General features: G+C 71.7%; 97 protein-coding genes, 6 pseudogenes and 1 riboswitch (1 of these 104 cut by a window edge). Of the genes and pseudogenes, 46 read left to right on the top strand and 57 right to left on the bottom strand.

The genetic code is table 11. From position 1 onward, the window contains the following. Positions 1-753, top strand: partial view of an SDR family NAD(P)-dependent oxidoreductase gene (locus tag ABZ396_RS27245; RefSeq protein WP_358925554.1) — the 3' portion only. It extends 66 nt beyond the left edge of the window; the window shows 753 of its 819 coding nt (coding positions 67-819); the start codon falls outside the window, past its left edge; the stop codon is at positions 751-753. On the opposite strand, the gene ABZ396_RS27240 is transcribed toward ABZ396_RS27245, so the two are convergent. Continuing rightward, positions 739-2,133: a pyridoxal-dependent decarboxylase gene (locus tag ABZ396_RS27240; RefSeq protein ID WP_358925552.1), complete on the bottom strand. Its 1,395-nt coding sequence runs from the start codon at positions 2,131-2,133 to the stop codon at positions 739-741. The genes ABZ396_RS27245 and ABZ396_RS27240 overlap by 15 nt on opposite strands. A gap of 134 nt (positions 2,134-2,267) precedes the next feature. Here ABZ396_RS27240 and ABZ396_RS27235 point away from each other — a divergent pair, with 134 nt between their 5' ends. Continuing rightward, the gene (locus ABZ396_RS27235) at positions 2,268-2,963 is read left to right on the top strand and encodes a L,D-transpeptidase (protein ID WP_358925550.1); all 696 of its coding nucleotides are present in this window, start codon (positions 2,268-2,270) and stop codon (positions 2,961-2,963) included. A gap of 31 nt (positions 2,964-2,994) precedes the next feature. Here ABZ396_RS27235 and ABZ396_RS27230 read toward each other — a convergent pair whose 3' ends face one another. Continuing rightward, positions 2,995-4,197, bottom strand: coding sequence for a Gfo/Idh/MocA family oxidoreductase (locus ABZ396_RS27230; protein ID WP_358925548.1), 1,203 nt, complete (start codon positions 4,195-4,197; stop codon positions 2,995-2,997). A 141-nt stretch (positions 4,198-4,338) separates the two neighbouring features. Between ABZ396_RS27230 and ABZ396_RS27225 the strand changes: the two genes are divergently transcribed. Both ABZ396_RS27225 and ABZ396_RS27220 read left to right on the top strand, forming a co-directional pair. Further along, positions 4,339-5,487 carry an ROK family transcriptional regulator gene (locus tag ABZ396_RS27225; RefSeq protein WP_358925546.1) on the top strand — a complete coding sequence of 383 codons (1,149 nt, stop codon included), beginning with the start codon at positions 4,339-4,341 and terminating at the stop codon, positions 5,485-5,487. A 141-nt stretch (positions 5,488-5,628) separates the two neighbouring features. Beyond that, positions 5,629-5,817: a hypothetical protein gene (locus ABZ396_RS27220; RefSeq protein WP_358925545.1), complete on the top strand. Its 189-nt coding sequence runs from the start codon at positions 5,629-5,631 to the stop codon at positions 5,815-5,817. A gap of 90 nt (positions 5,818-5,907) precedes the next feature. Here ABZ396_RS27220 and ABZ396_RS27215 read toward each other — a convergent pair whose 3' ends face one another. Beyond that, entirely contained in the window at positions 5,908-7,281 is a 1,374-nt protein-coding gene (locus tag ABZ396_RS27215; RefSeq protein WP_358925543.1) for a S1 family peptidase, read from the bottom strand. Positions 7,282-7,473: 192 nt separating this feature from the next. Between ABZ396_RS27215 and ABZ396_RS27210 the strand changes: the two genes are divergently transcribed. Both ABZ396_RS27210 and ABZ396_RS27205 read left to right on the top strand, forming a co-directional pair. Further along, positions 7,474-8,646, top strand: coding sequence for an aminotransferase class I/II-fold pyridoxal phosphate-dependent enzyme (locus tag ABZ396_RS27210; protein ID WP_358925541.1), 1,173 nt, complete (start codon positions 7,474-7,476; stop codon positions 8,644-8,646). A 29-nt stretch (positions 8,647-8,675) separates the two neighbouring features. Then, positions 8,676-9,071 carry a PPOX class F420-dependent oxidoreductase gene (locus ABZ396_RS27205; RefSeq protein ID WP_358925539.1) on the top strand — a complete coding sequence of 132 codons (396 nt, stop codon included), beginning with the start codon at positions 8,676-8,678 and terminating at the stop codon, positions 9,069-9,071. A gap of 57 nt (positions 9,072-9,128) precedes the next feature. Here the strand turns inward: ABZ396_RS27205 and ABZ396_RS27200 are convergent, their stop codons facing one another. From ABZ396_RS27200 to ABZ396_RS27185, 4 genes are all read right to left on the bottom strand, one after another. Continuing rightward, positions 9,129-9,512 carry a hypothetical protein gene (locus ABZ396_RS27200; protein WP_358925537.1) on the bottom strand — a complete coding sequence of 128 codons (384 nt, stop codon included), beginning with the start codon at positions 9,510-9,512 and terminating at the stop codon, positions 9,129-9,131. 349 nt (positions 9,513-9,861) lie between these two features. Continuing rightward, positions 9,862-10,194 (bottom strand): DUF4440 domain-containing protein, encoded by a 333-nt coding sequence (locus ABZ396_RS27195; protein ID WP_358925584.1) that lies wholly within the window; start codon positions 10,192-10,194, stop codon positions 9,862-9,864. Positions 10,195-10,300: 106 nt separating this feature from the next. Further along, a complete protein-coding gene (locus tag ABZ396_RS27190; protein ID WP_358925535.1) occupies positions 10,301-10,720 on the bottom strand; it encodes a hypothetical protein in 420 nt (139 codons plus the stop codon). A gap of 190 nt (positions 10,721-10,910) precedes the next feature. Continuing rightward, on the bottom strand, positions 10,911-11,654 hold the full coding sequence (locus ABZ396_RS27185; protein ID WP_358925533.1) for a TetR family transcriptional regulator: 744 nt from the start codon (positions 11,652-11,654) through the stop codon (positions 10,911-10,913). 186 nt (positions 11,655-11,840) lie between these two features. Between ABZ396_RS27185 and ABZ396_RS27180 the strand changes: the two genes are divergently transcribed. Further along, positions 11,841-12,590, top strand: a complete 750-nt coding sequence (locus ABZ396_RS27180; protein ID WP_358925531.1) for a peptidoglycan-binding protein — start codon at positions 11,841-11,843, stop codon at positions 12,588-12,590. A gap of 89 nt (positions 12,591-12,679) precedes the next feature. After that, positions 12,680-12,862, top strand: a complete 183-nt coding sequence (locus ABZ396_RS27175; protein WP_358925529.1) for a hypothetical protein — start codon at positions 12,680-12,682, stop codon at positions 12,860-12,862. Positions 12,863-12,871: 9 nt separating this feature from the next. Here ABZ396_RS27175 and ABZ396_RS27170 read toward each other — a convergent pair whose 3' ends face one another. The 6 genes from ABZ396_RS27170 to ABZ396_RS27145 all read right to left on the bottom strand — a co-directional run bounded on the left by ABZ396_RS27170 (position 12,872) and on the right by ABZ396_RS27145 (position 21,040). Beyond that, positions 12,872-15,232, bottom strand: coding sequence for a SpoIIE family protein phosphatase (locus ABZ396_RS27170; protein WP_358925528.1), 2,361 nt, complete (start codon positions 15,230-15,232; stop codon positions 12,872-12,874). 84 nt (positions 15,233-15,316) lie between these two features. Further along, positions 15,317-15,700, bottom strand: a complete 384-nt coding sequence (locus ABZ396_RS27165; protein WP_358925526.1) for a hypothetical protein — start codon at positions 15,698-15,700, stop codon at positions 15,317-15,319. Between the two features lie 426 nt (positions 15,701-16,126). Then, positions 16,127-17,050 carry a MurR/RpiR family transcriptional regulator gene (locus ABZ396_RS27160; protein ID WP_358925524.1) on the bottom strand — a complete coding sequence of 308 codons (924 nt, stop codon included), beginning with the start codon at positions 17,048-17,050 and terminating at the stop codon, positions 16,127-16,129. Between the two features lie 134 nt (positions 17,051-17,184). Next, positions 17,185-18,873: a phospholipid carrier-dependent glycosyltransferase gene (locus ABZ396_RS27155; protein WP_358925522.1), complete on the bottom strand. Its 1,689-nt coding sequence runs from the start codon at positions 18,871-18,873 to the stop codon at positions 17,185-17,187. A gap of 92 nt (positions 18,874-18,965) precedes the next feature. Further along, a complete protein-coding gene (locus ABZ396_RS27150) occupies positions 18,966-19,415 on the bottom strand; it encodes an autotransporter-associated beta strand repeat-containing protein (RefSeq protein WP_358925520.1) in 450 nt (149 codons plus the stop codon). A 719-nt stretch (positions 19,416-20,134) separates the two neighbouring features. Continuing rightward, on the bottom strand, positions 20,135-21,040 hold the full coding sequence (locus ABZ396_RS27145) for a BadF/BadG/BcrA/BcrD ATPase family protein (RefSeq protein WP_358925518.1): 906 nt from the start codon (positions 21,038-21,040) through the stop codon (positions 20,135-20,137). 321 nt (positions 21,041-21,361) lie between these two features. Between ABZ396_RS27145 and ABZ396_RS27140 the strand changes: the two genes are divergently transcribed. From ABZ396_RS27140 to ABZ396_RS27120, 5 genes are all read left to right on the top strand, one after another. Then, on the top strand, positions 21,362-22,495 hold the full coding sequence (locus ABZ396_RS27140) for an ROK family transcriptional regulator (protein WP_359186183.1): 1,134 nt from the start codon (positions 21,362-21,364) through the stop codon (positions 22,493-22,495). Positions 22,496-22,770: 275 nt separating this feature from the next. Continuing rightward, a complete protein-coding gene (locus tag ABZ396_RS27135; RefSeq protein ID WP_358925333.1) occupies positions 22,771-24,099 on the top strand; it encodes an extracellular solute-binding protein in 1,329 nt (442 codons plus the stop codon). Positions 24,100-24,216: 117 nt separating this feature from the next. Then, positions 24,217-25,128: a sugar ABC transporter permease gene (locus tag ABZ396_RS27130; protein ID WP_358925335.1), complete on the top strand. Its 912-nt coding sequence runs from the start codon at positions 24,217-24,219 to the stop codon at positions 25,126-25,128. Beyond that, positions 25,125-26,027 (top strand): carbohydrate ABC transporter permease, encoded by a 903-nt coding sequence (locus ABZ396_RS27125; RefSeq protein ID WP_358925337.1) that lies wholly within the window; start codon positions 25,125-25,127, stop codon positions 26,025-26,027. The genes ABZ396_RS27130 and ABZ396_RS27125 overlap by 4 nt, the downstream gene beginning before the upstream one ends. Before the next feature lie 2 nt (positions 26,028-26,029). Continuing rightward, positions 26,030-27,748 carry a hypothetical protein gene (locus ABZ396_RS27120; protein WP_358925338.1) on the top strand — a complete coding sequence of 573 codons (1,719 nt, stop codon included), beginning with the start codon at positions 26,030-26,032 and terminating at the stop codon, positions 27,746-27,748. A 177-nt stretch (positions 27,749-27,925) separates the two neighbouring features. Here ABZ396_RS27120 and ABZ396_RS27115 read toward each other — a convergent pair whose 3' ends face one another. Then, positions 27,926-28,597 carry a nucleoside/nucleotide kinase family protein gene (locus ABZ396_RS27115; RefSeq protein WP_358925340.1) on the bottom strand — a complete coding sequence of 224 codons (672 nt, stop codon included), beginning with the start codon at positions 28,595-28,597 and terminating at the stop codon, positions 27,926-27,928. 77 nt (positions 28,598-28,674) lie between these two features. Here ABZ396_RS27115 and ABZ396_RS27110 point away from each other — a divergent pair, with 77 nt between their 5' ends. After that, positions 28,675-29,409: a beta-phosphoglucomutase family hydrolase gene (locus ABZ396_RS27110; RefSeq protein WP_358925342.1), complete on the top strand. Its 735-nt coding sequence runs from the start codon at positions 28,675-28,677 to the stop codon at positions 29,407-29,409. Further along, positions 29,406-31,751 (top strand): glycosyl hydrolase family 65 protein, encoded by a 2,346-nt coding sequence (locus ABZ396_RS27105; protein ID WP_358925344.1) that lies wholly within the window; start codon positions 29,406-29,408, stop codon positions 31,749-31,751. The genes ABZ396_RS27110 and ABZ396_RS27105 overlap by 4 nt, the downstream gene beginning before the upstream one ends. A gap of 1 nt (position 31,752) precedes the next feature. On the opposite strand, the gene ABZ396_RS27100 is transcribed toward ABZ396_RS27105, so the two are convergent. Next, a complete protein-coding gene (locus tag ABZ396_RS27100; protein WP_358925346.1) occupies positions 31,753-32,646 on the bottom strand; it encodes a M56 family metallopeptidase in 894 nt (297 codons plus the stop codon). Further along, complete coding sequence (locus ABZ396_RS27095; RefSeq protein WP_358925347.1) at positions 32,643-33,026, bottom strand: BlaI/MecI/CopY family transcriptional regulator; 384 nt, start codon at positions 33,024-33,026, stop codon at positions 32,643-32,645. Before ABZ396_RS27095 ends, ABZ396_RS27100 begins: the two co-directional genes overlap by 4 nt. A gap of 146 nt (positions 33,027-33,172) precedes the next feature. On the opposite strand from ABZ396_RS27095, the gene ABZ396_RS27090 reads away from it, so the two are divergent. Beyond that, the gene (locus ABZ396_RS27090; protein WP_358925349.1) at positions 33,173-34,120 is read left to right on the top strand and encodes a lysylphosphatidylglycerol synthase domain-containing protein; all 948 of its coding nucleotides are present in this window, start codon (positions 33,173-33,175) and stop codon (positions 34,118-34,120) included. 73 nt (positions 34,121-34,193) lie between these two features. After that, complete coding sequence (gene prcB, locus ABZ396_RS27085; protein WP_358925351.1) at positions 34,194-35,048, top strand: proteasome subunit beta; 855 nt, start codon at positions 34,194-34,196, stop codon at positions 35,046-35,048. Position 35,049: 1 nt separating this feature from the next. Here prcB and ABZ396_RS27080 read toward each other — a convergent pair whose 3' ends face one another. Further along, positions 35,050-35,733, bottom strand: coding sequence for a phosphatase PAP2 family protein (locus tag ABZ396_RS27080; RefSeq protein WP_358925353.1), 684 nt, complete (start codon positions 35,731-35,733; stop codon positions 35,050-35,052). Between the two features lie 287 nt (positions 35,734-36,020). On the opposite strand from ABZ396_RS27080, the gene efeU reads away from it, so the two are divergent. The 3 genes from efeU (at position 36,021) to ABZ396_RS27065 (ending at position 40,786) form a co-directional block, all read left to right on the top strand. After that, on the top strand, positions 36,021-38,147 hold the full coding sequence (efeU, locus tag ABZ396_RS27075; RefSeq protein WP_358925355.1) for an iron uptake transporter permease EfeU: 2,127 nt from the start codon (positions 36,021-36,023) through the stop codon (positions 38,145-38,147). Positions 38,148-38,194: 47 nt separating this feature from the next. Then, entirely contained in the window at positions 38,195-39,466 is a 1,272-nt protein-coding gene (gene efeB, locus ABZ396_RS27070; protein ID WP_358925357.1) for an iron uptake transporter deferrochelatase/peroxidase subunit, read from the top strand. A 159-nt stretch (positions 39,467-39,625) separates the two neighbouring features. Then, positions 39,626-40,786 carry a HoxN/HupN/NixA family nickel/cobalt transporter gene (locus ABZ396_RS27065; protein WP_358925359.1) on the top strand — a complete coding sequence of 387 codons (1,161 nt, stop codon included), beginning with the start codon at positions 39,626-39,628 and terminating at the stop codon, positions 40,784-40,786. A 10-nt stretch (positions 40,787-40,796) separates the two neighbouring features. Here the strand turns inward: ABZ396_RS27065 and ABZ396_RS27060 are convergent, their stop codons facing one another. From ABZ396_RS27060 to ABZ396_RS27050, 3 genes are all read right to left on the bottom strand, one after another. Further along, complete coding sequence (locus ABZ396_RS27060) at positions 40,797-41,756, bottom strand: hypothetical protein (RefSeq protein ID WP_358925361.1); 960 nt, start codon at positions 41,754-41,756, stop codon at positions 40,797-40,799. Between the two features lie 12 nt (positions 41,757-41,768). Next, positions 41,769-43,241 carry an APC family permease gene (locus ABZ396_RS27055; protein ID WP_358925362.1) on the bottom strand — a complete coding sequence of 491 codons (1,473 nt, stop codon included), beginning with the start codon at positions 43,239-43,241 and terminating at the stop codon, positions 41,769-41,771. Positions 43,242-43,953: 712 nt separating this feature from the next. Beyond that, positions 43,954-44,160, bottom strand: coding sequence for a hypothetical protein (locus ABZ396_RS27050; protein WP_358925364.1), 207 nt, complete (start codon positions 44,158-44,160; stop codon positions 43,954-43,956). A 171-nt stretch (positions 44,161-44,331) separates the two neighbouring features. Here ABZ396_RS27050 and ABZ396_RS27045 point away from each other — a divergent pair, with 171 nt between their 5' ends. Continuing rightward, the gene (locus tag ABZ396_RS27045) at positions 44,332-46,167 is read left to right on the top strand and encodes a glycoside hydrolase family 15 protein (protein ID WP_358925365.1); all 1,836 of its coding nucleotides are present in this window, start codon (positions 44,332-44,334) and stop codon (positions 46,165-46,167) included. Between the two features lie 70 nt (positions 46,168-46,237). On the opposite strand, the gene ABZ396_RS27040 is transcribed toward ABZ396_RS27045, so the two are convergent. The 5 genes from ABZ396_RS27040 to ABZ396_RS27020 form a co-directional block, all read right to left on the bottom strand. Continuing rightward, positions 46,238-48,871 (bottom strand): SpoIIE family protein phosphatase, encoded by a 2,634-nt coding sequence (locus ABZ396_RS27040; RefSeq protein ID WP_358925383.1) that lies wholly within the window; start codon positions 48,869-48,871, stop codon positions 46,238-46,240. Positions 48,872-49,062: 191 nt separating this feature from the next. After that, on the bottom strand, positions 49,063-51,555 hold the full coding sequence (locus tag ABZ396_RS27035) for a SpoIIE family protein phosphatase (RefSeq protein ID WP_358925367.1): 2,493 nt from the start codon (positions 51,553-51,555) through the stop codon (positions 49,063-49,065). A gap of 158 nt (positions 51,556-51,713) precedes the next feature. Further along, positions 51,714-52,001 (bottom strand): DUF1232 domain-containing protein, encoded by a 288-nt coding sequence (locus tag ABZ396_RS27030; RefSeq protein ID WP_358925369.1) that lies wholly within the window; start codon positions 51,999-52,001, stop codon positions 51,714-51,716. Between the two features lie 40 nt (positions 52,002-52,041). Continuing rightward, on the bottom strand, positions 52,042-53,232 hold the full coding sequence (locus ABZ396_RS27025; protein ID WP_358925371.1) for a hypothetical protein: 1,191 nt from the start codon (positions 53,230-53,232) through the stop codon (positions 52,042-52,044). 147 nt (positions 53,233-53,379) lie between these two features. Then, a complete protein-coding gene (locus tag ABZ396_RS27020) occupies positions 53,380-54,744 on the bottom strand; it encodes an FAD-dependent oxidoreductase (RefSeq protein WP_358925373.1) in 1,365 nt (454 codons plus the stop codon). 133 nt (positions 54,745-54,877) lie between these two features. Here ABZ396_RS27020 and ABZ396_RS27015 point away from each other — a divergent pair. Beyond that, a pseudogene (locus ABZ396_RS27015) lies at positions 54,878-55,505 on the top strand (NAD-dependent epimerase/dehydratase family protein); the annotation flags it as partial. A 16-nt stretch (positions 55,506-55,521) separates the two neighbouring features. On the opposite strand, the gene ABZ396_RS27010 reads toward ABZ396_RS27015, so the two are convergent. Further along, positions 55,522-57,462 carry an NlpC/P60 family protein gene (locus tag ABZ396_RS27010; protein ID WP_358925375.1) on the bottom strand — a complete coding sequence of 647 codons (1,941 nt, stop codon included), beginning with the start codon at positions 57,460-57,462 and terminating at the stop codon, positions 55,522-55,524. Between the two features lie 8 nt (positions 57,463-57,470). Beyond that, positions 57,471-57,645, bottom strand: a riboswitch (cyclic di-AMP (ydaO/yuaA leader). A gap of 397 nt (positions 57,646-58,042) precedes the next feature. Between ABZ396_RS27010 and ABZ396_RS27005 the strand changes: the two are divergent. Beyond that, positions 58,043-59,314: pseudogene (locus tag ABZ396_RS27005) on the top strand (DUF1996 domain-containing protein); the annotation flags it as partial. A 501-nt stretch (positions 59,315-59,815) separates the two neighbouring features. Here ABZ396_RS27005 and ABZ396_RS27000 read toward each other — a convergent pair. Further along, a pseudogene (locus ABZ396_RS27000) lies at positions 59,816-59,902 on the bottom strand (lipoprotein); the annotation flags it as partial. A gap of 67 nt (positions 59,903-59,969) precedes the next feature. Between ABZ396_RS27000 and ABZ396_RS26995 the strand changes: the two are divergent. The 3 genes from ABZ396_RS26995 to ABZ396_RS26985 all read left to right on the top strand — a co-directional run bounded on the left by ABZ396_RS26995 (position 59,970) and on the right by ABZ396_RS26985 (position 62,984). Continuing rightward, complete coding sequence (locus tag ABZ396_RS26995) at positions 59,970-60,428, top strand: NAD(P)H-dependent oxidoreductase (protein ID WP_358925377.1); 459 nt, start codon at positions 59,970-59,972, stop codon at positions 60,426-60,428. Positions 60,429-60,563: 135 nt separating this feature from the next. Then, complete coding sequence (locus tag ABZ396_RS26990; RefSeq protein WP_358925378.1) at positions 60,564-62,711, top strand: hypothetical protein; 2,148 nt, start codon at positions 60,564-60,566, stop codon at positions 62,709-62,711. Between the two features lie 21 nt (positions 62,712-62,732). Beyond that, complete coding sequence (locus ABZ396_RS26985; RefSeq protein WP_358925380.1) at positions 62,733-62,984, top strand: hypothetical protein; 252 nt, start codon at positions 62,733-62,735, stop codon at positions 62,982-62,984. 327 nt (positions 62,985-63,311) lie between these two features. Here the strand turns inward: ABZ396_RS26985 and ABZ396_RS26980 are convergent, their stop codons facing one another. Together ABZ396_RS26980 and ABZ396_RS26975 are read right to left on the bottom strand one after the other, a co-directional pair. Beyond that, complete coding sequence (locus tag ABZ396_RS26980) at positions 63,312-64,043, bottom strand: DUF6454 family protein (protein ID WP_358925381.1); 732 nt, start codon at positions 64,041-64,043, stop codon at positions 63,312-63,314. A gap of 369 nt (positions 64,044-64,412) precedes the next feature. After that, on the bottom strand, positions 64,413-65,021 hold the full coding sequence (locus ABZ396_RS26975) for an ATP-binding protein (protein WP_358925924.1): 609 nt from the start codon (positions 65,019-65,021) through the stop codon (positions 64,413-64,415). Between the two features lie 327 nt (positions 65,022-65,348). Between ABZ396_RS26975 and ABZ396_RS26970 the strand changes: the two genes are divergently transcribed. The 4 genes from ABZ396_RS26970 to ABZ396_RS26955 all read left to right on the top strand — a co-directional run bounded on the left by ABZ396_RS26970 (position 65,349) and on the right by ABZ396_RS26955 (position 67,939). Beyond that, positions 65,349-66,224, top strand: a complete 876-nt coding sequence (locus ABZ396_RS26970) for a helix-turn-helix transcriptional regulator (RefSeq protein WP_358925926.1) — start codon at positions 65,349-65,351, stop codon at positions 66,222-66,224. 1 nt (position 66,225) lies between these two features. Then, the gene (locus ABZ396_RS26965; protein WP_358925928.1) at positions 66,226-66,462 is read left to right on the top strand and encodes a DUF397 domain-containing protein; all 237 of its coding nucleotides are present in this window, start codon (positions 66,226-66,228) and stop codon (positions 66,460-66,462) included. A 124-nt stretch (positions 66,463-66,586) separates the two neighbouring features. Continuing rightward, positions 66,587-67,402, top strand: coding sequence for an SAM-dependent methyltransferase (locus tag ABZ396_RS26960; protein ID WP_358925930.1), 816 nt, complete (start codon positions 66,587-66,589; stop codon positions 67,400-67,402). 75 nt (positions 67,403-67,477) lie between these two features. After that, a complete protein-coding gene (locus ABZ396_RS26955) occupies positions 67,478-67,939 on the top strand; it encodes an SRPBCC domain-containing protein (RefSeq protein WP_358925932.1) in 462 nt (153 codons plus the stop codon). Between the two features lies 1 nt (position 67,940). Here the strand turns inward: ABZ396_RS26955 and ABZ396_RS26950 are convergent, their stop codons facing one another. Next, positions 67,941-68,726 carry an NPP1 family protein gene (locus tag ABZ396_RS26950; protein ID WP_358925934.1) on the bottom strand — a complete coding sequence of 262 codons (786 nt, stop codon included), beginning with the start codon at positions 68,724-68,726 and terminating at the stop codon, positions 67,941-67,943. Positions 68,727-68,954: 228 nt separating this feature from the next. On the opposite strand from ABZ396_RS26950, the gene ABZ396_RS26945 reads away from it, so the two are divergent. Further along, positions 68,955-69,533, top strand: a complete 579-nt coding sequence (locus ABZ396_RS26945; protein ID WP_358925935.1) for a carboxylesterase family protein — start codon at positions 68,955-68,957, stop codon at positions 69,531-69,533. A gap of 78 nt (positions 69,534-69,611) precedes the next feature. Here ABZ396_RS26945 and ABZ396_RS26940 read toward each other — a convergent pair whose 3' ends face one another. Together ABZ396_RS26940 and ABZ396_RS26935 are read right to left on the bottom strand one after the other, a co-directional pair. Then, positions 69,612-70,769, bottom strand: coding sequence for a PP2C family protein-serine/threonine phosphatase (locus tag ABZ396_RS26940; protein WP_358925937.1), 1,158 nt, complete (start codon positions 70,767-70,769; stop codon positions 69,612-69,614). A gap of 47 nt (positions 70,770-70,816) precedes the next feature. Further along, entirely contained in the window at positions 70,817-71,806 is a 990-nt protein-coding gene (locus tag ABZ396_RS26935; protein ID WP_358925938.1) for an aldo/keto reductase, read from the bottom strand. Positions 71,807-72,032: 226 nt separating this feature from the next. Here ABZ396_RS26935 and ABZ396_RS26930 point away from each other — a divergent pair, with 226 nt between their 5' ends. Further along, positions 72,033-72,965: a LysR substrate-binding domain-containing protein gene (locus ABZ396_RS26930; RefSeq protein WP_358925940.1), complete on the top strand. Its 933-nt coding sequence runs from the start codon at positions 72,033-72,035 to the stop codon at positions 72,963-72,965. Between the two features lie 106 nt (positions 72,966-73,071). Next, positions 73,072-74,235 (top strand): NAD-dependent formate dehydrogenase, encoded by a 1,164-nt coding sequence (locus tag ABZ396_RS26925; protein ID WP_358925942.1) that lies wholly within the window; start codon positions 73,072-73,074, stop codon positions 74,233-74,235. On the opposite strand, the gene ABZ396_RS26920 is transcribed toward ABZ396_RS26925, so the two are convergent. The 7 genes from ABZ396_RS26920 to bla form a co-directional block, all read right to left on the bottom strand. Next, on the bottom strand, positions 74,232-75,458 hold the full coding sequence (locus ABZ396_RS26920) for a cytochrome P450 (RefSeq protein ID WP_358925944.1): 1,227 nt from the start codon (positions 75,456-75,458) through the stop codon (positions 74,232-74,234). The genes ABZ396_RS26925 and ABZ396_RS26920 overlap by 4 nt on opposite strands. Before the next feature lie 71 nt (positions 75,459-75,529). Next, positions 75,530-76,738, bottom strand: coding sequence for a cytochrome P450 (locus ABZ396_RS26915; RefSeq protein ID WP_358925946.1), 1,209 nt, complete (start codon positions 76,736-76,738; stop codon positions 75,530-75,532). Next, positions 76,735-77,328 (bottom strand): ATP/GTP-binding protein, encoded by a 594-nt coding sequence (locus tag ABZ396_RS26910; RefSeq protein ID WP_358925977.1) that lies wholly within the window; start codon positions 77,326-77,328, stop codon positions 76,735-76,737. The genes ABZ396_RS26915 and ABZ396_RS26910 overlap by 4 nt, the downstream gene beginning before the upstream one ends. Before the next feature lie 13 nt (positions 77,329-77,341). Further along, complete coding sequence (locus tag ABZ396_RS26905) at positions 77,342-77,689, bottom strand: DUF742 domain-containing protein (RefSeq protein ID WP_358925948.1); 348 nt, start codon at positions 77,687-77,689, stop codon at positions 77,342-77,344. Next, positions 77,686-78,093, bottom strand: coding sequence for a roadblock/LC7 domain-containing protein (locus ABZ396_RS26900; protein ID WP_358925950.1), 408 nt, complete (start codon positions 78,091-78,093; stop codon positions 77,686-77,688). Before ABZ396_RS26900 ends, ABZ396_RS26905 begins: the two co-directional genes overlap by 4 nt. Further along, the gene (locus tag ABZ396_RS26895; RefSeq protein WP_358925952.1) at positions 78,090-79,637 is read right to left on the bottom strand and encodes an ATP-binding protein; all 1,548 of its coding nucleotides are present in this window, start codon (positions 79,635-79,637) and stop codon (positions 78,090-78,092) included. The genes ABZ396_RS26900 and ABZ396_RS26895 overlap by 4 nt, the downstream gene beginning before the upstream one ends. Positions 79,638-79,817: 180 nt before the next feature. After that, entirely contained in the window at positions 79,818-80,693 is an 876-nt protein-coding gene (gene bla, locus ABZ396_RS26890) for a class A beta-lactamase (protein WP_358925954.1), read from the bottom strand. A gap of 232 nt (positions 80,694-80,925) precedes the next feature. Between bla and ABZ396_RS26885 the strand changes: the two genes are divergently transcribed. Then, positions 80,926-81,813: a hypothetical protein gene (locus tag ABZ396_RS26885; protein WP_358925956.1), complete on the top strand. Its 888-nt coding sequence runs from the start codon at positions 80,926-80,928 to the stop codon at positions 81,811-81,813. Positions 81,814-81,922: 109 nt separating this feature from the next. Beyond that, on the top strand, positions 81,923-85,297 hold the full coding sequence (locus ABZ396_RS26880) for a pyruvate carboxylase (RefSeq protein WP_358925958.1): 3,375 nt from the start codon (positions 81,923-81,925) through the stop codon (positions 85,295-85,297). 57 nt (positions 85,298-85,354) lie between these two features. Here the strand turns inward: ABZ396_RS26880 and ABZ396_RS26875 are convergent, their stop codons facing one another. The 6 genes from ABZ396_RS26875 to ABZ396_RS26850 form a co-directional block, all read right to left on the bottom strand. Then, a complete protein-coding gene (locus ABZ396_RS26875) occupies positions 85,355-86,332 on the bottom strand; it encodes a hypothetical protein (protein WP_358925959.1) in 978 nt (325 codons plus the stop codon). Positions 86,333-86,485: 153 nt separating this feature from the next. Beyond that, complete coding sequence (locus tag ABZ396_RS26870; RefSeq protein WP_358925961.1) at positions 86,486-86,938, bottom strand: hypothetical protein; 453 nt, start codon at positions 86,936-86,938, stop codon at positions 86,486-86,488. A gap of 43 nt (positions 86,939-86,981) precedes the next feature. Beyond that, positions 86,982-87,791, bottom strand: coding sequence for a DUF4389 domain-containing protein (locus ABZ396_RS26865; RefSeq protein WP_358925963.1), 810 nt, complete (start codon positions 87,789-87,791; stop codon positions 86,982-86,984). 87 nt (positions 87,792-87,878) lie between these two features. Continuing rightward, positions 87,879-88,655, bottom strand: a complete 777-nt coding sequence (locus tag ABZ396_RS26860; RefSeq protein ID WP_358925964.1) for a polysaccharide lyase family 7 protein — start codon at positions 88,653-88,655, stop codon at positions 87,879-87,881. 128 nt (positions 88,656-88,783) lie between these two features. Beyond that, positions 88,784-90,004 carry a carbohydrate-binding protein gene (locus ABZ396_RS26855; protein ID WP_358925965.1) on the bottom strand — a complete coding sequence of 407 codons (1,221 nt, stop codon included), beginning with the start codon at positions 90,002-90,004 and terminating at the stop codon, positions 88,784-88,786. 116 nt (positions 90,005-90,120) lie between these two features. Further along, positions 90,121-90,855, bottom strand: coding sequence for a DUF2071 domain-containing protein (locus ABZ396_RS26850; protein WP_358925966.1), 735 nt, complete (start codon positions 90,853-90,855; stop codon positions 90,121-90,123). A 156-nt stretch (positions 90,856-91,011) separates the two neighbouring features. Between ABZ396_RS26850 and ABZ396_RS26845 the strand changes: the two genes are divergently transcribed. Continuing rightward, positions 91,012-91,746, top strand: coding sequence for a GntR family transcriptional regulator (locus tag ABZ396_RS26845; RefSeq protein WP_358925968.1), 735 nt, complete (start codon positions 91,012-91,014; stop codon positions 91,744-91,746). Positions 91,747-91,764: 18 nt separating this feature from the next. On the opposite strand, the gene ABZ396_RS26840 is transcribed toward ABZ396_RS26845, so the two are convergent. From ABZ396_RS26840 to ABZ396_RS26820, 5 genes are read right to left on the bottom strand one after another with little or no spacing between them, the layout of a single operon-like run. Then, positions 91,765-93,288 carry a sugar ABC transporter ATP-binding protein gene (locus ABZ396_RS26840; RefSeq protein WP_358925969.1) on the bottom strand — a complete coding sequence of 508 codons (1,524 nt, stop codon included), beginning with the start codon at positions 93,286-93,288 and terminating at the stop codon, positions 91,765-91,767. Further along, on the bottom strand, positions 93,285-94,304 hold the full coding sequence (locus ABZ396_RS26835; RefSeq protein ID WP_358925970.1) for an ABC transporter permease: 1,020 nt from the start codon (positions 94,302-94,304) through the stop codon (positions 93,285-93,287). Before ABZ396_RS26835 ends, ABZ396_RS26840 begins: the two co-directional genes overlap by 4 nt. Beyond that, entirely contained in the window at positions 94,301-95,365 is a 1,065-nt protein-coding gene (locus ABZ396_RS26830; protein WP_358925972.1) for an ABC transporter permease, read from the bottom strand. Before ABZ396_RS26830 ends, ABZ396_RS26835 begins: the two co-directional genes overlap by 4 nt. Then, entirely contained in the window at positions 95,362-96,450 is a 1,089-nt protein-coding gene (locus tag ABZ396_RS26825) for a mandelate racemase/muconate lactonizing enzyme family protein (RefSeq protein ID WP_358925973.1), read from the bottom strand. The genes ABZ396_RS26830 and ABZ396_RS26825 overlap by 4 nt, the downstream gene beginning before the upstream one ends. A 27-nt stretch (positions 96,451-96,477) precedes the next feature. Beyond that, a complete protein-coding gene (locus ABZ396_RS26820) occupies positions 96,478-97,569 on the bottom strand; it encodes a substrate-binding domain-containing protein (protein ID WP_358925974.1) in 1,092 nt (363 codons plus the stop codon). 525 nt (positions 97,570-98,094) lie between these two features. Between ABZ396_RS26820 and ABZ396_RS26815 the strand changes: the two genes are divergently transcribed. From ABZ396_RS26815 to ABZ396_RS26805, 3 genes and pseudogenes are all read left to right on the top strand, one after another. Then, on the top strand, positions 98,095-99,198 hold the full coding sequence (locus tag ABZ396_RS26815) for a GNAT family N-acetyltransferase (RefSeq protein ID WP_358925975.1): 1,104 nt from the start codon (positions 98,095-98,097) through the stop codon (positions 99,196-99,198). Between the two features lie 203 nt (positions 99,199-99,401). Then, positions 99,402-99,527: pseudogene (locus ABZ396_RS26810) on the top strand (serine/threonine-protein phosphatase); the annotation flags it as partial. An 8-nt stretch (positions 99,528-99,535) separates the two neighbouring features. Next, a pseudogene (locus tag ABZ396_RS26805) lies at positions 99,536-100,039 on the top strand (MASE1 domain-containing protein); the annotation flags it as partial. A 43-nt stretch (positions 100,040-100,082) separates the two neighbouring features. On the opposite strand, the gene ABZ396_RS26800 reads toward ABZ396_RS26805, so the two are convergent. Together ABZ396_RS26800 and ABZ396_RS26795 are read right to left on the bottom strand one after the other, a co-directional pair. Next, positions 100,083-100,574 (bottom strand): peptidylprolyl isomerase, encoded by a 492-nt coding sequence (locus ABZ396_RS26800; protein WP_358926900.1) that lies wholly within the window; start codon positions 100,572-100,574, stop codon positions 100,083-100,085. A 210-nt stretch (positions 100,575-100,784) separates the two neighbouring features. Beyond that, positions 100,785-101,705 carry an SGNH/GDSL hydrolase family protein gene (locus tag ABZ396_RS26795; RefSeq protein ID WP_358926901.1) on the bottom strand — a complete coding sequence of 307 codons (921 nt, stop codon included), beginning with the start codon at positions 101,703-101,705 and terminating at the stop codon, positions 100,785-100,787. Positions 101,706-101,988: 283 nt separating this feature from the next. On the opposite strand from ABZ396_RS26795, the gene ABZ396_RS26790 reads away from it, so the two are divergent. Together ABZ396_RS26790 and ABZ396_RS26785 are read left to right on the top strand one after the other, a co-directional pair. After that, entirely contained in the window at positions 101,989-102,690 is a 702-nt protein-coding gene (locus tag ABZ396_RS26790) for an SDR family oxidoreductase (protein ID WP_358926902.1), read from the top strand. 216 nt (positions 102,691-102,906) lie between these two features. Then, positions 102,907-105,039 carry a discoidin domain-containing protein gene (locus tag ABZ396_RS26785; RefSeq protein ID WP_358926903.1) on the top strand — a complete coding sequence of 711 codons (2,133 nt, stop codon included), beginning with the start codon at positions 102,907-102,909 and terminating at the stop codon, positions 105,037-105,039. A gap of 4 nt (positions 105,040-105,043) precedes the next feature. Here the strand turns inward: ABZ396_RS26785 and ABZ396_RS26780 are convergent, their stop codons facing one another. The 5 genes from ABZ396_RS26780 to ABZ396_RS26760 all read right to left on the bottom strand — a co-directional run bounded on the left by ABZ396_RS26780 (position 105,044) and on the right by ABZ396_RS26760 (position 108,464). Continuing rightward, the gene (locus tag ABZ396_RS26780) at positions 105,044-106,165 is read right to left on the bottom strand and encodes an acyltransferase (RefSeq protein ID WP_358926904.1); all 1,122 of its coding nucleotides are present in this window, start codon (positions 106,163-106,165) and stop codon (positions 105,044-105,046) included. Positions 106,166-106,466: 301 nt separating this feature from the next. Beyond that, positions 106,467-106,925 carry a hypothetical protein gene (locus tag ABZ396_RS26775; RefSeq protein WP_358926905.1) on the bottom strand — a complete coding sequence of 153 codons (459 nt, stop codon included), beginning with the start codon at positions 106,923-106,925 and terminating at the stop codon, positions 106,467-106,469. After that, positions 106,909-107,400, bottom strand: coding sequence for an RNA polymerase sigma factor (locus ABZ396_RS26770; protein ID WP_358926906.1), 492 nt, complete (start codon positions 107,398-107,400; stop codon positions 106,909-106,911). Before ABZ396_RS26770 ends, ABZ396_RS26775 begins: the two co-directional genes overlap by 17 nt. A gap of 84 nt (positions 107,401-107,484) precedes the next feature. Then, a complete protein-coding gene (locus ABZ396_RS26765) occupies positions 107,485-108,093 on the bottom strand; it encodes a class F sortase (RefSeq protein WP_358926907.1) in 609 nt (202 codons plus the stop codon). Next, positions 108,090-108,464 carry a sortase-dependent protein gene (locus ABZ396_RS26760; protein ID WP_358926908.1) on the bottom strand — a complete coding sequence of 125 codons (375 nt, stop codon included), beginning with the start codon at positions 108,462-108,464 and terminating at the stop codon, positions 108,090-108,092. Before ABZ396_RS26760 ends, ABZ396_RS26765 begins: the two co-directional genes overlap by 4 nt. A 213-nt stretch (positions 108,465-108,677) precedes the next feature. Here ABZ396_RS26760 and ABZ396_RS26755 point away from each other — a divergent pair, with 213 nt between their 5' ends. From ABZ396_RS26755 to ABZ396_RS26735, 5 genes and pseudogenes are all read left to right on the top strand, one after another. Then, positions 108,678-109,115, top strand: coding sequence for a Fur family transcriptional regulator (locus ABZ396_RS26755; protein ID WP_358926909.1), 438 nt, complete (start codon positions 108,678-108,680; stop codon positions 109,113-109,115). A gap of 36 nt (positions 109,116-109,151) precedes the next feature. Continuing rightward, complete coding sequence (katG, locus tag ABZ396_RS26750; RefSeq protein ID WP_358926910.1) at positions 109,152-111,344, top strand: catalase/peroxidase HPI; 2,193 nt, start codon at positions 109,152-109,154, stop codon at positions 111,342-111,344. A 257-nt stretch (positions 111,345-111,601) separates the two neighbouring features. Next, complete coding sequence (locus ABZ396_RS26745) at positions 111,602-113,308, top strand: PHP domain-containing protein (protein ID WP_358926911.1); 1,707 nt, start codon at positions 111,602-111,604, stop codon at positions 113,306-113,308. Continuing rightward, complete coding sequence (locus tag ABZ396_RS26740) at positions 113,305-113,904, top strand: hypothetical protein (RefSeq protein ID WP_358926912.1); 600 nt, start codon at positions 113,305-113,307, stop codon at positions 113,902-113,904. The genes ABZ396_RS26745 and ABZ396_RS26740 overlap by 4 nt, the downstream gene beginning before the upstream one ends. Before the next feature lie 49 nt (positions 113,905-113,953). Beyond that, positions 113,954-114,169, top strand: a pseudogene (locus ABZ396_RS26735) (M1 family peptidase); the annotation flags it as partial. Positions 114,170-114,307: the final 138 nt, after the last annotated feature.

Below are 114,307 nucleotides of genomic sequence, written 5' to 3'. Positions count from 1 at the left end.
GCGGCCGTCGCCCGGCGGCTGGCCGAGGAGGGCGCACAGGTGCTGGCGACCGACCGGGACCTGCCCGAGGCGGAGCGCACGGCGGCCGCGCTGCGCGAACAGGGGCTGGCGGTCGAGGCGTTCGGCTGCGACGTGGCCGACCGGGGCTCCGTGGAGGCCGCCGTCGACCGTGCCGTCGGCGCCTTCGGCGGACTCGACGTGCTGGTGAACTGCGCCGCGCACTGCACCCCGGACGTCTCCCTCTTCGAGGACCAGCCCGACGACGGATGGGACCTCGACCTCGACATCACCCTCACCGGAGTCCACCGCTGCTGCCGCGCCGCCCTTCCGCAACTGGCCGCCTCCGGCCGGGGCGCCGTCGTCAGCATCGGCTCCGTCAACGCCGGGGCCGACTTCGGCAACCACGCCTACAGCGCCGCCAAGGCCGGCCTCGGCTCGCTGACCCGCACCCTCGCCGGGCACGCGGCCGCGCGCGGTGTACGGGTCAACCTGGTGGAGCCGGGCACGGTCCGCACCTCGGCCTGGGAGGGACGGGACGACGAACTCGACGCCGTGCGGGCGCTCTACCCCCTGGGCCGCGTCGGGGAACCGGAGGACGTCGCCGCGGCCGTCGCCTTCCTCGCTTCCCGGGACGCCGCCTGGATCACCGGTACCACCCTCCGCGTCGACGGCGGTCTCACCGCCGTCCACAGCGGATTCCACGCGGCGCTGCGGCCGCACCGGGAGGCCCGGCAGGGGTCACAGGGCCGTTGACGCAGTCGCGACCGCGTCCAGCACCCGCCGGGTGTCGTCCTCGGTGGTCCGCCAGTTGCTGAACGCGGCCCGCAGTGCCGGCACCCCGCCGTACACCGTCGGTGTGAGAAAGGCCTCCCCGGACACGGCGACCGTCCGGGCCAGGGCGGCCACCCGCTCCGGTGTCGGGTGCGCGGCGAGGGTGAAACAGACCACGTTGAGCCGGACCGGCGCCAGCAGACGCAGGCCCGGGAGGGCGTCGATGCCCGAGCCGAGGCACCGGGCCAGGGCGACATTGCGCTCGACGATCTCGCGGTGCCCGGCACGGCCGTACGCCGTCAGGGAGAACCAGGCCGGCAGCGCCCGCATCCGGCGGGAGGTCTCCGGGGTGAGGTGCAGGAAGTCCGGTTCGCCGGTGGGCGGGCCCAGGTAGGGGGACTCGTTGTGGAAGACGGCCACCTGGAGGTCACGGCGGCGGGTGAACTGCACGGCCGCGTCGTAGGGGACGTTGAGCCACTTGTGCAGGTCCACACAGACCGAGTCGGCCGCGTCCAGGCCGGCGACGAGCGGGGCGTACGCGGGGGAGAGGGCGGCGAAGGCGCCGAATGCGGCGTCCACGTGCAGCCAGAAGTCGTAGCGCTCCTTGAGGGCGGTGATCGCCCGCAGGTCGTCGAAGTCGACGGTGTTCACCGTGCCGGCGTTGGCGACGACGATCGCCGGCCGCCCCTCCAGCGCGGCCAGGGCCGCGTCGAGCGCGGTCACGTCCACCGCCTCCCGATTGCCGGGCAGCAGCGGCACCGGCCGCAGCCGGTCCCGCCCGATGCCGAGCACAGACAGCGCCTTGCCGACGCTGGAGTGCGGGCTGCCGGAGAGCACGTCGACCGGGCCGAGCGCGGCCGCACCCGCCCGGGAGACGTCCACCCCCAGCCGCTCCCCGAGCCATTCCCGGGCGATCGCCAGACCGACCGTGTTGGACATCGTCGCCCCGGTCACGAACGCCCCGCTGTGCGCCTCGCCGAGCCCGAACAGCTCGGCCAGCCAGGCCACCGTCTCGCGCTCCAGGGCGGCACCCCAGGAACCGGCAGCAGCGGACAGGTTCTGGTCATAGGCCGAGGTCAGCCAGTCCCCGGTGAGGGAGGCGGGCGTCACACCGCCGGTGACGAAACCGAGGTAGCGTGGCCCGGCCGAGGCGGACAGACCAGGCGCCCACCGCTCGGCGAACCGGGCCAGCGCGCCCTCCCCGCCCACCCCCTGCTCGGGCAGCGTCGCGCGCGCGGGTGCGGGCCCGAGCGCGGCCACGGGCCGCTCGCCCAGCCCGGCCAGCGCACGGGCGGCCACGTCCCGGGCCGACCGCAGGAGTTCGGGGAACAGGGCGAGATCATCGGCAAGCGTGCGGTGCATGGACGGCAGCCTAGGCCGGTCCCGATGCCGAAGTTAACCGTTTCGTCACAGCCTGGCCGGGGCTACAACCAATGCCCTCGATCGGCCGGTCTAGGACCACGAGATCGCAGGACACACGAAGGAGACAGACTTCAATGGGGGACATACGCAGACGAGGTGCCGTCGTACTCGGCGTCACCGGACTTGTGGCGCCGCTCGCGCTCGCCATCACCGCCGCACCGGCGCAGGCCGCGAGCTGCACCACACAGGCGGGGCCGTACCAGAAGCAGGTGGAGAAGTTCCTCGGCCGGCCGGTGGACGGCAAGCAGTCCGCCGCCGACTGCAGGGCGACCAAGGCATTTCAGGACAAGCACGGCATCACGCCCGACATCGGCTACGCCGGCCCGGTCACCTGGGGCGTGATGGACCTGATGAACAAGCAGAAGGCCGTCGGAAACAAGCCGAACAGGGACGGCAAGTGCCCCACCAACAAGGGGCGCATCGCCTGCGTCAACCTCACGCTCCAGTTGAGCTGGATCCAGGACGGCAGCAAGCTCGTCTACGGCCCGGTGCCGGTCCGTACCGGCCGTAACGGGTACGAGACCCGGACCGGTCTGAAGAAGATCTACTGGCGTGACATCGACCACGTCTCGTCCATCTACAACGTGCCGATGCCCTACAGCCAGTTCTTCGACGGCGGCCAGGCCTTCCACTCGGTGGGTCTCAGCATGTGGAACCCGCCGGGCTCGCACGGCTGCGTCAACATGACCACGAAGGACGCCAAGAAGTACTGGTCCCTGCTGAAGAACGGCGACGACGTCTACGTGTACGGCCGCAAGCCGGGCACCTGACGGCACCCGGCCCCGGCCGCGCCGCCCCGGCTCAGCTCTCCGGGGCGTCCCCGAAGTCCGGGATCTCCAGCCTGGCCCCGCCCTGCCGCGCGGACTCGTGCGCGTTGATGCCCGGCAGGGTGTAGCGGGCGGCGACCCACGCGTTGACCGAGGGCAGTGCGCGCGCGTTGACGGCCGTCACGAAGTCGTCGACCAGGAAGTGGTGGCTGCCCTCGTGCCCGTTGTGCAGCGCGTCGAACTCCCGCGGCAGCCGCGCCCGGTCGTGCACCGGCGCCGACCCGGAGGTGAAGGCCGCCCGCAGCTCCGGCGCGATGTGCTGGAGTGAGGGATCGTCGGGCGACATGGTGGGCTTGGGCTCAAGGAGCTCGCTGATGTCCTTCACGCCCTTCTTGTCCTGCCACAGCGCCACCGTCGCCAGCTGCTCCATGCTCGCCTCGGTCCCGAAGAACCGGAAGCGCGATTCGCGGATGTGGGACGGATAGCCCACCCGCCGGAACTCGTTCGTACGGAACGAGCCGCCACCGGCGACCTCGAACAGCGCGGTCGCGTTGGACACGTTGTTGCCGAACTGGCTGACGTCCTTGTCGAAGACGCCGTCGCCGCGGTCGTCCACCACCCCGATCGCCGACACGCTCACCGCGTGCGTCTGCCAGGCGCCGAGCACCCCGCCCACCGCGTGCGTCGGGTAGAGCAGCGGGGGATAGCTGGCGGTCGTCTTCCAGTTCTCGCCGCCGCTGTAGCGGTAGGCGTCGTAGAAGCCCAGGTCCATGTCGTGGACGTAGTCGCCCTCGGCGTAGAACAGCCGGCCGAAGGCGCCCTCGGCTATCTGGTTGCGGGCGTGCACGGTCGCCGGGTTGTACTGGCTGGTCTCGCCCATCATGTACGTCAGGCCGGTCACCTTGACCGCGTCGATGATCGCCGCGATCTCCTCGGTGGTGATCGCCATGGGGACCGCCGAGTACACGTGCTTGCCTGCGTTCAGGCCCTCGAGGACCAGTGGGCCGTGCGTCCAGCGCTGGGTGAAGATCGCGACCGCGTCGACGTCCGCCGACTCCAGCATCGCCTCGTACGACGGGAAGGTGCCCGCCAGCTTCTGGGCGGCGGCGAGCCGCTCCGCCCGCTCGGGCAGCAGATCGGTGACGTACACGTCACCGACGCCGGGATGGGCCTGGAACAGCGTGGCGAACTGGCCGGAGAACTGGCCGGCGCCGACGATGCCGAGTGAGAAAGTCATGGTGGTTACTTTTGCTTCGGAAGAATCTCGCCGTCAAGGGGTGAAAGGAAGCAGGAAAGACATCAGGAGGGCGCTTCTGCGGTGCACCAGGGGCACAGTAGGGTGGCCGGGTTACTTCAGCTACGGAAGAAAAGGGTTGCCGTGTCCGACTGGCTGCCGCTGAGCCCCGCGGAGCGTTCCGTGGCGATCGAGGTGCTCGTCCACGGCCCGCTGTCACGCACCGAGCTGGCCCGCCGGCTGAACCTCTCCCAGGGCAGCCTCACCCGCCTCACCAAGCCGCTCATCGAGTCCGGACTGCTCGTCGAGGCCCCCTGGGCGGGCGCCCCCGCGGAGGCGCGCCGGGGCCGCCCCTCGCAGCCGCTGGACGTGGTCGCCGAGTCCCGCTCCTTTCTCGGCTTCAAGGTCACCGACGAGATGGTGTACGGCGTCGTCACCACCCTCCGGAGCGACATCGTCGCCCGCCTCGACCGGCCCCTGACCAGCCACGACCCCGAGTACGTCGCCGACCTGCTGGCCCTGATGACCGCCGAGCTCGCCGCCCGGCACCCCGCCGTCGCGGGCATCGGCATCGGCGTCGGCGGGTTCGTGCGCGAACACGCGGTGGTCGGCGAGTCGCCGTACCTGCGATGGCGTGACGTCCCGCTGGCCGCGCTGGTGCGGCAGCGCACCGGGATGCCGGTCGTAGTAGAGAACGACGTGGCAGCCCTGGTCGAGGCCGAGACCTGGTTCGGCGCCGGCCGGGGACTCGACCGCTTCGTCGTCCTGACCATCGGCGCCGGCATCGGCTACGGGCTGGTGCTGGGCGGCAGGCGGGTGCCGTACGCCGAGGAGGACCGGGGCTTCGGCCGGCACTGGATCATCGACCCGCAGGGCCCGCTCACCCCGCAGGGCGAACGCGGCAGCGCCGCGTCGCTGCTCACCATCCCCAGCATCCGCTACCAGATCCGGGCCGCCACCGGCCACGACGCGTCCTTCCAGGAGATCCTCGCCCGCGCCGCGGAGGGCGAGCCGATGCACGCGCGGGTGATCGGCGAGGCCGGCCGGGCGCTGGGCACTCTGCTGGCGCAGCTCGCCAACTTCGTCATGCCGCAGAAGATCCTGCTCGCCGGGGAGGGGGTCGGCCTGATGGAGGTGGCCGGGGACACCGTGCGGGACACCGTCCGCGCCCACCGGCATCCGCTCGCGGGGCCGGTCCGCCTGGAGACCAAGGTCTCCGACTTCCACGACTGGGCACGCGGCGCGGCCGTGCTGGCGATCCAGGTGCTCGTGCTCGGCGGGGCCGGGGCCTGAACTGCCGCTTCAGCCCGGACGGCCGCCGCTGACCCGGATCGAACTCCCGTTTCCCGTTGACACATTGACGTGATGAGTAACACGGTCCGATATGTCCGTATCGGTCGTACTTACTCACGGGGCCTTCACGTCGACCGGCATATGCTTCACAGCATGTCCACCACTGTTGAAGCCGTCACCGAGCGATCGGCCGACGAGGTCAACGAGGAGATCCGGGCCCTGTGGCTCCGGTCGGGCGGGACACTGAGCACCGAGCAGCGCGAGGAGTATCAGCGGCTCGTCCTCGAATGGGCGGCCGCGACCCCGCACCAGCCGGACCAGGCGGCCTGACCGCCCGTCCCGGGCACCCGCCGGGACGGCTGCCCTTCTCGTAGGCCCGTAGGGCCGCCCGCAGGCCCTCTTAGGCCCGCAGGCCCGCCGTCAGCCCCAAGTAGCCGAGTAATGGCGCTGGTACGCCTTACGGTCCTGCTCCGCACGGATGTAGCGGGTCGCGACCAGGGCGACCAGGCTGCCCCCGATCACCAGCAGGCCCGGACCGACATTACGGGTGTCCGTGAGCCGGGCGATCAGATTCGTGTCGTCCGAGGTGCCGACCGGCGCCGCCGAACCCGGCGAGGCCGCGCTCGGCGCGATCGCACTGTGGGTGGCTGCCGCCGACGGTGTCGGCGCGGCGCTCTGACCTCCGGCCGCGTTCCGCGTCGACGCGATCAACTGCACGTTCAGCGCCGCCATCGCCCTTGTCACCGGCTGGAAGAACGTCACTCCGCCCGTGGTGCAGTCACCGCTGCCGCCCGAGGTCACACCCAGCGCGATGCCCTCCGAGAACAACGGACCGCCGCTGTCGCCCGGTTCGGCGCACACGTTCGTCTGGACAAGCCCGGTGACCGTGCCCTCCGGATAGTTGACGGTCGCGTTGAGCGCGGTCACCGTGCCGTCGTGCAGCCCACTGCTGCTGCCGCTGCGGAACACCCGCTGCCCGACCGTCGGGTCGGCCGCCCCCGTGATCCGCACGCCCTGCCCGTTGCCGATGGCGACCACGTCGGCGTTGTCACCGGCCTTCCCGTTCGCGTACTGGATCAGCGAGAAGTCACTGCCCGGGAACTGCGTGTTGATCGTGGTGCCCAGCTGCTGGTTGCCCTGGTTGTCGTCGAACCAGACAGTGTTGGCGGGACCGCAGTGACCGGCGGTGAGGATGAAGTCCGTCTGCCCGTTGGTGACGTTGAACCCCGCCGAACAGCGGCCGCCCGTCGACAGGATCGGCTGCGCACCGTTGAGCCGGGTGGTGAACTCGCCCTCCGCGCGCCGCATCCGCACAAAACCGCCGATGCCCGCGGCGACCTGGCTCAGGTCCGACCAGTGGGCGGCGGAGACCGTGCTGTCTGCCTCCACCATGACCCGGTTGGTCCGGTAGTCCACCGCCCACGCGGTGCCGGCCACGCGCGGCGCGGCACGCAGCGTGGCGGTCGCCGCCTTCAGCTCGTTCATGCTGTGCGACACCATCTTGGCCTCGGCGCCCGCCCGCTTCACCGTCGCCGCGGCCCGCTCGTCGGTCACCGCGACCACCGGCTTGCCGTCGGCGCCGATCCAACTGCCCGCCGTACGGGCCGTGCCGAGCTTGGCCACCAGTGCCGCGCCGGTGTCACCGGCCTCCGACGCGGCACTGAACGGGACGGCGGACGTGCCGGGAGTCTCGCTCGCCACGGCCGTCGTGACCATCGCGCCTCCCAGAAGCAGTCCGCCGACCGCCGCCAGCTGTGTCCCACGCCGGACGACCCGTCGTCGTGCGTGCCTCATCCATGGCTCCCGAAACCCCGAACGCGCGGTGTCGACACCGCGGGGCCCTCCGGTCGTCGAGCGCCCTGCTCTCCATACGCGGGCGGGCGCCGAGGCGTTCACCACGACGGTGATCCTTGCGATCCCACGGCAGGACGACGCGTGGCCGTCCGGCGCGTTCCCGGGGACCCCGAGGGCGCCTATCTTGACGCCATGACCAGCATCCCGCAGGAGAGCCCGGACGAACCGAACCCGCTGCGCGCCCTCACCCTCGACCGGCTGCGACGCCGTACCAGCATGAAATGGCGCACCTACCCGCAGGACGTACTCCCGGTGTGGGTAGCGGAGATGGACGTGCCGCTCGCCGAGCCGATCGTCCGCGCGGTCACGGACGCGATGGAACTCGGGGACACCGGCTACCCGGCGGGCACCGCCTACGCCGAGGCCCTCGCCGCGTTCGCCGCGAAACGCTGGGGCTGGCACGGGCTCGACGTGGCCCGCACCGCGCTCGTCCCCGACGTGATGCTCGGAGTGGTGGAAATGCTGAAACTGGTCACCGGGCCCGGCGACCCGGTGATCGTCAACTCGCCGGTGTATCCGCCGTTCTACCAGTTCATCGAGCACATGGACCGGCGGGTGGTGGAGGCACCGCTCGGCGCCGACGGGCGTATCGACCTCGACGTCCTGGAGGAAGCGTTCCATGGGCTCGGCGGCAGGCGGGCCGCCCATCTGCTGTGCAGCCCCCACAACCCGACCGGCACCGTCCACACCGCCGAGGAACTCACCGCCGTGACGGAAATCGCCGAGCGGTACGGCGTCCGGGTCGTCGCCGACGAGATCCACGCCCCGCTCACCGCCGCGGGCGTCGACTTCGTGCCCTATCTGAGCGTGCCGGGCGCCGAGCGCGGACTGTCCCTGATGTCGGCCTCGAAGGCCTGGAACCTGGCGGGCCTCAAGGCCGCGCTCGCCATCGCGGGACCCGCGGCCGCCGCCGACCTCGCCCGGATGCCGGAGGAGGTGAGCCACGGCCCGAGCCATATCGGCGTCATCGCCCACACGGCCGCCCTGACCGAGGGGACCGCCTGGCTGGACGCGCTGCTCGCCGGCCTCGACGAGAACCGGCGCCTCCTTGCAGGCCTCCTCGACCGCCACTTGCCCGCGATCCGGCACCGGCCCGCGGAAGCCACCTACCTCGCCTGGCTCGACTGCCGCGCCCTCGGCCGCGGTGACGACCCGGCCGAGGTCTTCCTGGCGCGCGGCCGGGTCGCCGTCAACTCCGGGATCCCCTTCGGGACGGGCGGCGCCGGGCACGTACGGCTCAATCTGGCCACCTCGCCCGAGGTCATCACGGAGGCGGTACGGCGGATGGCGGCGGCGCTGGTCTGAGCCTGGCGGGGCGCCCCTAGACTTCCGGCATGGACGACACCACCGGGACCGACATCGACCGGCTCGGCGCCGGCAAGTACCTGCTCGTCACGAGCTACCGCAAGGACGGCACCCCCGTCCCCACCCCGGTGTGGGTGGTGCGGGACGGGGACACGCTCGGCGTCTGGACGGCCGCCGACACCTGGAAGGTGAAGCGGATCCGCCGCCGCGCCGACGTCCGGGTCGGCCCCTGCGATCTGCGCGGACGGCCGACCGGCGACCCGGTCCAGGCCACCGCCGAGATCGCCGACGCGGCCACCACCGCCCGCTATCGCGAGCTCATCGTCCGCAAATACGGCATCACCGGCCGCCTCACGCTGCTCGGCAGCAGGCTGCGGCGCGGCCTCGACGGCACCGTCGGCATCCGGGTGACCCTGACGCCCTGAGGAGGCCGCGACCTCCCCAGGGCGCTCCCGGTCACGAGGCGTCCAGCACCGTTCCGCTCAGCACCAGACCGCCCGGCAGCGGCTGACCGAGTGCGGGGCGTAACAGAGGAACAGCGCGAGCGGGCGCGGGCCGGAGACCCCGGTGGGCGCGACCACCACCGCACGCATCTCGACCGGGACGGAGAACCCGGGCAGGCCCACCGACTTGAGCCGGTACGAGCCGGTGGTCGTGCGGTAGCGGCCGGGCTTGCCGGGTCCACCGGGCCGGCGGGCAGCGGAGCGGGGGGCCGCGCGGCCGCGCCCGTCGCCGAGGTGGCGGACCGGGTGCCCAACCGCCGTCCCTCCGACCAGAACCTGAAGGCGTTTCAGCTCACCGGTTCGGGCTCCTTCGAGGCCGAGCCGGAAGGTGTGCCCGTCCCGTTCCGGCTTCGGTGCCCCCAACAGCCGTCGTCCGCACGGAATTCCACCCGCGCGTCGCCCATCGGCACCCGTCTGCCGGACCGCCACACCAGCTCGGGCGCCGAGCGCCCGTCGTCGATGCGCCGGCCCGGCGGCAGGTTCCCGCCGGACTCCGCGGCCACGGGGGCCGGTTGGGCGTGTGCCGTGGTGCCGGACACACCTCCCGCGAGCGCGAGCACCGCGGCCGCGGTGACCCATCTGCGCCGGGTACGGACCAATGTTCCCTTCTCAGAAGGCGAGTACGGGCGCCCCGGCCGTCCCGAGGAGCCCCCTCGCCCCCGGAGGACGGGGCGGAGAGTCTGTGGGTTGCCTGTGAAGGAAAGGGGATTGGTTACTCGACGCCGGGCGGTACGACCGTGGCGTGGTGGTAGTACATCCGCCAGCCGCTCGCCTCGTCGCGCCTGCGCCAGAGGGAACTGTGCCGGGAGCGGCGGTCGCCGAGCCCGGCCTCGAAGGTCACATGCACCAGCCCCGGAGCGAGTACGACGCCGGTCATGCCGGAGGGCTCGTACCGCGGGCCGTCCTTCGACGCGCCGGTCCTGTCCGGCAGTTCGCCCAGTGACTGCTCGTAGGTGTACCGGCGGCCGGACGCGCCGACCTCCACGAACTCCGGGTCGAGCAGCTCACCGGCCAGTTCCCGTGAGGCGCGCACCTCGGGGTCCATGAGCCGCAGCTCGCCGGCGATCGCCGCTGCCACCTGGGCCGGTTCATCGCTCAGGGACGCATACTCGCCCAGGCCACCGGCTGCCGCGCAACCGGGTTTCCGACCGTCAGCTCCAGGCCCGGTACGGCTCGTCGAGCAGTTGGAAGACCGGCTCGCCCCGCACCGGGTCCTTGGCCGTGGAGAGCTTGACCCGGTCGCCGCTGTGAATGCCGATCGGCGGGCCCATGACCCGGCCCCGTACGACGAACCCCTCGGCCATCTCGATCAGGGACACATTGCGCGCGGCGGGCGTGTTGCGGTGCACCACCGTGGAGTGGCGGACCGTGCCCGTGCCCTCGCTGCGCTCCGTGCGCAACTCGCTGCCCTGGCACACCGGACACAGCAGCCGGTGGTACATCGCGGTGCCGCACCAGGTGCAGCGCTGGAAGTCGATGGCGTCCTTGTGGTGGTCCGCGGGTGCGGGGGCGAGAACGCTCGTCGCGAATCCGACCGCCGACTGCGCCGCGCTCGCTGAGTGGTGGTACACGCTGGTCAACTCCCTGCGCTCGCCCGGAATCCCGAATCCCGCGTGCCCGGACCCGCCCGCGCACGCATGTGCCCGGTTCGCCGTGCCACCGTGCACGCCGACAGCGTATGGCACTCAGTGACAGGCGTAAAGGCACTGCGTACCCCTAAATCGCGCCGATCTCCCGGACGGTCACCGGATTCCGTGGCGGTCAGGCACGGCCGAACGCGGTCTCGATCTCCTGCACCACCCGCCACAGTGGGGCGTCCCGCCGGGAGACGAGGACGACCACGTCGTCCGGGTGTTCCCCCGGCCCGCCGGACAGCGCGGCCGGCGCCCTGTCCGGAGCGGGGGCGGCGGCCGCGGTGCCGAACGCGGCCTGCACATACCCGAGGGCGTGGTCGACCGTCGCCGCCGCGTCGCCCTCGCCGTCCGAACGCAGCCAGGAACGGAGAGCGTTGTTGTGCGCCGCGACCACGGCGGCCGCGATCACGTCCGCCCGCAGCGCCCCGTCCGGGCGGCCGGCGTGACGGCCGCGCAGATACTCGGCCAGCGCGCGCTCGTACCGCCACACCACCGACAGCTCGTACGCGCGCAGCCCCGGGACCTGCTTGGTGAGCCGGTAGCGCTGCACCGAGAACGTGGGCTTCTCCGCGTACATCCGCAGCACCAGCCGCGCCGCGTCGCATACCCGACGCACCGGCTCGCACCCCGGGTCGCTCGCCGCCAGGAAGGCGGTCATGTCGGCCAGACAGCCCTCGTGGTCGGGGAAGACCACGTCCTCCTTGGACGGGAAGTAACGGAAGAACGAGCGCCGCCCGACCCCGGCCAGGGCAACGATGTCGTCGACGGTCGTCTGCTCGTAGCCGCGCTCCAGGAAGAGCTGGAAGGCCGCCGCGACCAGGGCGTCCCGCATGGGCGGCTTCGCGGACGGCGCCGTGCTGCTGGAGCTCATGAACGCGAACGTAGCATTCCGCCGGACTTCATGGCACTCAGTGCAGACTTAAGGGGGAACTGAGTGCACTCCTCTTCCGCGTGTCCTGCCTGTCCTGGCTCGGGCTGAACCGGTGGACCGGTCCTCCCGTATGTGTTCTCGGGGATCGCGGACACCCGTGCGCACGGGATGTGGAAGGAGAGCAGTGTGCCGACACCGCCCGACCCTGAACAGCCGCACCGCGGGCCGATCCTGGAACCGGTGCGGGTCCTGCGCCCCCGCCGACTCGACGCTCTCGCGGAGCTGATGCGCGAGATCCGGGAGGAGGCGGAGGCCGACGAGAAGGCGAGAGAGTCCGGGAAGCAGACGGGTCCGGCGGACTTCGAGGCCTTCGGCCAGGACCGGTGGCCCGGTGCCGGTACGGAGGACGAGACCCAGGAGCTGCCGCCGGTCACCGACGGACCGCCTACCGCGCCGCGTGGCGACGGTCGCGGCCATGACGCCCGCTCGTCACGCTCCTACGGCTTCGGCCCGGGACTGCGCCGGGCCGCCGTCCTGGTGGCCGTCGGCGCGGCCGCCCTGGCCGGTTTCGGCTGCGCCCTCCTGCTGCCCGGCCGCGAGGGCACCGCCGCGGCCGCCCAGCCCCCTACGTCCGCCACCACGGCACCGGCCACCACCCCACCGGCCTCGGACGCCTCCACCGACCCCGACGGCGCCGGCACCCTCCGCCAGGGCGACGCCGGCCCCGAGGTCGTCGACCTGGAGCAGCGCCTGCTGCGCGTCCCGGACGTCTACCGCGACGGCTCCACCGGCGGCACGTACGACGCCGCCCTCACCGCGGCCGTGGAACGCTTCCAGATCTGGTACGGCATCAGCGGCGACGAGCGCGGCGTCTACGGCGACGACACCCGCCGCGCCCTGGAGTCGCGCACCAGCACGTCGGCGGCTGACCGGTGACGGACGGACCGGTGACGGATCCCGCCGGCCGGTCCACCGAGCGCTTTCGAACGCCGGGTAATGGATCAGGAAAAAACCGGGTACATGCGATGAGCGGGCGTCACCATGGGCAGCCACCCGGCAGCCCCGTGCCGCCGCGCTCCCACCGTACGACCCCGAAGGCCATGCCGATGAACGGCTCCCGCATCCCGGGCCTGCTGGTGCCCGCCGTGTTCCTGCTGGCCCTGGTGGCGGGCCTGTTCTGGTACTGGCGGCACCGCGACGACGACTGACCGGTCCCGCTACTCCTCGTCCGTCAGCGGCACCCGGATGTCCAGCACGCAGACGTCGTCCCGCCGTTCGCCCTCCAGCATCACGGCGAGAAGCGCCTGCAGGGACCCGTCGGCGGTGCGGACGGCCTCGGCCAGGCGGGTCAGGCCCATGTCGATGTCCTCGCCGGGCAGCTCCACCAGGCCGTCGGTGTACAGGAGCAGCCGGTCGCCGGGTTCCAGCCGGAACTCGGCGGACTCGTAGACCGGGTTCGCCGAGGCGCCGAGCAGCATGCCGTCCGGGCGGTCGAGCCGGTGGACCTCACCCCCGCGCACGAGCAGGGGCGGCAGGTGACCGGCCTGGGCCCAGACGAGACGGCGCTCGGCGGGCTGGTAGCGGGCGAGGATGAGGGTCGCGGTGGACTGGCTGTCGCGCGAGTGCAGGAGCAGGAAGTTCAGCCGGGCGAGCGCACCGGTCAGCGAGGAGCCGGTGGTCACCATGCCCTTGGCGGTGAACCGGAGCTGGGCCATCGTCGCGATGGCGTCGACGCCGTGGCCCGCCACGTCGCCGACGACGAACAGCGCGGAGTCGTCGGGAAGTTCGATGGCGCTGAACCAGTCGCCGCCGACATGCACCCCCGCCTGCGCGGGCAGATAGGCGACCTCGACGCGCAGACCGCACAGGCGCACCGGCCCACTGGGAAGCGGCAGCAGCGCGTGCTGGAGCCGTGCGGCGAGCGCGCGTTCGGCCTCCAGGATGCCGCGCTGCATCAGGATCGCCCGCTCGCTGTCCACCAGGGCGAGTTCGGCGCTGCGCTGAGCGGTGAGGTCCTGCACGAAGCCATGCACCTCGACGACCATGCCGTCCGCGGTCACCGCCTCCGCGACGGCCCGCAGATGCCGTACCGCGTCCCCCGTCCTGATCCGGAACGGGACGTCGAACGAACCGCCGGTGCGGGCGAGGTCGGAGACCGCGTGGGCCAGCGCGTGGGCGTCCTCCGGCAGTACCAGGTCCGGCAGCAGGTCCAGCGCGACCGCTCCGCGTGCCGGGTCGCGGCCGAGGATGGTGTACACCTGGGGCGACCAGGTGACCTGATGGGTGAGCAGGTTCCAGTTCACCCAGCCGAGGTTGCCCAGCCGCTGCATGTCCGCCAGGCGCTGTTCCTGCAGCGCCTCCATGTCGTGCCGTAGCCAGGTCACCAGCAGCCCGTCGCCGAGCCGCGTGGCCCGCACCGAGTAGGCGGCCGTCACGGTCGTGCCCGCGACGACCTCCTCGTGCACGAACGGCTCACCCTCGTAGGGCTCTCCGTCGAGCGCCTTGAGATACCCCTGCCACAGCGACTCGCCGGCGACGGAGGGATAGCTCTCCAGGATGTGCGAGCCGACCAGCTCACGGCCGGTGCGGCCGAGGATGTCGACGGCGTTCGGGGCGGCGGCATCGATGCGGTAGTCCTCCACCTCCCCGACGGCGGTGCGCAGCGGGGTCAGCAGGACCGCCGCTCCCGGCAGCGCGTCCAGCACCGTCTGCACCGTCCGGGAGAAGCCCGAGGTCGCTGGTTCGGCCGGGGCGCCGAGGACGCTGAGCCGGCCTGCGCACAGCCGGGCGACGCCCCGCAGCAGCTCGCGGTCCGCGGGCCCGAAGACCGCGTCCTGCCGGCGCAGCACACCGAGGGTCACGCCGGTGGTGTCCCCGGTCGTGACCGGCAGCCAGGCCCGGGACAGCCAGCGCCCGGGCGTCTCCTCGATGAGCTGGTACTCCTGCCGGTCCTGGGGGAAGTGCTCCAGCCAGAGGGGCTCACGGGATGTGAGGGACTCCAGTGGAGCGATCCCGCTCAGCGGCGGCAGCCGGCGCCACTGGGCGGCGAGCGTCGCGTCGACGCCGGCGTACCCGATGAGTTCCAGTCCCTGGCTGGGCAGCCGCCGGTACAGCAGCACGGCGTCGGCGCCGACCCCGGGCGCCAGATGGTCGAGCAGCGCCCCGGCCAGCTCCTGCGGGGAACCGACGTGCACCAGGGCCTTGCCGAGGCGGCCGAGCGTCTCGGCGTTGCCGGGCGGGGCGAGCGTCTTCCGGGCGTCTTCCGGAGCGGGCGGCTCGGTGACGGGGGCCGTGGCCGGGGGCACGGTGGGCATCAGGGCGCCGAGGGTCAGCCAGCACTCCTCCAGCAGCGTGCGGTTCCCGGCCTGGGCCCGCTGCAGAAGCGCCTCGTACGCGGCGTCGGGGGAGCAGCCCGTGGTGGCCATCAGCGCGCCCTTAGCCCGCTCCACCACGGCTGAGGTGGCCACCTGGTCCCGCAGTCGGTCCAGCTCAGCGCGTTGCCTGGATACGACTTTGGCCAGGGCCGCCAGCTCGGCGACCGCACCAGTACCGACCGGTAGGGCTTGCTCGCTCGTCACGGATTGAGCATGGCACAGGAAAGCACCTCCGATCACACCGGTGCCGGATCGGTGAAGAATATGGCCATCTGTGAACCGAGCTGGTCAGCGGCCGGTGCTGTGCCCGACGAGCGCCTCGGTGACCGCGCGGACGCTGCGCGCGATGTGCTGGAGCTGCAGGACCTCCGCCGCGTACAGCTTGATCGTGTGCTCGATGACCGACTCCGGCAGGCCCAGCAGGGGCAGTTCGGCCCGCGCGGTCTGCAGCGCCGTGCGCGCCACCCGGATCTCGTGCTGGACCTGGATCTGCGCGTGCCGGGCGAGCAGGACGGGGTGACGGATCAGTGCCGGGTAGCTGGCGTAGCGGGCCGGCACCAGCTCGCGCAGCCACTTGGTGGCGGAGCGCTCCCAGCCGTAGCTGCCCGGCGTCTTGACCTGGCAGGGCCAGTCGGGACTGATGCGCGTGGTCGTCGTCAGGGTCATGATCATCGCTTCCGGGGGGCGGCGTCGGGAGGGGTGGTCGACGGATGTCTGGGCGGCTCCGGCCTAGGGGATGACCGGAGCCGCCACGGGCGAATCGCGCAGGCGATGCCCGTTCGAACACCCCGGGCGCCGACGCGGGTAGGAGACGGCGGCAGGGGATGTCCGTGCAGGGACCCCGGGCGCCGGCCGCCGGCACTGCGGGTGGTGCTGCGTGCGCATGGCGGTCCGTCGGCTTTCTCGGGGCGGGTGCGAGCGGTGCGTCCTCGGTGCGGAACATGCCCGGAGTGCGCCGGGGTGATCCGTGAGCAGTATTTATATATGCCGTCCGCTTGGCAAGACGTATGAAAACATTCATGCGCGATGTGCGGTGAATGGTCCTCTACGGGTCATGCGGAGGGAAGGAGGGGACCGCCGGCACCCCGGGTCCCGGGGTCAGTCCTTGAGGAAGAACTGGTGCTGCTCGGCGACCTGCTCGTACTCCTCCAGGCGCGCCTGGGTGCGCTCGGGGTCGGCGTCGGTCATGGCCTGGAGCAGTGCGGCGGCCATCAGACCGGGCGCCGCGTAGGTGTCGAAGACCAGGCGGGACCCGATGCCGGTGCTGAAGGTGACGTCGGCCTCATCGGCCAGCGCGCCCAGCGCCAGGTCCGTCACCAGGGCGACCCGCAGACCCGCGGTGCGCGCCACCCGGATCGCGGTCAGCGTCTCCTGCGCGTGCCGCGGCATACCGAACGCCAGCACCCAGGTGCCGCCCGCCTCGCGAGACTGCAGCAGCGCGTCGTAGGCCACGCTGCCGCTCCGGGTCACCAGCCGTACGTCGGGATGGATACGGCGGGCGGCGTAGGCGAAGTACTCCGCCAGCGAGACGGAGATGCGCAGGCCGAGCACGGTCAGCGGGGCCGACCGGGACAGCTCGCGGCCTATCCAGATCACCCGGTCGGGGTCGGCGAAGTCCCGGCGCAGGTTCTCCAGGTTCTCGATCTCGGCGTCGACGGCCGCCTGGAGCTCGTTGCTGTGGTGCTCGGTGGCGGCTCCGGTGCCGCCCGCCAGGGTGCGCAGCGCGATCGACTGGAGCCGCTCGCGCAGCGCGGGGTAACCGCTGAAGCCGACCGCGCCCGCGAACCGGGTCACCGACGGCTGGCTGACCCCGACCCGCTCGGCGAGGTCGGTGATCGAGAGAAAGGCCGCCTCGGTGATGTGGTCGATCAGGTACTGGGCGATGCGCCGCTGGCCGGGGGAGAGCCGGGGGCCGTCGAAGAGTTCGCGGAGCTGGGAGGTGGGCGCTGCCTCCGCTTCCGGTACGGTCTTGCCCGAGGTGATCGCGGATGCCTGTGCGCGAGCCTGCTGCGGCGATGGCACCGAAGCGCCTCCTTTGTCTCCCACGAGGACTCAACATAGCTCACGGCCCGTGGTGACCAGGGGTTGTGCGCAGCGCCGGACCGCCCCGGGAGCTGAAGGCAGAGCTTGCGCCTCGGTCCAGAGGCCCCCGGTGCTCAGCGTCGGTAGATCGTGATCGAGTGACCGACGTCATCGATCGGACGGCTGCTGTCGATCAGTTCGGCCAGTCCGCCGCGGGCCTTGGCGACCCACGAGTCCGAGACGACCAGCAGCCCGTGCACCGTGCCGAGCGGCACCTTGCGGGGATCGGCGGCATGGATGCCGTAGTACGACGGAACGCCGCTGCCCTTGTAGACCAGCCAGATCCGCTCGCCCGGGTACCGCTCTTTCAGCCGGTCGGCGAGACGGCCCAGGTCCTGGCCCCAGTCCACGTTGGAGTCGTGCAGCCGCAGATGGGTCCTGGCCGGACCGCCGAACGCCTCGTTGGAGTACGGCAGATACAGCGGGAACGTCCACAGCGAACTCACCGCGACGAACAGCACCAGCGCCCCGCTCACCGGCCGCGACCACCGCCACCGCAGCGCGAGCGCCGAGGCCCCGCCCACCGCCAGGAACATCGGCACGAACACCGCGTACCGCGTCCCGAAGTCCCGCGACCCGGTCATCGCGAAGGCCAGCAGCACGGCCGGCGGCAGCAGTACATACGGCGCGGCCGGCCGCAGCCGTCGTACCGACACCATCGCCGCCGCGCCGGCCGCCCACAGCGCGAGCATGCCGAGTGGGGTCTTCACCAGCAGGGCGGCCGGCAGGTAGTACCAGCGGGAGCCGGTGTACAGATGCCCGAACAGAAAGCCCTGCCAGGGCAGGTCCTCGAAGGCGAACTGCGCGCGCATGCCGTCCCGGTAGGCGCGCGGGAAGGGCATCAGGTCGACCATCAGCCCGCGCAGGCCGTGGGCGGCGGGCACGGGTTCGGCGGGCACGAAGCGCAGCCGCGGATCCACCGCGAGATAGGAGAGCCAGACCACCGCGACGGCCGTCACCGCCACCACAGCCGCCGCGGCCAGCACGCGCCGCGGTCGCTGCGGGCGCTCGTGCCAGACCGTGACCACCGCCAGTGCCACCAGCGCCGGGATCGCGGGCAGCGCGCTCATCTTCGTCGCGACCGACGCGCCCAGGGCGACCCCCGCGAGCGGGAGATACAGCCGGGGGCGGCGCCTGGCTCGCCACACCAGCCAGGCCGATGTCAGGACGAACCCGGCCGACGGGACGTCCAGCGTGGCCAGCGAGCCGTGCGCGATCAGGTCGGGGGAGAAGCAGTACAGGGCGAGCGCCAGGAGCCCGGCCGCGGTACCGAGGATCTCGCGGGCGAAGGCGAGGACGACCAGACCGAACAGCAGCGTCAGCGCGATCACCGGCAGCCGGGCCCACAGCATCAGCCGCCAGGGGTCGTTGCCCGACGCGTACAGCAGATGCCGGCCCACCTGACCCTGGCTGCCCTGGTACGACGGGTCGTAGTGCGGATCGGCGACCGCGATGCCGGCCATGACGGCCAGCTTGCCGAGCGGCGGGTGCTCGGGGTTGTAGCGCAGCCGGTGTTCGTGCAGATAGTCGGTGGCCGTGGCGACGTACACCGGCTCGTCGACGGTCGGAGTCTGCTGGACGGCCGTGGTCACCATCGCCACCGCCATCTGGGCCAGCAGCAGCGCCGCCAGGAGCGGTACCAGCCACCGGCGGCGGGCGCGCAGGGCGGCCCGCAGCCGGGCCACGGTGGGGGGCCGGAGGGCGGGTCCGCGGGCGTCGAGTGGTCTGGGACCGAGGACCGAGTGCCGTTCTTGCGCCATCATCCGCCCCGCGGGGACGCCGGGCCCGCGGTGACGGGAGCGATCAAGGGCCGCATCATGGCCCTACTGTCGCATCGCTCCCGCCACCGTGCGCGTCACCGCTTCACGAGTCGTACCGACAGACCGTCTGCCGTGTACACGGGTACGGCCCGCAGCGTGGCGGAGTTCAGCTCCACCGTGTCGAACTGGCCGCGCAGCCGGGGTACGTCGATCACCGCGAGGGTGCTGCCCGCGGCCGGCGGGCGCTCGGTGTCGAGGTTCAGGGACAGTGTGGTGCCCTTGCCGAGGACGGCGAGGTGCCTGACCCGCAGCGGCGCCCTGCGGCCCTTGCCGAGGGTGACCTCCAGGGTGCCCGCGTCCTGCGTGTACGTGTCGCGCACGAACACCTGCTCCGTCACCCGCAGGGTGCCGGCCGTGACGCGGACGTCGCCGTGGCCCAGCGCGTCGTCCGAACCGGCGACCAGGGTGCCCGCCGCCAGCACGGTGCCGCCCCGGTAGCGGTTGCGGCCGGTCAGCGTCAGCGTGCCGGTGCCCTTCTTGGTCACACCGCCGCGGCCGTCGATGTCGTTGCGCCAGCTGTCGGCCGCGGCGAAGCCGCCGGCCGCCGCGTCCAGGGTGACCGTGACGTCCGAGCCGAAGGCGCCGTAACCGTCGGCGCAGGATGTCCGCGCGCAGCACGGTACCGGTGTTCCAGGCGGAACCGGTCTTCCATATCTGCGCGAAGCCGCCGAGGATGCGGACCACCGCGTTGGTGTCGGCGGTGAGGTTGGTGATGATGTTCGTCTTGTAGTCGTCGACGAACGCGGCGGCCGTGGTCGCGGCCTTGGCGTCCGCGGCGGCGAGCCAGGTGGCGAACGTCGGGGCCGCCAGCACACCCGCCGACGCGCCGAGCGAGGTCTTCAGAAATCCCCGTCGGCCGACGGCGAGTCCACGGGCCGGTGAGGAGGTGCGGTGCCCGGCAGATGACGGCATGGGTGTGCCTCTCGTGAGGTCTACGGCGCGGCGGCCGGAGGGGAGTTCGCACGAACACCCGGTGCGCCCGATGTGCGTGAGCGTGTCGGTTCGCGTGGGAAAAGTGTTGAACGAGCGAAGTTCTAAGCCGGGCCCGCGTCCCAGCGGTCATGGTCCGACGACCGTCACATGGCCCGGAGTTGAACGGCAGCCCGGTGGTTCACCGGAAGAACGAACCGGGACCTGCGTGTTCGCAGTGTCGAACGGCCCGTGGTCCACACGCGGGGAACGGAACGGGCCGCGGACAGTTTTCTCACAGGATCGAACGCGCCAGCGCCACCGCCCCCTCGACCGGAGGCAGACGCAGCGGCCGTGGCCGCGCGCCCGGCAGGGCCTTCGCGAGCGCGGCGGCGAAGGCGTCGTACAGGCGCGGTTGGGAGAGGATCGTGCCGCCCGCGACCACCACGTCGTCCACGGCGAGACCGCGGGCGGCGAGCCGTAGTACGAGGCCGGCGAGCGCGCGGCCGCCGTCGGCTATCACTTCCTCGGCGAGGACGGAGCCCGCGTCGGCCGCCGCGAAGAGCACCGGGGCGTGCCGGCCCCACTCCGCGGAGACGTCGGAGGCACCCTCCAACGCGGCGCCGAGTGCGGGTACTTCGGCCACGCCGAAGGCGGCGGTCAGACCCGTCGCGAGCGAGTCGGGTGCCTCGCCGCGGTCGTGCGCGGCCCAGACGGCACGCGCCGCCTCGCGGACCAGCCCGGCCGCGCCGCCCTCGTCACCGAGGACCGCGCCCCAGCCGCCTACCTGTACGGGGCTGCCGTCGGCGTGCCGTCCGACGGCCACCGAACCGGTGCCGGCGACCAGGCCCACGCCCTTGGCCAGGCCCGCGGCGGGGACGAGGAGTTCGGCGTCGCCCACGACGAGGACGGGGATCTGGTGGAAGTCCCGCAGCGCGGCGGTGATCCCGGCGCACTGGCGGGGGGTCTCACAGGCGTGGCCGCCGACGGCGAGGGCGGCGGGGCGGGCGCCGGCCGGCAGGACCTCATGGACCAGGGCGGTCAGCCAGTGGGCGGCGGCGGCCGGGTCGTGCGGCCGCCAGCCGCTGCTCGAACGGACGCGATCGGCGACCATGTCCGCGCCGGCGAGCGCGCGGAGATGGGTCTTGGTGCCGCCCACGTCGACACCGACCACGAGCGGAGTAGAAGGAGCGTCCTGCACGGATCCTCTTTCGTCGTCTGGGCGAAGAGCGCCGAAGAGCATGGCACTGTGCCGCGACGGCGGGCGAACCGTTCCTGGCCGAACAGGAGTTGAGCGCATCGGGAAACCCCGGGACGGGCTTCTTTCGGAGCACGGCAGGCGAGTACCGTGTACTTCGTTAGGAAGTTAACTAACGAAGTAGAGTGCGTCAAGAGTTGTCGCGCAGGCGATCAACGGGACACCGCCGTCGGCGGGACCGCGCGGCACGAGGGCATCGCATCGCCGCATCCCGCCACCCGGGGAGCGCGGCCCCTGACCCATGGGGGAACTGTGGAACACGTCGTGACTGAAGCCCCCCGCCTCACCGAGAGCGCCGGCGCGGTCTTCGCCGTGCTGGCCCAGGCCGGCAGCGCCACCCGGCCGCAGCTCGCGAGCCTCGCGGGCCTGTCCAAGCCGACGGTCTCCGCCGCCGTCGCGGAACTGGAGGGCGCACGGCTGGCCGCCTGCTCGGGCACCACGTCCAGCGGCACCGGCCGCTCCGCCGCCGTCTACGGGCTCGGGCCCGCCTCCGGATCCGTCCTCGCCGTCGACCTCGGCCCGGCCCGCACCCGGGTGCGCGGCTGCGCCCTGGACGGCACCCTGCTCGCCGAGGCGACCACCCCGCGCATCCGGGCCGTCGACGCGGTCCGTGAGGCGCTGGCCGCGCTGCCGGCCGGCGCCCCGCTGCGGGCCATCGTCGTCGCCGTCGGCGATGTCACCGCGCCCGACCGCACGGGCACCGGGATGCGCCCCGCGACCGCCAAGGCCGGGCCCGTCTTCGACGCGGTGTCCGTCGCCCTGCCGCTGGGTGTCCCGGTCCACCTGGAGAACAACGTCAACTGCGCCGCCCTCGCCGAGCTGCACGAGGGCGCCGCCCGCGGCCGCCGTACCTTCGGCTATCTGCGGATCGGCGTCGGTGTCGGTCTCGGCATCGTCATCGGCGGGCAGGTGCTGCGCGGGGCGAACGGGGCGGCCGGTGAGCTGGCCCGGCTGCCGTATCCGTGGGACGAGGACCGGGAGCCGCGTCAGGAGGCCCTGGAGGCGTATGTCGGCTCGCAGGCCCTCCTGTGCCGGGCCGCCCGGGCCTGGCGGGCCGCCGACGGCCCGCGGCCCCGTAGCGCCGAGCGGCTCTTCGCGCTGGCCGCCGAGGGCCGGCAGCCCGCCCGTGCGCTGGTCGCCCGGCACGCCGCCGACGTGGGCCGGCTGGCGGCCGCCGTGGCCGCCGTGCTGGACCCGGGGCTGATCGTCCTCGGCGGCAGCACCGGCGCGGATCCCCAGCTCCTGCCCGGAGTGCGGGCCGAACTGGGCCGGCTGAGCTGGCCCACCGAGGTGGTCAGCAGCCAGATCGGGGAGCTCGGTACCGTTGTCGGCGCCGCCCGGCTCGCCGTGGCCAGGGGAGTCCAAAACGTGACCGAAGGCGCGCAGGCGAAGGATTGACGGCTTCCAACTCGGTCTGCCAATGTCCGGACAAGCGCTTTCTAAGTCGGCCGGGACGCCGGCTTGGGGTGAGCCTCCCAGCCCGTACACGACGTACGGCAACAGCACGAGGGCGTGCCCGTGCGGTGACGGCCAGGACGGCCGGGGATCTCACCCCGCGTGGACGATGCGGCCGGGCGAGACCGCGCCCCCGGAAAGCGACTCCTCCTTCAAAATGCACCCGTGCCGCCTCAGTCGGCGCCGTGCTCCGTCCCGACGACGAAATGGGATCGAAGATGACCACTGTGGGTGTGCGGCGCTCCCGCCGACTCGGCCGCGGCGGTATGCGCCGCCTGGTTCCCCTCGCTGCCGTGACCACGGCAGGTGCCCTGCTGCTCTCCGCCTGCGGGTCGGGATCCGGCTCGGGCGGGAACTCCAAGTCGCTGACGTTCTGGATTTCCACGGTTCCGGGACAGGACGCGGGCTGGAAGAAGCTGGTGGCGCAGTACAAGAAGGAAGCCGGCGTCTCCGTCAAGCTCGTCAACATCCCCTACGACGGCTACACCACGAAGCTGCACAACGCCGCGCAGGCGAACTCTCTGCCCGACGTGGCGTCCGTGCCGGCGCTGGACCCGATCTGGTCGAGCAAGCTGATCGACCTCAGCTCCATCGCCAACAACAAGAGCAACAACATCAACGCCAACTTCCTCGCCAAGGACTCGTCCGGGAAGGTGCTGTCCATCCCTTCGGACGTCACCGCGTCCGGCCTGTTCATCAACGAGACGCTGTTCAAGAAGGCCGGCGTCTCCTTCCCGACCTCGCCCTCGAAGACCTGGACCTGGACCGACTTCATCAAGGCGGCGGACAAGGTCCGGGAGAAGACCGGCGCCAAGTACTCCCTGACGTTCGACCAGTCGCCGTCCCGGCTGCGCGCCATGGTGTACGAGCTCGGCGGGACGTACGTCCACGCGGACTCCTCCGGCAAGTTCTCGGTGGACGCGGCGACCAAGAAGGCCGTGAACTACTTCGTCGGGCTGAACGACGACAAGACCATGCCGAAGTCGGTGTGGACCAGCGGCGCCGACCCGTCGGCCATGTTCCAGAGCGGTGACGTGGTCGCCTACTGGTCCGGCGTGTGGCAGGTTCCCGCCTTCGCGGAGAGCATCAAGAAGTTCGACTGGGCGAGCGTCCCGACTCCCGCCGAGCCGGTGCAGGCCAGCGACGTCAACAGCGGCGGCATGACGGTGGGCTTCAACAACAACGGCGCCGCGGCCACCGCCGCGACGAAGTTCCTGTCCTGGCTGTACGAGCCGGACCACTACAGCGAGCTGTGTGAGACGTCCGGGTTCCTGCCGGTCGAGAGCGGTCTGAACCCGAAGTACCCCTTCACATCCGAGGCGGCGCAGGCGGCGTTCAAGCTGTACAACGAGGAGATCCCGCTCTACGCCCCCATCTCCGGCTACTTCAACACCGCGCAGACGAACTGGGTGCTGAAGGGCAAGAGCCTCACCACCGACCCGACCAAGACGGAGATCGGCAAGGCGATCAACGGCCAGCAGTCGGCCGACAAGGCCCTGGACAACATCGTGGCCGGCTACAACCAGCAGGTCGGCGGCGGATCGTAGGCCACAGAGCCGGGCGGCGGTGTGTCCACCCCGCCGCCCGGCCTTGGGCGCCCACGTGATGCCGGGCTCATGGCGTGAGCCCACAGCAATCCATTCCACCAGCACGGAGTCAGGAAGATGACAAAACGCGCCTCGGACGTGTCCGGGAGCCCGCCCAGGCGACGCAGCACCTACACCATCGCGCCGCTCGTCCTCATCGCGGCCAATGTCGTGCTCTTCTCGCTGTTCTTCGTCTGGCCGGCGGTGATCGGGCTCGTCTACTCCTTCACGAACTACACGGGTGTAGGGCCGTTCCAGTTCGTCGGACTGGACAACTACCAGAACCTGTTCGGGGACTCCACCTTCTACGAGGCCCTGACCCGGACGCTGCTGTACACCGTGCTCGTCGTTCCGCTGAACTTCGTGCTCTCGCTGCTCATCGCCAACCTGCTGGTGAGCAAGCAGGCCAAGGGCAAGTCGGTCGCCCGTGTCGTCTTCTTCGTCCCGTGGCTCATCTCGCCCATCGTCGTAGGTGTCCTGTGGCGGTGGCTGTTCGGTGAGAACTTCGGACTGATCAACTACGTCATCGAGAAGCTCGGCGGGGACGCGATCGCGTGGCAGTCGAACGCGGACCTGTCGCTGGGCGTGGTGGTGATGGCGGGCGCCTGGTGGGGAACGGCCTTCTCGATGCTGTTGTTCATCGCGGCGATCAAGAACGTGCCCATCTCGTACTACGAGGCGGCCTCGCTCGACGGCGCGGGCCCCTGGCGCCAGTTCGTCAGCATCACACTGCCGAGCATCGCGCCCACCTCCTTCATCGTGATCCTGCTCAACACGATCAACGCGATGAAGGAATACCCGCTCTTCCTCTCCCTCAACAACGGCGGACCGGGAACGTCGAACAACCTGCTCGTCCAGTACATCTACCAGACCGGCTTCAACCGGGGCCAGATCGGCTACGCGAGCGCCGCGTCATTCGTACTCATGCTCATCCTGATGGCCGTCGCGATCATCCAGCTGATCGTCAACCGACGGGTGGAGAACCGATGACAACCACAGATACGCCGCGTCCGGTCGACGCCGATTCCGTACGGGCCCTTTCCAAGAGGCGGCCCCGCAGCGGGGGCGGCCGTGGGCTTCGGAGCGCGGTGCCCGCGACGACACTGCTGTGGGTCCTGGCGGTCCTCTACGGGCTGCCGGTGCTGTGGTTCGTCCTCAGCTCCTTCAAACCTGCGGGAGACCTGTTCTCCCTTCCGCTGACGGTGTTTCCGCACCACCCCACCCTGTCGGGTTATTCGCAAGCCTGGCGCAGTGCCAACTTCTCCCAGTACTTCGTCAACACGACCATCGTGTGCGTGATCACGACGATCCTCACGGTGGGAGCCAGCTGCTGCACCGGGTACGCGCTGGCCAAGTACGACAACAAGTGGCTCAAGGTCTTCTTCATCTGCATCCTGGCCACCACGATGCTGCCGTCCGAGGTCATGCTCGCCCCGGAGTTCCTCGTGGTGCGCGACCTCGGCCTCTACAACTCGTTCGGCGGCATCATCCTCCCGGCCGTGCTCACCGCGACCGGATGCTTCATGTTCCGGCAGTTCTTCCTGACGGTCCCCGACGAGCTCGTCGAGGCCGCGCGCATCGACGGCGCGCGTGAGCTGTCGATCTTCCTGAGGATCATGGTGCCGATCTCCCGGCCCATCATGCTGACACTCGCCATCCTGTCGTTCCAGTGGCGGTGGAACGACTACATCTGGCCGCTTCTGATGCTCAACGACCCCGACAAGTTCACCGTGCAGATCGGCATCCAGAGCCTCGTCGGGGCGCAGAACATCAACTGGTCGGTGCTGCTCGGGGGATCGGTCATCTCCATGATCCCGCTGATCCTCGTCTTCCTGGTGTTCCAGCGTTACGTCATGAACGCCGACATCAACGCCGGACTGAAGGACTGACGGTGCCCACTCCGCTCGACCACGAGTTCGTCCGCGCGGTGGCCCGCGCCGCCGACCGGCTGGCCGCTCCGCTGGCGGCCGGCCCCGACGAGGAACCCGCCGGTGTGCCGCACCGTGCTCTGGCGCGCCGGGTGAAGACTCTGGTCGCGGCATACCGTTCCCCCAACTCGGCACTGCACGGCAGCAGGCAGGCCACCGCCGCCACGATGACCCACCTCCGTGCCCTGCGGGTCGCGCAGACAACCACAGGCCTCTTCGCCGGCGGCGACAACGTGCAGTCACCGCCGGACTCCGCTTTCACCGTCAACGACGTGTGCGACGCGCACGTCCTCGCCGCCGGCGCGGGGCCGGAACTGCGCGACGTCACGGCCGCGCTCGCCGAGATCGCCGGCGCCGCCACCGGCAGTCTCCTGACCGGTGGGGTGCACACCCCGAACCACCGCTGGGAACTGTGCGCGGCGCTGGCCCGGCTGCACCGGTCGTTCCCGGACGACCGGCTGCTCGACCGCATCGAGGAGTGGCTCTCCGAGGGAGTCGACATCGACGCGGAGGGCCTGTACTCGGAACGGAGCGCCAACTACGCGGCCCATGTGTCCAACCCTTCGTTGCTGCTGCTGGCCGACGTCCTCGGCCGCGCCGACCTGCTGGACGCCGTCGAACGCAATCTCGCCACCACCCTGGACCTCATCAGGCCGGACGGCACGGTGGAGACCGTCCACTCGCGACGGCAGGACCAGAACCACCCGTTCCCGCTGGCGCCCTACCTGCCGCACTACCGGCTGCTCGCCATCCGCACCGGCCGTGGCGACTTCAGCCGGGCGGCGCGTCTGGCGGAGGCCGGCGGCATCGACGACCCCGACCTGCTCGCCGAGACCCTCCTCACCCCGGACCTGTGCCGCGCCCTGCCGGCGCCGGCCGCGGTGACACTTCCGCGTGACCGGTACATCACCACCGCGCGCCTCGCCACACGCACCTCGGCCATCGCGCAGACGGTGGTGTACGGCGGCTCCGACGTGCCCGAGTACCGGTGCATCCGCTCGGGCCTCGCCTGCAATCCCACCTTCCTGCGCCTGTTCGCCGGCGACGCCGTCCTCGACGCGGTCCGTCTCTCGCGGGGTTTCTTCGACCTGGGCCCGTTCCGCGCCGCCGGCATGCAACGGCTCGCCGACAACCGGTACCTGCTCACCGAATCCCTCACGGCCGCCTACTACCAGCCGCTCCCGACGGACCGGAGGCGGGCCGACGGCGCCTACCGGATGGCGGACGAGGGGCGCTTTTCGGCCGCGATGGCCTTCCCGGACCGGCCTCGGGACGAGGTCTCACACACGACCCGCGTCGAGGTGGACCTGAGGGAAGACAGTGCCGACCTGCGGATCGACATCAGCGGACCACGGGTGCCCTGGGCCCTCGAACTGACCTTCCGGCCGGGGGGCGTGCCAGAGGGCGCCGTACCGATCGGCGACGGACGCTGGTGCCTGACGACCGGGCCGATGACGTACCGGGCCGGTGACGACGAGATCCGGGTCGAGGTCGACGTCGAGGCAGGCGAACCGCTCGCCGGGCCGGACCGGAGCGACGTACTACGGTACGACCCGGGGCAGGACTACACCGTGGGGGGCGGCACCGACGCGACAACCGGGAACCGCGTCTACATCGGTGGACTCGGCCCTCACACACTGAGCGTCACACTGCGCGCCCGCCACCCCGCACCCGTCTTCTGACCCGACGACCCACGCCATGGCCACCTCCGGCATGAAGGGCTGATCCAGCCGTGCACCGCCTCCACCAGCGCGGCCCGCTGCACGACACCCCCACGCCGACGACGGCACCGAGGCGTTCACGGCCGTCATCAAGGGCGAGGACGCCCACGGCGATCCCGGACTCGCCCTCACCGGCCGCTAGGGTCGGCGGCTGCCCGCGTCGTACGGCGCGGGCAGCGCCGCCTCGGGCACCACCAGGTCCGCCCGGGCCCGGGTCGCCGCGACCAGGTCGGCGTTGCGCTGGTCGGTGCCCGCCACCCAGGCCACCGCCTGCTCGTGTCCCTTGCCGAACTCCTCGTGCCGGGCGACCAGCCGCCGTACCCGCTCGGCCTCGTCCGTCTCGCAGAACCACACCTCGTCCAGGGCCGGCCGCACCCGCGCCCACAGACCGTCCGCCAGCAGCAGGTAGTTGCCCTCCGTCACCACCAGCCGGGCCGTCGGCAGCACCGGGATCGCGCCCGCCAGCGGCTGCTCCAGCACCCGCTCGAAGCCCGGCGCGTACACCACCTCGTCGGTGTCCTCGCGCAGCCGCCGCAGCAGCGCCGCGTACCCGCCCGCGTCGAAGGTCGCGGGCGCGCCCTTGCGGTCCCTGAGGCCCAGCCGCTCCAGTTCGACGTCGGCCAGATGGAAGCCGTCCATGGGCACGTGCGCCACCCAGGGATCGCCGGTGCCGTTCAGCTCCCGTACCAGGTGTTCGGCGAGGGTGCTCTTGCCGGCGCCGGGGCTGCCCGCGATGCCGAGGAGCGCACGCGGACCGCGTCCGGTGAGTGAACGGGCGCGGTCGAGGAGGTCGTCGAAAGTCAGCGGCACGCAAAAAGTGTGACACCGGGCCCGGGATGTGGCGTACGCCACCCCCTCGAAGCCGCCAGGTGGGGAAGATGCCGGACATGACTGCACTCGGTCTGCCCGACACCATTCAGGCCTGTCTCTTCGATCTCGACGGGGTCGTCACCAAAACGGCCGTCGTGCACGCGGCCGCCTGGAAGGAGACCTTCGACGCCTTCCTGCGCGGCCACGACGGGGAGCGGCCCTTCGACGCGGTCGCCGACTACGACGAGTACGTCGACGGACGCCCGCGCGCCGACGGGGTCCGCGCCTTCCTCGACTCCCGTGGCATCCGTCTGCCGGAGGGCATCCCGGACGACCCACCGGACGCGCAGACCGTGCACGGCCTCGGCAACCGCAAGAACGAACTGCTCCTGGAGAAGATCCGCACCGACGGCGTCGAGGCCTACGACGGCACCCTGCGCTACCTGGAGGCGGTCCGCGCGCGGGGACTGCGCACGGCGATCGTCTCCTCCAGCGCCAACTGCCGTGACGTGCTGCGCTCGATCGGCGCCGAGCACTTCTTCGACGTCCGTATCGACGGTGTCGTGGCCGCCGAACGCCAACTGCCCGGCAAACCGCACCCGGACACCTTCCTGGCCGCCGCCCGCGACCTCGGCGTCGAGCCCGCCCACGCCGCCGTCTTCGAGGACGCCCTGGCCGGGATGGACGCGGGTCGCGCGGGCCGTTTCGGGTACGTCGTCGGCGTGGACCGCGTCGGGCAGACGGACGCCCTGTACGCACACGGCGCGGACACCGTCGTGAAGGACCTCGCCGAGCTGGGAGGCAAGGAGTGATCACCCAACGGTCGTACGCCGTGGAACCCTGGGCGGTCCGCGAGACCGAGCTCAACCTCGACGTGCTCGCGCAGAGCGAGTCGGTGTTCGCGCTGTCCAACGGGCACGTCGGCTGGCGCGGCAACCTCGACGAGGGCGAACCGCACGGCCTGCCCGGCAGCTACCTCAACGGCGTGCACGAGGTGCACCCGCTGCCGTACGCCGAGGCCGGCTACGGCTACCCCGAGTCCGGGCAGACCGTCATCAACATCACCAACGGCAAGATCCTGCGGCTGCTGGTCGACGACGAGCCCTTCGACCTGCGCTACGGCCGGCTCGTCGCCCATGAGCGGCTGCTGGACCTGCGCCGCGGCGTCCTGGAGCGGACCTGCGAGTGGACCTCGCCCGCCGGGTCGACGGTGCGGGTGCGCTCGACCCGGCTGGTGTCGCTGACCCAGCGGGCGGTGGCCGCCGTCGCCTACGAGGTGGAGGCCGTCGACCGGCGCTGCCGGATCGTGGTCCAGTCCGAGCTGGTCGCCAACGAGCAACTGCCCGGGGCGAACGGCGACCCGCGCGCCGCGGTGGCGCTGGCGTCACCGCTGGAGCAGGAGGACGACTTCGCCTCCGGGCACCGGCTGCGCCTCGTGCACCGCACCCGGCGCAGCGGCCTGCGGGTCGCGGTCGCCGCCGACCACACGGTCTCCGGTCCCGAGGGGACCACGACACGGGCCGAGAGCGACATCGACGTCGCCCGGCTGACCGTCACCTCCGTGCTGGAGCCGGGACAGCGGCTGCGGGTGGAGAAGTTCGTCACCCACGGCTGGTCCGGGGTGCGGTCGCTGCCCGCCATGGCCGACCAGGTGGACGCGGCCCTGGCCGCCGCCGCGCACGAGGGCTGGCCGGGGCTCGCCGACGAACAGCGCGGCTACCTGGACGACTACTGGTCGCGCGCCGACGTGGAGGTGGACGGCGACGAGGAGGTCCAGCAGGCCGTCCGCTTCGCCCTCTTCCATGTGCTGCAGGCAGGGGCCCGCGCCGAACAGCGCGCGATACCCGCCAAGGGCCTGACCGGCTCCGGATACGACGGGCACGCGTTCTGGGACACCGAGATGTTCGTGCTGCCCGTCCTCACCCACACCGCCCCCGACGCCGTCGCCGAGGCGCTGCGCTGGCGCTACAACACCCTGCCCGCGGCCCGCGAACGCGCCGCCCAACTGGGCCTGGACGGCGCCGCGTTCCCCTGGCGGACCATCGCGGGCTCGGAGGGCTCGGCCTACTGGCCGGCCGGCACCGCGGCCTTCCATGTCAACGCCGACGTCGCCGACGCGGTGGTCCGCTATGTCGCCGCCACCGGCGACACGGAGTTCGAACGGGACACCGGTGTCGAGCTGCTCGTGGAGACCGCCCGCCTGTGGCGCTCGCTCGGCCACCACGACAGCCGCGGCGCCTTCCACATCGACGGCGTCACCGGCCCGGACGAGTACAGCGCGGTCGCCGACGACAACACGTACACCAATCTGATGGCCCGGGCGAACCTGCTGGCCGCCGCCGACGCGGTCGAACGCCACCCGCGCCAGGCGGCGCGGCTCGGCGTCGACGCGGAGGAGAGCGCCGCCTGGCGGGACGCCGCCGACTCCGTGCACATCCCCTACAACCACGAACTCGGCGTCCACGAACAGCACGCCGGCTTCACCCGCTACCAGCGCTGGGACTTCGCGAACACCCGCCGCGAGCAGTACCCGCTGCTGCTGAACTTCCCCTACTTCGACCTCTACCGCAAGCAGGTCGTCAAACAGGCCGACCTGGTGTTGGCGATGTACACCTGCGGGGCGTTCTTCGACGAGGAGCACATCGCCCGCAACTTCGCCTACTACGAGCCGCTGACCGTGCGCGACTCGTCCCTGTCCGCCTGCTGCCAGGCCGTCGTCGCCGCCCAGGCCGGGCATCTGACGCTCGCCCACGCCTACACGGCCGAGGCCGCGCTGATGGACCTCGACGACCTGGAGCACAACACCCGCGACGGCCTGCACATCGCCTCACTCGCCGGCACCTGGATGGCGCTGGTGGCCGGCTTCGGCGGGATGCGCCACTACGACGACGGGGCCCGGTTCACGCCCCGGCTGCCGGAGCGGCTGCGCCGGCTGGCCTTCAACCTGCAACTCCGGGGCAGCAGACTGCGCGTGGAGATCGGCGCCGACAAGGCGACCTACAGCCTTCTCGACGGCCCGCCGCTCACCGTCCACCACCATGGCGAGGCCGTCACCGTCAGCACGGACAGCCCCGCAGTGCGGGCGGTGCCGCCGGTCCGTCCGGGCCCTTCCCCGCAGCAGCCGCTCCACCGTGCACCGAGCAGGCCCGCCTGATCTATGTCAGCGCGGTGAACAGCAGTCCGACCAGATCGTCCGTCGCGTCCGCCGCGAACAGAGCCGCCAGCGCGCCCAGCGCGAGAACGGCTCCCGCGGCGGGCCACAGCCGCGGGGGAGGTGTGGTCTGCAGGGCGGCGATCCGGCGGGTGACCGCGCGGTCCGTGAAGTGCAGGGCGCACGCCGGACGGGCCCGGCCCGCGCTGAGCGCCGCGCGGGCCAGCGCCCGGACGGTGGTCCCGCGGTCCCCGACCTCGGTCGCCGCCTGCTCGTCCGCCCACCGCTCCACCAGGAAGATCACGGCCGCACGGACCGGGCCGAGCAGCGGGTTGGCGGCCGCGGCGAGAGTCGCCGCCGTCACCACACGGCCGTGCCGGTGCGTCAGATGGGCCCGCTCATGGGCCAGCAGCACCCGCCGCTCATCCGGCGTCAGCGCGCCCAGCATCGCCGAGGTGACCAGGATCCGGCCCGGCCGGCCCGGGATCGCGAACGCCTGCGGCACCTCGGAGGCGGCCACCACCAGTTCGGTGTCCTTCGGATGCCCCTCGCACAGCCGCCGCAGCGCCCGCCGGGTCCGGCACTCGGCGCGCACCGCCCGCTGCACCCGCCACACCACCAGGGCCAGCGTGAGGAAGGCGGCCACACCGATCAGCTCGGGCACCGGTTCGGTCAGCGGGCGGCCGTCCTCGCGGGCCTCCCGGATCACCGGCGGCGCGTCGCCCAGCAGGGCGGTCGCCAGCAGCACCAGCGACCAGGTGGTCGCGGCGGCGGTCAGCACGGCTGCGCAGGTCAGCACGCGCGCGGCCAGCGCCGGGGCCACCCGGCGGGCGATCAGCCCACTGACCGACGGCAGCAGCAGGGAGACCAGCAGCGGGGTGTAGACGTCGAACCTCATGCGCCGCCCCCCGCGAACAGAGTGCGCAGCGCCCGCTCCTCCTCCGCACTCAGCCCGGACACGAACTGCTGGAGGGCGGCGATCGGGTCGGGCCCCCGGTCCAGGGCCTCGTGCATGGCCTCGGCGGTCAGCTCGGCCGCGTTCTTCGCCGGCCGGTAGGCACCGCGCCGCCCGTCGGCGTCCCGCAGCACCAGCCCTTTGTCGTACAGCCGCTTGAGGATGGTGTGGACCGTGTTGTACGCGAGTCCGCCGCCGATCTCGGACTGGATCTCGGCCGGGGTCAGGGGGCGTTCGGTCGCCCACAGGGCTGCCAGCACTTCGCTCTCCAGCTCTCCGGCGCTGCGCCGCTCCGCCCTGCCGCGGGACCCTGTGCCAGCCATGGCACAACCTTACAGCGCGTAGTGCCGCCGTTCGTATGGACGTATCTGCGCGGCCTCCACCAGTAATTCCGGTTAATTTGTCAGTGTTTGTCCCTGAAGCCAAGGACGGTCCTGCGAGCTGTAGGGGAACAGGGGTGGGTGCCTCGATGGTCCCGAACGTGAACGCCACGCCCGTCACGGGCCGCCGGGGCGTCTACTGGCAGACCGGTGTCTGCCTCGCGCTGCTGACCGGGGCGGGCTGGCTGCTGCGGCGGCACTGGCCGACCGTGGAACACGGGGCGGTCCGGCTCGCCGTCGCCGACCAGGGGTGGCTGCTCGTGGCGGCCCTGGCTGCGGTCGGGACCTGGGCGTCCTCGGCGCTCGCCCAGCAGGGCGCGGTCGCCCGCCGGCTGCCCGGCGGGCGTCTGGTCGCCGCGCAGTTCGCCGCCTCGGCCGCCAACCATCTGCTGCCCGCCGGACTCGGCGCGGGTGCGGTGAACCTGCGCTTCCTGATGCGCTGCGGACTCCCGGCAGGCCGTGGTGCGTCCGCCCTCGCGGTCAAGGCCGCCGCCGGTGCCGTGGTCCGTCTGGCCCTGATCGCCGTCCTCGCCCCCGCCTGTCCGGGACTGCTGCGGATCCCGCACCTGTCCATGGCCCTGCTTCTCGGCGCGACCGCCGCGGTCGCCCTGGTCGTCGTCCTGCTCAGGGCCCGGGTGTGGGCTCGCTGCCGGGGTGCGGTGGCCGCCGTCGCCGCCGACATCCGGGCCCTGCACGCCCGTCCCGCCCGCGCGGCGGCGCTGTGGGGCGGCTCCCTCGCCTTCGCCGGGCTGCACGCCCTGGTCCTCATCGCCGTGACCCGGGCGGTCGAACTCCCGCTGTCCCCGGCCCGGGTGGCGCTGCTCTACCTCGCCGCCAGCGGTGCCGCCGCGCTGCTGCCCACCCCGGGTGGCATCGGCTCGCTCGACGCGGCCCTCGCCCTCGCCCTGACCGCCTCCGGGACCCCGGCCGCCGCGGCCGCCTCCGCCGTGCTCGGCTACCGGCTGCTTACCGTGTGGCTGCCGCTGCTGCCGGGCCTGCTGGTGCTCGGGGTGCTGGTCCGGCGCCGGGCGCTGTGACCGGGCGGGCGTTTCCGGGCCGCCCGCATCAGGTAGGACTCCGGTGTCGCCGGCCGGCAGGAGGGGGAGTGCCATGGCAGCGAACGGGACCGACGGCCGTCTGGGGGAGGAGTTCTTCACCCCCGGGACCTCGTCCTTCACCGAGTTCCTCGCCGCCCGCCGGCCCGGACTGCTGCCCACCCGCAGCCCCCTTCCCGCCGGCACGGGCGCCGCGCCCGGCGCTGTTCGGCACGGCACCACCGTCCTCGCCCTCGCCTACCGCGACGGCGTGCTGATCGCCGGCGACCGCCGCGCCACCATGGGCAGCCTCATCGCCCAGCGGGACCTGGAGAAGGTGCACCCTGCCGACGACCACACGGCGGTCGCCTTCGCCGGCACCGTCGGGCTCGCCCTCGACATGGTGAAGCTCTACCAGGTCGAGCTGACCCACTTCGAGAAGATCGAGGGCATCCCCATGACCTTCGACGCCAAGGCCCGCCGCCTGGCCTCGATGATCCGCGAGAACCTCGGCCAGGCCATGCAGGGCCTCGCGGTGGTCCCCCTGCTCGCCGGGTACGACACCAAGGCACCGGAGGGCGAACGAGGCCGCATCTTCAGCTTCGACGTCGCCGGCGGCCTGTACGAGAAGCGCGAGTTCCACGCCGAGGGCTCCGGCTCGCCCTACGCAGGGGGCGCGTTGAAGAAGCTGTACCGCCCCGGCCTGACCCGCCGCGAGGCCGCCGTGGCCGCGATCCAGGCCCTGTACGACGCGGCCGACGAGGACTCGGCCACCGGCGGCCCCGACATCAGCCGTCGTATCTTCCCGCTGGTCTCCGTCATCACCGACGACGGCTTCGAACGGCTCCCGGAGCCCGAGACGGAGCAACTGACCCGGGAGACGGTGGAACAGCGCCGCACCCGCCCGGACGGACCGGGCGCCACGCCCTGAGTCACCGAGCGGTCGCCGGACTCTCCGGTACGTCGTCCCTGGCCCCCGGATCCGGAACCCAGCGGGCGGCCACGCACCAGCAGATTCCGAGCCAGCCGACCGCGAACAGCCAGCCGCCGATCACGTCCGTGCACCAGTGCACACCGAGGAACACCCGGGTCGCCCCGACGGCGAGCCCCCAGCAGGCGACGGCCACACACCACGCCGTACCGCCGTGCGAGGCCCGCACCCAGAGCGCGAGGATCACCACACCGGCGGCCAGCGCGGCCGTGGTGCTGTGGCCGGACGGAAACGACCAGCCGGAGGCGTGCGTCTGCCAGTCGGCCTGCGGCGGCCGGGCCCGGTGGATCAGCTCCATCACGGCGCCCCGGGCCGCCTGGCCCAGGGCCAGGCAGGCGACGCACAGGAGCGCTCCGGTCAGGCGCTGTCGTCGGGTGCGGCCCGCGAGCAACCCGGCCAGCGCGACCAGGGCGTACGGCACGACCCCCGTGCCGGTCGCGGTGAGCCCCCGCGCCACGGCCACCGCCACGTCCGGGCGATGACCGAGGGACCAGGCCAGCAGTGTGCGGTCCAGGGCGAGCGGGGCGCCGTGGTGGCTGGTCACGACCAGGGCCAGTACGGCGAACGCCGCCCAGGCACCGAGCCCCACACCCACCGCGAGTTCCACGGTTCTCTTGCGGTTCATGACCCCGGCGGCGGCCCTTTCCTGTGCGGTGCGGTGGGTGCGCGGACGGCACCCGTTCGGCGACTACGGACACGTAGACGGTCTACTGGAATGTAGACGATTGCCGCCCTGCCGCGGTTCCCCGGGGTGCGAATCCGCGTCTGGCCGCGGCCTTTTACTGCACCATTGCCATTTCGTGACCTTCTGGCTACATACGTGTAGTCATCATGGTCGTCGGAAGTAAGGCATGCCTTCACTAAGTTCGAGCCAAGAGGCGGGGACGGGCCTGCCGGGGAGGGCTGCGGCGGATGTGGGACGACGCGTTTCCGAGTTTCCTGATCGGGCTGAGGGAAGGCCTTGAGGCCGGCCTGATCGTCTCGATCCTCGTCGCCACTTTGGTGCGGGCCGGGGCCAGGAACCGGCTGCCCCAGGTGTGGACGGGTGTTCTCGCCGCCGTCGCGCTGGCGATGAGCTTCGGCGCGGTGCTCACCTTCACCGCCGCGTCCCTCTCCGCGACCGCGCAGGAGACCTTCGGCGGGACCCTCAGCGTGATCGCGGTCGCCTTCGTCACCGCGATGGTCTTCTGGATGCGCCGCTCGGCACGCAGCCTCTCCGGCGAGATCAAGGAGAAGGTGACCGGCGCCCTGGCCATGGGCTCGGGGGTGCTGATCGTCACCTCGTTCCTCGCCGTCGGCCGTGAGGGCCTGGAGACCGCGCTGTTCCTGTGGACCACCGCCCAGGCGGCCGGGGAGTCCGCGGGCCCCCTGACCGGCGCCGGGATCGGCCTGGTCCTGGCGGCCGGCCTGTGCTGGGGCCTGTACCGCCGGGTGCTGAAGATCAACCTGACGAAGTTCTTCACCCGCACCGGGGTCGTCCTGATCGTGATCGCGGCCGGCGTCCTCGGCTACGGGCTGCGGGATCTGCAGGAGGGCCGGGCCTTCCCGGGCAGGACGGCGTACGCCTTCGACCTGAGCGGCAGCATCGACGCAGGCTCCTGGTACAGCACGCTCGTTCAGGGCGTCCTCAACATCACCCCGGCCATGACCTGGCTCCAGGTGATCGGGTACGTCGGCTATCTCGCCGTCGTCATGACACTGTTCGTGCGCGGCGTACGGGCCACGGCACCACGGCCGACCGCCGCCCGGCCCGAAGCGCAGCCCACCGCCGAGAAGCCGGAGCCGCAGCCGGCCCCCACTGCCGCCCGCCCCGAGCCGGAGCCGGCCCCCGCTGCCGATCGCCCAGAGCCCGAGCCCAAGCCGGCCAGGGTGCCGCGGCGCCGGCCCGGCTGGGTGATGCCCGTCGCCGTGGTCGCCGTCCCGGTCGTGGTCGCCGGACTCGTCGTCGCCCTCGCCCGGCCCAAGTCCACGGGCGGTGACACCGTCGCCGTCTCCGAGACCGAGTGCGGCAAGGGTTTCACCGCGCCCAAGCCGGGCCGGCAGACCTTCCAGATGCAGAACACCGGCGGCAAGACCTCCGAGGTGTATCTGATCGACCCGAGCACCAACGCGGTCTACGGCGAGATCGAGGGCCTCGCCCCCGGCACCACCCGCGCCCTGGTCGCCAGCGTCACCGGCGGCACCTACGCCTGGCGCTGCGTCCCGACCGGCGGCAAGGCCGTCACCTCCGGGTCGGTCACGGTCAGCGGCGGCGGAAGCGGCGCCCAGGCGGTCGTACCGGTCTCCGAGCAGGATCTCGCGGCGCCCCTGCAGGCCTACAGGGCGTACGTCGACCAGGGCCTGGCAACCCTCGTGGCCCAGACCCGCACGCTCGACGCCGACATCGAGGGCGACCACCTCGACAAGGCCCGCACCGACTGGCTGACCGCTCATCTCACCTACGCTTCGCTCGGCGCCGCGTACGGGACCTTCGAGGACTACGACCAGAAGATCAACGGCCGCGCCGACGGGCTCGCGGGCGGGGTGGCCGACAAGGACTTCGCCGGGTTCCACCGGGTCGAGTACGGGCTCTGGCACGGGCAGTCGGCGGATGAGCTGAAGGCCCCGGCCCGCGCTCTCGCCGAGGCGACCGCCGGGCTACAGAAGGCGTTCCCCTCCCAGGACTTCGATCCGGGCGACCTGCCGCTGCGCGCCCACGAGATCCTGGAGAACACCCTCCAGTTCGAGCTGACCGCGGACACCGACGAGGGCAGCGGCACCAACCTCGCCACCGCGAACGCCAACCTGGCCGGCACCCGCGAGCTGCTCACCGTGCTCAGGCCGCTGCTGACCACCCGCGCCCCGAAGCTGCTGCCGGTCGTCGACGCGGACATCACCCGCCTGCAGAAGCTCCTGGACGCCGAGCACCAGGGGGCGAGCTGGACCCCGGTCGAGAAGCTCGACACCGTCACCCGGCAGCGGATCAGCGGAGCCACCGGACAGCTGCTGGAGGACGTCTCCCCGGTGCCGGACCTCCTGGAGATCCGGAAGTCCGCCTGATGAACCCCGCAGAGCACATGTACCCGTACCACGAAGGGAACCGTCCGATGTCCGCTGCCGACACCCCGTCCTGCCCGATGGGCGCGGGCCGCCGATCCTTCGTGCGGACGGCGCTGGGCGCCGGCGCCGCGGGCGCGGTCCTGGCCGGCGGCGGATTCGCGATCGGCCAGGCCGGCGGCACCGCCGAGGCCCAGGCCGCCGACGCGACCGGCACCGCGAAGGTCCCCTTCCACGGCCCCCACCAGGCCGGCATCCTCACACCGGCCCCGGCCGCCGCCACCTTCGTCTCCCTCGACGTCATCGCCGACACCCGGCAGGAGCTCGCCGACCTGCTGAAGACGATCACCGACCGGGCCCGCTTCCTCACCTCCGGCGGCGCCCCCACCGACCTCGGCGTCGGCGCGCCGCCCTCCGACAACGGCATCCTCGGCCCCGAGGTCCCCTCCGACGCGCTCACCGTCACCGTCGGCGTCGGCGCCTCCCTCTTCGACGACCGCTACGGCCTGGCGAAGGCCAAGCCTGCTCGGCTGACGCCGATGCGGACCTTCCCCAACGACCACCTCGACGCGGCCGAGTGCCACGGCGACCTGTCGCTGCAGATCTGCGCCAACAGCACGGACACCGTGCTGCACGCCCTGCGCGACATCGCCAGGCACACGCGTGGGGCCATGCAGATCAAGTGGCGGATCGACGGCTTCCAGAACGCCCCGCGGCCGACCGGCGCTCAGCGCAACCTGCTCGGCTTCAAGGACGGCATCGCCAACCCGGACGTCAACTCGGCCCGCGAGACCAGCCGGCTGATCTGGGTCGGTGACGGCCAGGGCGAGCCCGCCTGGACGGCCGGGGGCAGCTACCAGGTCATCCGGATCATCCGGATGCTCGTCGAGTTCTGGGACCGGGTCTCGCTCAACGAGCAGGAGAAGATGTTCGGCCGCCGCAAGGACACCGGTGCCCCGCTGGACGGCGCCAAGGAGACCGACATCCCCAACTACGCCAAGGACCCGCAGGGCAACGCCATCCCGCTTGACGCCCACATACGGCTCGCCAACCCGCGCACCGCCAGGACCGACAGCTCCCGCCTCCTGCGCCGCGGCTACAACTACGACCGGGGCGTCGACAGCGTCGGCAACCTCGACATGGGCCTGGTCTTCTGCTGCTACCAGCAGGACGTCCAGCGCCAGTTCGAAGCCACCCAGACTCGGCTGATCGACGAGCCCCTCGTCGACTACATCTCACCGACCGGCGGCGGCTACTTCTTCGCCCTGCCCGGCGTGAGGAACGGCAGGGACTGGCTGGGCAGCGGCCTCCTGGCCGCCTGAGCACCGGACAGTCCCTTTACCAGCGCATGCGATCCCCATGGGACCCCCATGGGGAAGGCCTGCCATCGTCTTTGATGCGAACGATGTGCAAGTACGGAACAATGGCACAAGGCTGTCGACCGCAGCTGCTCGTGCACGACCGAAGGAAGTCACCTCCCGATGACGGCCGCCCCTGGTTCCGCTCCGTCCCTCCCCGCCCAGGCCGAGCCCAAGCGCTCGGCCTGGCACCGTGTCCGGGGCTCCATGACACGGCAGGAGTGGATCAGGGTCGGCGGGATGGCCTCCTTCGTGCTCGCCCTGCATGTCATCGGATGGGGCGCTCTCGTCGGGATCATCGCGCCCCAGCACTTCAGCGTCGGCAAGGAGTCCTTCGGCATCGGGATCGGCGTCACCGCGTACACCCTCGGCATGCGGCACGCCTTCGACGCCGACCACATCGCGGCGATCGACAACACCACTCGCAAGCTGATGGGGGAGGGGCAGCGCCCGCTGTCGGTCGGCTTCTGGTTCTCCCTCGGCCACTCCAGCATCGTCTTCGGCCTCGCCCTGCTGCTCTCGCTCGGCCTGAAGACCCTGGCCGGCCCCGTCCAGGACGACAACTCGCACCTCCACGAGGTCACCGGTCTCATCGGTACGACGGTCTCCGGGACCTTCCTCTACCTCATCGCCGGCATCAACCTCGTCATCCTGGCCGGCATCTGGAAGGTCTTCCGGCGGATGCGCTCCGGCGCCTACGACGAGGCCGCGCTGGAGACGCAGCTGAACAACCGCGGCTTCATGAACCGCTTCCTCGGCCGGGTCACCGGCTCGATCAGCAAGCCCTGGCAGATGTACCCGCTGGGCCTGCTCTTCGGCCTGGGCTTCGACACCGCCACGGAGATCGCCCTGCTGGTCCTCGCCGGCTCCGGCGCCGCCTCAGGGCTGCCCTGGTACGCCATCATGACCCTGCCGGTGCTCTTCGCTGCCGGGATGTCGCTGCTCGACACCATCGACGGCTCGTTCATGAACTTCGCCTACGAGTGGGCGTTCTCCAAGCCGGTCCGCAAGGTCTACTACAACCTCACCATCACCGGCCTGTCCGTGGCCGTCGCCCTCATCATCGGCACGGTGGAGCTCCTCGGCCTCCTCGCCGACAAGCTGGACCTCCACGGCGCCTTCTGGGACTGGGTCTCCGGCCTCGACCTCAACACCGTCGGCTTCGTCATCGTCGGCCTGTTCTTCGCCACCTGGGCGGTCGCCCTGCTGATCTGGAAGGCGGGCCGCATCGAGGAGAAGTGGACGACGGGCCTCGCCCGGCCCGCCGAGCAGACCGAGGCGTAGCCCTCCGCTGTCAGCCGCGAATATTCAGATCCGCCCGCCATTTGAGGATCTGCTTCTCCGCGTCGCCGGTGTACGACCACGGGATGCGGGTCGCCCGCCGTCCCTGGAGCCGCAGCAGGTCCGAGGCGACGTCCGTGGCCCCCGCCTGACAGGCCGCGTGCGTCAGGTAGTTGAGGTCACGCAGTTCACCGGGGGCGATGGGCGCCTCGCCGCGCTGGGCGATCCAGCGCTCCCAGGTGCGCCGGACGTCACTGACCGCGCCGTCGTGCTTCCAGTGCTGGCCGTGCCCCACCGAGGCCTGCTGTCCGTCGGCCCTGTCCAGGATGTACCGGAACTCCTCGACGCGGGCGTACTGCACCAGGACCGGCAGTGCACAGCCGGGCGGGGCGACTCCGGCCGCGTCACGAGCGAAGTCGTACATCAGGCCGTGCGTGCCGTGCCAGCGCGCGGAGTAGTAGTGGAGCACCTGGAGATGGCCCTCCACGTTGTACGGGTCACGCCGGTGCAACTCGTCCCACCAGCGGGCGAGTTCCTGCCTGCGTACCCCGGTCGGATACAGGCGTGCCACCGAGATCAGGGACACCCAGGGGGTCGGGTCCGGCGGGTACGCTTCCTGGGCCGCCAGGCAGGCCAGTACGGCGGCGTCGATCCTGGACCGGTCGATCGGGGCACCCCGGCCCGCCGAGATGGCCACGGTGAACGCCCGGGCCGTCTCGGTCGCCGCCCGCAGTACCAGCGCGTCTGCGCTGTACGGTTCGGCGGCCAGCCAGGACTCCGCCGTCGAACTGCCCGCGCAGGCCTGCGCCAGCAGCCGCACCCGGTGCCCGCGGACGAGCCAGTCCGGGCCGGTGGCCCGCAGCAGGTCCCTGAGGCCCTGCCAGCGGCCGATGACGATGTCCTGACGGGCCGAGGTGAGGGCGGCGTCCCCGCAGTCCGGGTCGAAGTCGGGGGCGAAGCGGTCTCGCGCCATCGGTCTCGTACCTCAGAAATCCGTGGGGAGGCCTTCGTAAGCCCGGGCGTGTGCGGTGGCGTGGTCGTCGGGCACGTAATCGGCCTCGACCGTGCGGGTGGCGTCCAGCTTGGCAGGCCGGTAGTAGTCGCTGCCCTGCCTCCAGTACCAGAGCATCGGGATCAGGCCGACGGCCAGTCCGCCGACGCCGATCGCGATCGCTGCGCTGCTCAGCTCGCTCAGCGACTCAACGAAGATCCAGAACATGAACACCGCGCCGAACAGCGGCCACAGCCCGCCGAGCAGGAAGTTGCCCGCGGACTTGAAGAGCATCTTGCGGTACGCCACGACCACCGCGAGGCCCGCGAGGCCGTAGTAGACGGCGATCTGCAGGCCGATCGCCGAGATGGCGTCGGAGAGGATCTCGCCCACCGAGCCCAGCGCGTTGGAGGCGATGAACATCACCAGCGCCACCCCGCCGACCACGGCGATCGCCACGTACGGGGTGTTCCAGGTGCGGTGCACCCTGCCCAGCGCGGCCGGCATCGTGCGGTCGCGGCCCATGGCGAACAGCGAGCGGGTGACCTGGATGAGGGTCGTCTCCAGGGTGGCGATGGTGGACAGCATCACGGCCACGATCAGCAGCTTGCCGCCCCACCCCGGCCAGATCTCCTCGCCGAGGACCGCCAGCACGTTGGCGTCGTTCTTCGCGATCTGGTCGGAGGACAGGATGACGTTCACGGCGATGGTGAACACCTCGAACAGCGCGAAGACGACACCGACGCCGATCAGGCCGGCGAGTCCGGTCGTACGGCGGGAGTTGCGGGTCTCCTCGCTGAGGTTGCTGGTGACGTCCCAGCCCCAGTAGTAGAACGCCGCGATCAGCGCGCCCGAGGCGAAGCCGGAGACGCCGTCGAAGTGGCCGAAGCCGAGCCACGACCATTCGAAGGCGCGGGCGTTGCCGGTGTGGAAGAGGGCGAGCACCGCGAACAGCAGCAGGATCACCAGTTCGATGCCGGACATCAGCAGCTGGGCGCGCACGGTGAGGCGGGCACCGCCGAGCACCACCGCCAGCATGACCAGGAACCAGGCGGCCCCGACCACCGTCGACAGCGCCACGTTGTCGGCGAGGCCCGCGTCGAACAGGGACAGCGTCATCGAGCCGGCGGGCAGGGAACCGGCCACCATGAAGATGGTCGCGGACACCACCAGCGCCCAGCCGCTGACGAAGCCGAGGAACGGGTGCAGGGTGCGGCCCACCCAGGAGTAGCTCGCGCCCGCGTTCACATCGATACGGCCCAGGTAGCTGAAGGCCAGCGCGATGCCCAGCATCGGTATCGCGCACCACAGCAGCGCGGCTGGACTGGCCAGCCCCACCGCGCCGACCAGCACCGCGGTGGTGGCGGCCAGCGAGTACGCCGGTGCGCTGCCCGCGACGGCCATGACCACGGTGTCGAACGTGCCGAGGGCGTTGGCCTGCAGCCCTCTGCCCCTGATGTTGCTCATGGTTGTGCTGCTTTCCGGTTGTGCACGGCGCGCGGGAGTCGACCCGCGGCGGTACGGGTGGGGGGTGCGCGACCGTCCTCGAACCCGGAGAGGGATGGCCTCGGGTCAGTGGCCGGCCAGAAGAGAGAAAGGGGTGGTGAGGGCCGTATGCCGAGAGTCGGCGGACGGTCACACCGCGTGTGTGGGTGTGATGATAGCGGCCCTCTTTGACCTTTCAAGCTGACCGACCGGTAATCACATATGCCACTTGAAGAGGCCAACTCTCACACCGGGAGCAGCCGTTCCCGAAGCCCTCAGTCCTCCGGCCGGTCGAGCTGCCGCAGCTTGTTGGTGGCATCCAGGGCCGCGACCTTGTACGACTCAGCGAGCGTCGGGTAGTTGAAAAACGGCATCCACCAGGTAGTCGACCGTGCCGCCGCAGCCCATCACCGGAGCAGAGGGTGGACGCGGTGCCGGGCACCGGGTGTCGTCGCGCCGACGGCGGCGCACGGGCGCAGCGTGCCGCCTCACCGGAGCGGCTCGCGCACTCCGTGCCGCCTCACCGGCGCCGCACGGGCCTGGCACGCACATCTGCGGTGTTGTCGCGGGTCGACGGCCCGGCTCCCGTGCGCCCGAAAAGGCTCGCGCCAGGGACCCCGGCGCCCCGCCGGCTCGGCCGAAAGGCGCCGCCTGTCCTGCAGCCCACCTGATCCGCCGGACGCCCCCTACCGGCTCAGGGCAGGAGCCTCTCCACGCAGTTCGGCCCCTCGCGCTCCATCTTCTTCCTGGCCCATTCGAGCGTGGCCGGGGTGACGTCCCGACCCGACGCCATCACCAGGTCCTCGGGCGCCACCCCGGTGCCGGGGGCGCTGTGCAGCAGGGAGTCCGGGGTGGCGCGGTCGTCGGACGACCAGGACGCTTCGGGTTCTGAGGTCGACATGGTCCCTCCTTCGCGGAGCGGGGGTGCACATTCTCACAATTGCCCGCCCGGCCGCACCCCGCATCCCGAGCGGCCCGGGTCCCCATCCCGGCCCGGCGGCCGACGCGGGAAGGAAATCATCACTTTTAAGCTGTATGGTGCCCATACGTCCGTTACGGGGAGACTGCCGCGATGACCGAACAGCCGCTCTATCAGAATGCGCCCGGTAGTCCCCGCTACCTGCCGATCGCCGAGCACGGTCTGATCGGCGATCTGCGCAGCGTGGCCCTGGTCGGCAGCAACGGCACCATCGACTGGTACTGCTGTCCGTCTTTCGACGCCCCGAGCGTCTTCGCGGCCGTGCTCGACGCCGAGCGCGGCGGCTACTTCACGCTGGCCCCGGCCGTACCGGCCCGGACCAAGCAGTTCTACTTCCCCGACACCAATGTGCTGATCACCCGGTTCTTCACCGACGACGGCGTCGGGGAGGTCCAGGACTTCATGCCGGTCACCGGCGAGTGTGACGACTGCGAGCGGCACCGGCTGATCCGCCGGGTGCTCTGCGTGCGCGGCACCGTGCCCTTCCGGGTCCGAGTGGCACCCCGCTTCAACTACGGCGCCGACCCGCACACCCTGCGCATGCTCAGCGACATGGCCCTGTTCGAGTCCGAGCTGATCTCCCTGGCGCTCACCTCCACGGTGGTCATGGAGAGCGACGGCCCGGACGCCCACGCCGACTTCAAACTCGCCGAGGGCGAGTCCGCGGTCTTCGCCCTCGACCAGGCCGGCGACAACATCGCCCCGCGTGGCTGCGCCCGCTTCGAGGCCGAGCGGCAGTTCGAGGCGACCGTCCGCTACTGGCGGCGCTGGCTGTCCCGGTCCCGCTACCGGGGCCGCTGGCGCGAGATGGTGCACCGCTCCGCGCTCACCCTGAAGCTGCTCACCTACGCGCCCACCGGAGCCATCGTCGCCGCGCCCACGACCAGCCTCCCCGAGCAGTTCGGCGGCGAACGCAACTGGGACTACCGTTACGTCTGGATCCGCGACGCCGCCTTCGCCGTCTACGCCCTGCTGCGGCTCGGCTTCTCCGGCGAGGCCGAGGCCTTCATGAGGTTCCTGACCACCTACATCAGCCACGGCGACGGCGCCGCCTCCGGTCCACTGCAGATCATGTACGGCATCGACGGCCGCACCGAACTGCCCGAACGCGAACTGGGACACCTGGAGGGCCACTGCGGCTCCGCCCCCGTGCGCGTCGGCAACGCCGCGGCCGGCCAGCTCCAGCTCGACATCTACGGCGCCCTCATCGACTCGATCTACCTCTACGACAAGTGGGCCCAGCCCATCTCCAGTGCCCAGTGGGACGACGTCACCCACCTGGTCGACTGGGTCTGCGACCACTGGGACCAGCCCGACGAGGGCGTCTGGGAGACCCGCGGCGGCCGCAAGAACTTCCTCTACTCGCGCCTGATGTGCTGGGTCGCCATCGAGCGGGCGATCCGCCTCGCCAACCGGCGCGGCCTGCCCGCCGACCTGCTCCGCTGGCAGCTTGCCCGCGACACGATCTACCGGCGGATCATGGACCGTGGCTGGTCGGAGCGGCGCGGCGCCTTCGTCCAGTACGAGGGCGGGGACGTTCTGGACGCCTCGCTCCTCATGATGCCCCTGGCCAAGTTCATCGCCCCGACCGATCCCAAGTGGCTGTCCACCCTGGACGCCCTCACCGAGGACCTGGTCTCCGACTCCCTCGTCTACCGCTACGACCCGCAGGCCAGCCCCGACGGGCTGCGCGGCGACGAGGGCACGTTCTCCATCTGCTCCTTCTGGTACGTCGAGGCCATGGTGCGCGCCGGACGCGTGGACGAGGCCCGGCTCGCCTTCGAGAAGATGCTCACCTACGCCAACCATCTGGGCCTGTACGCCGAGGAGATCGGCCGCACCGGCGAGCAGCAGGGCAACTTCCCTCAGGCGTTCACCCATCTGTCCCTGATCAGCGCGGCCTTCAACCTGGACCGGGCGCTCGGCTGAGGTCGGGTGCACCGGCCCGGGCGATCTCGGCGGCCGGCTGCTGCTCCGGCCGCTCGTCGCCCGCGAGGACTCAGGGCAGCGGCTGCTCCGCCCAGATGACCTTGCCGGCGGGCGTGTACCGGGTGCCCCAGCGCTCGGCCATCTGCGCGACCAGGAACAGCCCCCGGCCGCCCTCGTCGGTGCTCGCCGCGTACCGCAGATGCGGTGAGGTGGTGCTGGCGTCGGAGACTTCGCAGATCAGCGTCCGGTCGCGCACCAGCCGTACCCCGATGGGCGCGCGGCCGTAGCGGATGGCGTTGGTGACCAGTTCGCTGAGGATCAGTTCGGTGGTGAACGACAGCTCGTCCAGGTCCCAGTCCGCGAGCTGACGGGTCACCTTGGACCGGACCTCGGAGACGGCCGCCGGGTCGGCCGGCACCTGCCACTCGGCGACCCGGTCCGCGTCGAGCGCCCGGGTGCGGGCGACGATCAGCGCGACGTCGTCGCTGGGGCGGGCCGGCAGCCGCTCCAGGACGGCCGCACAGGTCTCCTCGGGAGTGCCGCCGACCGCCGACTCCAGGGCACCCGCCAGCAGTTCGAGACCCTCGTCGATGTCCCGCTGCCGGTCCTCGACCAGCCCGTCGGTGTACAGGACCAGGCTGCTGCCCTCGGGCAGCTCCAGGTCGGCCGTCTCGAAGGGCAGTCCGCCCACCCCCAGCGGCGGACCGGGCGGCACCTCCGGGAACTCCACACTGCCGTCGGGCCTGAGCAGCGCCGGCGGCGGGTGACCGGCCCGGGCCACCGTGCAGCGCCGGGAGACGGGGTCGTAGATCGCGTACAGACAGGTCGCGCCCGTAACCGGGGCCGTGTCGTCCGCCGACGTCTCGTCCTGGTCGATACGGCCCACCAACTCGTCCAGCAGGCTCAGCAGTTCGTCGGGCGCCAGATCCAGCGCCGCGAAGTTGTGCACGGCCGTGCGCAGCCGCCCCATGGTCGCCGCCGCGTGCAGCCCGTGCCCCACGACGTCCCCGACCACCAGCGCCACCCGGGCCCCGGACAGCGGCAGTACGTCGAACCAGTCACCGCCCACGCCCGCCTGCGCCGGCAGATAGCGGTAGGCGATCTCCAGGGCGCTCTGCTCGGGCAGGCTGCGCGGCAGCAGACTGCGCTGGAGGGCCACCGCCATGCCGTGCTCCCGTGTGTAGCGGCGGGCGTTGTCGATGGAGACCGCGGCCCGGGCCACCAGTTCCTCCGCCAGAGCCAGTTCCTCCCTGTCGAACGGCGCGAGCCTCTCCGAACGGCAGAAGTTGGCCAACCCCAGCAACAGGTTCCCGGCCCGCAGCGGCACCGTGATCAGCGAGTGGATGCCGAACTCCAGGATCTTGCCGGCGATTTCCTCGTCCTGGGCCCGCCAGCCCGGCGCGTCCCGCAGCCGTGGCTCGACGACGGACTCGCCGGTCCTCAGACTGCGGCCCTGCGGCGAGGACGGTACAAAACGGATCCGCTCGTCGACCTGGTAGAGCGGGGCGTCCTTGCGGACGCCGGCCAACGCCACCCGGCGCACCGCGTCCCCGGGCTTGGGCTCCTCGCCCCTGAGCACCGCGTCGTACAGGTCGATGGCGGCGTAGTCCGCGAACCGCGGCACGGCCAGTTCCGCCAGTTCCTCGGCGGTGCGGGTGACGTCCAGGCTGGTACCGATGCCCACCCCGGCGTCGTACAGCATGTTCAGGCGCTCGCGGGCCACCTCGGCGCGCCCGGAGAGGGCGCGCAGCTCGGTGGAGTCGCGCAGGGTGATGACGCTGCCGGGCGGGCCGCCGCGCACCTCGATGGGGCGCTGGTTGACGGCCAGCAGCCGGTCCTTGACCAGGTGCACCTCGTCGGTGGCCATCCGCCCCGAGGCGATCAGCTCCGCCGTGTCGCTGTCCAGGCCCAGGTCCAGGACATGGCGGCGCTCGGCGTCCGGGGGAAGGTCCAGCAGGCGGTGTGCCTCGTCGTTGGCGAGCATCAGCCGGCCGTCGCCGTCGAGGATCAGCACCCCCTCCCGCACGGAGTGCAGCACCGCGTCATGGTGTTCGTACATACGGGTCATCTCGTCCGGACCGAGACCGTGCGTCTGACGCCTGAGACGCCGGCTGACCAGCGCCGTCCCCGCGGTCGCCAGGGCCAGCGCGACGGCGGCCGCGGTCAGCAGCAGCGGCAGCTGCTGATCGGCGGTGCCGCCCACGTGCGCGGTCGTGATGCCGGCCGCCACCAGCCCCACCACCTTGCCGCCGGTGTCCTTGACCGGGACCACGGCCTGCACCAGCTCCCCGATGGTGCCGTGGACCTCCTCGGTGACGGTGCCGCCGGCCAGCGCGGGCCCGATGTTCCCGACGAACTTCTTGCCGATGCGGTCCGGCTTCGGGTGCGTGTAGCGGACCCCCTCGGTGTTCATGACGACGATGAAGTCCACGCCGGTCGCCTTGCGGGCCGCCTCGGCCTTCGGCTGGAGCACGGTCGTCGGGTCCGGCAGCCGCAGCGCGTCGGCGGTGCCGGGCGCGTTGGCGAAGGACTGGGCGACGGCCACGGACCGGTTGCGGGCCTCCGTGCTGCTGTCGTGCCGCACCTGGAGGACCTGTGCCACCGCCGCCGACACGACGAGCAGCAGCACGATCACCACCTGCAGCATGAACACCTGTCCGGCCACGCTGCGACCGCTGTGCGCCGACCGCCGCCCGGAGGGCATAAGCCACGGCCGGGTCGCCGTCTGCTCCCGCTCTGCGAGCGGCGCGCGCGGAGTCCCGGAACGGGGCGGCCGAGTGTCGGACCGGCCGGGCAGACGGACCATGAGCCCATGTCTACACTGCCCGGCCCTGCGAGGCGAGGGGGTCTCAAGAGGTAACGGACTCGATACCCCGTTGTGCCGTGTCACCGGCGCTACCCGGACGGCGGACGGCGGGCGGCGAGCAGCAGCGCCACGTCGTCGGGGCGGTCGGCGGCGTGCCGGGCCGTGGCCGTGAGCAGGTCGGCCACCCCGGCCAGCGAGCGGCCGGCGCGCCGGCCAGGCGCCGACCCGGCCGCCGCCAGGGCCAGTCGCAGCGCCGTGATGCCGTCGTCGATGTCGGCGCCCGGCCGTTCCACCAGCCCGTCCGTGTACAGGGCGAGGACCGCGTCCGGCTCCAGCTCCAGCTCGGTCACCGGATACCGGGCGCGCGGGTCCACGCCGAGCACGACCCCACCGGCGATCTCCAGGACGCGGGTTCGGCCGTCCGGGGCGCGCAGCAGGGGCTGCGGATGACCGGCCCGGGCGACCCGGGCCAGCCCGGTGGCCGGGTCCAGGCGCAGATAGCAGCAGCTGGCGAACTGGCCCGGGTCGAGGTCGATGAGCAGATGGTTCGTGCCGCTCAGCACCTCGTCGGGCGGGCGGTCACCGAGCGCGAACGCCCGTACAGCGCTGCGCAGTTGGCCCATGGTGGCCGCCGCCTGCACCCCGTGCCCCTGGACGTCCCCGATGACCAGGGCCAGCCCGTCGCCGGCCTCGATGACGTCGTACCAGTCGCCGCCCACGTCCATGCCCTGGGTGCCCGGCAGATAGCGGCCCGCGGTCTCCACCAGCGGGTGAGCCGAGAGCCGGCGGGGCAGCAGCGCCTGCTGGAGACCACGGGCGAGGGCGGCCTCGGTGTCGTAGCGCTGCGCCCTCTCCATCGGGTGCGCGATCAGGCCCGCGAGCGCCGTGAGGACGGCGCGTTCCTCGGTGGTGAAGTCGCGCTCGTCGTCGAAGCCGAGGATGCAGGAGCCGACCGGGCGGCCGGAGGCGATCAGCGGCAGGAACGCGCGGGCGCCCTCGGAGGCGTCCTGGGCGACGTCCGGGTAGGTGTCCGCCAGTTGCCGCATCGATTCGAAGAACAGCGGTCTGCCGGTGGTGAGGGTCTCGACGCCGGGCAGGCGGGCGTCGAGAGCGACGCCGTCGAAGGGGGCGAGGAAGCCGGGCGGGAAGCCGTACTCCCAAGCCAGGTAGAGATGCCGGTCCTGGAGGAGGTAGATGGCCAGCCGGCGGCCGCCGAAGGCCGGGAGCAGTTCCTGCATCACCACCGCCGACACCTGCCGTGCGGTCACCGCGTCGGTCAGCGCGATGGCCAGGGCGATCGGCCGGTACAACGGGGCCGCCGAGGGAGCGCCGGCGGGTGCCGGACCGCTCGCCGCACCCGGCCCGGTCCGGCTGGGCAGGTGTACGGCCGGGTCGATCCGGTTGGCGGGGACGACCATGCCGGTGACGACGCCGGGGCCGGGGTGCAGGGACAGCGCGAGCCAGTCGCCTTCACCGGTGTCCCCGTGACGGACCTGGAAGTGCACCGGGTCGGGGGCGAGCAACGCACCGCGCCAGTAGTCGTCGTACGGCGGTCCGCTCAGCCATGGCATGGCCTCCCACGCGGGCCGGCCGAGCAGCTCGGCGGCCGGCCGGCCCGTCAGGCGGGCGGCGGCCGGGTTCACGTAGAGGAGCAGCCCCGAGCGGTCCAGGCAGAAGACGCCCTGGGGGAGTAGATCGGCCACCCCGTCGGCGGACGCGGGGCCCGGGTCGATGACGATCCCGCAGACCAGGGACGGATCCGCGGCGCCGGGCGGCGGCCACAGGTCCAGCAGACGCGGGGCGCCGTCCGACGCCCGCACCCGCAGCGGGGACTCCGGCGGTCTGCCGGCCGCGGTCCCACGCAGCGCGGTCAGCACCTGGTAAGCGTCGGCGGGCGTCACGGCCGCCACCAGCTCCGCACCGGTGGCGGGGAAGTCCTCCGGCGCCACGCCGAGCAGGGTGCGCAGCCGGTCGTCCGCGCGCACCGCCGAGGTGGCCGGATCCCAGGTGAAACGGCCGGATCTGGCAGGCCCGGGGCGTGTCGCGGGCGGCCGTACGCACACCGGCTCGCCCTCCCAGGCGACCGCCGTCTCGCCCTCCTCGGCCACCAGCTCGCGCAGCCCGGCCCCGAGGTCCTCGGCCAGCCGGCCCAGGCGGTCCAGGCCGGGCAGCTCGTCCACCGTGTCCGGGGCCGCCGGACGCAGCACCGTGAGCACCCCGAAGGCCGGCGCCGCCCCGGGCACGGGCGTGTACACCGACCCGAACTGGAACGGCAGCCCGGCCGCGAACTGGGGGTAGCGGCGCATCATCTCGGTGGCGTTGGGCAGCACCACCCGCAACCCGAGCCGGTAGGCGTCCGCCACCGGGAACGGCCGGTCCATGTGCAGCCGCCACCAGGGTCTGAACAGTGGGCCGGGCAGCCCCACCAGCGTCGCGAGCCGCAGCAGGCCGGGGGTGCCGGAGCGCAGGTACACCCCGGCGACGTGGCCGCCCGCCGCGCCCAGGGCGCCGGTCGAGGCGTCGACCAGCAGCGCGGTCAGCCGTTCACGCGCCCGGTCCAGGTGCTCGCCGCTCCCAGTCATCCGGTCCTACCTCGTCCGTGCACCGCTGGGTGGGGGACACAGCAAGAATGCGCCACGACGCCCACGGAACGCACCCGGGCGGCACCGACCGGTTCTCCGGCCCCGCTCGCGTGGAGCGCCGACTCAGCCCCACACCGGGCCCAGCACCAGAAGGCGGTTCAGAGTTCCGGATCCTCCGTCGGCAGCACCCGGGCCGCGCGCATCGAGCGCAGCGCCAGCAGGAGGACGCCGATGTCGTCCAGGTAGACCGGGTCGGGGAGCAGGTCGGTCGGCAGCACCAGGTACAGCACGGCGCCCCAGAACACCCAGCGCGGTCCGGTCGGCAGCCCGGCCCGGCGCAGGGTGCGCCGGGTGCGCACCAGTCGTACGAGCATGGCGACCGCCCCGGCGAGCAGGGCCGCCGCGACGATCGCGCAGATCACGAGCACGGTCGTGGTGTTGTCCATGGCTGTCCTGTCGTCCCGCCCCGGTCCGGTCCGGGGTTCGTCACTGGTCCGTCTTCCCGGTTTCGTCCTCGGGCATGGCCGCCGGCCCGGCACTCTCCTTCGGCGGTCGCAGACCCTTGAAGACACGGGTCAACTGCTGCAAGGGGGAGACGGGTTGGGGCGCGGGGACGGGCGCGGCCGGGGCGGGCGTGTCGCGCAGGACGGTGAGCGCCTCGCCGGCCCGCTCGGCGGCCTCCCGGTACAGGTCGCGGGACCTGGTCATGGCCTCCAGGGCCTCGGCGTACTGCGCGACACGCTTGCGTTCGCGTGCGAGCTCCTCCTCCAGCGTCATCAGGGTCCAGTTGTCGCGCAGATCGGCCAGCGCCTCCTCGGCGCCCTGCGGCGCGGGCTTGGGCAGCGCGGCGAACCGGCTCAGGGCGGCGATCAGGTCGGTGGGCCGCGAGCCGTCCAGGAAGACGCTGCGCACCGCGTACTCCCGCGCGTCGTACCCGGACGGCGCCGGGTCCGGGGGCAGCACGACGGCGCCCCCGCGCGGCACCTCGACACCGAGGTGGCGTACTGCCCAGTTGACGGCACGGAACTGCTGGGGTGTGGCCCGGTGCTCCACCACACGGTGGGCCAGGCCGGGCGGCAGTTGCCGGACCAGCGGCAGCCGGCCGAGCGCGTCGGGCGTCATCGCCTCGTGCACCACGAGGTTGACGCACCAGGCGTCCTTCGCGGCGTCGCGCAGGACCCGGCGCATCTCCTTGTCGTCGGCGGGCAGCGGATTGACCGTGCGCAGCCGCAGGCCCGCGGCGGCCGGGTGGTAGTCCCAGGCGGCCTCGCCGCCGTCACCGGCCTCGTCGCCGTCGGGCCAGAACATCGTCGCCGGGGAGGGCCAGCCGTCGTCCCAGGGCCGCTCGGCCTCGGCGACGAGCTGCCACTCCCGCCCCGCCTGCCGGCCCTCCTGCGATACGAGGGTCAGCCGGGCGCGCACCGTCACCGTGCCGTGGTCGACGCGCCAGCGAGCCTCGAAGACCCGCCGGTCGTAGGCCTCCGGCACGACGGAGTTCTCCGGCACGGCGAAGTTCTCCGGCACGGCGGGTTCGACGAAGTCGTCGAGGGCGCCGGTCTCCTTGCGGCGGCGCAGGATCCGGCGGATCACCTCCTCGGAGTCCGGCCCGGTGTGGCGGCCACGGGCGGCCCAGACGGTCGGCGGAAGGACGGCACGGTCGGTGACGGAGTTCGACATGGGCCAATCTGCTGATGGAAGCGGCGTGTGCCCTCCAGTATCACCGCCCGGGAGCGTGTCCTGCCGGGCGGGGGCCGCTCGCGCACGGGGAGTGCGCCCCGCACCCGGGGTGCGCGACGGCGATCCGTCGGCCCCTCCCTCCCTGCGTCAGGCGCCGCTCTCCCGGAGCATGTCCTCACGCTCGACGAGCTTCACGCGCTCGCGGCCCTGCGGCTCGCCCAGCGCCCGCTCGGCGGCATCCAGCTTGTACCAGCCCTCCCAGGTGGTGAAGCGGACGTTCCGCTCGGCGAGGAAGGCGTCCACGGACTCCGGCGCGGGCGACTCGGGCGTGTGCAGCCGGCCGTTGGCGTGGTCGTCCAGCAGGTTGGAGACGGTCTCGTTGGCGTCGCCCTTGGTGTGGCCGATCAGACCGACCGGGCCACGGCGGATCCAGCCGGTGACATAGGTCGACCGGAGGTGGTTGCCGCTCTCCTCGACGACCCGGCCGCCCTCGTCCGGGACCGTGCCCGAGTCGATGTCCCAGGGCAGCTTGGGCAGCTTGTCGGAGAGGTAGCCGACGGCGCGGTAGACCGCCGTGACGTCCCAGTCCTTGAACTCGCCGGTGCCCTTCACGTTGCCGGTGCCGTCCAGGGCGGTGCGCTCGGTGCGCAGGCCGGTGACCTTGCCGTCCTCGCCGAGGATCTCGGTCGGCGACTCGAAGAAGTGCAGGAAGAGCTTGTGCGGGCGGTTGCCGACATCGCGGATCGCCCAGTTCTCCAGGGTCTTGGCGACCATGTCGGCCTGCTTGTTGCCGCGCCGGGTCTCGATCGAGCCCTCGTCGTAGTCGATGTCCTCGGGGTCGACGATGACCTCGATGTTGGGGGAGTGGTCCAGCTCCCGCAGCTCCATCGGGGAGAACTTGGCCTGCGCCGGGCCACGGCGGCCAAAGACGTGCACCTCAAGCGCCTTGTTGGCCTTCAGGCCGTCGTAGACGTTCGGCGGGATCTCGGTCGGCAGCAGTTCGCCGGCGGTCTTGGCGAGGATGCGGGCCACGTCCAGGGCCACGTTGCCGACGCCCAGGACCGCGACCTTCTCGGCCTGAAGCGGCCAGGTGCGCGGCACGTCCGGGTGGCCGTCGTACCAGGAGACGAAGTCGGCGGCGCCGTAGGAGCCGTCCAGCTCGATGCCGGGTATGCGCAGCTCGCGGTCGGCGGTCGCGCCGGTCGAGAAGATCACGGCGTCGTAGAAGGTGCGCAGGTCGTCGAGGCTGATGTCGGTCGGGTAGTCCACGTTGCCGAACAGCCGGATCTGGGGCTTGTCGAGCACCTGGTGCAGGGCCGTGATGATGCCCTTGATGCGCGGATGGTCAGGGGCGACGCCGTAACGGATCAGGCCGAACGGCGCGGGCATCCGCTCGAAGAGGTCGATGGACACGCCGGGCTCGGTGGCCGCCTCGGACTTGAGCAGGGCGTCGGCGGCGTAGATCCCGGCGGGGCCGGCTCCGACGATGGCTACCCGCAGGGGGCGCGGCATGATCAGGTTCCCTTCGAGTGATGACAATCGATCTCGAACGGGAAGCCTAAACTAAGGCAGTCCTAAGTTGGTACGCGGGTCCGGTCTATGACCCCATAAGCCGATCTTATGGCCTCTCTCGGGCTCGGCTTATGCGTCGGAAGGCGGGATCCTGACGGAGAAGTACTTCAACACCACCAGCACGGTGGCCGGCAACCCCTACCACTACGCGAAGACGGCCGCCGAACGCGCCGCCCTGGGACGCCGAGGCCGCCCAGGACCGCTGGCGCATGGTCTCGATCAACCCCGGCCTGATCCTCGGCCCCTCCCTCACCCCCGCCTCCGAGTCCGGCAGCCTGTTCCTGCTTGACGAGCTGTTCAAGGGCTACTTCCGTTACGGCGCCCCGGACTTCAGCTTCACCACCGCGGACGTCCGCGACGTGGCCGACGCGCACATCGCGGCGGCCGAGAACCCGGCGGCCAAGGGCCGTTACATCGTGGCCAACGAGACCATGATGTCGTTCCACGAGATGTCCCGGATCATCCGCACCCGCCACCCCTGGGATCCGCGTCTGCCACGCACCGCGCTCCCGCACTGGCCGGTACGGATCCTCGGCCCGTCCTTCGGCCTCAGCCAGGACTACATACGCAAGCACCTCGGCATCCGCTTCCGCGTCGACAACAGCCGGAGCGTCCGCGAACTGGGCCTCACCTACCGGCCCGTCGAGGAGACCCTCCTGGACCACCACGAGAGCTGGCGCACACGGCGGCGGAGGGTCTGACCTCGACGGCCGGGGATCAGGCCGGGCGGACCACCCGGTGGATCGCCGACTCCCCGGCGTTGTAGATCGACTCCTCGCGGATGGACGCCCCCGGGCTCGGCGCGTGGATCATCATGCCGTTGCCCGCGTAGACCCCGACGTGGCTGTCGTCGTCGAAGAAGAAGACCAGGTCACCCGGCTCGATGGCGGCCAGTGTCATCGGGGTGCCGGCGAAGGTCTGCTCCTGCGTACTGCGCGGCAGGGTCACCCCGGCGGCGCGCCAGGCGGCCTGGGTCAGGCTGGAGCAGTCGTACGACTCCGGCCCGGTCGCCCCCCAGACACACGGCCGCCCGATCTGCGACCGGGCGAACGCCAGCGCCCTCATGGCCTTGCCGGGCTCCGTCGCGGCGCCGGGCACGAGGAAGGAACCGGTGTCGGTGACGGCTCCCGGGGTGAAGGCGGCCCGGGGCGTGGTGGGCAGCGGGGCGGTGACCACAAGGGGTGCGGTCGGGACAGGTGCGATCGGGACGGGGGTGGTGGGGAGCGGAGCCGTGGCGACCGGGGCGGCGGTGGCCATCGCCATCGCCGTGGGGGGCGCGGTCGTCGCCGTGGGGGACGCCATCATCGCCCACGGAGGGTCCGTCACGGCCGTGGGTATCGCCGCCGGGGGCGCGGTCATCGCCGGGGCGGTGGCGTAGGCGGCGGCTGCGGGCTGCGTTCCGGCGGCGTGGGCGCCCATGTCGGCGGCGGGCGCCGCGGGGAAGGCGCCGGTGCCGAAGTCGGCCTGCGGCATGGCATACGCGGCGGTGGGGTAGGCGGTCTCCGCGGCGGCCGGGAACGCGCCCGTGTACGTGGGAGCCATGACGGGCAAGGCGCCCGTGTTGGTGGGGGTTGCGGCCGGGAACGCGCCCGTGTCGGCCGGCATCGGGAACGCTCCCGTGGCGCCGGGCGTCATGACCCGGAAGGAGCCGGTGTCGGCCGGGCCGCCCACGGCCGGCATGGCACCTACATCCGTGAGGGCCCCGGCCGGGAAGGTGCCCGTACCTCCCGGAGCCATCACGCGGAAGCCGCCCGTGTCCGCCGGTGACACGGCCTGGACGGCGCCCGGGGTCATGACACGGAAGGAGCCGGTGTCCGTCGCCGGCACCGCAGGGATGGCACCGGAGTCCGTCACGGTCACTGCCGGGAACGCGCCTGTGTCCGTGACGGTCACTGCCGGGAACGCGCCCGTGCCGGTCAGGGCGTCCGTCCGGAACGAGCCGGTGTCGCCGTACTGGCCGGGCATGCCGACGGGGGCCGGCCACTGCTGCGCCGGGACCTGGGCCTCGGCCGTGGGCCACGGGGACTGCGCGCCCGGCGCGGACTGCGGGGCCGGCGCGGCCGGTTCGAGCGCCGCGACCGCGCGCTGCCCGGTGCGCCGGGACAGCACTTCACGCGCCTTGGTCATCTTGAGCTGGTTCTTGGTCTTGGACGCGCCCGGTGTGGGCCGCTGCGGCGCGGCGGCGGGCAGGGCCTTGGGCGCGCTCGACGGCCCCGGGGGCAGCGCCGCGGGGGACCCCGTCGTCAGTGCCGGCTTCGAGCGCTCCGTCAACTCGCGGACGACCTCGATGTCACCGTTCGCGGACGGTCCCGCGGGCAGCTCCGGCCGGGACGGGCCGGAGCCCTCCAACTGGCTGAGCAGGTCGTCGGCCACGGAGCTGACGGGCCGCCGCGGGCCCGGCCGGGCGGGCTGCCGGTCGGAGGGCAGCGCGGCCGGGACACTCGGCCCCCGTCGCGAGCGCGCGCTGTCGAACCACTCCCGGGCGATGCTCTCGAGGGCCGGGTCGTCGCGCCGGGGCCGCTTGAACAGCGGGATACCGCGTGACCGCGAGCCCCCGTTCATCGCACGTGTGGCGTTGTAGTTCCCGGTGGCGTTCTCGGCCTGGTCGTAGAGGCTGTCGATCCGCTGTCGAACCTCGTCACGGCTCTCGGGCGCCATGGGGGTCGTGCTCCTTCCGTGCTCCGCCTACCGAGTTAGCTGTCGGGTTCGGGCGGGTCGATCCGGAAGGCATGCCCTACGGCCCTTGCCCCTGCGGGCAGTCGGCCGATTCACCCCAGTGGTTCGGTTGGGTCCCCGGCTCCGGATCGCCCTCAGGGGCACCGGACTCGGCGGAGGCCGCGCGGCCCGACGGGATTCGCCGGGGAGAGCCGAGCGGCTTGCCCGTCAACTTAGCCAACTTGTGTCACTCGTGTGAAGGTTGACGTGCGTAATGTCCGATACGTATTTGTGATGTTCGTCGTAGCGTTCGGAATCCGGCCGTGCCAGACGGCATTTCACCCGCACGCCGACCACTGTCGTACGGGCGTCGGAGCGGCGCCGTCGGCCGCCCGAGGGGTCCGTTTCCTCTGAAGTCACCGTGAATTCGTTGGGCCGTTGAACACGGTGGCGCCGCGCCGCGTATGGGGTGGGGGATTTCCATGCCCGGCCGCCCACGAGACGCAGGGGAACGACCTTGAGACGCAACAGGCGCAGACGCCCGACCGGAGCACAACGCGCGACCTTCGCAGCGGTCGCCCTGATGCTCGGCGGCGCAGGACTCGTCGCGGTGAACGTCTACGCCTCGGCCACCGAAGGTGGTTCGGACCAGTGGTCCGGGCAGAACGCGACAGGTCAGGTGCTGTCCGCGCCCACCGTCTACTGCCCCGACGTCGGCAGCCGGCTGACGGACGTGCCCGACGCCGCCCGGGCCGACGTCGACGGTGAACTCGCGCAGCTGGACCAGCAGATCGCGGCCGCCTACCAGCAGCTCAAGACGTCGGCCGCGGCGGTCCAGCAGAACCCCGGCGTCGCCGACGAGACGATCATGAATCCGCTGAAGGAGAAGCGGTCCGCGTCCCTGCAGCGCATCGCCGACGCCATCGGCCGCGAGGGCGACCGCCCCCAGGGCCTCGAACAGCTCGCCGCCTGCACCCTGCGCTCCTCGGATCAGGGCGGCGCGCAGTCGGCGGCGCCGCAGGGCAGCGCCACGCCGAGCCAGGCCGCCGGCGCCGGCGGCCAGGGCGGCAACGGCCCGGTAGCCGCCGACTACGCCGACATCACCACCGTCCAGCCCAATGTCGCGACCCCGGCCGAGCGGTCCGGCGGCTCCACCGGCACCTTTGCCTCCAGCTGTGGCGTCAACGCGAACGGCCTGTTCAACTCGGACAACGTGATCGTCGCGCCCGGCGTCTCCAACGGCGCGCACCACTTCCACGACTACGTCGGCAACCAGTCCAACAACGCCTTCGCCGGCGACGACGACCTCGCGAACGCCGACACGAGCTGTGCGGACCAGGGTGACAAGTCGACGTACTACTGGCCGGTGCTGCGGCTCCAGAACGGCAAGCAGGAACGGGACGCCGGTTCCCCGGGCGGCGGTACCGAGGGCAACGCCGGTCAGATCGTGAGGCCGAAGGAGGTCACGCTCACCTTCGAGGGCAACCCGACCTCCAAGGTCACCGAGATGCCGCGGCTGCTGCGCGTCATCACCGGCGACGCCAAGGCCTTCGTCAACGGCCCGGCCAACGCCAACGCCTCCTGGAGCTGCACCGGTTTCGAGGACCGGCAGCTCAAGGACAAGTACCCTCTGTGTCCTTCCGGCAGTGACGTCGTGCGCTCCTTCAAGTTCCAGAGCTGCTGGGACGGCCGGAACATCGACAGTGCCAACCACCGCACCCATGTGGCGTTCGCCGCGCCCGACGGCAGCTGCCCGGCCGGTTTCCAGGCGATCCCGCAGCTGGTGCAGCGCATCGTCTACCACGTCGACGCGCCGAGCCTTCAGGACGGCGGCCGCACGGTCCCGCTGTTCGCGGTGGACTCGTTCCCCGAGCAGCTGCACAAGCCGGTCACCGACCACGGCGACTTCATCAACGTATTCGACGAGAGCCTGATGCGGGAGATGGTCGGCTGCATCAACTCCGGCCGCACCTGCGGGGCGGGGGCCGACGAGCAGTCGCCGTCGGAGAGCGCCGCCCCCGCCCCGAGCGAGTCGGCGAGCCCGGAGAACCCGCCGTCCGCCACGGAGAGCCCGGTCACTCAGCCGAGCGACACGGCGGCCCCGGCCGAGCCAGACCCCGACCAGCACGGCGAGCGCGGCCGGAGTCGCTCCGGCGGGCGGGGAAACGCCGTCCACGGCACCCCGGACGGAACCCCGGACCCAGCCCCAGGCCGTCCAGGGCGGCCTCGCCGAGACCGGCGTCCACCTGTGGCCCGCCCTCTTCGGCGGACTGCTGCTGGCCTGCGGGTTCGTGCTGCTGTGGCGCACCCGGCGGGACTCCGCCCGACCCTGACAGGGTCGGGCGGTTCGCGGCATGCGCTGGGCGAGCTCGAACGCAGGGAGCATCTCGTCGTGCTCCGCGCTGTCGAGCCCGCCCAGGCACGGTACGAAGGGGCCGCGGGGCTGACCGGGTGATGTCGGCCGACGGCCGCCGTTTGCCGTCGGCGGCTCCGCACGGCAGGGTGCCGGTGTGCCCACCTTGCTGATCGTCCATCACACCCCCTCGCCGCACTGCCAGGCCATGTTCGAGGCCGTGGTCTCCGGGGCGACGGACCCGGAGATCGAGGGTGTCCGGGTCGTGCGGCGGGCGGCCCTGTCCGCCACGGCCTCCGACGTACTCGCGGCCGATGGCTATCTCCTCGGCACCCCGGCCAACCTCGGTTATGTCTCGGGCGCCCTCAAACATTTCTTCGACCAGATCTACTACCCCTGCCTGGACGAGACGCGCGGCCGTCCTTTCGGCGCCTATGTGCACGGCGGCAACGACGTCACCGGCGCTCTGCGGGCCCTCGACTCCATCACCGCCGGCCTCGGCTGGCGCCGGGCGGCCCAGCCGGTGACGGTGACGGGCGAGCCCGGCAAGGCCGACATCGAGGCGTGCTGGGAACTCGGGGCGACCGTCGCGGCCGGACTCGCCACCGACGCCTGACGCGCTCCCTGCCACGCTCTCCCTGCAAGGCACTCCCCGCCACGGTCTTCGCCACCTCGACGGACGAAGGTGCGCGTGCCGGGTCCAGGGCACACGATGGGACGAGGCCATGTCGTCGATCCGAGGGAGCGTCGGATGGCAGCGCATCGGCATGCCTCCGGGCCGCCCACGAAGGAACTGCTGCGGGAGTGCGCCCGTGAAGTCGTGGACGTCGCCGAGGGCATCCGCGAGGTCTGCGCACGGACCAGCTCCGTCCTGTTCGCGCCGGCGCTGACGAGTTCCGCGCACCGCCGCCCACGCACCGGCTACGCCGCCCGCTGGGCGCTGCTGCGGGCGCTCACCAACAGGCAGGGGCTCGGTGGTTCGGCGATCGTGGCACCCGACGGTATGGGCCGTCTGCTCGGCGCGGCGGGGGAGGCGCTGGGCCGGGAGAGCCTCGCCGCGCTGGTGGCGGTCACCTCGCTGCGGCTCAGGATCGCCGCCGTCCTGCTCGACCACCCCGAGTTCGAGCACGACCCGGGCATGCGCCGGCTGATGGACGCGGTCACCGCCGACCGCGACCGGGAGGCCGTCCGTGCGCTGCGGGCCCTGTTCAAGGACCAGGGCGCCCAGCGCGCGCTGTCCGGACTGGTCCCGATCCTGGCCGAACTCCTCGCCATCCGCGGCCTGTTGGGCGAGGACCCGATCAACGACGAAACCGCCTGGGCGCTCGCCGCCGGACGTGAGCTGACCGCCGACCCGGTGCGGGGCATCAGCGCCTCCCACCCCTCCGCCAAGGACGACGGCGAGGGCGCCGTCCAGGCCGTCGAACCGTCCGCCCGGGAGACCCAGGGCATCGCCGCCGAGGGCTCCTTGCTCGCCTACCTGCGCAACATGAACGCCCTCGACACCGACGGCAGGGTCCTCGTCCAGGAGGTACGCGGCCCCGACGGCGTGCTCCGGTACGTCGTCCAGGCGCCCGGCATGGCCCCCGGCCGCCCCCGTGACGACTCCCCGCAGGACTTCGCCGGCGCCTGGCGCAACCTGTTCATGACCGACTCGCCCTACACCCGCTCGATCCTGCTGGCGATCCGGGACCACGGCGTCCCGCGCGGCGCCGACCTCGCGCTCGTCGGGCACGGCGAGGGCGGGATCGCGCTCATGAACCTCGCCCAGGACGAGGAGTTCTGCCGCGCCTACCGGGTCACCCACGTGGTCGCCGTCGGCTCGCCGATCGGCAACAAGAAGCCCGCCGACCCGCGCACCTGGGTGGCCGCCATCACCAACCAGCACGACATCGTCCCGGTTCTCGACGGCCACGGCGCGGGCTCCGCCTTCGACCCGCACCCCGGCCGCTACCAGGCCGACTACACCGGCCCCGACCACGAGTTCCCGGTCTGCCACCTGCTCCGCGTCTACATCGACCACCTGGAGACGGTGATCCCGCAGGTCGCCCAGGACGTCGACCATGCCCTCACCCCCTACCGGGGCCCGGTCGAACGCACCCGCGTGTACCAGCTCAAGGACCGTGCCCACCCGCCCGAGGGGTACCCCCTGCTGGCCGTCCCCACCACCAGCGTCCCCACCTCGGTGGGCCCGGTCGACGTGCCGGTCCGCTACTACGACTCCTCCGCCGCCCACCTGTGCTACCCGGTCGACGCCGACGTCGCCCGCAGTCTCCTGCCGGACGTCACGTGGCTGGTCCCCACCCGCTTCGGCCGCCGCGCCCTCGCCGTGCTCTCCCTCTACGAGCACCGCTGCACCACCATCGGCCCCTACACCGAACTCGGCCTGTCCGTCCTGGTCGACGACCTGTGGCGGCCGCACGCCTACGACCTCGCCGTGGACCTGGTGCGCCGTGTCGACCTGCGCCGCACCGGGCGGTATGTCGTCTCGCTCGCCGTCGGCACCCAGGAGGCGCGGGCGGTGGCCGAGGAGCTCTGGGCCCAGCCGGCCGTGCACGGATCCGCCGAGGTCGCCCTGCAAGGACGCGAACTGCGGGTCCAGGCACCGGAGCTGGGCCTGAGTGTCGAGGGCGGCCCGGGGCCCGGTGTGCGCTGTCCGGAGGCGGACTGGGTGCTCTACGGCCGCCGCGGCGACAGCACCGTACGCACCCTCGTCCGTGCCGACGGCAGACCGCGGGTCCACACCCACCCCCGGGTACGGCTGCGGCTCGACGGCGCGCACGGGCCGCTGGCCCGCCACCTCCAGATCCTGGAACTCGACACCGTCCGGCCCAGGTTCGTCCTGTCCAGCCCACGGTTCATGGCCCACAGAAGCGCCGGCGTCCCGCTGCCGCGCTGAGCCCGAGAACAGGTGCGCCCCATGGTGACCGAATCCCGTCCCGCAACCGCCGCCCCCGAACTCCTCGCGTACGTCAACGACCTGAGAGTCGACGCCGACCGGATGGACGGCTACGCGCAACGGCTGCGCGGTGCCGCCGTCACCCTGCGCGGCTGCGCCGAGGCACCGGAGTGGAGCGGCACCACCCTGGAGCGACAGGCAGCGGCCTGCGCGGCCGCCGCGGCCCAACTACGCTCGGCGGCAACGGCATTGCTGACACACGCGACGTTGTGACCGGCGCCCGCCCGCTCCGCGGATGGTCAGCGGCCGTGCAGCTCGTGACCACAGGCGCCGCCGAGCGGCGGACCCCGGTTGCCGTCACCGGGGTGGGACTGCTGACACCGGCCGGCATCGGCAGGGACGCGGCAGGGACGCGGCCGGGCAGGGACCGTGCGCGGGCGTGCGACTCCACGGCCGCCGCCGGCCCAGGGCTAGACGGGCCGCCCATCGCCTCTCCTGCCGGGTGCCGGACCGGATGTGAGCGCGTTGCTCTGCCGCCGCCGCCCGGCTCGCCCCGGACAGCCGGGACGGGGCGGGGAGCGCACCGCGGCGCGCGGAGCGTCAGCGGTGCAGCGCGGCCTCCAGGACCAGCAGACGCGCCTTGCCCGGTGCCGAGGAGTCATGGGGCAGTGCGTACAGCCGGAGCCGGCCGGCGTCGGCGACCTCGAAGTCCACGGCCCTGACGGTGACCGCGCGCCCGGCGCGGGAGAGGGCGGTGACCGTCGCGCAGTCCTGGACGTCTACGTGGCGGTTCGGCAAGGGGGCCCCGCCGACCGGTTCGCCGTCCGTGGACAGCACCAGGACCCGCCGGCCACCCCAGGTCACGGCGTGCAGCAGACCGGTCTCGGGGTCACGTGCGATGCCGCCGAGGTGGTCCGGGTACCGGAACATCTCCTCCACCTCGCCGGTCGCCGGGTCAAGGCGGTACACGATGGACCGCGAGTCGGGCCGGTCCTCGGCCACCGCGACCCACACGAACTGCCCGTCGTGGGTGAGACCGCCCGCGTGATAGACCGTGTCCTCGCCGAGCTCCCAGTGCCGCAGCAGCCGGCCCCGCGCGCTCATCTCGAAGAGGTGCCCTCGGCCCGTGCCCGGGGTGTACGACGTCCCGTGCGGGCCCGCGGTGAGCTCGGCCGGCCGCAGGATCTCGGCGCTGCTCACGAAGAAGCTGCCGCCGGCCCGGTCCATGCCCTGGGGGTGGTGGCAGGCGAAATCCAGCGGAACCGTGTCCACGAGGACCCACTGGGCGGCCCTGGCCACGCGGGCGATGGCCTCGTCGACCGTCGGATTCATCGAGGTGCCGCCTTCCGCCTCGGGCCCTTCTCCCGATCATGCGGCGCGACCCCGGCGGCCGCATCCCGTGCCGGGCGCGCCCCGCCCGCCGGTCCCCTCGGCGAAGGGCTGCGGCGCGTCGGCTGCGCGGCGGCGGTGTTGCTCCGCCAGGCACACAGAGGCCCGCTCCCGCGCCCCGGCCTCTGGCGAGGCCCGGGGCCGCGGGGCGGGCCAGGGAGCGGTGAGGGGGTCAGCCGGCCGGGGTGGTGTGGGGTTGTTCCGGGCCGGGCTTGGGACGGGTGCGGGTCCAGGACGGGTCGGCGGCGGGGTGAGGAGTGGGGGGATGGTTCATGAGACGACGGGCTTTCTGAGATGTGGGGGGCTGGGAGGTCAGTCCGGTGCCGTCGACAGCTCGGCCCAGACGACGCGTGCGGAGGATCCCTCCAGTGCGACCGTGACGCCCCAGTCGAGGCTGAGCGCGTCGACCAGGAACAGTCCGCGCCCGTTCTGCTCGTCGGGTCTGGCCTGCCGGGGCGCTGGGAGCGTGAAGCTCCTGCTCTGGTCCTCGACCTCGATACGGATCCGGCCGGGCGCGGCGTGCACCCGGCATATGATCCGCCGGCCGGCCGAATGGACGATCGAATTGGTGACCAGTTCGGAGGTCACCAGGACAGCGTTGTCGCAGGCCTCCTGGCACACGCCCCACGAGGCCAGCAGCTCGCCCACGCTGCGGCGGGCGTTGCCCACCGCCCGGGGCGTCGGCGCCAGGTCGAACGCCAGGCTGTGCGGGGTGGGCCGGTCCCCAGAGGCGAACGGGCCGAGGCCTTGCGGCCCAGGGAGTCGACCGAGGCGTTCGCCTCCGGGTGGTCGGGAGATGCCCGTCACGTCCGACGGGTGGTGCGGGCCCTCGGCACCGGCCGCGAGGGCCGGTCGGGGCAGGCCGGGTATCCGGTCGTCGGGTAGTCGGTCGAGCGGCTGGGGGAGAGAGGGCGGGGCCATCGCCGTACGCCTTTCGTCCGGCTTCGCAGCGTGGGGGCTGAGCGGTCGCTCCGCCCCGGGCCGCTCGCGGGCAGACGACGTCCCGTGCCTGGACGACACTGGATCGCAGCTCAGTCTCCCCCAACTGCACTGCTTCGCCTGCTCCTTGGTCGGTCGGAGCAGTAGGTCCACTGTGGCATCTGCCAACATCGCCTCGCAACCGGCAAGTTGAAAATTGCAAGAAGTGAAGTGCATGCTGCTCCCGACAAGAAGTGATCGACTGAGTCCGTGTACCGATCACGAGCGCGTGAGACGGTGACCCTGAAACCTGGTGTGAGGGGGTAGGGCGTGACCTCGGAGACCGACTGGGGCGGTGCCCCTTCCGTCCTGCGGATGATCCTCGGCCGGCAGCTGGAGGAGATGCGGACCCGGGCGGGCCTGACCTACGAGCAGGCCGGCGCCGCGATCGGGGTCAGCCACTCCACGATCCGCCGGATGGAGGCCGCCAAGGTGGCCCGGCTCCGGCTGGCCGACGCCGAGAAGCTGCTGCAGGTCTACGGCGTGACGGACCGCCAGGAGCTCGACACCTTCATGCAGTCGGTGCGCGAGGCCAACAAGCGCGGCTGGTGGCACACCTACCGCGATGTGATGCCGGACTGGTTCGCCGCGTACCTGAGCCTGGAGCAGGCCGCGTTGCAGATCCGCGCCTACGAGAACCAGTTCGTGCACGGCCTGTTGCAGACCCGGGAGTACGCCGCCGCCCTGCTGGGCGCGGGCAACCCGCACGCGCCGGCCGAGGCCACCGAGCGCCGGGTGGCGCTGCGTATGCGCCGCCAGGAGCTGCTCACCCGCGAGGCGCCGCCCAGGCTGTGGGTCGTGATGGACGAGACGGTGCTGCGCTGGCCGGTCGGCGGCGCCGGGGTCATGCGCGCCCAGATCGACCATCTCATCGCGATCAACCGGCTGCCCAACGTCACCTTGCAGATCATGCCGTTCACCAACGGCCCGCACCCGGCGATGCGCGCGGGTGCGTACCACCTCTTCCGGTTCCGGGCCCGCGAACTGCCCGACATCGTCTATCTCAACGGCCTGGTGGGCGCGGTCTACCTGGACAAGAGCGACGACGTCGTGGTCTACCGCGAGGCCCTGGACCGGTTGGGCGCCCAGGCGGCGCCCGCCAGGAAGACCGAGGCCATCCTCGGTGCGATTCGCGAGGAGCTCTGACGTGCACCACCCCGTACACAACGGCATTCCGTCCCGGCAACTCGGCGCGCGCGGCTGGTCCAAGCCGTGGAGCGACGACGCCGGCGGCGCTTGTGTGGAAGTGAAGAAGCTCGCCGACGGCCGGGTCGCGGTACGCCAGTCGACCGACCCCGACGGTCCGGCGCTGGTCTTCACACCCCGCGAGATGACCAGTTTCCTGGCCGGTGTGAAAGCGGGTGACGCCGACTTCCTCATGTGAGCCGTGCTGCCGGAACTACCTTGCTATAGCTGATCGTTCAACGACCACCCACACCCGCACCACCCCCTTTGCGCACCACCCCGAAGTCCCCCCGCACCCCCTCACCCGAATGGGAGACACGGCGTTGCCCGACAACGGATGGCCGCCCGACCGCATCGACACCGAGAACGCGCACTCCGCCCGGATCTACGACTACATCCTGGGCGGTAAGGACTACTACCCCGCCGACAAGGAGGCGGGCGACGCCATGTCCCGGGAGTGGCCCGCGCTCCCGGTCCATATGCGCGCCAACCGCGACTGGATGAACCGCGCCGTGCGCTGGCTCGCCGAGGAGGCGGGGATGCGCCAGTTCCTGGACGTGGGGACCGGCATCCCCACCTCCCCGAACCTCCACGAGATAGCCCAGGCGGTCTCCCCCGACTCCCGGGTCGTCTACGTGGACAACGACCCCATCGTCCTCACCCTGTCCCAGGGCCTGCTCTCCAGCACGCCCGAGGGCAGGACGGCGTACATCGAGGCGGACTTCCGCGACCCGGCGGCCATCCTCGACGCCCCCGAGCTGCGAGACACCCTCGACCTCGGCGAGCCGGTGGCGCTCACCGTGATCGCCATCGTGCACTTCATGCTCGACGCGGACGACGCGGTCGGTGTCGTACGACGGCTGCTGGAACCGCTGCCCTCCGGCAGCTACCTGGCGATGTCCATCGGCACCGCCGAGTTCGCGCCCGAGGAGGTGGGCCGGGTCGCCCGCGAGTACGCGGCCCGCAACATGCCGATGCGGCTGCGCACCATCGACGAGGCCCACGAGTTCTTCGAGGGCCTGGAGCTGGTCGAGCCGGGCATCGTCCAGGTGCACAAGTGGCATCCGGACGGCACCGGCGAACAGGGCATCCGCGACGAGGACATCGCGATGTACGGAGCGGTCGCCCGCAAGCCGTGACCCACCCGACTCCGTGCCGGGGCCCGGCTCACCTTCCCGGCCCCGGCACGGGCGTCTCACGGGTACCGTGAGGTCATGAACAGCATGCGCGTCACCCGCCGGGTGCAGGCGCCCCCGGCCGCCGTCTACCGGGCGCTGCTCGACCCGGAGGCGGTCGCCGCCTGGCGGTCGCCCGACGGCATGACCGCCCGGGTCCATGCCTTCGACGCCCGGGAGGGCGGCGAGTTCCGGGTGTCCCTCGACTACGACGACCCCGGCCGCGCCGGGAAGTCCGGCGGGCACACCGACACCTACCGGGGCCACTTCGCCCGGCTGGTCCCGGACCGGCTCGTCGTCGAGGTGATCGAGTTCGAGACCGGGGACGACACCGTGCGCGGCACCATGACGATGACGACGGCCCTCACCGCGGCCGGTGGCGGCACCGACGTCGAGGTCCTGCACGAGGGCATCCCCGAAGGCGTCCGCCCCGAGGACAACGAACTGGGCACCCGGATGGCCCTCGACAACCTGGCCCGGCTCGTCGAGGGCCTCGCCTGACTCAGGCGTTCGGGTCGAACGCGATCCCGGACGGCATCGAGTAGGCCAGGTTGGACTCGAAGGAACCGTCCTTGATCTTGATGGTGGCCTGGCCGAAGTCCGCGTTCATCAGCTTGTCGCGGTAGCCCGCCGGGTAGCCGTTCCAGCCCACCAGACGCGGGAAGAACCAGCCGCCGGTCGCGTTCTCCGGCGGGTCGTCGTTGGAGTTGGCGAAGCGGAAGTCGTGAGTGGACAGGCCGTCCTTGTGGTACACGATCTTCGGGTGGGTGCCGTCGAACCGGATCGCCGAGGCGGCCGCCACCTGGTAACTGCTGTGCTGGGACACCGAGACGTACTGGACCTGGTCGTTCTGTATCCACACGATGACGTGCTCCCAGTCGTGCCGGTGGCCGATGGCCAGCGGCCCGTACGTCGCCTGGTCCTTCTCGAAGTAGCTGGCGTACATCACCGCGCACCAGCCGTTGTTGCACTTCTCGCGTGAGTACGTGTTGGCGTTGGCCAACTGCGCGTAGTCGTGGCAGTGGCCGTTGACGTCACCGCCGAGCGCAAGACCGGGGTTGAGGGTGCCGTCGGCGCCGATCGCGGCGGTGGTGTAGCAGCCGTCGCCGTCGTAGTCGTAGGCCGGGGAGAACGTCTGCTCCAGTCCGTCGGCGTTCTGCGGCAGCAGCGTCAGGACATCGGCGTGCGCGGTGGCGGGCACGGCGACAACCAGCGCGAGGGCGCCGAGAGCGGCGGCGAGGGCCTTGCGGAGCGGCCGTCTGCGGGTGGGGGATTGCAGGTCGGGCATGTCGACTCCCTGTCTCTGAAAGGCGATGCGGAGTCTGGCAGGGAGCCAGTGGTCGAGACCACCTGTAGGACTGAACTTTGGCGCAAAACCGGTTGAACAGCTGGCCCAACTCCGCTGCGGTCAGTCCCTGTTGACCTTCTGTGAGTAGCCCGTCGGCGCTCGCCGCGCGATCCGGAACGGCGCCAGTCTGCTCGTCGGCGCACCCCCCGACACCCGAGACGGAGCCCGGTGATCGACAGACACATGCCCTCGGCCGCTCTGAACCGGCGCGGCTTCCTCGGCACCGTCGCCGCGGCCGGGCTGCTCGGCACGCTGCCCACCCCGGCCGAGGCGGCGCGGAACGCGGCCGACGCCGACCCGGTCACCACGGAGTCCGGTCGGGTCACCGGAGTCCAGGGCGGCGTGCGACGTGTCACCGTCTACAAGGGCGTCCCGTACGCCGCCTCCACCGCCGGAGCCAACCGCTGGCGCCCGCCGCAACCGGCCCCGTCCTGGAACGGCGTGCGCGCCGCCGACTCCTGGGGCCGGGCCTGCCCGCAGCCGGTGACGGGCATCCCGGGCGACCAGGTGTCCCGGCTCGGCGAGGACTGCCTGAACCTCAACATCTGGAAGGCGGCGACCGGTTCGGGCGACGGCCCGGTCACCGGCACCGACGTGACCGGCTCCTCCCAGGGCGCCGACATCTACCACCTGCTCGGCTACCTCTACAGCACCGACCGCCCCTGGAACTCCCAGGGGCGATGGGACTCGGGGCGGGCTTCGGCACGGTCAAAGTGGCGGACAGCGACGCGAGGTTCACCTTCCTGAGGACCTACCTGGAGTCACAGAGCAGGGAGTCCTGACGACCGGGGGAGCGAGGCGACGGAGCCCGGGTCCTGAGGCCGTTCACGGCCGGGCGGTGCCGTGGCCTCGGATGCCGTGGCGGCGGTGCGTGGTAGTCGCGGTACGGTGCAGGGCGATCAGGGCCGCGTCGTCATCCAGATGACCGCCCACGTGCGCCAGGAGGTCGCGCCGGATGCGGTGCATCAGCGCCTCGGGAGCGGCGTCGGTCCACTGCGCGACCCGCTCCACGAGCGGGTAGAAGCGGCCCTGCCCGTCCCGCGCCTCGATGACCCCGTCGGTGTAGAGCAGCAGGGTGTCGCCCGGTTCGAAGGAGAACACGTCCAGGGTGTGGTCGGCGCCGCCCGCGCCGGGCACTCCCAGCGGCGGCGACGGATGCAGGCTCGGGACGGTGACCGCGTGCCCCGGGCTCAGCAACAGGGGCGGCGGATGGCCGCAGCTGGTCATCCGGGTGACCGGGTCCTCGTCGGGGATCTCGACCAGCAGCGCGGTGACGAACCGTTCGCCCGCCTCCTCCGGGGGCTCCAGGTCCGCCGTGTAGTGGTGCACGCTCTGCTCCAGGGCGGTCGCCAGGTCCAGCAGGGTGACATGCCGGTGGGCGGACTCCCGGAAGGCGCCGAGCAGCAACGCCGCCTCCCCGATCGCCGGCAGACCCTTGCCCCTCACGTCGCCGATCAGGACCCGGACCTCGCCGCTGCGCAGGGTGGCCGCGTACAGATCGCCGCCGATCTGTGCCTCGTCCTCGGCGGCCAGATACAGCGAGGCGATCCGCAGCGGGCCGATGTGCTCCGGCAGCGGCCACATCAGCACGTGCTGTGCGGCCTCGGCGACCGTGCGGACCTGGGCCAGCTGGGCGCGGCGCTGCTCGCGGACCGCGCTGTAGACCACCACGATCACCGAGAGCAGAGTGAGGGTGATGATCTGCACGATGTGGTTCGCGGTGGTCAGCCCGCCGTGGAACACGGCGATCACCACCTGGGCCGTCACCGCCAGCGCTCCGATCAGCGCGGTCGTCCGGGGACCGGCGAAGGACGGGGTGAGCGCGGGGGCGATGACCAGGGTGGGGCCCAGATGGATGTCCAAGGGCGAGCGCAGGTCCACTACCGTGATCACCACGATGAGCAGGACCGGAAGCAGCAGCAGCGCGTGCGACGACTGCCATGACTGTCGCAGGCCCGCCGCACCGCTCTGCCGGCTCCTCATGCCACCAGCGTGCGCCACCCCCGATCGAGCGGCCACCGCGCGCGGACCTAGAGGTTCACGCTGCGCATTCCGGCCTCGTTGTAGCGTTCGCCCGCCGCCTTCGGGACCTCGGCGTCGATGCGGTCCAGGTCCTCCTTGGTCAGTTCGACGTCGACGGCGCCGGCGTTCTGCTCCAGGTAGGTACGGCGCTTGGTGCCCGGGATCGGGACGATGTCGTCGCCCTGGGCCAGCACCCAGGCGAGGGCGAGCTGGGCCGGTGTCACGCCCTTCTCCGCCGCGATCTCCTTGACCTTGCCGGCGAGCCGCAGGTTCGTCTCCAGATTGTCGCCGGTGAAGCGGGGGCCGGTGCGGCGCCAGTCGTTCGCGTCGAGGTCGTCGAGGGAGGAGAACCGGCCGGCGAGGAAGCCACGGCCCAGCGGCGAGTACGGGACGAACCCGATGCCCAGCTCCCGGCAGGTCGGCAGGACCCCGTCCTCCGGGTCGCGCGTCCACAGCGAGTACTCGGTCTGCACGGCCGCGACCGGGTGGACCGCGTGGGCCCGCCGGATCGTCTCGGGGCTCGCCTCGCTCAGCCCGATGTGCCGCACCTTGCCCTCGGTGACCAGCTCGGCCATGGCGCCGACGGTCTCCTCGATCGGCACGTTCGGGTCGACGCGGTGCTGGTAGTACAGGTCGATGTAGTCGGTGCCGAGACGCTGGAGCGAGCCGTGGACCGAACTGCGGACGTGCTCGGCCGAGCCGTCCTGGGGGCCGACGGTGCTCATGTCGCCGGGGACGGCGCCGTCCATCCGGAGGTTGAACTTCGTGGCGATCACGTACTCGTCCCGGTGCCCCCGGATCGCCTCGCCGACCAGCGTCTCGTTGGTGAGTGGCCCGTACAGCTGCGCGGTGTCGAGGAAGGTGATGCCGAGTTCCAGCGCGCGGTGGATGGTCCGCGCGCCCTCGTCCTGGTCCGTGGTGCCGTAGAAGGCGGACATTCCCATGCAGCCGAGGCCTATGCTGCTCACCTGAAGGTCTCGCAGACTCCGCTGTCGCATGTCACTCCCTCCGTTCGTTTCTGCTCGGGTCTGGCTCCGGTTCCGGGCGGCGTTCCGCGGGGCGGGCCCCGTCCGGAGGAGCTCTCGACGCTACGGCTTCGAGCGCACTCGATGTCAAATGGCCGCTCAAGCCCCGCGTTCCCGGTCCGTGCTTCCCGTCCGGTACACGTAGACCCGCAGACGGCGACCGCCGTCGATCCGTCGCCGAGCCCTCCCGGGAGGCCGCGTGCTGCTGCGCCGGCTCGAATACCTCGTCGCGCTCACCAGGGAACGGCACTTCGCCCGGGCGGCCGCCGCCTGTCATGTCTCCCAGCCCTCGCTGTCCGCCGCGATACGCCGGCTGGAGCACGAACTCGGCGTGCCGATCGTGCGCCGGGGCCGCCGTTACGAGGGCCTGACCCCCGAGGGCGAGGTGGTGCTGGCGTGGGCGCACCGCATCCTCGCCGAGCGGGACGCGCTGCGCCAAGAGCTGTCGGCGCTGCGGGACGGTCTGACGGGCACCCTGCGCCTGGGGATCGTCCCCACCGCGGTCCCCGTCGCCTCGCTGCTCACCGGCCCTTTCTGCGACCGGCATCCGCACGCCCGGGTTGCCATGGAGTCCCTGTCGTCCGCCGACATCCGGCGCGGCCTCGTGGAGTTCGAGCTGGACGCGGCCATGACGTACCTGGACGACGACGAACTGCGGCAGGTCCGCCGCTTCCCGCTCTACGAGGAGCGCTATGTGCTGCTCACCCCGGTCGGCGGTCCCCTCGGCGACACGGTCACCGCCACCTGGTCCCAGGCCGCCGCCCTCCCGCTGTGCCTGCTCGGGCCGCGGATGCGCAACCGGCGGATCATCGACGAGTGCTTCGCCGCCGACGGCGCCGCACCCGTCCCGGCCATCGAGTCCGACAGTGTGGCCGGCCTCTACGCCCACCTCCCCGGCGGCCGCTGGTCCAGCGTCATCTCCCACGCCTGGCTGCACATGTTCGGCGTGCCGGCGGGCATGCGCGTGGTCCCCCTGGAGGGACCGGCCCACGGACCCCGGGTGGGCCTGGTGGTCGCCCGCAGCGAACCGCAGTCCGTGCTCGCCCAGGCCCTGGTGAAGGTCGCCCGCCAGGCGCGGCTGCGGGACGCGCTCGACAGCCGGCTGACCGCCCACCTGGACGGCCGCGACTGATAGGCCCGGGCTATGACTACATAACAAAGTTCGCTTTGACCTGCGCAGTTGACCCCGAGGACCGTGAAGGCAACAGCATCCGCAACGGAGTTGAGGAGCCGCCATCATGGCCAAGGTGCTCTGTGTCCTGTACGACGACCCGACCGACGGTTACCCCACCGGCTACGCCCGTGACGGCATCCCCGTCATCGATCACTACCCGGGCGGCCAGACCACCCCCACCCCCGAGGCGATCGACTTCACCCCCGGCCATCTCCTCGGCAGCGTCTCCGGCGAACTCGGCCTGCGCTCCTTCCTGGAGAAGGCCGGCCACACCCTCGTCGTCACCTCCGACAAGGACGGGCAGGAGTCGGTCTTCGACCGTGAGCTGGCCGACGCGGACGTCGTCATCTCACAGCCGTTCTGGCCGGCGTACCTCACCCCGGAGCGCATGGCCGCCGCCAAGAACCTGAAGCTGGCCGTCACCGCCGGCATCGGCTCCGACCACGTCGACCTCGACGCCGCCATCGCGCACCGGGTGACGGTGGCGGAGGTGACGTACTGCAACAGCATCAGCGTCGCCGAGCACGTGGTGATGATGATCCTCGGGCTCGTCCGCAACTACCTGCCCTCGCACCGGGTGGTGCTCGACGGCGGCTGGAACATCGCCGACTGCGTGAGCCGTTCGTACGACCTGGAGGGCATGCACGTCGGCACCGTCGCCGCCGGCCGCATCGGACTCGCGGTGCTGCGCCGCCTCGCGCCCTTCGACGTGCGGCTGCACTACACCGACCGCACCCGGCTGCCCGAGTCCCTCGAGCGCGAGCTGAACCTGACCTTCCACGAGAGCGCGGCCGCCATGGTCCCGCACTGCGACGTCGTCACCGTCAACGCGCCGCTCCACCCCGAGACGGAGGGCCTGTTCGGCGACGACCTGCTGGGCACGATGAAGCGCGGCGCGTACCTGATCAACACCGCGCGGGCCCGGATCGCCGACCGCGACGCCGTCGACCGGGCCCTGCGAAGCGGCCGGCTGGCCGGTTACGCGGGCGACGTCTGGTTCCCGCAGCCCGCGCCCGCCGACCACCCGTGGCGCACCATGCCGCACCACGGCATGACCCCGCACATCTCCGGCTCCACCCTCTCCGCGCAGGCCCGCTACGCGGCCGGTACCAGGGAGATCCTGGAGTCCTGGCTCGCCGGCCGGCCGATCCGCGACGAGTACCTGATCGTCGACGGCGGTGCGCTGGCCGGCACGGGAGCCAAGTCGTACTCGGTCAACCCCCGTTAGGGATTGAGCCGGACCGGCAGTTCGAAGAGGTCGTTCTGGGTGACCACCGGCTTGTTGCGCAGCTCGGACGCCGGTACCGCGAGGTCCAGGCCGGGGAAGCGGTCGTACAGCGCGGGCAGCGCGACGCCCGCCTCCAGCCGGGACAGGGCCGCGCCGGGGCAGACATGCGGTCCGTGGCCGAAGGAGATGTGCCGGTTCTTCGACTCCCGGGTGATGTCGAACTCCCCGGCACTCGGCCCGTGCGCCTGCTCGTCGCGGCCGATCGCGGCGTACGACACGATCAGCGCGTCGCCCGCCGGGATCACCCTGCCGCCGACCGGCACGTCCTCGGTGGCGAAGCGGATCAGGACGTGCGAGGTCGGGGTGGACCAGCGCAAGGTCTCCTCGACCACCGCCGACCAGTCGGCCTCGCCCGAGAGCACCTTGGCGCGCTGGCCGGGGTGGGCGGAGAGGTTGACCACGGCGTTGACGATCAGGGAGATCGTCGTCTCGTGGCCTGCCGCCACCATCAGCTGCAGGGTGGAGACGATCTCCTCGTCCGTGAGGTGGTCGCCGTCCTCGGATGCCAGGATCAGCGCGCTGGTCAGGTCGTCGCCGGGCTCTGCCCGCTTGGCGGCGACCGTCTCGGCCATGATCTGCGCCAGCTCCGTGAGGGTCGCGACGACCTCCTCGGGCGGGGTCTGCGTGGAGAAGAACTTCTCGAACAGCACCTTCAGACGGGGCAGCCTGGCCTCGTCGATACCCATCAGGTCGGCGACCACGTACATGGGCAGCGGATAGGCGAAGGCCGCCTTGAGGTCCACGGTCTCCTCGTCCGCCGGGAGCGCGTCCAGCAGGTCCTGGGTGAGCTTCTGGATCCGCTCCCGCATTTGCTCCACCCGGCGCGGGGTGAGCGCCTGCGCGACCAGGGCACGCATCCTGCGGTGGTCGGCGCCGTCCACGGTCAGCATGGAACGGCCGGGGTTGGCGAGGCCGATCAGCGGCCAGTCCTGCGGTATCTCCCCGCGCTGCCAGGCACCCCACACATTGATGTCCTTGACCAGACGGGGGTCGGTGAGCAGCGCCCTGGCCTCGGCATGACGGGTGACCGCCCAGACGGGCACCCCGCCGGGCAGCTCCACGGCGGCGAGCGGACCGGCGGCGCGCAGCCGCGCGCTCTCGCCGTCCAGGTCGGTGACGAAGGGGTCGAGGGCGATCCGGGCGCGTTCGGTACCGGTCGTCATCGTGACGTGCCTCCCAGGGCAGGGTCGGAGTACTGCGCCAATCGGTGCTGCGCCTGACCGTCGGTGGTGAATTACAGGGCGGGTACGGGCGTGAACCGGACGGGAAGCTCGGTCAGCCCCCGCAGCCAGGGCGAGGGCCGGCGGGTGAGGGAGTCGGCGGGCACCGCCAGGTCGATGTCCGGCAGCCGGTCGAGGACGACCTCGATACCGGTCCGGGCGATCACCTCGGCGACCTCCTGCGCGGGGAACGGGCAGCGGTGCTCGCCGTGCCCGAAGGAGAAGTGGGCGTTGTTGCCGCCGGTCAGCGCGGAGGCGTCGGTGCGAACCTGCGGATCGGAGTTGGCGCCCTGCAGGCCGAGCAGCAGCAGGTCACCGGCGCGGATCCGGCGGCCGCCCAGCTGGGTGTCCCGGGAGGCCCAGCGGCCGGCCACGTTCTGGGTGGGGGTGTCCTCCCACAGCACCTCGTTCATCGCCTCGGCGACACTGTTGCGGCCGCCGAACAGGGAGGCCGCGAACCGGTCGTCGGTGAGCATCAGGCGCAGTGAGTTGCCGATCCAGTCGGCGGTCGGCTGGTGCCCGGCCGCCATCATGACCATTAGGTCCTGGGCGATCTCCTCCTCGCTGAACCCGCTCTTGTCCTGGAGCATCCGCGACACCACGTCGTCGGCCGGGCTCGCCTTGCGGTCGGCCAGCAACTGCGCCATGGAGGCGGCCAGATGGGTCTGCCCGGCGATCGCCCGCTCACGCCCGTCGATCATGTCGTTGAGCGCGGTGACCAGGCCGGGGCCCTCCTCGTCGGGGAAGCCGTACAGCTGCGCGAGCACCCGCACCGGCAGCAGCATCGCGTACTGGCCGACCAGGTCGGCCTCGCCGCTGCTGCACAGCCCGTCGATCAGCTCGTCCGCGAACCGCTCGGCGTGGCCCCGCAGTTCGAAGGGGTCGACGGCCTCCAGCGCGTCGCTGATCATGCCGGCGCGCTCGCGGTGCCGCTCGCCGACGGTGTACAGGATCGACGGCTGCTTGCGGCCGATCATCGGCAGCAGCGGCCAGTCGGCGGGGATCATGTCCCACTGGTTCCACAGATCCGAGTCCCGGCTGAACAGCACCGGGTCACCGGTCACCTGGTGCAGCTCGCGGTAGCCGAGCACCAGCCAGGCGGGCACGTCCCCGTCGAGCACGACGGGAGTGACGGCGCCGTGCTCGCGCCGCATCTCCCGGTACAGACGCGCGGGTTCGGTCTGGAACCGGGGGCCGCTGAGCGGCACGGCTTCGGGGGTCACACGAGCTCCTGTCGGGGCAGGTACGCCGGCGCCGACAGGCCGGCGTACCGGTTCTTGACGTGCTGGACCAGCGTGATCAGCACCTGCTTGCCGGACTCCCGGGACCGGGCGTCGCAGTTGACCAGCGGGATGTGCGGGTCCAGGTCGAGCGCGTGGCGGACGTCCTCGGGCGTGTACACGGGCCCGCCGAAGTCGTTGCAGGCCACGACGAACGGGGTGCCGTGCTTCTCCAGCCGGTCGATGGCGTACCAGGAGTCGTCGATCCGCCGGGTGTCGACGAGCACGACCGCGCCCAGGGTGCCGGAGAACAGCCGGTCCCACAGGAACCAGAACCGCTCCTGGCCGGGCGCCCCGAACAGGTACAGCACATTGCGGGCGTCCAGGGCGATCCGGCCGAAGTCGAAGGCGACGGTGGTGGCGGACTTGCCGCGCACCTCGCGGATGTCGTCGACCTCCTCGCCGGCCTGGGTCATCGTCTCCTCGGTGTTGAGAGGACGTATCTCGCTGACGGAACGGACCAGGGTCGTCTTGCCGACGCCGAAGCCGCCCACGACCACGATCTTGAAACCGTGGTCGGCGGAGGCACCCAACGGGGTGCGCGCGTCAGAGGTTGCGGAGTCCAACGAGCACCTGCTCCAGGATGTCGGGGTCGGTGATGGCCGGCCGGTACGGATGGCGGGCACTGACCCGGCCGGCCGCCTGCAGGTCGCACAGCAGGACCTTGGTGATGCTCACGGGCAGCTTCAGCTCCGCGGCGATCTCCACCACCGAGGTCGGGAACTCGGCCAGGCGCAGGATCGCCGCGTGCTCCGACTGCATGCCGGGGACCGGCTCCGACTCGGCGACGACCAGCGTGACCAGGTCGAAGGGGCTGTCAGGCCCGGAGCTGCTGCGGCCACCCGTGATGGTGTACAGACGGTCGGGCGCGTCGTCCCTGCCGGGCCGGCTCATGACGTGCGGGGCTGCGCGGTCAGGTGTTCGCCGAGCTGCTCGACCAGTTCGCTCATGTTGTGCCCGACCAGCCCCGGGTCCGCGTCCTCGCTGGTCACCACGGCCAGATGGGCGCCCTGGCCGGCCTCCACGATGAACAGCACGCCCCCGTAGAACTCGGTCATCGCGGACCGCACGCCACCGCTGCCGTCGCCGAACTCGACGGACGCCCCGTGCGACAGCGACTGGATGCCGGCGGCGATCGCCGCCAGCTGGTCGGCCTGGTCGACGGAGAGCTCCGGAGTACGGCAGAGCTTCAGCCCGTCCCGGGAGAGCACCAGGGCGTGCCGCGCACCGGGGGTGCGCTCCAGGAGGCCTTCGATGAGCCAGGTCAGCTTGTCGTCGGCGGTGGTCCTGCCGGTCATGAAGTGGTGTCGCCTTCCGGGTATGCGTGCGGGTGGGAGCTGGACTCGGGGCCGGACTCCGGGTGGGGCGCGGGGACCGGGTCGTGCGCGGTGGTGGGGGCGTGCGGGGCTGCCGGGGCGTCGGCGGAGCCGGGCGCGGCCGGGCGGACGGCCTGGCGGAAGCTGTTGAAGCGGTCGGCGCGGACCCGGGCGTCCTCGGCGGCGGGCGCGGGGTGCGGCTCGGCCGGCTGGGGCGCCGACCTGCGCTCGGCCTCGGCGAGGGTCCGGCCACGGCGCCGCCTGGGCAGCCCGGTGGGCCCTTCCTCGTCCTCGTCGGGCTCCGCGGACTCGTGCACGGGTACCGGGTCCGGCGGGGCCGGCACCGGGTCGGGTGAATCCGGCTGCTTCGGCAGGGCGGGTTCGTCGGCGACCGGGCGGGTCAGCAGGTCCTGCGGGACCAGCATCAGCACCCCGGTGCCACCGCGCGCCGACGGCCGGAACGACACCTTCAGACCGTGCTTGGCGGCCAGCCGGCCCACCACCGCAAGGCCGAGCCGGGTACCGGTGAGACCGCCCAGCCCGGAGGTGTCACCCGCGACCGCCCGCTCGGCCCGGCGCAGCTGCACCTCGCCCATCACCAGCCCGCTGTCCTCCACGGACACGATGACCCCGGCCGGCACCTCCTCCACATAGACATGGACCTCGGCCGTCGGGGGCGAGAAGTTGGCAGCGTTGTCGAGGAGTTCGGCGAGCGCGTGCATGACACCCTCGGCCGCGTGGCCGGTGACGGCCGCCTCGCTCACCGAGTGCACCCGCACCCGGCGGTAGCCGCTGATGCGTCCCATCGCACCGCGCAGGATGGACTCCATGCTGATCGGACGCGCCCAGCGGCGGCCGGACCGCGACCCGGTCAGAACGGCGATGGAGTCGGCGATCCGGCCCGCCTGTGCCGTGCGGTGGTCGAGGTGCAGCAGGTCGGCGAGCACCTCCTCGTCGGTGTGCCGCTCCTCCATGGCCCGCAGGTCGGCCAGGGTGGCGGTGGCCAGGGCCTGCATCCGGCCGGCCGCGTTGCCGGCCGCGGCGATCGCCGCGGCCCGCTCCCGGGCGGCCTGCTCCAGCTCGGCGGTGAGCCGGGCGTTCTCCTGCCGGTACCGGTCCAGTTCCTGGCCGCTGTCCTCGTGGATCCGCGTCCGCTCCCGCTCGAAGGAGTCCGCGAACTCGCTGCGCTGCTCGGCCAGCTCGTCGATCAGCCGCTGCTGCTCCTGGCGCGCCTCCTCGGTCGTGCGGGCCTGCTGCTGGAGCAGCCGTCCGATGTCCTGGCTCACCGTCTCCAGGCGGCGCCGGGCGCGGCGGGCCGCCCGTGCCGAGTGGACGGCCCAGGTCACCGCGGCGCACAGCACCAGCGCGGCCGCGCTCGCCCCCAGGGCGAGGGGCGTGCGGACCGAGGCCGGCGCGGCGGTCACCGCGGCGACGACCACGAGGGCCGACACCACCGCGGTCAGCGCGAGGGTCGGAACGAGCGTACGGAGGGCAGGTCGATCGCCGGGATGCGTGGGCGCGGTCATCGGTCCGGTCTGGTCCTCGGAGCGGTAGGGATGCGGTTCCGGTGAAGGAGAAGTGACGCTCGGTACTGAACTGGCCGTCATTATACGAGAGTTGGTGATCGGAACAGAACAGTTCCTGTCCTCTTGCAGGAAAGCGTGGCCATGCAAGGGCGACTTGTTGTGTTCCGACTGTGAACGATCTTACGAATCGCCTCGCGTGAGCGCGTCCGCCACGACGGCGGCCGCCTCCTTCACCAGTGGTGAGTCGGCCTGGGCGGCGGGGTCGGCGTGAGTGGACAGGACGGCGACGACGACCGGGGCGCGGCCGGGGGGCCAGGCGATCGCGACATCGTTGGCGGTGCCGTAGTCGCCCGTTCCGGTTTTGTCGCCGACGGTCCAGTCCGCGGGGAGTCCCGCGCGGATCCGCTCACCTCCAGTGGTGTTGGCGAGCAGCCAGCCGGTGAGCCGCTGCCGGTCCGCGCGATCCAGGGCGCCCCCGACGACCAGCCGCGCATAGCTGGTGCCGATGGCCAGGGGAGTGGTGGTGTCCGTGATCCGCCAGGGTTCCGCCGAGTTCAGCGCCGGCTCCCACCGGTCGAGCCGCGTCACCTCGTCCCCGAGCGAACGGCACAGTCGCGTCACCGCCACCGGCCCGCCCAGTTGCTCCAGCAGCAGGTTCGCCGCGGTGTTGTCGCTGTACGAGATCGCCGCCCCGCACAACTCGGCGACCGTCATCCCCGCGGCGAGATTCTCGGACTTCCCGGTGACGGGCGCACCGCCCGACCTCTCGATATCGCTCTCGTCGTAGTGGACGACCTCGCTGAGCACGTCCTCGTCCAGGTCCCGCAGCACGGCGGCGACCGCGAGCATCTTGAACACCGAGCACATCGGGAAGAGTTCGCCGCAACGGTGCCTGACCCGGGCCCCCGAGCCGGTGTCCCAGGCGAACACCCCCAGCCGGGCCCCGTGTTCGCGCTCCAGCGCACGGAGTCTGCTCGTGGCGTGCGGAGTTGTGCTGGCGGGCAGTGCGGTACCCAGGGCCGCGGTGAGCACAACACGGCGCGACGGCTTCTGCATTACCACTCCTTTACCGAGGTTTCGGTGAGGGGGACGCGATGGCGCCCGCGGGGGTTCCGCCGTGGACGGGTGATAAACCCGACGCCGGTATTCGACCAGTAGTAGCTCCCGCATCGTCGCAAATGATCCGAACGTCTCTACGATGACGCGTGGAACGGCCGGGGAGCGGAGAGCCTCTTCAGGGGCGCAGGGCCGAAGGCCGTGGGCCGGTATCGAGGGGGCGATGCCTTTCATGACGGGGAACGGAAGCTGGGGGACGGCGGCCGCGCGTGCGGCCCGGTTCGTGCGGCGCTCGCTGCGCGACGAATGGCACAGCATCGCGGCGGAGCCGGTACGGCAGCTCGTGCGGCGTGGTCTCTCCGGGATCGTGCTGGCGTTCGTGGCCGCGCTCGGCGTCATCTTCTTCCACGACATCGCCCAGCACCCCTTCGGCAGAAGGCTGGTGTGGCACCTCGGCGGTGTCACCGCCGACCTTCCCCTGTGGCTGTCCCTGCTGCGCACCCCGATCTCGCTCTACGTCCCCGCGCTCGACCTCCCGGTCTGGGCCGGCATCACCCAGCTCTTCCTCGCCTTCGCGCTCGCCGAACTCACCCTCGGGCGCGCCCGGACCCTCGCCATCGCGTACCTCACCACCCTGGCCGGCACCATGACCGCCCGCGTGATGGTCGCGCTGGGCCCCGGCTGGTGGGGCTTCGGCCTGCCCCCGGAGGCGGGCCGGATCCTCGACACGGGGCCGTCCGCCGCCGTGGTGGGCCTGTTCACCTATGTGGCCGTGGCCCGCCGTGCGCCGGTGGTCTTCGTCCTGACCGGTGGTTCGATGATGTGGGAGTCCATCGCCGTACCGAACCTCGCCGGCCGTGAGCACCTGATCGCCGTGGCCGCGGCGATCATCCTCGGCCTGCCGCAGGGCCGCCGGCTGCCGGTCCCCGCCCGGCTCGTCGAACGCCTCGGCACCCCGCCGACCCCGCCCCGCTCCGGCCCACCCGTGCACCGGCCCGACCCACCGCACGACCCGTACCGTCGTTCCGGTTCCCCTGAGACCCCTCAACCCTCCCGGCTTCCCTCGAACCCCATGAGTCACGCGGCCGCCCCGCCGAAGTGCTCAACGACGTCAATGTGATGGTTTTCGCACTTCAGCCGGTCCGGGCAACCCCTAATGTTGCGCGGGCTACGGCAGGGCGCGGCTGACACCATGGTGTTTGTCGCCGGCAGGCTGAAGGGATCCAGGGATGTTCCGCAAGGTGCTGGTCGCCAACCGTGGAGAGATCGCCATCCGCGCTTTCCGCGCGGGCTACGAACTCGGCGCGCGCACGGTCGCCGTGTTCCCCCACGAGGACCGCAATTCGCTGCACAGGATGAAGGCCGACGAGGCCTACGAGATCGGGGAACCCGGACATCCGGTACGGGCCTACCTCTCCGTCGAGGAGATCGTGGGCGCCGCCCGGCGGGCCGGGGCCGACGCCGTCTACCCGGGCTACGGCTTCCTCTCCGAGAACCCGGAACTCGCCCGCGCCTGCGAGGAAGCGGGCATCACGTTCGTCGGGCCCAGCGCCCAGACGCTGGAGCTGACCGGCAACAAGGCCCGCGCGGTCGCGGCCGCCCGCGCCGCCGGCGTACCGGTGCTCGGCTCCTCCCAGCCCTCCAACGACATCGACGAGCTGGTCCGTGCGGCTGACGAGATCGGCTTCCCGCTGTTCGTGAAGGCCGTCGCAGGCGGCGGCGGCCGCGGGATGCGCAGGGTCGAGGACCCGGCCGCGCTGCGCGAGTCCATCGAGCAGGCCTCCCGGGAGGCGGCCTCCGCGTTCGGTGACCCGACCGTCTTCCTGGAGAAGGCCGTCGTCGACCCCCGCCACATCGAGGTGCAGATCCTCGCCGACGACGAGGGCAATGTCATCCACCTCTTCGAGCGGGACTGCTCGCTGCAGCGCCGCCACCAGAAGGTCATCGAGCTGGCCCCCGCGCCCAACCTCGACCCGGAGCTGCGCGACCGCATCTGCGCCGACGCGGTCCGCTTCGCCCGCGAGATCGGCTACCGCAACGCCGGTACGGTCGAGTTCCTCCTCGACCGCGAAGGCAACCACGTCTTCATCGAGATGAACCCCCGCATCCAGGTCGAGCACACGGTCACCGAGGAGGTCACCGACGTCGACCTGGTCCAGGCCCAGATGCGCATCGCCTCCGGCGAGACCCTGGCCGACCTCGGGCTGTCGCAGGACACGGTGAAGCTGCACGGCGCCGCCCTCCAGTGCCGTATCACCACCGAGGACCCCGCCAACGGCTTCCGCCCCGACACCGGCCTCATCAGCGCCTACCGCTCGCCCGGCGGCTCCGGCATCCGGCTCGACGGCGGCACCACCCACGCGGGTACGGAGATCAGCGCCCACTTCGACTCGATGCTGGTGAAACTCACCTGCCGCGGCCGGGACTTCAAGGCCGCCATCGGGCGCGCCCGGCGTGCCGTCGCCGAGTTCCGCATCCGCGGTGTGGCCACCAACATCCCCTTCCTCCAGGCCGTCCTCGACGACCCGGACTTCCAGGCCGGGCGGATCACCACCTCGTTCATCGAGCAGCGCCCGCACCTGCTCACCGCCCGCTCCTCCGCCGACCGCGGCACCAAGCTGCTCACCTATCTGGCCGACGTCACGGTCAACAAGCCGCACGGCGACCGGCCCCACCTGATCGAGCCGACCACCAAGCTGCCCCCGCTGCCGGCCGCGGAGCCGCCCGCGGGCTCGCGCCAGCGACTGGTCGAGCTGGGTCCCGAGGGCTTCGCCCACTGGCTGCGCGAGTCGCCGACCATCGGCATCACCGACACCACCTTCCGCGACGCCCACCAGTCACTGCTCGCCACCCGGGTGCGCACCAAGGACCTCCTCGCGGTGGCCCCCGTGGTGGCCCGGACCCTGCCCGAGCTGCTCTCCCTGGAGTGCTGGGGCGGCGCCACCTACGACGTCGCGCTCCGCTTCCTCGCCGAGGACCCCTGGGAGCGCCTGGCCGCCCTGCGCGAGGCCGTCCCCAACCTCTGCCTCCAGATGCTGCTGCGCGGCCGCAACACCGTCGGCTACACCCCGTACCCCACCGAGGTCACCGACGCCTTCGTCCAGGAGGCCGCCGCCACCGGCATCGACATCTTCCGCATCTTCGACGCCCTCAACGACGTCGGCCAGATGCGCCCCGCCATCGAGGCCGTCCGGGAGACGGGCACCGCGGTCGCCGAGGTCGCCCTCTGCTACACCGCCGACCTGTCCAACCCTGACGAGCGGCTCTACACCCTCGACTACTACCTGCGGCTCGCCGAGCAGATCGTCGAGGCCGGTGCCCATGTCCTGGCCGTCAAGGACATGGCGGGCCTGCTGCGCGCCCCGGCCGCCGCGAAGCTCGTCTCGGCGCTGCGCAGCGAGTTCGACCTGCCCGTCCACCTGCACACCCACGACACGGCCGGCGGCCAGCTGGCCACCTACCTGGCCGCGATCCAGGCGGGCGCGGACGCGGTGGACGGCGCGGTGGCCTCCATGGCCGGTACGACCTCGCAGCCCTCCCTGTCGGCGATCGTCGCCGCCACCGACCACTCGGAGCGGCCCACCGGCCTGGACCTTCAGGCGGTCGGCGACCTGGAGCCGTACTGGGAGAGCGTCCGCAAGGTCTACGCCCCCTTCGAGGCGGGCCTCGCCTCCCCGACCGGCCGGGTCTACCACCACGAGATCCCGGGCGGTCAGCTCTCCAACCTGCGCACCCAGGCCGTCGCGCTCGGCCTCGGCGACCGCTTCGAGGACATCGAGGCGATGTACGAGGCCGCCGACCGCATCCTCGGCCGGCTCGTCAAGGTCACCCCGTCCTCCAAGGTGGTCGGCGATCTCGCCCTGCATCTGGTCGGTGCCGGAGTGAAGCCCGAGGACTTCGAGGCGACGCCCGACAAGTTCGACATCCCCGACTCGGTCATCGGCTTCCTGCGCGGTGAGCTGGGCACCCCGCCCGGCGGCTGGCCGGAGCCGTTCCGCACCAAGGCCCTCCAGGGCCGCGGTGTCGCCAAGCCGGCACCGGAGCTGAGCACCGAGGACCGCGAGGGCCTCGCCAAGGACCGCCGCGCGACCCTGAACCGGCTGCTGTTCCCGGCCCCGACGGGTGAGTTCGAGACCCACCGCCAGACCTACGGCGACACCAGCGTCCTCGACAGCAAGGACTTCTTCTACGGCCTGCGCCCGGGCAAGGAGTACGCGGTCGACCTGGAGCCCGGCGTCCGGCTGCTCATCGAACTCCAGGCCATCGGCGAGGCCGACGAGCGCGGCATGCGCACCGTGATGTCCACCCTCAACGGCCAGCTGCGGCCCATCCAGATCCGCGACCGGGCGGCCGCCTCCGACATTCCGGCCACCGAGAAGGCCGACCGCGCCAACCCCGGCCATGTCCCGGCCCCGTTCGCCGGAGTCGTCACCCTCGCCGTGGACGAGGGCGCGGAGGTGGAGGCGGGCGCCACGGTGGCCACGATCGAGGCCATGAAGATGGAGGCCACCATCACCGCCCCGAAGGCCGGCCGGATCTCCCGGCTCGCCATCAACCGCATCCAGCAGGTGGAGGGCGGCGACCTGCTGGTCGAGATCGCCTGAGTCCGGGCCAGGGCGTGGGAGGGGAGGGCCGGCCGGTGCCGGCCCTCCCCTCCTCGGCTACGAGCGAGAGAAGTGGGCGCGCAGACGGGCCTTCAGCAGATTCGGGTCGCGCTGGGTGGAGTAGGCGGCGCCCGCCACGAACACATCACGGCCGCTCACGGCCAGCGAGGTCGGGTTGGACAGGCCGTCCTGCACGGTGAGGACGGTGCTGCGGGCGCCGTGCGGGTTGACCATGACGACCTCGTTGGACGGGTTCAGCGCGGCGAGCACCGTGTCCGAGTGCCCGGGGAAGACGAAGTCGTCCACGCCGGCGAGGCCGGTCGCCCTCGTCTCGATCGCCCCTGCCGAGCCGTCGCCGCCGACCCGGATGCGCAGCAGTGTCCCGCGGTCGCTGTTGGTCACCCAGACCGCGTCCTGGTGCACCTTGATCCCGTTGGCGCCGAAGCCGCTGGCCGGCGCCGGGAGCCCGCGCAGGGCGGTGCCCGTGGCCCAGGCCGTCGGCGTGCCGCCGGCCTGCGGGATGCGCCACACCGTGCCCAGCGCCGAGTCGGCTGCATAGAGCACACCGTGCCGCTCGTCGAGGGCCAGGCCGTTGGGCAGGCCGTTCGACGGCAGCTGGGCGATCCGCTCGGGTGTGCCGCCGCCCGCCGGGATACGCCAGACGCCGGTGTTGCTGGTGCCGGTGGCGTAGTTGACGTACAGCGTGCCGTCGTGGGCGCGGGCCAGGCCGAGTGTCACGGCGCTGTCCAGCAGGGACGTGCGGGGGTGGTCCTCGGCGGGCAGGGTCGCGAGCACCCGGACCCGGCGCTCCCGGGTCACCTTGGCGACCTGCCGGGCGAACGCGAAGGACACGTCGACCGAGCCGCCCCGCTCGGTGACGACGTTCTCGGGCGTCTGCCCGGCGGCCAGGTCGAAGTGCGCGATGACGTGGGGATTCGAGACGACCGGCTCGTCGCTCGCGGCCGGAGCCGCCGCGATCAGGCCGATCGCGACCGCGGCCGGGGCGACGGCGGCCGGGCGGAGGAATCGGGGCATGTGACCTCTTTCGACGGGAGCGCAAGGCTCCGGCGTACCGGTCACACAAACATGACGGTTGCTCAGCCCCGGTCCGTCACGCCCCGGCCGGGACGTCGCCCGCCCGGCGCACGCCACGGCCCCGCTTGCCGCGCAGCCGGGTGACTGTCCCGCTCAGTTCCACAGCGGGTAGTTCATGACCTGCGTGTATCCCTGAGGCCTGGCGTCGGCGTAGGTCAGGGTCATCCGCGTGTACTGCTGCACGTTCGGATGCTTCTTCCAGGCCGTCGGGAGGTCTAGCCGTACCGTCACCCGGTACCCGTGGAACGTGCCGGCCGCGCAGTACGGCTTGCAGTCGTTGACCACGTTCACGCCCACGGCGACCGCCGTCTTGTCGTCCCACTGGGTCCAGTGCATGCCGATGAGGCGGCTGTTGCCGTCGCCGCAGGCCAGGATGAAGTCGCTGGGCCGGAACTGCTGGTGCCAGAGGCAGTCGACTAGCACGGGGTGCTGGGTCGCCTTCGGCGCGGCCGATGTCGGCGGGGTCGCGGAGGCTGTCGTCATGGCCGCCGTGAGCAGCAGGGCCGCCCCGAGTCCGATCGCCGTTCCCACCACTGGTCTGCGCATGGTCGCTCCCGCCCGTACCGCCGTACTTTGCTTCCCTACGACGCTACGACCGTCCCGCGAGATGTACCACTTGCGCCGGGTGCGCGAGCCCGTTGTCGTCGTGGCCGTCGTAGTCGGCGGTGGTGCGGGAGACGACCTGGATGACCAGGCCGATGGCCAGGAAGACCCAGATGAGGGCCTTCGCGGTGGTGTCCAGGACCAGCGGCCGGGTCGCGGAGCGGGCCTCCTCAGCCTTGGCGGCCGGCTGGTCGCCGAGCAGCCCCTTGGGGTAGACGGGCGTCAGCATGCTCGTGTAGGCGCCGAACCGCATCCGGTAGCGGGCGACCGCCGCCGTCGCCCCGAAGACCGGGCCGGGCAGCCGCCCCAGCACGATCCCGATGATCCAGAAGATCCAGCTGACCGCGAACCAGCCGGTCGCCGCCAAGTTCGCGATGACCGCCGCCGGGATCATCAGGATCAGCCGGAACAGCACCGCCAGCCGGTTCAGGGTGGTGGGCCGCAGCTCGATCTGCACCGGATAGTCCGGGGCGCTCAGGGCGAACGGCGGATAGCGGTCGACCAGCAGCATGGAGCTGGCCGCGACCCGTGTGTCGTACGCCAGGTACTTGCCGAGGAACGAGGCGACCGAGTCGGGCAGCCGGCCCAGGACGAGTGCCGCGAACCAGCCGGCCACCGCCACGAAGAACGCGGCGATGCCCAGCAGACAGAGCACGATGTACTGCGGGATCAGCAGCAGCCAGCGCAGCAGCACCGTCCAGCGACGCTGCGGCCCGGGTGCCGGGATGTCCAGCGCGGGCGGCCACTCGGCGCCGTCCGCCGTGACGGGAGGACGCGGTCCCCAGCTCTGAGTCATGAGTCCTCCCGTCGTCCGGCCGCGGCGCGGACGGCAACTCCATCGTGCTGCGCAAGCGCGGCCCCCGCCAGGCCGGTGCGGTCGAACTCAGCCGTGTTTGACGGCCAGACCGTAGAACGCGACCCGGGCGCCGTTGGTCGTGCTGTCGGAGGACGACTGGTTGTACGAGCCCGCCTTGAAGTACTGCTTGTACTGGTTGAAGGAGGACGGGATGGCGTAGTGGGTCGTAGTGCCGTTGACGGTCAGGTCGATGGTGTTCCCGCCGGAGACGGCGATGGTGTAGCTCCAGGTCTTGCCGACCGACACATGGCCCACGCTGTGTGCGGTCTGGCCGCCGGAGGGGGAGTTCTCGGTGCCGAGGACGATGTCGCCGTTGGAGTGGTAGTACAGCTCCAGCAGCGGCTTGGTGGACGAGCCGCCGGTGCCGAGGTGGATCTGGCCCACGCACACGTTCTTGGTCACCGAGACCACCCGCAGGGTCGCGCTCATCTTGTGGCTGCCGCTCAGCGACCAGTTCGCGGCGCTGCCGTCGCGGTTCATCTCGCGCAGTTCGGAGCGGGCGTAGTTGGAGTTCGGGGTCGTGACGCCCTTCTCGGGCGCCCAGAACGTCATCGCGCCGTCGCGGGTGTCGGTGTAGAAGTACGCGTCCTGGTAGCCGTTGGCACCCTGCAGCCGGGACGAGGAGATGGTGGTCGGCGAGCCGGGGGAGCCGACGGGCTCCTGGAGCTGCCATATGGACAGGTCGAAGTTGCCGCCGGGCGCGACGTTCGGGTCCGCCGCGCCCGCGCTGCCGCCGGTGAGCACGGTGAGGGCGAGGGCGAGGCCCGCGGCGGCCGGAGCCGCGAGCAGCCGGGAAGGGTTCACGTGGGGGTCCTTTCGGAAGAGGGCTGCGTCCAGAACTCACCGGATGTTCATACCCGTGAACTCTGGACGCGTCCTTAACCGTCGATGACCCGTGAAGCTAAAGGTCCGGACCAGGCCCGTCAAGGGGTTCAGCAGGAGCCCTCGTCCTGCCAGGGACCCCACTCCGAGGCGCCCGGCACCTCGTTCTGGGTCCACCACTTGGCCTTCCAGTTGTGGCTGTTGTACGAGACCTCGTTGCCGGCCGTGTACACCGCCGTCGAGCTCCACGCGGTCCGGCAGGAGGTGGGCGTCGGAGTCGGGGTCGGGGTGGGCGTGGGGGTGGGGGTGGTGGTCGGCGGGGTGACCCCGGCGAACTTCACCGAGTACTTGGCGAAGTCCCAGTCGCCCTGTGCCACGCTGGAGCAGATCCCGGACGTGGTGCCGTTGTTGTCGGCGGGAGTGCACTGGCGGTCGCGGTTCAGGGACCAGAACGTGAAGCGGTCCATGTTGTGGCTCGTGGCGTAGTCGAGCACCGTCTGGAAGTCGGCCTGGGTGAAGTACTCGCCGGTGTCGCTGCGGCCGTTCATCCCGGAGAAGCCCTCGTGGGCGTAGGCGGTCGCCTGGTCCCAGCCGAAGGTGGACTGGAGGACCGAGTTGAAGTTGGTGAGCGCGCTGGTCTGCGAGGCCGCCCCGCTGAAGCCGCCGTCGAACGGCATGATGGAGAAGTTGTTCGGCGTGAACCCCTGTGACTTCGCCTCCAGCAGCATCTGCTTGCCGAACCAGCCGGTGCCGTCCGCCGTGCCGGCCGTGGTGACCGAGACGTACAGGCCCGGGTTGTTCTGCTGGAGGATCTTCGCGGCGCCGATCTCGTTCCTGATCGCCGCGGTGTTCTCGTACTCCGGCTCCTCCAGGTCGAAGTCGATCGCGTGCAGCCCGTACTTGGTGATGACCTGCTGGTAGGCCGCCGCGGTGGAGGCGGCGTCCGCGCAGGCCTGGCCCAGCTTGGTGCCGCCGTAGCCGCCGATCGAGACGGAGACGTCGCCGCCCTTGGCGCGGATGGTGTTGATGACCGACTGGACGGCGGTGTCCGAGGAGACCGCCGCCGTACCGCCCCAGGTGGGGGAGCAGCCGCCGCCGTTGGGGGCCAGGACGAACGCCAGCTGGAAGGCCTTGAGGCCGGTGGCGTCCATGATGGCCGACGCGCTCGGGGGGTTGTTGTCCAGCGGCATCAGATAGGGAGCTGCCGCGTACCACCGGTTGCTCAGCGCGGTGGTCGCGCCCGAGGCGTCGCTCGCGACGAGCGCGGTCGTGCCGGTGGCGGCGAGGGTGACGGCGGCCGCCGCGCCCAGACATGCGCGAAGAGGTCTCACTGGTGCCTCCAGAGGGGCGGGGAGGTGGGGGTGGGCCCAGCTTCCGGAGATGTCGCGATCACGTCAAGACATTGGACTGGACCAAAGCGCACTTTGGACTAGACCATACGACTTCTTTACCTGGACTGCCGGAGTGGTGCAGGCCGCCCGAACCGCACCTTCACACCGGGGGAGTAGAGCACGCTGACCGGCGGCCCGGGCGGTGCGGGCAGACCCGCCGCCGCCACCAACTCATCGTCCAGAGCCAGGAGTTCGGCGCGGTGCAGCGGCCAGGGGGCGTGCTCGTTCGGCAGGTGCGCGGTGCGCCCGTGCCAGGTGACGTGCAGCCCCCACCGCGCGGTCAGGAAGTGCTCCAGTGGCGACGGCTCGGCGATCGGCGGCCCGGTCCGTACGACCGCCCGGCTGGTGGCGGCCGGGCTCCGCCGCCGGCAGGCGTAGGTGATCACCTCGCCCTGGCGGCGCAGCCGCATCGCGGACCAGAGGTACGGCAGGCGGACCCCGAGCCGGCCCACCAGTACCGGGAGCAGCCGGGTCGCGTCCAAGGACCTGAACACCACACCGCGCCGGCCCTGTTCGTCGACCGAGTACAGCCGTACGTTCGTCTCGCAGAAGGTTCCCAGATACGGCAGCCCGGGTCCCGGGCCCAGACCGACGCCCCGCATCAGGAACGGGACGAGACCGACGTAGCTGACCCCGTCCAGTGTGTCCGGCCGGGTGCCGGCGGGCAGCAGTCCCGCCACTCGCTCCGGCTCCACCGGCCAGTGCAGGAAGGTGAGCTCATGCCACCCCTGCACCAGCGTCGGCCGCCGCACGGGCCGCGGGGTGGACGGGGTGATCGGCTCGGTTTCCATGACAGCGTCTTAGCACGCCGGTGCGAGCAGAGGGTGATGAGGGTGCGCGGGCCGGATGCCCGCCCTGCCCCGCGTGATCAGGACTTTCCGGCCCCCCACCCCGCCCACCTGGGTAAACTGTGGGCGACCTACAGGCCTTGGGGAGGAGGAGCCGGCATGCCGTCGCACAGTGCTTCCCCGGCCGGAGCGCCGGCCGAGGGAGAGGAGCACGGCGGGCCGCCTCCCGCCCGGCAGGCGCTGTCGGACAGCGTGTACGAGAGCATCAAGGCGATGGTCATGGACCACGAGATCGCCCCCGGCGCTCGCGTCGGCATCGACGCGCTCTCCCGTGCCCTCAAGGTCTCGCCCACCCCCGTCCGGGAGGCCCTGGCCCGGCTGGAGTCCGACGGACTCGTGGTCAAGCGCGCCCTGTCCGGATACCGGGCCACGGAGCTGCTGACCCGCCAGGGCCTCGCGGAACTCTTCGAGATGCGGCTGCTGTTGGAGCCCAGAGCCGCCGCCCTGGCCGCCGTCAACGCCACCGAGAACCAGCTCGACGGCCTCGAACGGATCGTCGAGGAGATGCAGGCCCAGCCCAGCCCGAACGGCCGGTACGCGTCCTACCGCGACTTCGCCGCGCTCGACCAGCGCTTCCACGAGGCCATCGGACAGGCCGCGCACCGCCCGCTCCTCGTGGACGCGGTGGAACGCCTCCACGCCCACCTGCACATCTTCCGGCTCAGCAACGTGGTCGGCGCCGGCGGCCCGACCGTCGCCGAGCACGAGCGGATCGTACGGGCCGTGCTGCGCCGTCATCCCGAACGGGCGGCCGAGGCGATGACGGACCACCTCACCCGCAGTATGGAACGCCAGCTCGTCGAGGACGGCGGCGAGACACCGGCTACTCCGTGACCTGGGCCGCCGCGCGGCTCATGAGCCCACCGTGTCGTGGGCGTGGATGAGGCGGATGATCCGGCCGCTCATCCGGTCGTAGTCACGGTCGTTGTCGACCTCGCCGCGGATGCGGTGGTCCGTCATGACGACGATCCGGTCGGCGAGGGTGACGGTCTCCGCGAGGTCGCTGCTGATCAGCAGGATGGGCAGGCCGTCGTGGGCCAGGTCCCAGATCAGCTCGTGGAAGGCGCGCTTGGTGCGGACGTCCACGCCCACCGTCGGCTCGTCCACGACGAGCAGGCGGGTGTCGGCGGCGAGCCATTTGGCGAGGCTGACCTTCTGCTGGTTGCCGCCGGAGAGTTCACCGGCGTTCTGCGCGAGCCCGGTGATGCGGATACCGAGCCGGTGGACGAGGTCCTGGGCGACCTCGCGCTCCTCGCGTGCCGAGACGAACCCGAGCGCCTTCGCGAGCCGCTTCCACACCGTCACGGTGATGTTGCGGACGATCGGCTGCTCCAGGAAGACGCCTTCCTCCTTGCGGTTCTCGGTCACGTACCCGATGCCGAACTCGTGCAGCGCCTGCCGCGGCGAGGCGATCCGGGCCGGCCTGCCGTGCACCCGGACCTCGCCGCCCGTGATCCGGTCGAGGCCGAGCACCGCCTTGACCAGCTCGCTCCGCCCGGCGCCGACCAGCCCGTACAGGCCGACGATCTCCCCGGGCCGTACCTCCAGGCTGATGTCCCGGTGCCCGCCGGCCGTGGCGACCGCGTCCAGTTCCAGGACCGGCGCGGCGGACCGGTCGACCGTGCGCGGACGCATCTCGGCCGCCGCGTGGGCACGGCCCACCATGAGGCCCACGATGTCGTCGTGGGTGTGGCCGGCCAGCGCAGAGGACTCCAGCACCGACTTTCCGTCACGCAGCACGGTGACGGTGTCGCAGACGGCGAAGACCTCCTCCAGCTTGTGACTGACGAACACGACACAGGCACCGCGCTCGGCCAGCCGCCGGATCACCTCGAACAGGCGCTGCGTCTCCTCGGGGGACAGGGAGGCGGTGGGCTCGTCCAGGAGCAGCACCCGGCTCTCGGTGTAGAGGGCCTTGGCGATCTCCACCAACTGCTGCTGGGCGACCGACAGTTCACGCACCGGCCGGTCCGGGTCGAGGTCGACACCCAGCTCGGTCAGGCATCTCACGGCCGGTTCGGTCATGGCCGCGTAGTCGACCAGTCCGCGGCGGGAGGGCGGCTTCTGCAGGGTGATGTTCTCGGCCACCGAGAAGCCCGGGATCAGATTGCGTTCCTGGTGCACGACCCCGATGCCGGTACGGGCCGCCTCCGACGGCGAGCGCGGCCGCACCGGTTCGCCGCACCAGGTGAGGGTGCCGCCGTCGGGGGAGTGCACCCCGGTGAGGACCTTGATGAGGGTGGACTTGCCGGCGCCGTTCTCACCCAGGAGCGCGTGCACACTGCCGGCGGTGAGCCGCAGCCCCACACCGTCCAGCGCGCGGACACCGGGGAAGACCTTGACCAGGTCCCGGCATTCGAGGAGGACCGTGCTCATCGCGCACCTCCCGGCTGCGGGGACGATGCGGTCTTCGCCATCCGGGTCTGGTTGAGATGCCCGCCGGCGACCGTGCCGAGGACGACCAGGCCGATCAGGAGGTTCACCCAGCTCGGGTCCAGCGAGAACTGGGCGCGTGCCGCGTCGATGAGCCGGGTCACGAAGGCCGCCAGCACGGTCCCGAACACGGCGATGGAGCCGCCGGTCAGTGCGACACCGCCGATGATCGGCGCGGCGAAGCTCGGCAGCAGCCAGTCCCCGCCGACGCTGCGGTTCACGCCGGGCAGCGAGGCGGTCGCCGTCACGGCGGCCACCCCGACCAGCAGCCCGGACAGCGTGTGCGCGGCCACGATCTGCCGGTCGGTGGAGATACCGGACAGCCGGGCGGCCAGCGGGTTGCCGCCGGCGGCCAGGAGCCGCCGTCCCGCAACCGTGCGGTACATGAACCCGCCCAGCAGGACCGCCGCGACGATCGCCGTGACGAAGACGAGCGGGATGTTCAGCGGAGCCGCCGTGCCGAGGTCGCGCAGGGCCGGCGAGTATCCGTCGACGGTACGGGTGCCGGTGAGCCGGTACTGCGCTCCCAGGAGGATCGTCATCGTGGCGAGCGTGACGATGAACCCGTTGATCTGCGTGGCCACGATGACAACGCCGGTCACCAGGCCGACGGCCGTCGCCGCCAGCAGGCCCACGAGCACGGCGACGACTGCAGGCACCCCGTGGTCGGCCATCAGGATCCCCGTCAGACAGGCGGTGAAGCCGCCCAGGGCGCCCACGGCGAGATTGAGCTGGCCCACGCACAGCGCCACCATCTGCGCCAGCCCGATCAGAATGGGCGTGGCCAGGTACTGCAGGAAGACCCGTACCGAGGGGCCCTCGAAGAAGGAGCCCGACGACGCCACCTCCAGCGCCACCGATCCCGCGACGACCACCAGCACCAGCATGGCCGTCGTCGTACGGGAGAACCGGCGCAGTACCGCGGCCGCGCGGCTCTGCTGATCATGGATCGTGCTCATGTGGAGCGCACCACCTTGCGATAGGACACCACGGTGCGGATCCGGTCGGCCGACAGGGCCAGCAGCAGGATGCAGCCGAGGTAGATGTTCAGGCTTTCCAGGCCGACGCCGAGCAGGTCGAGCCCCTTGCGGATCACGCCGACCAGCGCGGTGCCGAGCAGCGTGCCCAGTACGGACACCACTCCGCCGGTGAGCAGGGTGCCGCCGAGGACCGCACCCAGGAAGGACGGCAGCATGAAGTCGTCGCCGATGGAGGCGCGGAACGTGCCCGTCCCGGCGGCGGCCATGAAGCCGGCGAGTGCCGCGAGCAGCCCGGAGAGGGTGTGGGCGAGCAGGACCCGCCGTCCGGTGGGGATCCCGGACAGCTCGGCGGCGGCCGGGTTCGCCCCGGTGAGCAGCAGTTCCCTGCCGATGCGCGTACAGCCGTACAGAAAGCCCAGGCCGAGCATGGCGAGCACGGTGAACTGGGCCAGCTGCGGGACGGCCGGTGAACCGCACAGGGGTCCCACGCAGATGTCGGCGAGGGAGTAGGAGCGCAGTGCGTCGATGCCGGCCGGCCTGGTGGTGAAGGCGGCGTCCTCGGTGAGGGCCGAGTACATGAGGGAGACCAGGCCCAGCAGGGCGAAGTCCATCGCCAGCGTGACGACGAAGGAGCTCACCCCGGTCCGGGCGATCAGCCAGCCGGTGACCGCGCCGATCGCCGCACCGGCGGCCAGACACAGCAACAGCCCGGCCTGCATGGGCAGATGGAGCCGGTCGTATCCGAGGCCCGCGAACATGGCCCCGAAGGCCGCCATCCGCCCGACCGCGAGATTCATGTGCCCCACGGACAGGGCGACCATCTGGGCGAGCGCCACCACGGTCAGCGTGGCGACGTCCCGCAGGAGCGGGAAGAGCACCAGACGCTGGTCGAGGAAGGCCGGCCGCAGTACGCCGAAGAGGATGCCGAGCGCGACGACCAGGACCAGCAGGCCGAGCCGCTGGTTGACCCAGAACGGCATGCGGTGCCCGGATGTCCTTTCCTCCCGTACGGTCTCCGGTGGGCTGATGGAGGTGGTCATGCCACCCTCCGGTCGTCGAGGGCGTCCCGGTCCCAGTCGATGCCGATGCCCGGCACGTCCGGGGCCACCGCCATCCCGTCGCGGATGGTCAGCTCGGTCCGGGTCACGGCCCGCAGCTGCGGGATGTACTCGACGTACCGGCCGTTGGGCACCGCGGCGGCGAGGCTGATGTGCAGCTCCATCAGGAAGTGCGGGCAGACCATCACGTTGTGGCTCTCCGCCAGGTGCGCGACCTTCAGCCACGGGGTGATGCCGCCGATCCGGGCGGCGTCGACCTGGACGACGGAGGCGGCGCCGGCCTCCAGGTAACTCCGGAACTGCGTCAGCGAGTACATGGACTCGCCGACGGCCACGGGTATCCCCGTGGCCTGGGCCAGCCGGGCATGGCCGCTGATGTCGTCCGCCGGGAGGGGCTCCTCCAGCCAGTAGGGGGCGTAGGGCTCCAGCGCGGCCGCGAGCCGGAGCGCCGAGGACGCCGTCTGGGACTGGTTGGCGTCGGTCATGATGTGCAGCGCAGGGCCCACGGCCTCGCGAACGGCGCCCAGCCGTTCCGCGTCCTCGGCAGGGTGCGGCCGGCCCACTTTGATCTTGACGCCGGCCCAGCCGGCCTCCTGCGCCCGCAGGGCGCTCTTCACCAGCTCCTCGGTGCTCAGATGGAGCCAGCCGCCCTCGGTGTCATAGACCGGGACCTCCCGGCGGTGTCCGCCGGCCAGCCGCCACAGCGGCTCGCCCGCCCGCTTGCAGCGCACGTCCCACAGGGCGGTGTCCACGGCGGCGAGGGCGAGGGAGGTGATGGCTCCGGTCGTGGTCGCCCGGGTCAGCGCGAACAGCCGCTGCCAGAGGGCCTCGATATTGCGGGCATCCTGCCCGACGAGGACGGGAAGCAGATGGTCGCGCAGCAGGGCCAGTACCGACGTGCCGCCGGTGCCGATCGTATAGGCGTAGCCGGTGCCCGCGAGGCCGTCCGCCGTCTCCAGGTCGACCAGGACCGTCTCCTGTTTGACGAAGGACTGCACCGCGTCGGTACGGTCCGTCTCGACGGCGATGTCGGCCAGCCTGGCGGTCGCGGTCGTGATGAGGGTCATCTCAAAGTCCGTTCTCTGTCGAGCCGGTCAGCCGCACGCGAGGATCCGGTCGGCGAACTCCCGCTTCAGCTGTGCGGTCTTCGCCTGCCGGGTCTTGTCGTAGTCGGCCACGTTCGCCTTGCTGACGACGAACGAGCCGGAGTCCACCTCCACCCCGGGCTCGCGCACGGTGCACTGCTTCGTCTGGAGCAGAGCGAGGGCCCAGATGCCGATCTGGGCCTGACCGACCGGGTTCTGTACGACGGTGGCCGTGACCGTGCCCTGTCTGATGGCGCTGAGGATCTTGGCGTCGTCGTCGATGGCGATGACCTTCGCCTTCGATCCGGACGACCGGACGGCGTCCGCGGCGGCGACGGCCGGGTTGTAGGCGGTGGCGACGATGCCCGTGATCCGGGCGCCCTTCGCCGCCATCAGGTCGGACACCGCCTTCTGCGCGGTCTGCAGATCCGTGTCGATGTCGGTGACGGTCTGCAGGAGCCGCACCTTGCCGCCGGTCTCGTTGACGGCCCTCGCGACGCCCTTGATCCGCAACTGGGTGTTGGCGTCCACGTTGTTGCCGGTCAGGTGGACCAGGGTGCCTTTGCCGCCCATGGCCTCGATGGCCGCCTTCGCGGCCTTGTAGGCGGCGAGTTCGACGTTCGTGGAGAGGCAGAAGTCGGCCTTGTCCGTGCCGCCTGCCGGACAGGAGCCGAGGGAGGCCACGGGGAAGCCCTGCGACTTGAGGTCCGCGAAGGTCGTGTTGATGTCGGTGGGGGAGACACCGAACACCCCGAAGGCGTTGTAGCCGCGCGCCGCGAGGGTGGACAGCAGGTTGTTCTGCTTCTGCTGGTCCCACTCGGCCGTCTCGTCGAAGGTCACGGCCCCCAGGCCGTACGTCTTCTTCGCGGCGGCGCCCGCGGCCTTCCAGGGCTGGAAGTAGGGATGCGCACCACCGGGCACGAGGGCGACCTCGGTCCGGGAGCCGTCCGCCAACTGGGCACCGCCGCCGGTCCGTTGGGCGCCGGCGGCCTGACCGGCGGCGGGGCCGGGGGCGTTGCGGTAGGTGCACGCCGCTGTCCCCGCGGCGAGCAAGGCCGCTGTGAGAACGCCGGGCAGGAAGGATCTGGTCGGGAAGCGCATCGCCCACCCCTGCGGAATCAGATAGGAAATCGATGCGGAGATCGTGGGTCAGGGAGATGTGTGCGTCAAGGCTTGTGACAAGAGTGGTTTTGACCTGGGGGGATTCGGGCGTGGCTCACCCGAACCTACCATACGTGATCAGAATCCTATAGGAAATCGCTTGCCCGTTTTATGTCTGGCGCGCTCGCCGCCGTCGGCCGCGGTGACGGCGGTCTGACGGAAAGGACCGGGAAAGTCCGAGTCACCCACCCCCAACCGCTCCCGACAGTGGCACCCTTGACAGCGTGCGTACTGTTTCGCGACGTTTGAGCGACGCCTCCGGACCGGCGGCCCGGTCGCCGGCCGTGGACGGAAGGTGTACGGCGGGAAATAGGAGCTGTTCGTAGCAACGGCGCAACGCGGAATCCGCGTTATGGGGGGAGCGGTCGCCCATGCGATCCAGAGGCCAGTACAGAGGTCCGTCCGGGAGCCGGTCCCGGAGCCATGCGCCACACATCTCGTCAGCCGAAGGGCGGTTGATCTGAGGTGGACATCACCATCCACAGACCCGGCGAGCTGACCCAGTCGCTCTGCCGGGCCTGGCACCACGCGATGGACGAGTCGCCGGAGTACGCCAATCCCTTTCTGGCCCCCGAGTTCGCGATCGGTGTCGGCAGGCACCGCGGAGGCGTACGGGTGGCGGTCCTGCGCGATGCCGGCGAGCCCGTCGGCTTCTTCCCGTACGAGCGCAACGCCCTCGGTGTGGGCCGCGCCATCGGCCTCGGCCTCTCCGACTGCCAGGCGCTGGTGCACCGGCCCGGAGTCACGTGGGACGCCCAGGAGTTGCTGAGCGCGTGCGGGATGTCCGTCTTCGAGTTCGACCATCTGGTAGCCGAGCAGAGACCGTTCGCCGGTCATGTCACCGGCACCTTCGCCTCACCGGTGATCGACGTCAAACCCGGCGACGCCGGCTATCCCGAGTGGCTGCGCGCTACCTACCCGGGCCTGGCGAAGACCACGCTGAAGAAGGAACGGCGCCTCGGCCGCGACATCGGCGACCTGCGCTTCGACTTCGACGAGCGCGACCCGGTGGCCCTGCGCACCCTGATGCGCTGGAAGTCCGCCCAGTACCGGCGGACCGGACGCATGGACCGCTTCGCACGCCCGTGGATCGTCGACCTCGTGGACCATCTCTTCCACGTCCGCCAGGAACACTTCACCGGTGTGCTGTCCGTGCTCTACGCGGGCGACCGGCCGGTGGCCGCGCACTTCGGGCCGCGGTCGGGCACCGTACTCGCCGCCTGGTTCACCGCCTACGACCCCGAACTGCACTATTACTCGCCCGGGCTGATGATGCATCTGCGCACCGCCGAGGCCGCCGCGCGCGGCGGTGTGACCCTGGTCGACCTCGGGCGGGGCGACAAGGAGTACAAGGACTGGCTCAAGACCCGCGAACTGCGGGTGGGCGAGGGTTTCGTCACCCGCACCCACCCGGTGGCCGCGGCGCACCGCCTGTGGCGCCGCCCGGTCCGCGGCCTGCGCAACACCGTCCTCGCCCATCCCCGCCTGCGCGACCCGGCGGACCGGCTGCTCAAGACGGTCGGCACCCTGCGCGCGTCCCGCCGGGCCGACGGGCTGCGCAAGGGGTGAACGCACTGTCCTGACCCACGGCCCGGCCCGCCGGACCGGGCCGTGGGTCAGGACGGCGACGGCCGGCCGCGCCGGGCCGCCGCCGGTGGGGCCGACCGCTTGCCCGTCATTCGCACCATGGTCCTGTAAAGGTAAAAATCTAGGCGTTTCTCCTGGAAGGGCTGTCGCCTCCGCCGGAGTGATCCACGCCCCGCAAGCGCTCAATGGACGACGACCAGCTGCTGGTCGGACTCAGGTCGCTCACCGCCCAGGCACGCGAGCGGGCCGAGTACCAGCGCTCGCAGGTCGAGCTGGCCATCGCCCTCCAGCGCGGCATGCTTCCTCACGACCCTTTGATGGGCGTCTGATCGTCACCCCGGTCCTGCTGATGCCGCTCGGTGCCCGCCGGCCCCCGCCGCTCGCCCGCTGGAAGGAGGCACTGGCCCTCGCGGTCGTCGCCGCTGTCCTGGTCCCGGCCGCCACGCACAGCACCATGAGCCTGCTCTACCTCGTTTACCCCCTGCTGATCTGGGCCGCCCTGCGGTTCCGGCTGGCGGGGACCATGCTCGCTCTGTTCACGTCGGTCATGGCCACGATCGCGGCGACGGACCGCGTCGGGGCGTTCGCCGGGCTGACGCCCGTCGAGGTGATGCTGAAGCTGCAGACCTTCAACGGCACCATGGCCCTGACCGCGCTGCTGCTGTCATCCGTGATCACCGAGCAGCGCAACACCCGGCTCTCCGTCGAGGAGGCCTGCAAGGATCTGGCCGAGGCGCTGGAACACCTCACCGCGCACGATCCTCCGGGCGGGCGCGCTGCGCCGGAGGCCGAGGAACTGCGGCCCGAGAGAGACAAACGGTGACCGGGCGGTGGCCCGGTCACCGTTCACGTGTGGGGGGCCGTTCTCAGACGGTGCCGCTGGCCGTGATCTCGATCTTGGCCTTCGGCGCGCCGCTGCGGGTGCCGTAGCCCTCGATCTTGTCGACGATGTCCGTGCCCTCGACAACCTCACCGAACACGACGTGCTTGCCGTCCAGCCAAGGCGTCAGCACGGTGGTGACGAAGAACTGCGAGCCATTGCTGTTCGGGCCCGCGTTGGCCATGCTCAGCAGGTACTTGCGGTCGTGCTTGAGCTGGAAGTTCTCGTCCTTGAACTTCTCGCCGTAGATGCTCTTGCCGCCGGTGCCGTCGCCGCGCGTGAAGTCACCGCCCTGGAGCATGAACTCGGGGATGACGCGGTGGAACGTCGAACCGGCGTAACCGAAGCCGTTCTGCCCGGTGGCGAGCTCACGGAAGTTGCGGGCCGTCTGCGGCACCACGTCGTCGAACAGGTTGAACACGAGCCGGCCGGCCGGCTCGTTGTTGATCGAAATGTCGAAGTAAACGTTGTCGCTCATGCAGGTCAACCTATCGCGAACCGTCCGGTCCCTCCACGGGGACGGACCGCCGGGGGTGTCGGGTCGTCGTCGCCTGCCACCACCAGGGCGGGGCACGGCAGCGGGCGGGCGGACAGCTGCACGAACGTCGGCGCCGCCGATCCGCGGGAACACCGGTCCACGCGGACGGTCGGCGCGCTCAGGAAGGCCGAGACCCCCTCGTGGCCCCCCTCAGTACCGCTTGCCCAGTCGCTCCAGCACGGCCTCGGCCATGGCCGCCTCGCCCTTGGCGTTGGGGTGGGCGGGAGCCGCCGGTGAGGTCGGCTGGAGTGGCTCGATCCAGCGGTCGGCGGGGGCCTTGCACATGTCGTGGCCGACGGTCGGGCCGTAGGTGTCCACGTACCTTGCGCCGTTCCACGCGGCGACGACGCGCAGCATGAGGTTCAGCCGTTTCCCGGTGTCCCGGAGGTAGGGGAAGTCCTTGGCGGCGAAGGGCACCGTCGGATAGCAGCCGCTGCCGTCGTCGGGCAGCAGGTCGGGGTAGCCGACGACCAGGATCCGGGCGTGCGGGGCCCGGGCATGGACGGCCCGCAGCACCTTGTCGACCTTGGGTGCGGTCTGTGCGATGTTGAGCGTCAACTGGTCGGTGCCGGAGGCGTTGTAGTACCGCTGGCAGGGGTTGCCCGTCAGATCCGTGGCGCTGAGGGCCGCGCACGTGCCGATGATGGGGCCGAACCCGATGTCGTTGCCGCCGATCTGGACCGTCACCAGGTCGGTGTCCCGCCGCACGGCGTCGAGCTGAGGGCCGTTGGTGCCCTGTGCCTTCCACATCTCCGCCGTCGTCGCACCGCCACAGCTCACGTCCTTGAACGCGCTGACCTGCCGCGCCGCCGCCACCAACGAGGGGTAGTTGCGGTCGGAGCGGGCACAGTTCGCGTCGACCTGCGTCGGGATGGCGGGGCCCGAGGTGTAGGAGTCGCCCAGGGCCACATAGCTCGTGCCGCGGTCTTTGCCGCCGTGGTGGCCGCCGTCGTGTGCCGCGGCCGGTGTCGTGGATGCGGCCACCAGGGCGCAGCCGCCCAGTGCCGCCGCCACGGTGACCTTCCGCCGGTGCCGTCTCGCCGCATCGCCGGACGGGGTGCCGTACGCCATGGAGATCCCCCCTGGAACCAGGACGCGCACGGAACCGGTCCCGACGGGCGGCCCGCACGCGTGTGTCGGGGGTCTGTATACCGCCCGGTAGGAGTCCGTAGCCAGGGGTCGGACGCAATCAACTGGAACGAGTAACTCGCCCTGCCCGCACGGGGATCCGGGGCGGCCGAGGCCTGGCGTCACCCTCCGCGATTGCAGCGCGAAACCGATCGGTTTACGATGGCGGTTGTCGTAGGAAACCGATCGGTTTCCCAACCTGCCCCATACCTGGAGTGTGAATGTCATGACCGCGATCAAGGGTTCCGTCGTCCTCGTCACCGGCGGCAGCCGTGGCATCGGAAAGGCGCTGGTGGAAGAGCTGTACGCGCGCGGCGCCGGAAAGGTCTACGCGACCGCCCGCGACCCGCGCTCCATCACCCACCCGCACGCGGTGGCGCTGGCACTGGAGGTGACCGACCCCGACTCCGTGGCCGCTGTCGCCGAGCAGGCCCAGGACGTCACCCTCCTGATCAACAACGCGGGGGTCGCCACCGGAACCCGCTTCCTGACCTCCTCGCTCGACGACATCCGGCGCGAGTTCGAGATCAACTTCTACGGCCCACTGCTGCTCACCCGCGCCTTCGCCCCGGTCATCGAGCGCAACGGCGGCGGCCACATCCTCAACGTCCACTCGGTCCTGTCCTGGGTCGCCGAAGGCGGCGCCTACAGCGCCTCCAAGTCGGCTCTCTGGTCGCAGACCAACAGCCTGCGCCTGGCGCTCCAGCCGCGTGGCATCGGCGTCACCGGCCTGCACATGGGCTATGTCGACACCGACATGGCGGCCCACGTCGACGGGCCCAAGGCGAAGCCGCAGGACATCGCCGCGGCCGCCCTCGACGGCATCGAGTCGGGCGCCTACGAAGTGCTCGCCGACGACATCACCCGCTGGGCCAAGGGCGCCCTGTCGGGCGACCTCGCCGCCATGTACCAGCAACTCGCCCGGTGACCGGGAACCGGTGACAGCCGCCGCCGACGTGACCCGCACGCCCGGCCGCGCGCCCTGGCCGAGATGGCCTGCACGGGAGCGGTGGCAGGAGCCGGCTGCCGAAAATTCCGGTACCGAAGGGTTGTCGCCGTGTTGCCTCATCACTTAAATCAAATCCTGAACTAAGCGCGGGAGTGCGTCGGTCGGGTGCGCCTCGTGCCTATCAGGGAGCCGCTGATGAGACTGAGATCCTTGGGCGTAGCGCTCGCCGCCATGGCGGCGCTGCTCGCCCTGCCCACCGCGCACGCGCCGGCGGCGCAGGCAGCCGACACCCCGTTGTCCCAGGGGAAGACGGCCACCGCCTCCTCCGAGGAGAACGGCGGGACAGCCGCGGGGAACGCGGTCGACGGCAACACCGGCACCCGCTGGTCGTCCGCCTTCACCGACGACCAGTGGCTCCAGGTCGACCTCGGCGCCACCGCCACGGTCAACCAGGTGGTCCTCAACTGGGAGACCGCCTACGGCAAGGACTACAAGGTCCAGATCTCCGCGAACGGCACCAGCTGGACCGACCTCAAGTCGGTCACCGGCGGCGACGGCGGCACCGACACCCTCGACGTGTCCGGGCAGGGCCGTTACGTCCGGATGCAGGGTGTGCACCGCGCCACCCAGTACGGCTACTCGCTCTGGGAGTTCCAGGTCTACGGCACCGCCACCGGCACGCCGCCCGTCCAAGGCGGCGGTGACCTCGGCCCGAACGTGATCGTCGTCGACCCGTCCACGCCGAACCTTCAGCAGAAGTTCGACTCCGTCTTCGCCCAGCAGGAGTCCGCGCAGTTCGGCACCGGCCGCTACCAGTTCCTGCTCAAGCCGGGCACCTACAACGGCATCAACGCCCAGATCGGCTTCTACACCTCGATCTCCGGCCTCGGCCTCAACCCCGACGACACGCAGATCAACGGTGATGTCACGGTCGACGCCGGCTGGTTCAACGGCAACGCCACGCAGAACTTCTGGCGTTCGGCGGAGAACCTCGCCATCACCCCGTCCAACGGCACCGACCGCTGGGCCGTGGCGCAGGCGGCACCCTTCCGCCGTATTCACGTCAAGGGCGGTCTGAACCTCGCCCCGAACGGCTACGGCTGGGCCTCCGGCGGGTACATCGCCGACTCGAAGATCGACGGGACGGTCGGCCCGTACTCCCAGCAGCAGTGGTACACCCGGGACAGTTCGGTCGGCGGCTGGACCAACGGCGTGTGGAACATGACCTTCTCCGGCGTCCAGGGCGCGCCCGCGACCAACTTCGACTCCGGCCCGTACACCACGCTGGACACCACCCCGGTCTCGCGTGAGAAGCCGTTCCTGTACCTGGACGGCAGCACCTACAAGATCTTCGTCCCGGCCAAGCGCACCAACGCCCGGGGCGTCTCCTGGCCGGCCAACGCGGGCACCTCACTGCCGCTGGACCAGTTCTACGTCGTCAAGCCCGGCGCCACGGCGGCCACCATCAACGCGGCCCTCGCCCAGGGCCTCAACCTCCTCTTCACGCCGGGCATCTACCACCTCGACCAGACCATCAACGTCAACCGCGCCAACACCGTGGTCCTCGGCCTCGGCCTCGCCACCCTGATCCCGGACAACGGCGTCGACGCCATGCACGTCGCCGACGTCGACGGTGTGAAGCTCGCCGGGTTCCTCATCGACGCGGGCAGCGCCAACACCGACACGCTGCTGCGCATCGGCGACCCCGGCTCCACCGCCGACCACTCCGCCAACCCCACCACCATGCAGGACGTGTTCGTGCGCATCGGCGGCGCCGGACCCGGCCTCGCCACCAACTCCGTCGTGGTCAACAGCAACAACGTGATCATCGACCACACCTGGATCTGGCGCGCCGACCACGGCAGCGGAGTCGGCTGGAACACCAACCGCGCCGACTACGGCCTCAGAGTCAACGGCAACGACGTCCTCGCCACCGGCCTGTTCGTCGAGCACTTCAACAAGTACGACGTCTACTGGAACGGAGAGAGAGGGCGCACGATCTTCTTCCAGAACGAGAAGGCGTACGACGCCCCGAACGCCGCCGCCATCACCCACGACGGCGTCGTCGGCTACGCGGCCTACAAGGTCGCCGACACCGTGACCACCCACGAGGCGTGGGGGCTGGGCAGCTACTGCAACTACACGGCCGATCCGTCGATCGTGCAGTCCAACGGCTTCCAGGTGCCGACCGGCTCGGGCATCAAGATGCACGACCTGCTGGTGATCTCTCTGGGTGGCATGGGCCAGTACGCCCACGTCGTCAACACCACGGGAGCACCGACCTCGGGGACCAGCACCGTGCCCTCCAAAGTGACGCAGTTCCCATAGCCGGCTAGGCCGTCCGCCGCCGTGCCGGGCGCCGCAGCAGCAGCCGTCGCGCGGGCCGCTCCACGCCCTCGTAGAGGAGCCAGGACAGGCCCAGCGAGACGGTGAACGCGACGGCGGCGACGGCCGTCCCGGTGAGCAGGCCGAAGCGCGGGCGGGTACCGAGCAGTTGGGTGCCCGCCCGCAGCACCAGCAAATGGATCATGTAGAACGCGAACGACAGCTCGCCCAGGCGGACCAGCCGAGGGCGGCGCCACAGCGAGGGCAGCCCGCGCAGGTCCGCGACGGCCGCCGCAGGGATGAGCAGCGCGAAGCCCATGATGGTGCAGGCGGTGGCCGCGTATTCGTCGGTGACCTGGGGGACCAGGAAGTAGCCGATGATCGCCAGCGCGAGCGAGGCCTCCAGGCCGGGGCCGCGCCAGCGGCCGAGCAGCACCAGCCGCGCGGTGGCCGCGCCGAGTACGAACTCGGGCAGCCGGGCCGCCGGGAAGGAGCTGATGGGCTGGCCCCACCAGTGGTGGGCGTCCGTCCAGGCCAGCACCAGCACCGCCAGTACGGACAGTGCGGCCAGCAGCGTGGCGCCCCGGGCGTTCAGCCGGCGCAGCAGCAGGGCCAGCAGCGGGAACGCGGCATAGAAGAAGGCCTCGCAGGCCAGCGACCAGCTGACCGGGTCCAGCGTCTGCCACCACGGCCGCCACCAGGAGTGCACCAGGAAGACGTCGGCCAGGCCCTGCGGCACGGTGGGCTTCGGCTGGCGGGGCAGCGTGACCGCCATCACCAGTGCGATGACGGCGGTCACCAGGTGCACCGGATAGATCCGGGCGACGCGCCGCCACCAGAAACGCCGCGGCCGGTCGCCCGGCCGCGCGGACCACATCAGTACGAACCCGGACAGCACGAAGAAGAACGACACTCCGGAGGCGCCGGCCTCGAACCCCCAGGACATGAAGCGGGCGCCGGTGCCGCCGAAATAATGAAAGTTGTGCACGTGCAGTCCGAAGACCAGCAGGGCGGCCATCCATCTCAGCCCGGTGAGGGACGGCAGCGAAGGGGCGGGAGCGAACGGCTGGGTACGGGAGGGTGGCGCGGCGGCCGGAGCGGTCAGAGGGGCCGTGGTCGCCGTCGTCATCAAGTCACCTGCCGGAGGGTTCGCGCGTGGAGCATGGAACGGAGCGTTGCCCGTTCCACACCTTTCATTCCGGCCTCTTGGCAAACATCACACCAACGCCGAGGAGCGGACTCGGCCAAACGGGCCGCAGCGGCCGGATGGGCGGGTGCGACCCTACCCGGACGGTCGACACGGACCGCGGCCCTCGCTCTGTGCCGCACCCCCCGGCCTGACGGCCTGGCCCGAGCTTTCGCACCACAGGCGGCACGTCCAAACCTGGAGGCACAAAGGGGTGATGCCGCCCCGCTCCGTGTTGACGCGGCTATGACGGGGACGGCGTGGCGGCGGCGCGCCGCCGGTCCTCGGACGGTGCGACCCGCACCGCCGACGGAGGCGCCGACGGTGGACGGGTACGGGTCTGCGCGGTGCCGCTCCTGTCCGGCGCGACACTGGGGATCGCCGAGGGGCTGACGGGTACCGGAGAGGTCGTGGGGCGGTGCGGGGTCGTGGGGCTGACGGCCGGCGGCGCGAGCGGGACCCGCGGGGACACCGGTGCCGAGGGTGCCGTCACATGCAGCTGCAGGGCGACGAGGGCGGCGACGGCGCAGGTCACCCCGGCCCCGGTCGCCGCTCGGACCAGCCGGCGGCGGCTCGCGGTGCGGCGGATCTCCTCATAGCGGCCCGGCGGCGGACCCAGGTGGGCGGCCGGCGGTCGCAGGATGACGGCGAGCGGATCGTCGGTGCCGTCGAACTCCGGCTCCTCGTCAAAGCGTGTGGTCAAGGCTTCTCCTCAGATGGACGCGGAGCAGTTCACGGGCCGCGTGCAGGTCGGCCTTGACGGTCCCCTCCTTGCGCCCGGTCAGCTCGGACACCTCCCGGATCGGCATGTCAGCGTAGTAGTGCAGCAGGATCGGGATGCGCAGTCGCTCCGGCAGCGACTGCACCAGCAGCCGTACCGAGGGATCCGTCTGCTCGGTGTGCGGGCGGGTCGCGACCTCCGAGCCGACGCGACGCACGGCCCGACGCTCACGCTCCAGCTTGCGCCAGTGGTCCCGGACGAGATTGGCCGCGGTGACGTAGAGGAAGCCGCGGGGCTCCTCCACCGACGTCCACCGGGCCCACAGCCGGGTGAACGCCTCCGAGGCGATCTCGTGCGCGGTCTCGTCGTCGTCGACCAGACGGCGGCACCAGCCGGCCAAGCGCGGGTACAGGGCGGCGAACAGCTCGGACGCCGCCCGGTCACGGGACCGTTTCAACGTTCTCCAGGGTCGAAGGGCTCGTCGAGGAGGAGGCGGGACCGGTGCCGTACGTTCCACCGGTCCCGCATCCGCTCTGGCGGATCAGGGTGTCGTGCCGGTCAGCGTGGCGAAGACGATCACGTTGTCGAGGTAGCCGTCGCCGCCGCGCGGGCCGCCGCAGGTGATCAGCCGCAGCTCCGGGCGGTTCACGTCCCCGTACACGTCCTCGGTGGGGAACTCGGCCTTGGCGACCGTACGCACCTCGTCGACGGTGAAGACCGCCGACCGGCCGTTCTCCAGACGCGCCACGGCCTGCTCGCCCCGGCGCAGCTCCCCGAGCCGGCGGAAGACGCCGTCACCGTAGGTGCCGACCGTGACATGGCCGAGGATCACCGACGGGCCGACCTGCCCCGGAGTAGGGGACTGGCCGTACCAGCCGGCCCGGTCGTGCGCGGTGATCGGCGGCACCTGCACCGTGCCGTCGGCCGCCAGCCCCAGCCGCAACAGCGGGGTGTCGACGCCGATCGCCGGGATGCGCAGCCGGACCGGCACGGAACGCCCGAGCGCGGTCGGAGTGGCGGACGGCGAGGACGCCGGCGGCCGCCCGTGGCGGGCGATCGTGGCCGCCCGGTGAGGGGCCTGCCCCGCGCAGCCCGCCAGCAGCGAGGCCGTCGCGGCGGTGACGAAGGCGCGCCTGGAGAGCGAGGTCATGCCCCGGTCGCCCGGCGGCGACGCACGGCGAACACCACGGCGCCCGCGGTGAGTGCCGCCGCCGCGCCCCCGCCGATCAGCGCGCCCTCGGTGCCGGAGCCCGAGGACGGCTCCGTCACCCCGGTGTCGGGTGCGCCCTCGGGCACGGCCGCGACCTGGCCCCGGCTGCGGGCCGGTGCGGGGGTCGCCGCCCGGGTGGGCCTGGTGGACCGCGCCTCGGACGGGGCGACGGACGGTTCCGCGGAGGGTGCGGCGGAGGGTGCCACAGTGGGGACCGGGCTCGGGCTGGTGCTGTCGGCGAAGGCCGGCACGGTGGCGCCCAGGACGGCGGTGCAGGCGAGTGCCGTGGCGCTCAGGACAGTTCGGCGCATGGAGACGCTCTCTCTTTCGTCGGCCCGCAGTGGTCGGGGCGGGCTGAGTAACGGATCGAGCGGAGAGACGACCCGGCACCGGGGCGGGTTGCAAAGAGACGGCAAAGCCCCGGGCGGGTGACGGCAGAGAAGCAGGAGTTGTCCGCTTCGGCACCAAACTTGAACGGTTTGTTTTCTTGAATCACTCGTGTTTATGAGGATAGGTTGACCGCCATGACCGCATCCCGGCCCCCGACCACCGCCGACGAGCTGCGCGGTGCCGGCCTGCGGGTGACGGCCGCCCGCGTCGCGCTGCTGGAGACCGTTCGAAACGGCGACCATCTCGACGTCGAAGGGGTCGCCTCGGGCGTCCGCGAGCGCGTAGGCCACATATCGCTTCAAGCCGTGTACGACGCGCTGCACGCGCTCACCACGGCAGGACTTGTCCGCCGTATCGAACCGGCCGGCAGCCCGGCCCGCTTCGAGGGGCGCGTCGGCGACAACCACCACCACGTCCTGTGCCGGTCGTGCGGTGCCGTCGCCGACGTCGACTGCGCGGTCGGCGACGCCCCGTGCCTGACCGCCTCGGACAACCACGGCTTCGCCATCGACGAGGCCGAGGTCATCTACTGGGGCCTGTGCCCCGCCTGCTCCACCGTCAGCAGTTCCTGAGTACGTTGATCCGCCCCTTCCGGAAGGATTTCACCCATGTCCGAGACCCAGGAGAACGCCGCGGGCAAGTGCCCGGTCGCGCACGACCGTGCCCCGCACCCCACCCAGGGTGGCGGCAACCGCCAGTGGTGGCCCGAGGGGCTCAACCTGAAGATCCTTGCCAAGAACCCGGCCGTCGCGAACCCGCTCGACGAGGGCTTCGACTACGCCGCGGCGTTCCAGGCCCTCGATCTCGCGGCCGTGAAAACTGACATCGCCGAGGTACTCACCAGCTCGCAGGACTGGTGGCCGGCCGACTTCGGCAACTACGGCCCGCTGATGATCCGGATGGCCTGGCACAGCGCGGGCACCTACCGCATCTCCGACGGCCGCGGCGGTGCCGGCGCCGGCCAGCAGCGCTTCGCCCCGCTCAACAGCTGGCCGGACAACGGCAACCTCGACAAGGCCCGCCGTCTGCTGTGGCCGGTGAAGAAGAAGTACGGCCGGTCCATCTCCTGGGCCGACCTCATGATCCTCACCGGCAACGTGGCCCTGGAGTCGATGGGCTTCGAGACCTTCGGCTTCGGCGGCGGCCGCGAGGACGTCTGGGAGCCGGAGGAGGACGTCTACTGGGGTCCCGAGAAGGTCTGGCTCGACGACCAGCGCTACACCGGCGACCGTGACCTGGAGAGCCCGCTCGGCGCCGTCCAGATGGGCCTCATCTACGTCAACCCGGAGGGCCCCAACGGCAACCCGGACCCGATCGCCGCGGCCCGCGACATCCGTGAGACGTTCCGCCGCATGGCGATGAACGACGAGGAGACCGTCGCCCTCATCGCCGGTGGCCACACCTTCGGCAAGACCCACGGCGCCGGCCCCGCGGACAACGTCGGCGCCGACCCCGAGGGCGCGCCGATCGAGCAGCAGGGCCTCGGCTGGAAGAGCACCTACGGCACCGGCAAGGCCGGCGACGCGATCACCAGCGGCCTGGAGGTCACCTGGACCACCAAGCCCACCCAGTGGAGCAACGACTTCTTCGACATCCTCTTCGGCTACGAGTGGGAGCTGACCGAGTCCCCGGCCGGCGCCAAGCAGTGGGTCGCCAAGGACGCCGAGGCGATCATCCCCGACGCGCACGACCCGTCGAAGAAGCGTCTGCCCACGATGCTCACCACCGACCTGTCGCTGCGCTTCGACCCGATCTACGAGCCCATCTCCCGCCGGTTCCACGAGAACCCCCAGGAGTTCGCGGACGCCTTCGCCCGCGCCTGGTACAAGCTGACCCACCGTGACATGGGCCCGAAGTCCCTGTACCTCGGCCCGGAGGTCCCGGCGGAGACCCTGCTGTGGCAGGACCCGCTGCCGGCGACCGAGGGCGAGCCCATCGACGCCGCCGATGTCGCGGCCCTCAAGGCCAAGCTCCTCGACTCGGGCCTGACCGTCTCGCAGCTGGTCTCCACCGCCTGGGCGTCGGCCTCGACGTACCGCGGCAGCGACAAGCGCGGCGGCGCCAACGGTGCCCGGATCCGCCTTGAGCCGCAGCGCGGCTGGGAGGTCAACGACCCCGACCAGCTCGCCCAGGTGCTGCGCGTCCTGGAGGGCGTCCAGTCGGAGTTCAACACCGGCGCCAAGAAGGTCTCCCTGGCCGACCTGATCGTCCTCGGCGGTGCCGCCGCCGTGGAGAAGGCCGCCAAGGACGCCGGCGTGGACATCGAGGTGCCCTTCACCCCGGGCCGTGTCGACGCGACCGAGGAGCACACGGACGCCGAGTCCTTCGCGGCCCTGGAGCCGACGGCCGACGGCTTCCGCAACTACCTCGGCAAGGGCAACCGCCTGCCGGCCGAGTACCTGCTCCTCGACCGCGCCAACCTGCTCGGCCTCAGCGCCCCCGAGCTGACCGTCCTGGTCGGCGGTCTGCGCGTGCTCGGCGCCAACCAGGGCCAGTCCAAGCACGGTGTCCTCACCGAGACCCCGGGCGTGCTGACCAACGACTTCTTCGCCAACCTGCTCGACTACGGCACGGAGTGGAAGTCGACCTCCGAGGACCAGACCACGTTCGAGGGCCGCGACCTGGCCACCGGCGCGGTCAAGTGGACCGGCACCCGTGCCGACCTGGTCTTCGGCGCCAACTCCGAGCTGCGCGCGGTGGCCGAGGTCTACGCGAGCGACGACGCCAAGGAGAAGTTCGTGAAGGACTTCGTCGCCGCCTGGACGAAGGTCGCCAACGCGGACCGGTTCGACCTGGTCTGATCCCGGCGAAGCCCGGTGCGTGACGCCCGGGCCGGCCTCACCGGCCGGCCCGGGCGTCTTCGCGTCCGCGGCTCTCCGGTCCGCGCGAGCGGCTTTACCGTCCGCAGGTGCGGCTTTACGTGCCCACTCCCCGTAGTTTGCTGCACATCAGCGGTTCTTTACCTCACTATGACCCCGCCTCCCGTTGTTCATGCGACCTTCGCAGACTCTGCACGTCCTGAGTCACCCCCATCCCGACCGCCCGCGGGAGTTCGCACATGAGCCACGGTCACAGCCACGACCACGGTCACCCTCACCACCATCGCCACGACACGGACGCCGACGCCTCGTCGCTCCCGCCCGCCCTCGATCTGTCGGTCCCCGACGAGGAGCTGACACCCGGTCAGCTCTCCCGCCGCTCGATGCTGCGCCGCACCGGTCTGCTCGGCGCGGGCCTCGCGGCGGGCAGTGTCCTCGCCGGCGCGGGTCAGGCCGCCGCGGCCTCCTCCTCCCTCTCCCAGAGCGGCGGCCGGACCGGCGGCTATCTGTGGCTGGCCGGTGACCACCACATCCACACCCAGTACAGCTCCGACGCCAAGTACCGGGTCATCGACCACGTCCGGCAGGCCAACGCGAACGGCCTGGACTGGATGGTCATCACCGACCACGGCAGCGAGACCCACGCCAAGATCGGTGTCGAGAAGGTCAACCCGGACATCGTCGCGGCCCGCGACGCGACCGAGGACACGCTGGTCTTCCAGGGCCTGGAGTGGAACATCCCGGCCGCCGAGCACGGCACCGTCTTCGTCCACCCCGGCAAGAACGAGGTCGCCGTCCTCAAGGAGTTCGAGAACTCCTTCGACGGTTCGGTCAAGGGCGCCTCCGCCAACACCGCCGCCAACGAGGCGCTGGCCATCTCCGGCCTCAACTTCCTCGCCGAGCAGGTGCAGCGCCGCAAGGTCAGGGACGCCCTGTTCCTCGCCAACCACCCGGCGCGCAAGGGCATCGACTCCCCGCACGAGATCCGCGCCTGGCGCGACGCCCAGCCGTCGATCGCCGTCGGCATGGAGGGCGCCCCCGGCCACCAGGCGGGCGGCCTGCCCAAGCCGAACGGTCCGGGCGGCGCGCGCGGCATCTACGACGGCAGCCCGAGCGCCGACTCCTTCCGCGGCTACCCGCTGGAGAGCTACCGCACCTGGGGCGGCTTCGACTGGATGACCGCCACCGTCGGCGGTCTGTGGGACAGCCTGCTCGCCGAGGGCAAGCCTTGGTGGATCACCGCCAACTCCGACTCCCACAACGTCTACGCGGACAGCGCGGTACGCGGCCCGAACAGCGACTTCAACGCCAACGGCCGCTACAACGACCCGGTCTACGGCGGCGGCATCAGCCTCACCGACACCGACTTCTGGCCCGGCCAGTACTCCCGCACCCACGTCGGCGCCGCCTCCTTCTCCTACAAGTCGGTCATGGACGGCATCCGGGCCGGCCGGGTCTGGGTCGACCACGGCGGCCTGATCAGCGGCCTCAACGCCCAGCTGCGTTCGGGCTCCCGCGCGGTGACCCTCGGCGGCGTGCTCCAGGTCCGCAAGGGCAGCCAGGTCGACCTGGTCATCGAGATCAGCCTCGCCAACGGCCCCAACTGGTCCCAGTTCGTGCCCGCCCTGGCCCGGGTCGACGTCATCCAGGGCGATGTCACCGGCACGGTCTCCGACAAGGACACCTTCGCCACGCCCGCCACCAAGGTCGTGAAGTCCTTCGAGGTCAACAAGGCCACCGGCGCGGTCCGGCTGACGTACTCCCTCGGCCGCCTCGACCAGCCGGTCTACGTCCGGCTGCGCGGCACCGACGGCAACCGCTCGGCGGTCGGCATCAACGGTGCCGCCGTGGACCCGGCGGGCCCGGCCATCGACGTCCTCGGCGACGCCGACCCGTGGAAGGACCTGTGGTTCTACTCCAACCCGATGTGGGTCCTGCCCGCATGACCTCCCTGCACCACGCCTCCGGCGTCCACCCCGTCATCGGGGTGGACGCCGGTACGGCGACCCTGCGCGAGGCGGACCATCTGATCCACGAGCTGCTGGGCCGACTGGCGCTCACGGAAGGCGTGTTCGCCTGCTCCCACCTGCACCGCACCGACGAGCGCCGGGGTACGGCGGTGTCGCTGGCCGTCCCCGACCCGGACATGGTGTGGCAGGAGCTGCTGGAGGGGCTGCCGGAGGGCACCGGCCTGGTCCTGGGTGACCGCGCCCACGGGCCGGGCGACGCGGTGGACACCGCGCGCCGGGCGGCCGGCGCACCCCCCGCCTCGGGCCGGGCCGTCGTCTACCCGGGCGTGGAGCACCTCACCGGTACGGTCACCGCGGCCGCCGTACTCGACCACAGCGCCATCGAGCGCCTGGTGGTCCTGGGCGCACCTGCGGCCGAACTCCCGCCCGCAACCCAGGTCCTGACGCAGGGTCACGTACGCCCGGAGTGGCGGGACGGGGTCCTCACCCTGGTTCTGGTCCCGGCGGCGGGCGGCCTGCTGGCCCCCTTCGAGGTCCCCAACCCCACGCCCTGCTGCGCGGACCACCCCTGACGCGACGCCGCGTCACAGCTGGGTGCGGTCGCACTCCACGCTCCTTGTCTCCCGCTACTCCACCGTCGTCCCCGGCTAAGGCACGTGCGCCCTGCACGACCTGCGCCGTCTCATCGGCGACACCGCCATGGCCACGCTGCTGAAGAACTACGCCACCGCGCACTGGTACGGCGTCTCGACCACCGCCGAGTTCAAGGCGGCGGCCCAGGCGGCCACCAGCACGGACCTGACGTCGTTCCGGACCACCCACCGCATCGACGGCTGACGGCACACCGGCCCGCAGACCCGGCCGCGGGACGGCCGTTGGGCTAGGGCCTGTTGCGAAAGTCCCGTCGTCCGCCCGGAGGGCGGGCCCCGCGGCGTCCGGTGCGTGCTCTCGGGGTGCCGGGTGCAAGCCCTCGTA

The sequence above is a fragment of the Streptomyces sp. NPDC005866 genome, assembly GCF_040629895.1.
GTDB lineage: Bacteria > Actinomycetota > Actinomycetes > Streptomycetales > Streptomycetaceae > Streptomyces.
This window is presented reverse-complemented; position numbering and strand designations above follow the sequence as displayed.

Coding starts and splice junctions, on each gene's coding strand:
- ABZ396_RS27240 (WP_358925552.1), bottom strand. CDS start 2,133: ATGCACCGCACGCTTGCCGATGATCTCGCCCTGTTCCCCGAACTCCTG.
- ABZ396_RS27235 (WP_358925550.1), top strand. CDS start 2,268: ATGGGGGACATACGCAGACGAGGTGCCGTCGTACTCGGCGTCACCGGA.
- ABZ396_RS27230 (WP_358925548.1), bottom strand. CDS start 4,197: ATGACTTTCTCACTCGGCATCGTCGGCGCCGGCCAGTTCTCCGGCCAG.
- ABZ396_RS27220 (WP_358925545.1), top strand. CDS start 5,629: ATGCTTCACAGCATGTCCACCACTGTTGAAGCCGTCACCGAGCGATCG.
- ABZ396_RS27215 (WP_358925543.1), bottom strand. CDS start 7,281: ATGAGGCACGCACGACGACGGGTCGTCCGGCGTGGGACACAGCTGGCG.
- ABZ396_RS27210 (WP_358925541.1), top strand. CDS start 7,474: ATGACCAGCATCCCGCAGGAGAGCCCGGACGAACCGAACCCGCTGCGC.
- ABZ396_RS27205 (WP_358925539.1), top strand. CDS start 8,676: ATGGACGACACCACCGGGACCGACATCGACCGGCTCGGCGCCGGCAAG.
- ABZ396_RS27195 (WP_358925584.1), bottom strand. CDS start 10,194: ATGGACCCCGAGGTGCGCGCCTCACGGGAACTGGCCGGTGAGCTGCTC.
- ABZ396_RS27185 (WP_358925533.1), bottom strand. CDS start 11,654: ATGAGCTCCAGCAGCACGGCGCCGTCCGCGAAGCCGCCCATGCGGGAC.
- ABZ396_RS27175 (WP_358925529.1), top strand. CDS start 12,680: ATGAGCGGGCGTCACCATGGGCAGCCACCCGGCAGCCCCGTGCCGCCG.
- ABZ396_RS27165 (WP_358925526.1), bottom strand. CDS start 15,700: ATGATCATGACCCTGACGACGACCACGCGCATCAGTCCCGACTGGCCC.
- ABZ396_RS27155 (WP_358925522.1), bottom strand. CDS start 18,873: ATGATGGCGCAAGAACGGCACTCGGTCCTCGGTCCCAGACCACTCGAC.
- ABZ396_RS27135 (WP_358925333.1), top strand. CDS start 22,771: ATGACCACTGTGGGTGTGCGGCGCTCCCGCCGACTCGGCCGCGGCGGT.
- ABZ396_RS27130 (WP_358925335.1), top strand. CDS start 24,217: ATGACAAAACGCGCCTCGGACGTGTCCGGGAGCCCGCCCAGGCGACGC.
- ABZ396_RS27125 (WP_358925337.1), top strand. CDS start 25,125: ATGACAACCACAGATACGCCGCGTCCGGTCGACGCCGATTCCGTACGG.
- ABZ396_RS27110 (WP_358925342.1), top strand. CDS start 28,675: ATGACTGCACTCGGTCTGCCCGACACCATTCAGGCCTGTCTCTTCGAT.
- ABZ396_RS27100 (WP_358925346.1), bottom strand. CDS start 32,646: ATGAGGTTCGACGTCTACACCCCGCTGCTGGTCTCCCTGCTGCTGCCG.
- ABZ396_RS27095 (WP_358925347.1), bottom strand. CDS start 33,026: ATGGCTGGCACAGGGTCCCGCGGCAGGGCGGAGCGGCGCAGCGCCGGA.
- ABZ396_RS27090 (WP_358925349.1), top strand. CDS start 33,173: ATGGTCCCGAACGTGAACGCCACGCCCGTCACGGGCCGCCGGGGCGTC.
- prcB (WP_358925351.1), top strand. CDS start 34,194: ATGGCAGCGAACGGGACCGACGGCCGTCTGGGGGAGGAGTTCTTCACC.
- ABZ396_RS27080 (WP_358925353.1), bottom strand. CDS start 35,733: ATGAACCGCAAGAGAACCGTGGAACTCGCGGTGGGTGTGGGGCTCGGT.
- efeU (WP_358925355.1), top strand. CDS start 36,021: ATGTGGGACGACGCGTTTCCGAGTTTCCTGATCGGGCTGAGGGAAGGC.
- efeB (WP_358925357.1), top strand. CDS start 38,195: ATGTCCGCTGCCGACACCCCGTCCTGCCCGATGGGCGCGGGCCGCCGA.
- ABZ396_RS27065 (WP_358925359.1), top strand. CDS start 39,626: ATGACGGCCGCCCCTGGTTCCGCTCCGTCCCTCCCCGCCCAGGCCGAG.
- ABZ396_RS27060 (WP_358925361.1), bottom strand. CDS start 41,756: ATGGCGCGAGACCGCTTCGCCCCCGACTTCGACCCGGACTGCGGGGAC.
- ABZ396_RS27055 (WP_358925362.1), bottom strand. CDS start 43,241: ATGAGCAACATCAGGGGCAGAGGGCTGCAGGCCAACGCCCTCGGCACG.
- ABZ396_RS27050 (WP_358925364.1), bottom strand. CDS start 44,160: ATGTCGACCTCAGAACCCGAAGCGTCCTGGTCGTCCGACGACCGCGCC.
- ABZ396_RS27045 (WP_358925365.1), top strand. CDS start 44,332: ATGACCGAACAGCCGCTCTATCAGAATGCGCCCGGTAGTCCCCGCTAC.
- ABZ396_RS27040 (WP_358925383.1), bottom strand. CDS start 48,871: ATGCCCTCCGGGCGGCGGTCGGCGCACAGCGGTCGCAGCGTGGCCGGA.
- ABZ396_RS27035 (WP_358925367.1), bottom strand. CDS start 51,555: ATGACTGGGAGCGGCGAGCACCTGGACCGGGCGCGTGAACGGCTGACC.
- ABZ396_RS27030 (WP_358925369.1), bottom strand. CDS start 52,001: ATGGACAACACCACGACCGTGCTCGTGATCTGCGCGATCGTCGCGGCG.
- ABZ396_RS27025 (WP_358925371.1), bottom strand. CDS start 53,232: ATGTCGAACTCCGTCACCGACCGTGCCGTCCTTCCGCCGACCGTCTGG.
- ABZ396_RS27020 (WP_358925373.1), bottom strand. CDS start 54,744: ATGCCGCGCCCCCTGCGGGTAGCCATCGTCGGAGCCGGCCCCGCCGGG.
- ABZ396_RS27010 (WP_358925375.1), bottom strand. CDS start 57,462: ATGGCGCCCGAGAGCCGTGACGAGGTTCGACAGCGGATCGACAGCCTC.
- ABZ396_RS26990 (WP_358925378.1), top strand. CDS start 60,564: ATGGCAGCGCATCGGCATGCCTCCGGGCCGCCCACGAAGGAACTGCTG.
- ABZ396_RS26985 (WP_358925380.1), top strand. CDS start 62,733: ATGGTGACCGAATCCCGTCCCGCAACCGCCGCCCCCGAACTCCTCGCG.
- ABZ396_RS26980 (WP_358925381.1), bottom strand. CDS start 64,043: ATGAATCCGACGGTCGACGAGGCCATCGCCCGCGTGGCCAGGGCCGCC.
- ABZ396_RS26975 (WP_358925924.1), bottom strand. CDS start 65,021: ATGGCCCCGCCCTCTCTCCCCCAGCCGCTCGACCGACTACCCGACGAC.
- ABZ396_RS26955 (WP_358925932.1), top strand. CDS start 67,478: ATGAACAGCATGCGCGTCACCCGCCGGGTGCAGGCGCCCCCGGCCGCC.
- ABZ396_RS26950 (WP_358925934.1), bottom strand. CDS start 68,726: ATGCCCGACCTGCAATCCCCCACCCGCAGACGGCCGCTCCGCAAGGCC.
- ABZ396_RS26940 (WP_358925937.1), bottom strand. CDS start 70,769: ATGAGGAGCCGGCAGAGCGGTGCGGCGGGCCTGCGACAGTCATGGCAG.
- ABZ396_RS26935 (WP_358925938.1), bottom strand. CDS start 71,806: ATGCGACAGCGGAGTCTGCGAGACCTTCAGGTGAGCAGCATAGGCCTC.
- ABZ396_RS26925 (WP_358925942.1), top strand. CDS start 73,072: ATGGCCAAGGTGCTCTGTGTCCTGTACGACGACCCGACCGACGGTTAC.
- ABZ396_RS26920 (WP_358925944.1), bottom strand. CDS start 75,458: ATGACGACCGGTACCGAACGCGCCCGGATCGCCCTCGACCCCTTCGTC.
- ABZ396_RS26905 (WP_358925948.1), bottom strand. CDS start 77,689: ATGAGCCGGCCCGGCAGGGACGACGCGCCCGACCGTCTGTACACCATC.
- ABZ396_RS26900 (WP_358925950.1), bottom strand. CDS start 78,093: ATGACCGGCAGGACCACCGCCGACGACAAGCTGACCTGGCTCATCGAA.
- ABZ396_RS26895 (WP_358925952.1), bottom strand. CDS start 79,637: ATGACCGCGCCCACGCATCCCGGCGATCGACCTGCCCTCCGTACGCTC.
- bla (WP_358925954.1), bottom strand. CDS start 80,693: ATGCAGAAGCCGTCGCGCCGTGTTGTGCTCACCGCGGCCCTGGGTACC.
- ABZ396_RS26885 (WP_358925956.1), top strand. CDS start 80,926: ATGACGGGGAACGGAAGCTGGGGGACGGCGGCCGCGCGTGCGGCCCGG.
- ABZ396_RS26880 (WP_358925958.1), top strand. CDS start 81,923: ATGTTCCGCAAGGTGCTGGTCGCCAACCGTGGAGAGATCGCCATCCGC.
- ABZ396_RS26875 (WP_358925959.1), bottom strand. CDS start 86,332: ATGCCCCGATTCCTCCGCCCGGCCGCCGTCGCCCCGGCCGCGGTCGCG.
- ABZ396_RS26870 (WP_358925961.1), bottom strand. CDS start 86,938: ATGCGCAGACCAGTGGTGGGAACGGCGATCGGACTCGGGGCGGCCCTG.
- ABZ396_RS26865 (WP_358925963.1), bottom strand. CDS start 87,791: ATGACTCAGAGCTGGGGACCGCGTCCTCCCGTCACGGCGGACGGCGCC.
- ABZ396_RS26850 (WP_358925966.1), bottom strand. CDS start 90,855: ATGGAAACCGAGCCGATCACCCCGTCCACCCCGCGGCCCGTGCGGCGG.
- ABZ396_RS26845 (WP_358925968.1), top strand. CDS start 91,012: ATGCCGTCGCACAGTGCTTCCCCGGCCGGAGCGCCGGCCGAGGGAGAG.
- ABZ396_RS26840 (WP_358925969.1), bottom strand. CDS start 93,288: ATGAGCACGGTCCTCCTCGAATGCCGGGACCTGGTCAAGGTCTTCCCC.
- ABZ396_RS26835 (WP_358925970.1), bottom strand. CDS start 94,304: ATGAGCACGATCCATGATCAGCAGAGCCGCGCGGCCGCGGTACTGCGC.
- ABZ396_RS26830 (WP_358925972.1), bottom strand. CDS start 95,365: ATGACCACCTCCATCAGCCCACCGGAGACCGTACGGGAGGAAAGGACA.
- ABZ396_RS26825 (WP_358925973.1), bottom strand. CDS start 96,450: ATGACCCTCATCACGACCGCGACCGCCAGGCTGGCCGACATCGCCGTC.
- ABZ396_RS26820 (WP_358925974.1), bottom strand. CDS start 97,569: ATGCGCTTCCCGACCAGATCCTTCCTGCCCGGCGTTCTCACAGCGGCC.
- ABZ396_RS26800 (WP_358926900.1), bottom strand. CDS start 100,574: ATGAGCGACAACGTTTACTTCGACATTTCGATCAACAACGAGCCGGCC.
- ABZ396_RS26795 (WP_358926901.1), bottom strand. CDS start 101,705: ATGGCGTACGGCACCCCGTCCGGCGATGCGGCGAGACGGCACCGGCGG.
- ABZ396_RS26790 (WP_358926902.1), top strand. CDS start 101,989: ATGACCGCGATCAAGGGTTCCGTCGTCCTCGTCACCGGCGGCAGCCGT.
- ABZ396_RS26785 (WP_358926903.1), top strand. CDS start 102,907: ATGAGACTGAGATCCTTGGGCGTAGCGCTCGCCGCCATGGCGGCGCTG.
- ABZ396_RS26780 (WP_358926904.1), bottom strand. CDS start 106,165: ATGACGACGGCGACCACGGCCCCTCTGACCGCTCCGGCCGCCGCGCCA.
- ABZ396_RS26765 (WP_358926907.1), bottom strand. CDS start 108,093: ATGACCTCGCTCTCCAGGCGCGCCTTCGTCACCGCCGCGACGGCCTCG.
- ABZ396_RS26760 (WP_358926908.1), bottom strand. CDS start 108,464: ATGCGCCGAACTGTCCTGAGCGCCACGGCACTCGCCTGCACCGCCGTC.
- ABZ396_RS26755 (WP_358926909.1), top strand. CDS start 108,678: ATGACCGCATCCCGGCCCCCGACCACCGCCGACGAGCTGCGCGGTGCC.
- katG (WP_358926910.1), top strand. CDS start 109,152: ATGTCCGAGACCCAGGAGAACGCCGCGGGCAAGTGCCCGGTCGCGCAC.
- ABZ396_RS26745 (WP_358926911.1), top strand. CDS start 111,602: ATGAGCCACGGTCACAGCCACGACCACGGTCACCCTCACCACCATCGC.
- ABZ396_RS26740 (WP_358926912.1), top strand. CDS start 113,305: ATGACCTCCCTGCACCACGCCTCCGGCGTCCACCCCGTCATCGGGGTG.